Raw genomic sequence first — 115,343 nt, forward strand, 5'->3', positions numbered from 1 at the left:
TCTAATGATTTGAAACCTTCACCTTGAATAGCACTGAAATGAACGAATACATCGTCTCCGCCTTCGATTTCAATGAAACCGAAACCTTTGTCTGCATTAAACCATTTTACTGTACCTTGTGTCATAATGTTGCCTCCTGCTGTGGAATACTCCACAAATGTATTACCAATCTTGCCCAAACATACTATTTCAAGATAAAAACTTCTAATTAGGTTTTTTCTTTTCTCAATATACCGAACAAAAATAAGTTATCTGTAGTGTAACATATAGTAGAGTTGATAGCAAATAAGGAAAACAATACCTTCAACAAATTCTATCTACTCACCTTTTCCTTATCAAAAATTTATGATATGGCATAAGTGGCATAGCTATTTGATGCTCCAACACATCAAATAAAATGAATAAGTACATACATATCTCTATTTATTATAGCTATTCATAATAAAGCTTCTTTATTTAATCTTTGTTATAAATAAAGGGTGCATGTAATCCAAAAAACCCCTGTTAGCTTTACTGAATTATAAATAGGCTATTGGGATATTCTATTTAAGGAAGAAGGAAAACAAGTTATTGATTACAACTAATCATTACAAAGCTTCTTACATTTGGGATGAGGTGTCTACAGCAGGCATATTTCAGAAAACCTTATTGTAAATCGATGTATGTTTGATTCATAAGGGGATGGTAGTCATGAGCGTAGTAAGAATATATATAATGGGTAGACAATAACGTTCATTTATAACTATGCAAATGAGGTGTTTGTCCCAGACCAAGAACGATTTCGTTCACATTGTATATTTTTTTAGTTCAATGCTTAAATGAGGTGTTTGTTAAAGAGAATATACTTTTTCAAGTTACTGTTTCATTAGGCAATGTAATTACGTAAATGAGGTGTGCCTTAAAGATCATATGCTGCATTAAAAGCTATTTTTTTCCTTCTTCACATGACGGGATGCATAATCGTTTGCATCTCGTTTTTGTTACATAAAAAAAAGAATGTTTATTCTCTTTTCATGGGTTAAAGAAAGGCCTGTATCTGTTTAGATACAGGCCTTTCTTTCGAATTCAGTTACTACAAACTTCTTTATTTAACTTTTGTTTCATCGGAAAATAATATAAGATTGCAGGAACTATTATTCCAATTAGCCACGCAATATCTGCGCCCCCGAATGCCTTTGCTATAGGACCAATGTAGAATGATGTGTTAATAAAAGGAACCTCTGCAATAATTGATACAGCAAATGCCATGCAAGTGATTCCGTTTATTTTTCCGTATTGACCATTTACATCGAAGATATCTTTTACATTATATTGACCACGGCGTAATAAGTAGTAGTCCACAAGATTGATAGACGTCCAAGGAATCAAGAAATAACTAATGAAAAAGATAAAATTTAAGAAAAATGATAGAAAATTACTTTGGCCTAATAAACATAGGATAGTACCTGCCAATGTAACACAAAACATCATCCCTACTCTAACTTTTTGTGTTACTTTCAGCTTCCAAAAGGGCTCTATAGTTGTAATGGTTGACATGAAAGCACCATATAAATTAAAAACATTAATAGCTAGTTGACCAAAAATAATGATCAAATACATAAAGATAGCAAAACTTCCGAATAAGTGAGCTAAATTCCCACCAGAATGATCAAGGAAATTAGGAATAGTAGTTGTTAAAGTTGCTCCTAAAATCATCATCCATACAGTCCCTACAAATGTACCCAGGTAACTATACCAAAAGGTTTGTGCAGTTGATGTATTAACGGGCAGATAGCGTGAATAGTCTGCTACGTATGGTGCATATGCTAATTGCCATGTTGCTACAATGCTGATAGCGAGTAAAAATACAGGTAAATCCAAACCACTTAATGAAAAACTTCCTGTCGGAAGTGGTAACTGAAATATAATAATTGTTGCTGCTAGATACACAACAAATGAAGACCATGATAATACTTTCTGCATTTTATGAATTAAATCATGGCCAAAAATTGCAACAATAAAACAAAGAATATTTAAGATTATTATGGCCCAGCTTTGATTAATGGGTATTAAACTGTTTAATGTTTGTGCTGCAAGCACACTACTACTTGCGAAAAAACCTAAATACACAAACATTACAAGAAATAACGGGAAAATAGCTCCGATTACTCCAAACTGTGCTCGACTTTGAATCATTTGAGGAATTCCAAGTTTAGGTCCCTGAGCAGAATGTGAAGCCATGAAAATAGCACCCAATAAGGTTCCAAGTATAATAGCTGCGAAACTCCAAAATAAATTAAGACCTAAACTAATTGGTAATGCACCTGTTACAAGAGTTGTAATGTGCATGTTTGCTCCAAACCAAATGGGGAACAAACCTTTTGCTTTTCCATGACGTTCGTCTACTGGAACAAATTCAACGCTACGTGTTTCAACTTTCAATAGATATACCACCTTGTAAGATATTTGCCGCTTGCACTCTAAGTCAAACTATATAATTCAACGTTTTAATACTTACTTATAGTAGGTGATGAATCATTCGTATAATTAACATGTATTCCCTTGAATCATTTGATATAACAGCTATATAAGACTTCGCTACGTTTAATTAAGTAACAATTTCATCTGTGCTCCTTTTATAAATTGCTGTTCATAAAAAAGGTGGTGCAATGGAGGGATAAACTTTCTTAATAAGAGGAACTGCAAGGTTTTAGTATCTAACTGCTTAGGTATCTTCTTATTTAATTTGATAATTTTTTATACGGTCTCTTAGAGCATTAGTATACATAATAACATAGATGCATCTTCTATCAACAATTTCTTTAGGACCGTCCAATACTACTTGAGGTATTGAAGTTGCTTTCCCTGCGCCAGCTTTTCCAATCTAACTTATTTATTCCACTATTAAACTTCCTTTTATTTAATCAAAAACGTTCATAAAAGTTCATAAACATATGAAGACGTTCGTAATTTGTTTTCAAACGAAAACGAACGATCAAAGTGATAGATTCCTTATATAAAAGAAAAGTCCGTAAAGGTATACTTTTGCGAACGATATATTCAATTCTATTACAAGACGTTAAAGTAATTATCATAGTAAATAAAATACATGTGCGGACACATAAAGAACCGTAGGTTCGATCATGTTGTTTACCTGGACATGCAGGAACTGTCCGCTTAATAAGTCATACTCAAGCTAAATTTTCACCCCCGCTGCATGGCGGCACCACTTCAAGATCTGGAACAACAATATCTGATTCTTGAAATACTATATTATTCTTTTGAGATTTCTGTATCTTTTTTTGAGTATTCATTAAAATTTACATGTCCCATCTGAACAATAATCATCGAGCGACGACTTTAATTTATACTTTTCAACCTTAGCATTCGCGTACTCTTCTTTCCAAACCCGTTGTAATATTTCTAAAAATACTTGGCTAGGTTGTGCTCCTGAGATGGCATATTTGTCATTCACTACGAAAAAGGGCACGCCCTGAATCCCAATTTTTGATCCCTCGGCTCTATCAGCTGCAATATTCTTGCTATATTTATCATTTGCTAAAACATCCAAAGCTTCGTTGGCATCAAGACCTATCTCACTTGTAAGTTGAGCAAGTGTTGCATGGTCACCGATATCTAGTGAATCCGTGAAGTGAGCTTTCATAATACGCTCCATAAACTCCTGCACCTTCCCATTCTCTTTTGCATAATAAGAAAGGAGAAGCGCATCATATGAATTCGTAGGAATCATTGTATCAAATTGATAATCTAACCCAACCTCTTTCCCTTTCTGTATAAATTGATTGTTCAGTGCTTTTGCTTTTTCATATGAGATACCATGCTTGGATAATAATACTTGATGGATATCCATTCCTGTATTTTTTTCGCATATGGATCTAATTGAAAACTACGGAATACGACTTCTACCTCTTCTTTGTGTTTAAACTGTTCTAACCCTATTTCAAATTGACGTTTGCCAATATAACAAAATGGGCAAACATAGTCCGACCATATCTCAATTTTCATTTTGAATGCTCCCTTTAAAGCTAATTTAATTATTATAGACAATGGGCATTTTTCTGATTAATTGGCTTTGCCGAGCAGCAGCATACATGAATTTCGCCACATTTTCCCTAGAGACGGACATTTTACCTTGCTGATCGCCGAATGAATAATCATAAGATTGCCCTTTGTATTTGACATTAGGATTAATAATTCGAACGACTGTCCAATCCAGGTTCGAATGTTTAATAATTCCTTCCAGCTTCTTCATTTCGACATAACCGTTTGGCAAAAAGATCTTGGCCAATATTCCCGGCACCACCGTCGATAAGTTTTTCTTGTCGTCTTCAGATTGCAAGGCCGGTGTCGCGAGCGTAATCAACCTTTTTTTATTGAACTTCTTCATGGCTTTGATAATCAGTTCATGTCCGTCGGCGACCGGCGTTCCTTTAAGCTTTCGCGACATATCAGACGGAGGTCCTAGGGTGCTTATCACGACATCCGCTTCCGCAACTGCCGTTTCAATGGCTGAAGCGTTCGAGAGTTCCCCCGTTACAAGCCTCAAATTGGAATGATTTAGCTTGATTTTCTCAGGGTTTCTAACATATGCCGTAACGAAATCTCCGTTGTCTAATGCAAATCGCGTTAGAAGTTGACCGATTGCACCGATTGCACCACTTGCACCAAAAATAGTGATGTTCATGTTCTTCTGCCTCCTTGTGTTATGGTGTCCTGAATAAAATCCTTCCATTTCTGTGCCTCGATCAGCGTAGCCGTTTCTCACATTAAAAACGGCTACCTTTTTGGTGATTGATGGCGGATTTATACCCGAGATGATTGATTTTTAATCTGTCCAATTCATACTTTATCTTCCGTAATAAATTCTTCGACTCGATCTCTTTTGGTGTACATGTCATACCAAATGTCGGCGATTTTGTCTTGAACTCCCGAATTCGGCTGCATCCAGATTCCGATTGAAATATGCCCTGCATAAATACCTTTGTCCTTTAATTCACTATTCAAATTGAAAATATAATTACGAAGACCGGAAACTGCAATTCCGACATTGCCCATCATTGGTACTGGATTGATTGCGGCTCCACCTGTCGTAAATAATAGAGCTCCACTTTGTTTATCCAACATATCCGGAAGCACCTCTCGAATACTCGATATCGCACCTAAAACGTTGAATTGAAATTGGTATAGCGCATTTTCTTCTGTTACATCTAATGCGTTTGTTACTGTATCAATACTTGGAGTTGGACTGTATTCAATCACATCAATAAATCCGTATTTCTCTTTGATCGTTGCGAAAGCTAAACTAATTTGGGCTTTATTTAATATATCAGCTTGAAATGACGCTGCTTCAATGCCTAATTGTTCTAGTTCAATAACCAGTTGGTTCAACTTTTCTTCATTACGGGCTATAAGCGCTACACGAAATCCGTTTTTTCCGAACTTCTTCGCAATAGACATTCCTAATCCTGGTCCTGCCCCGACAATTACAATATTTTTCATAATATAATTCCCTTCATAACTTCTTATCTAACTATTTTTCCCAAGAGAGTTCATTTGTTACAATAGGCACTACTTTATTTATTAAGAACCAATCGCATTTTCAATCTTTTGGGTATGATTCTGAATGATCACAACAATTTGCTTGATCAAAACCCTCCCACAAAAACATGTGTTATTTAAGCAACGTGCGTTGTATAGTTGATGATAAGATGAAAAAGAACTATTAACAACCACCAAAATGGCTAATATGTTGTTTACACAACACTTCTATTGTATTGTCGTTTTTAAACACCATTGTGTAGCCTAAAAAGGAGAAGAAAAAATTGATTATGCCAAAAAAAGATCCGAGAATACTTCGTACAAGACAATTGATTGTAGACTCTTTTATTTCGTTAGCTAGTGAAAAAGATTTCAACAATATAACGGTACGTGATATCAGTGAAAAGGCTACTATTAACCGCGCTACATTTTATGCGCACTTTGACGATAAATTTGATTTATTACATTCCACCATCACCAATACTTTTACAGACAAATTGAAAAAAGGACTAAATGGTCACGAGGGATTCAATGAAGAAGTCATTGCAAATATTTTTCTAGCCATGTGTGATCACCATAAAGAGTTAAGTGACTTATGTCCTAAAGGTTACAATTCTTTAGGAACTATTATAGAAAGTAAAATTAAAGAAGAGTTACAAAAGCTAATAGCTGATCTTTTGCTAAAAGGCACTAAAAATACCATTGTATTAGAGGACAAACAATTGGTAACGACCCTATCTACTATACTGAGTTGGAGTATATACGGAGCTACATACTCATGGAATAAAGATGGAAGACCTATTTCACCAGAAGAGCTAGTGACTAAGACCCTACCTATATTTAAAAATGGCATGAGTAAGTATTTCTTTTAATGAAATTTATGTTAAATATCAATTCTTTTTGGGGTTCAGTCTCCCTATAGACTATATTTTACCGTACAGGCATATGAATAAAATGTGCACTTTTTATTCATCCACCTCCCACTTAGGTATCGAGTAAATGTCGTCATATCAAGGATGTATAAAAAGCTGCATACTCTGTAAAAAGTGGCTGTTCTAAACCCCTTGCGGCGCAAGGGGTTCTTTTTTGTGGTGTGTTCCGGAAAGAGGTATTATGTAAACTAGATTTGTATATCTTATACAGCTTAAAAAGAGAAAACATCCACCTGTATGGATGTTTTTTCTCATTTCTCTTTTGCAATTTCTTTTCTGTTAGGAGCAAGTGGTGGTTGTTCCAACCATTTATTTTTCACCATAATGTTAAACCATTTTTTTGTTACCACTAGATTTTTGAGAATGATGCCTTCATAAGTTGTTACAAGGTCTGTTCGCATAGCTGATGCTAAACCTGCTCCGTGATAGGCTTGTGCTGCTTGGAATAAGAAACCAATATGATACATCATTAACTTATCAGAAAAAGGGGAGTCTGTTGAAGTTGTTACTTCTGTCTCCCATGATTTAGGAACTGGTAAATTATCTGCGTGCATTATTGTTGAAAAGGATTGTATTTGATTATCAGCTGTTTTCTCCGAATCTTCTAAAAATTTTCTTACTTCTTTTGATTGAGCGACCTGACTAAATCCAATAGAAAGAGTTTTAGCCATAATGCTTTTTTTAAGGTTGAAAGAAATACTTATGATTTCTATTGCCGTTAAACGTCTGCCTTTTCCGAAAAACCCATCCGTAAAATCCTGGCTAGAAATATATTCAGGGTTCGTAGCAGGATAAAAGTAAGGGTCCCTCTGAAAATCCCCTTTTTCAAGTAATAATTCAATCGTTTGATGATACATCCTTTTTGCATCATTATCACATGAATCGTAGAAGTGGCGTAAGTCTTCTCTGACAGAAACACCTAATGAGGTTGTATGTCCTAGCAAGCCATGTAACGTCATGATATGTAAATAATTCAAGCAGAATATATCAGTGAATAATTTTTTGGTACCTTTATTGAGGTCAGACTCAGTAAATCCAATTGGAACTGGAAACCCTTCGTTTTCTATAAAAGCTACGATTTGTTTCTTTTCCTTCGCGAAGGTATTGATAGCATCCTCAAAAATGGCCTTTATTGACTCATCCTCAATAATAGAGAACATATATCTATTTACTACATCTGTCATTGTTCCGTTTACATACTCTCCCCATAGTGTTCCTATTTCGGAAGATGTAAGTTTTAACTTATTCTTATCCAAATGATCACCTCGTGGATAATATTTACTAATTTATTAATAGATATGAATTTTTTCTTAATAAAAAAAGGTTTTTAGCATGTAATTTCCGATAATGTTGTTTTGTTTGGAATAGCAAATATGGTTTTGTAGTGGTAGATGCCTCACGGCGTCTTGTGTAGTTTGCTCTGGTTACGATGTTTTAATTCATATAAATGTAGCAAAAATCTGCATGTCACCTTGTCACTTTTTTCCCTTTTCGATATAAAATTCTGGGTTTTGATAGGTTTTCTCTAGAAAGTTCTTTTGTTCTTTTTCAGCAAGCTTATTATTTTCAACTGTATTGATATAAGCATCATAAGTGGCGAACCCATAAAGAGAAGGGAAAAACAGTAACCATTCTGGATTTAATACGTTGGTAGCTTTCTGGATTTCGCCTAAAAAGAGAAGAGAAATAGCTTCAAGAAGATGAGAATAGTAAAAGAAAACAACGGTCCAAGTAACAATAAAAAAAGCAACGATTATTCGATGAATATAAAGCTGACCTAAACCTGGCATAAATAAGGACCATATGATAGACATCATAGGATTTCTTTTATCCAAGTAGTTAATCTCCATAGCTCCCATACTAAAGGAATTAAAGGTGTGATTTTCTCTTTCAGCTAAGAGATATATTTTATTTAAATCAACCGTCGTTCGATAACTATCCCATATGGCAAAGATATAAACAGGAATATAAATGAGAAGCCACCTAGTGTTTAGTGACTCTTTCGCCATGTCTATGTCCCCTTGAAAGGAATGAATCATAGCCACGTTTATATTTGACTGGAGATTAATAACAACTTCCCAAATAAATAAAACAAATCCTCGAAGATATTTAGATAAAAGTAAATGTCCGAAGCCAGGAAAGGCTGCTGACCACCAGGCTATAATGTAGGGATTTCTTAAGTGAATCTGAGTGGTTCCAAATATACTAACGTAAGCTATATAGCGTCTTGCTGTGTTATCGTTTGTATAGTTTTTCATGTATGTTCTCCTATGGAATTATTAGGGGAGTGAAAAAAACGTTTTTTACATCTTTAATCCATAATTAACATACTTTGATATATTTATTCTGTTTTACACGTTTAAAATACCTAAAAATCCTTCATAAGATAAAAAGTGTTTTTAGATATTAGGTTCCTAGAAAAAACATTATGGTAACTAAACGTTTTTAATTTATACATTTAAAAAAGTTCAAAGATCTACTTATGAGTAGATCTTTGAACTTTAGATAATAAATGTCATTACCAAATTAATGACTAAAATAGTTATTAAGAGGCCTAATATAGCTTTTCGAAGTGTGAAGTTTACTTTACTATTTTGAAAACCTTTAAATACTAGAATAAGAGTTATTAAATTCAAAAATAAAATTATAATTGCTGCAGGACTAGTTATAATATTCACTCCTATTTTTTGTCTCACCTTTATTTCTGATGCTTCTATATCTTTTTATATAACATATATAGATATTTTTGGATACAGATTTTATTTCCGATAATACGTTTTATGTTAACTGGATTGATTTTTTTTGAGAAAGTAATTGCTTAAAAAGCAATTACTTTTTTCTTTTTTATAGAAAAATATGAAATCATTGTATACTTTTCCGTTGTTAATACGTTATAAGACAGGAAGGAGGAAAAACACTTGAAAAATCGGTTATCAAACGAGCAATTAAAAAATGTCATGAATCAACTTTATTTATACTTAATCAAACAAGGTGCAAACCAAGAAACAGCTAAAGATATTGTTCAAGAAGCAGTTTGTAAACTACTTATTCATCGTGAATCGATTGATACCGATAAATATAAATCGTGGCTTTTTAAAGTAGCTATAAACTTATATTACGATTACTGTCGAAAGCACAAAAAATCTCAGTATGTGGTAGTAGAAGATTACCTTATTACCAATGAGCGATTAATTGAAGAGATGATGATTGCAAAAGAAAATCAGCTTTTAGTAAGAAGAATACTTCAAAAGGTATCTCCCACCTTTAAGCAACTACTTCTTTTAAAGTATGAGTTAGACTGGTCTTATAAACAAATTGCGGAATATGTAGATATGAAACCTGAAGCTGTCAAAACGTATTTAGCCCGTGCTAGGAAAACGTTTAAAGAAATGTATAGGAGAGAATGTAATGAAAAAAACGAATGATGAGTTAGATTCCATTTTTGATGAAAAGTCTTTACATAGAACACTGAAAAAAGCAAAATACATATCATTTTTACGAACAGTTTTTATATCAGCACTCGTAGTCTGTTTCGTTATTACTGTACTAATAAAAGGAAACAATTATTTTATAAATACACAAGGAAATAAACTCACTGAACAGTTAATTAAGGAAAACCATGTGAGGATGTCTCCAAATACATTTACTAACACCGATACCATCTCAACAGGAATTTTAAAGGGGACTATTAAAAGTGAAGTATTTAAAGTGATTGAAGATAAAGTTATACCTTGGGGTACAGAAGAAATAACGTATGATTTACTTGGAAACTTTAATGCATCCTTCTCAACACACAGTACGATTGTTAATGACACTACAATGTATCATATTCCTAATGGACAACGTGAGATGCTATTCTATGTACCTAAGTATCAGTATAAGCTGTATGCTAATGATTTCGAGATGATTAAAGGTTATCCAAATGACAAATACATGGAAATGGCCATATCTTTTGATAAAAATTACACATTAAAAGAAGTACAAAAGATGCTTCCTACATCTGCTCACCAAACGTGGTATTGGGTAGATAACTATGCAAACTCTAATGGTTACAGAAATGAGCCAGAAACTGGACGATGGTTATTAGGTATTTCTAAACCATCCCCACAACTAGGAGCAAAAATAACGACCACTAAAGTTAAAACAGAAGCAGACTTTTTGAATGAGCTCAAAAAAACAGATCCAGGAGAAGCGAAAAATCTAAAAAATAGACAGGAAAATGGTTTGATTATAGGCGTAGTTGTTACAGGAACAAAAGAAGAACTGCTTTCCTTGCGAAATAAACCATACGTTAAAGCAGCTAGTTTAGGAGCAGTCGTCGATAAATATTAAGTTTTAGGGACTTGAAACGAGGAAAATCGGTTGTGTATTGACTGATAGATAAAAAAAAGAATCCTTTGCCCTATATAGGCAAAGGATTTTCAAATTTATTGGAATAGGGGGAATACGTTATTAGTCTAGCCAGATTTTTAGATTCATATACATATATCTTTAAAAATAAATCTTGTAATCGACTATAATTACACTGAATAACTTTTATTATTTATTATAATTAATTATGTAAATACTAAAGTATTTTATATATTATTAAGGTTTTATCTTTTACTCTAGATGACGACAAATAAAGCCTTTTTCACTACTTTTGCTAAAAGGTTTTGCAAAGATAAATGAGAAAACATGAAGAGGAAGTGGAGATTCTCCACTTCCTCTTTACTTAGCGAACTACCTGTTCTTTTTCCTTATATATTATTTCATTATTCTTAATCACATCTTTGTACCAATAAAAACTTTTCTTTGGGGTTCTATTTAGTGTTCCATTTCCATCGTTATCTTGGTCTACGTAAATAAAACCATATCTTTTTTCCATCTCAGATGATGAATAGCTAATCAAATCAATAATTCCCCAGCTTGTGTAACCCATTAACTCCACTCCATCTTCAATGGCTTCTAGCATTTGTTTTAAGTGTTGCTCATGATAATTTATACGGTAATCATCTTGAATATCACCATTTTCGTCAATCTTATCATAAGCTCCGAGCCCATTTTCAACAATAAATAGTGGTATCTGATATCGATCATATAAATCATTTAAAGCAATACGTAACCCAATTGGGTCAATCTGCCAACCCCATTCACTGACTTCTAGATAAGGGTTTTTTACACCTCCTATTGTATTTCCACTAACTGTTTCCATTCCTTCACTGTTTTCAGTAGCTACAAGTGAGTTGTAATAACTAAAAGAGATAAAATCCACAGTGTGCACCTTTAGTAATTCATCGTCTCCCTCTTGCTTATCGATCTTAATTTTCTTCTCTTTGAATAAACGACTGATAAAACGTGGATATTCACCACGTACTTGAACATCTGTAAAGAAATGATTGTACTGATTGTTTTTAGAAGCTTTAAGAACGTCTTTAGGATTACAAGAGTATGGATACGTCATTAGCTTGGTCAACATACAACCTATTTGTGAGCCTGGAATGATTTCGTGACAATATTTTACAGATAAAGCACTAGCAATAAATTGATGATGTAACGCTTGATATACCGTCTGTTCTACATTCTCAAAACGTTCGGATACAATTCCACCACTTGTAAATGGATGACGGACAATACTATCAATCTCATTAAAAGTAAGCCAATATTTGACCTTTTCTTTATATCTAGTAAAAACAACTTTACTAAATTTCACAAAGTAATCAGCTACAATTCGATTCGACCAGCCCCCATATTTATTAACTAAGTATAGTGGCATTTCATAATGAGATAAGGTAACTAATGGCTCTATACCATTTTTATGCATTTCATCGAATAAACGGTCGTAAAATTCTAAGCCCGCCTCGTTGGGTTGTTCTTCATCACCATTAGGAAAAATACGAGTCCAAGCAATGGATACACGTAATGTTTTTAATCCCATTTCTTTAAAAAGTGCCATGTCTTCACGATAACGATTATAAAAGTCAATTCCTCTGCGCTTTGGGTATTCCTCAGTGCTCTTTGAACTCATCGCGTTTTGTATTTGTTCTTCATCTACTTTATTATGCTTTTTGTAATCTGATTTACTGACTCCTTTTTTGAAAACAGCAACATCAGCAGTTGATAACCCCTTTCCATCAACATTCCATGCTCCTTCTGCTTGGTTTGCTGCTATTGCTCCTCCCCATAAGAAACCTTCTGGAAACTTTCTAATATTGTTAGACATGCTTTATCCCCCTATTGGTTTTTCGTTAGTTCTCGATACAACTCTATTAATGTGAATAATTAAATACATTTTTTCGTCGTTAGAAATCGTGTAGTCAAAATTGGTACGAATATATTTTTGAATTTTTTCAACACACTTGACTTCCTGTGGATACTTTCGGTTAATTTGGTCAAGTAGATCATTATCACCTGTGCTTAACATCTTATTATCAAGTAAACGTTCTACAAAAAATTGCAGGTGTGTAAGAAACCTAGAAAAATTGATAGTATCCGTAGGAATATCAACCTTATAGTGAAATTTAATAATGTTTAGAATGTCCTTAACCGTATTTGTCATTAGTAATATGTGGTTTGAATTATCTTCATTTTGCTGTGCATTTGCTAGATGGAAAGCAATATTTGCTGCTTCTTCTTCAGGTAATTGAATTCCGATTCGCCTTTCTATTAAGTCTAGTGCATGCAAACCAATACTAAACTCTTCTGGATAAAATTTTTTCACTTCCCAAAGGAGCCGATTTTGTATAGTTAAATTCTCTTTGAAGCGCTTTGTAGCCATAAAAAGGTGATCTGTTAAAGAAATATAAAGATGCTCATTTAAGTGGTTAGATAACCGAACTTTTGCGTATGAGATAATTTCATCCGTTAAGATCAAGTATTCTTTTGGAGTTTCTTTCATTATCTCTACTAAGTCATTCGATGTACTTTTATTTTCTGGCACGTATATTTTTTCTGCTTCTGCCTCATTAATAATATGTCCAGGCTTATTTTTAAAGCCAATACCTTTCCCCATAACAATGACTTCTTTTTCATCATCTCTTTTTGCCAGAACCACACTGGTATTTAGAACTTTAACAATTTTCATTACAGTCTCACCTTCCTGATTACATTAAAAATCTATCTTCATAAAATAGTTAATAGTGGCTGCTGTTTACCAGAAACACGCTCTACCTTTTCTTCCTGTGAAAGAATTTCCAGATAGTCAGCTGAATTTGTAATCACAACCGGAGTTGTTGTATCATAACCAGCTTTTTGAATGTTTTTTAAATCAAAATCAATCAATAGTTGGCCTTGTTTTATATGGTCCCCACCTTGTACGTGAGAAGTAAAATATTGACCATTTAAGTTCACCGTATCAATTCCAATATGAATGAGAACTTCTACACCAAGGGCAGATTTTAGACCAATTGCATGTTTTGTATGGAAAACCATTTCAACCGTTCCATCAAATGGAGCTACTACTTTACCTTCAATAGGTTTGATAGCCATTCCCTTTCCCATTACCTCTTCTGAAAACACCTTGTCTTGTACATGTTTTAAAGGGATTACGTCTCCTTTGATTGGTGAGTAAATCACTTTTCTATTCACTGTACTTTGTGGTTTTTCCTCGTCTAAATTCATATCTTTTTGTTTATTGTCTTTTACATTTACATCATCAAAACCAATTAGGTACACCATTGCAAACGTGATCACTATAGAAATTATTGCCCCAATAACAGCATACGTAAAGTTTGATGTTCCTTTTTCGATGAAAATAGGCATTGTTGCAATTCCTGGTGAAACCATAACAAAAGCTTTTAATTTTACAATCCCCACGATAATACCTGATATTCCTGCCCCAATCATACAAGCGAATAAAGTTTTCTTAAGCTTTAAATGAACTCCATATAAAGCAGGCTCAGTTATACCAAATAGTGCTGAAATTCCACTAGATAGTGCGATTTGTTTTAATTTAGGGTCTTTTGTTTTAAATGATACTGCCAATGATCCTGCACCTTGTGCCATATTTGATACAAGCATAGCTACACCAATAAGGGAATCGTATCCTGGTGAAGCCAAGGAAGCAATGACAACTGGATAGAAGACCTTTTGCATCCCAAACATAATAATAAATGGTAAGAATACTGCGAGAAGAGCGACAGCTGCCCAACCTGCTGTTTGGTGGATCCATAACACTCCTGCTGCTAATCCTGCCCCAAGGTACATTCCAAGAGGTCCTAATACTATTAATGCAATTGGAGCAACAATAATTATGGTGATTAATGGTGCTAAAAATATTTTTACTGGTCCCGGCGATACCTTCTCAGCGAGTTTTTCTACATAAGACATAAGCCAAACGACAAGAATGATAGGAATAACGGAAGCTCCGTATGAAACAGCTTTTACTGGTATTCCAGCGAATAATACAGATTCTCCACTATTAAATAGTGTCGTTAGATTTGGGTGCAATAGCACTCCTGCTAAGGTAATTGAAACCATTGGATTTGTACCAAATTTTTGAGAACTCGTATAAGCCAATAACATTGGCAAAAAGAAAAAAGCAGCGTCGGAAATGATTTTTAACAACAGATATGTTTGACTATCTTCTTTCATAAGGTTGAGCATTGGTAGTAGAACTAAGAGAGCCTTCAACATCCCTGCCCCAGCAATAGCAGGGATAATTGGAGCAAATATACCAGTAATTAAGTTTGCAAAGCGATTGAAATATCCTTTTAAACTATTATCTTTTATTGTTTCAATATTTGAATCTGATTGTGGTACAACGTCGACAAGCTTAGCAAATTCCTTGTAGACATATCCAACGTTACTTCCAATTATAATTTGATACTGACCTGGTGTACTTGCTACTTTGATAACCCCTTCAAGATCACTAATTTCTTCAGAATTTGCTAAAGAAGGATTTTTCAGTGTTAATCTTAATCTTGTCATACAATGAATAGCATCTTGAACGTTGTCCTTTCCGCCAACATGTTTGAGTATTGACTGAGCTAAAGTTTTATAATTCATTTCTACCTCCACCTTCTTCCAGTAATAGACAACAAAAAAAGACCTGGATTAAGTGAAATTCACGTACTAATGAATTCCACCTAATCTAGGTCTTGCCTGCCGAACAGTAACACGCCTTGATAGATAGATTTAGTTATTTTATTAATCGATTTAATGAAAACGCTTTAACTAGTTAATAAGATTATAATAAATTATTGTTTTAGAAAAATCAATCTTTTTTTGAAAGTGTTAATCTAAATTCAATTTATGTAGGTGAAATATTAACTTTAAAAGTATAAATTAATACTCTACTATTACTTTATTTTAAATAAGATTTAAAATCACCCATAAAAATGATTAGTTTAACTGTTTACTTTTAGTGCTGACAAATATGAGAGTTTTCTACAAATGCTTACACTTCAAAATCATACAGTATCAATACTTCTTTAATAGTTATTTCTTATGTGTGATTTTCGAGTTTCTAAAAGGTATACCTTTTAGAAACCATTAGAAAATGCATAGAAAATAGATTCAATAGTTTTTCACTGGTATTAAGAGAGATAATTTGAATAAAAATTTTTAGGATTAATTTACTTTTAGTTCATTTTAAATGTGAGTATCTTTCTATTGATTTTCTTTTCATCGTAAAACAAGTCTTTTTTGTTTAATGATCAGCTCTCTCTAAGTATATCTTCAAGAGTCTTATGCCATCGTTCAACCACTTCTTTATCATTTTTTAGCTCAATTTTAATGCCAGAAGTAATATCTGCGTACTTTGCTACGTCTTCACGTGATGAAACAACCCTTGCAGAAAATCGTTCTCTTGGATAACAGGCAGTAAGCATCTCTTTTAATCTTTTTAAAGAAAATCGAATATAATGAGCTTTTCCTTTATAAATGAGCACCAATGTTGCTTTACTAGTGCGAATGATATTGTTGGTAGTCGAAGTATTCGGCCATAAACCAATTCTTAGTTCCTTGCGATTTATAGCAACGATTTCTCCCACACTAATCATTGCAGTATGTGGCCAGCCATCTTCTCCTACTGTTAATAACATCATAGCTTCATGCTGTTTGTGCATAAGATCTTGTCCATTTAATAATTCATACACTACATTTGACATTTCTACGCTCTTCATTTTTTCACCTTTTTCTTTAGTGACTAATTGTTCTATTTATATACGAATACTTTAAAACTTTCATTATTCTTCATGTTTAAGTTTATTTATTGAAATTTCAATTGATAAGCATTTTAGACTCTTTTATGGATTCAAAAAGACCCCTATTTAATTCGTCAATAGGGATCTTTTTCAATAATTATTTTTTCAACTCAGGAATTGGAGGAATTTGATCCAATTCTTTGAATTCAGCAGGATTTAGCTTAAAACGTTTATCATATTTTTCTGGGTCAGTTACATTAGAACCTTCTGTATTTCTCCATGACAAAGTACAAGTCTCACAAATATATACTTCCCAAGCGTCATCCACTGGAGCTTTTGTTAATAGACTTACTTTTTCAGATTCACATCTAGGACATTTCATTATTTATTTCCTCCTTCTTTAACTAAATCGCGAAGAATTTTTGACCATTCCCCTGCTTTTTCTGGAACAGCTAGTAATTCGGTATCTCGAGCAAAGTCAGGTGCAACTGGAGTTGTAGCATCAATAATTAATTTTGTATGCATACCAGCAGGCTCAGAAGACGGATCTAGTGGCATACCAGGTGCATATGGAACCTTGAAAACATCTTTATCTGGACGAACTCGTGTTGTTAAAGCCCACATAACTTGTTCTAAGTTAAATGGATCAACAAATTCGTCTACGATGATTACAATCTTTGTATAAGGCATTCCATGAGGAGTAGATAATAATCTCATAGCAACTGCCTTTCCATATCCACCAAAACGAGATTTCGTCGAAACGATGGTTCCAATACCATGTGTATACATTGCATTTACAGCTTCAACTTCCGGGAAATCACGTTTTAATTGTTTATATAATGGTAGGCTTGTATTTAATGCCATTAAGTAGTCAATTTCAGTCCAAGGCATTCCTAAGTATAAATTTTCAAAGATAGGGTTTTGGCGATGAGTAATTTTAGTGATTTTAACAATTGGTTGTAAGCGAGCACCTGAATAACTACCTGGGAACTCACCGAACGGTCCTTCAATTTCTCTTTCACGAGGCATGATATAACCTTCTAATACAATTTCACTGCGTGATGGGATATCTAAATTACCATTTTCACTTTTTGTTAATTCAATCGGCTCACCTTTTAGAGCTCCAGCAAAATCATATTCAGATTGAGCATATTCAATTGGCGTACTAGCCATAAAACTTAATACAGGATCGTTACCTAAGCAAATAGCAATTGGTAGTGGTTCATTTTTTTCTTCAGCATGTTTCAGATGAACAGCAATATCGTGGAATGGAAGTGGTTGAATACCTACTTTATCTTTACCTTTAACTTGAATACGATACGTACCAGCATTTTGTTCTTCATAACTCTCTGGTTTATTTGGATCTTTACTTACAATTAAAGCTTTTGAGAGATAGAATCCAGCGTCAAATTCATTAATGCGGAATAATGGTAGAACATCAAATAAATTGATATCGTCTTCGATTACAACTTCCTTAACCGGCGCATCTTTTTTATCAACCCAAACAGGTTTAATAGGATATCTATCCCAAATTTTTTCTAGCTCAAAAAATTGGTCTTTAACTGGTGTGTCCTTTGGCATATTAAGCATTAAAGCATGATTCTGCCATGACCCATGAACATTTAAAACAACTGGTGTTTTATACCCTTTTATTTTTTCCACAAGAACTGCGGGTGCATTCTCCATGTCTGGAGCAGATCTTCCAATCGCACTTAAATCTGGTTCAGGCATAACCTCTTCTTTAATACGGACTAATTGATTCTCTGATTCAAGTAAATCTAAAAATTCTCTTAAATCTCTGTAAGCCATTAAGTATTCCTCCTACGTTGCATTATCTAATTTAATTTGCTTGTTTGCCTTACAACTACGAGTATACTCTCCTATTTTTAATATTGGAAATATCTATTATGTATTTATTATATACCTTAAAGGTATAATATTAGATGCTACAGTTTAATGAGAAATACACTTTCTTGTTTTATAAAGGTAACTGAAGAAAGAAAACAGTATAAAATTGTTAGAAACTTTTTTATACTGCTCTTATTAGGAATTTAATAAAAAAGGCAACTTATAAAAGTTGCCTTCTTTGCCTTCTTTAATCATTATGGTTTCTTTTCCTTAAATTCTCCTCATACTCTTGTTTGTCAAAAAACTCTTCAAGTTTTTTGACAAGGCCTCCATGTCCAAATCGAAGAGAATGATGCTGATTTCGATTCATTTTACAGCTAGAGATAAAGGTCAAAAATTCAACAATACAACGCCTTCTAGATAATATATCTCGTTTATTAGATTCATAAAACCATAAGTCAATAGTGTTATAAATTCCTTTGTTAATGCCATAAAGGGATTGACACCATTTAAAGAATTCAGAATCCGGTAAATGAATTTTATTAGAATTTATCGTAATAACATACTTAGCTCCATCCCATTTTTGAGAATCTGACTCTAGCATATCTTTTATCCTCCCAAATTTGTTTGTCTCTTATTTTAAAAAGAGCTTACATTCTAGTGTATGAGCATATAAATTATCCTTCTCTTTAGTTAATTATTTAATGGACATATTTATATACAGATAAAAAAGGTTAGTCTCTTTGTTCAACGACTAACCTTTTCCATATAATAATTTAAGATTTTTTTATTTTCCCCTTTTTTATGCCCTCCCATCTTTTTGCTTCTGGTAGATAAATGTCAAACTGGTCTAATACTCTGTATACAATGTGATTAATTAAATCATCAATATTTTCAGGATGATTATAAAAAGCAGGCATCGGAGGGAAAATCATTGTTTCCATACGTGATAATGCCAACATATTTTCAAGGTGGATATCATTAAGAGGTGTCTCACGTGTCAACAATAACAGTTTTTTTCGTTCTTTTAAAATTACATCAGCTGCACGTGTTACAAGGTTATCTGCTAACCCCATACGAATAGAAGCTAATGTTTTCATGCTGCAAGGAGCGACAATCATACCATCGACTTGGAAGGATCCACTAGAAATTTTGGCTCCTAAATCTTTATAAGAATATGTGTAATCGGCTAATTCTTCTACTTCCTTCGCTGTATAAGAAGTTTCTACTTGGATTGTCGCAGCTGCCCATGAAGACATTACTAAATGAGTTTCTATTTCTGTATCTTTCAGAAGTTCCAAAAGGCGAATTCCAAAAATCGCTCCTGTTGCTCCAGACATTCCTACAATTATTTTCATTTGTATTTCTCCTTTTTCCTATTATCGTTAGTTTAAGGTTGCCTCTAGAAATAATTGTACACTTCGGTGTATTATATTAATAATATCTATATTGTTTATATATAATACTTTTAAGGTATAATAATTTCTGGAGGTTAGACATGAATGGACATTAGACAGTTACGCTATTTTATAGCTATTGCAGAACAAGGAACTATTTCGAAAGCAGCAGAACATCTACATATGGCACAACCACCACTTAGTCGACAATTAAAAATGATGGAAGATGAATTAGGTGTTGTATTATTTGATAGAAATAAAAAGAAAAAAGTAACCCTAACTGCTCAAGGAGAATTGTTTCTGAAAAAAGCAAAAAAATTATTACATGGAATGGAAGAAGCAATACTAGAAGTTAAAGAATTCAGTGAGGAAATAAGTGGAACACTCTCAGTGGGATCCACGATTTATTGTGCCCCAATTTTACTTTCTAATTTGAAGGAATTTCGGCGGAAATACTCGCATATCAAATTTAACATTTGGGAAGGCGACTCTACTCATTTGATGAACTTATTGAAGAATCGTCAGATTGATATAGCTATTACAGGCGGACCTCTTTCTCAAAAAGATATCGAGATGAAAAAGTTGGAGGTTGACCCATGTGTATTAGTTGTACCTAATGATTACACAATAAATGAAGAAATTATAAGCATCCATAAGATTTCTGAGATTCCTCTGTTACTATTACGTCCTACAGAAGGAGCTGGGTTATTTGATCAAATTATTAACGCGTTCCAGGAGTTGAATTTAACTCCAAATATCCTATGCGAGTGTCATGATTCTGCTATGTTGTTAAATCTGGTAGAAATGGGATTCGGAGCAACGATATTACCATTATCTATGGTAAATCAAAAATTAACCAAAGAGTTTAAAATCCTTTCAATTCAAGATAATCCATGGATATCAGAACCTGCCTTAGTGTGGAGGGCGAATAGCTACTTATCAGCTTCTACAAGAGAATTTTTACAATTTTTTAACCGTTAGTTTTCAATCTCATTTTTTATCAAACATATCATTCACATCTTAAAATGTTTTTAAATTATAAAACCTTAGCATAAAAGGCAAAGTATATGTATACTTTGCCTTTTATAAACTACACCTATCATAAAACCCTCTTATAAGAGTAGCCACGAGAAAAAAACCCTACATTTCATAATACACTCCAAGGTTTGCTGGATCATATGTTGTTTTAATATTATACCTATTAAGTATTAAATTTATATAAAACAAGTATTAGCTTGTATAAAAAATGAGAAATAAAATAGTAATGTCATGCTTTTTTTATTCTAAAAGAAAATGGGGTATATCACATGAACAACATATTAATTAAACCAGTTAATCAATTTATTGGAGGTAGTTGGGAAGTTGGTTCGTCTAAAAAGAAAGGTACCATTCATAATCCCTTTAATAATGAGGTACTAGCTGAAGTAACATTAGCAAATGAAATAGATGTAAATGAAGCGTACAAAATTGCGAAAGAAGCTCAAAAATCATGGTTAAAAGTTTCTTCAACTGAGAAAGTGACTATACTAAAGAAAGCAGCTACTTATTTAGAAAGAAATAAAGAAGACATTATTAATATCTTGGTTAAAGAAGCAGGTAGCTCTTTTATAAAAGCAACTATCGAATTTGAAGCTGCTTTAAATATATTGAAAGAATCATTCAATTATCCAAGCAAAATGGATGAAACTATAGAGTTACCTTCCCAAACCAAACATAAAGAAAATTTGGTTTATAGAGATCCTGTTGGTGTAGTAGGAGTGATTAGTTCATTTAATTTCCCACTTCATTTATCAATGCGCTCTATTGTACCTGCTATAGCGATGGGAAATACTGTTGTACATAAACCCGATTTACAAACAGCTATTTCTGGTGGCGTAATTATTGCCAAAATGTTTGAAGAAGCAGGATTACCAGCCGGTGTATTCAATTTAATTGTTACAGATATTAAGGAAATTGGAGATTCTTTTATTGAACATCCAATTCCAAAAATTATCTCTTTTACAGGCTCTACTGGAGTAGGTAAACACATTGGGGCGATTTCCGGTCAAAATTTAAAGAAAGTAGCTTTAGAATTGGGTGGTAATAATCCTTTTATCGTCTTGGAAGACGCTGATATTGAAGAAGCAGTAAATGCAGCTGTATTTGGAAAGTTCCTTCACCAAGGACAAGTTTGCATGATTATTAATCGGATGTTAGTTCATCGTAGCCTTTATAAAGAATTTGTTGCGAGATTTGTAGAAAGAGTATCTAAATTGCCTTTTGGAAATCCTGAAGATCCTTCTGTTATTATTGGTCCACTTATTAATGAAAAGCAAGTTCAAAAGGTAGGGGATTTGGTTCAAATAGCTAAACGAGAAGGAGCTACTCCAGTTCTAGAAGGAACTATAGAGGGAAATGTAGTTACTCCATTTGTCTTTGCCGATGTAACAAATGATATGAAGATTGCTCAAAGTGAGATATTTGGTCCAATCGCTACTATTATTCCTTTTGATAATGAAGAAGAAGTGATTAATTTTGCAAATGATACAGCTTATGGTCTAAGCGCTGGAATTTTCACAAAAGATATTGAGAAAGGTCTTAAAATGGCAAGGCAAATTGAAAGTGGCATGGCTCATGTAAATGATCAAAGTGTAAATGATGAGAGCATGGTACCTTTTGGAGGAATAAAATCTTCTGGTTTAGGACGATATGGAGGACGTTGGGCGCTTGAAGAGTTTACAAATACCAAATGGATATCTATACAGAACAATCCAAGAAATTATCCGTTTTAAATATAATAAATGAATCCAGAATCTTTGTCTTTCACTTTAAATATTTTGAATAAGGAGTATAGTTTTCTATGAAAATTAAGGCAGCTGTAACGCATAAGCAAGGAAAGAATTTTAAGATTGAACATGTGGATTTAGCTACTCCAAAAGAAAATCAGGTATTAGTGAAGATTGTGGCTACAGGTGTATGTCATACAGATGCAGTTGCTCGTGATGCAGCCCTTGTACCCCTTCCAGCTGTATTAGGTCATGAAGGATCAGGAATTATTGAAAGTGTAGGTCAAAGTGTTACAACTTTAAAAAAAGGTGATCATGTTGTAATTTCATTTTCACATTGTGGACATTGCGAAAACTGTTTAACTGGCCATCCAACTGTATGTGAAACATTTAATGAACTAAACTTTGGAGGTAAAGCAACTAATTACACCCATCGATTAAGTCAAAATGGTGAAAAATTATCTACTTTTTTTGGACAATCCTCATTTAGTACATATGCAATTGCACATGAACGTAATGTTGTGAAAGTAGATAAAGATGTAGATATTACACTACTTGGACCTTTAGGGTGTGGTATTCAAACTGGAGCAGGTACAGTATTGAATCGTATCCGCCCAGAATTTGGGTCAACAATTGCAATATACGGCGCTGGCGCTGTAGGATTAAGTGCAATTATGGCAGCAAAAATTGCGGGATGTAAGTGTATTATAGCAGTTGACATACACGATAGTCGCTTGGAGCTTGCAAAGGAGTTAGGAGCTACACATATATTTAATGGTTCAAAAATAGACACTGTAGAAGAAATTAAAGCCTTAACGAACGGTGGAACGAAATATGCAGTAGAGACCACTGGAGTGCCATCTGTAGTTCGCCAAAGTTTACAAGGTTTGCGTCCATTAGGTACAGTTGCTATTTTAGGAGTAACTCCTAAAATGAACATTGATGTGCATAACGATTTAATGGTTGAAGGTAAAACTATGATGGGTGTTATCGAAGGCGACGTAGTGCCACGCGTATTCATCCCTCATTTGGTTAACTATTATAAAGCAGGTCAATTTCCTTTTGATAAATTAGTGAAATTTTATGACTTCGAACAAATTAATAAAGCATTTGAAGATTCTAAAAAAGGAATAACGATTAAACCAATCATTCGCATTCAGTGAGAATGAAATTTCTTTTATAGCTTCTATAAGAAAAAGTCAAACAATGCTCCCTTAAATATTAAGGGGCGTTACTTGACTTTTTCTTTCTTTATTTTTGCTCATAATTACCTACTAGATAACTATCTAAATCCTAGGGTTTTCGCTCTAGGTATGTGTAATAAGGCGAAAACTGCACCGGAAATTCTAGACTACTCATAATTGGAGAACATTCCTCACCTTTGGTAAGTTTGCCTCTTTTCAATTAATAGTAAAGGACTTTTCATAAGTGGTAGAGTTGTCCATGACTTAGGATTTAGGAAAGAGATCAATGTTGGATCTACTTATTGCTCATTAAATAGTCATAAACTTGATTTCACAATCGAGCGAGTAAAAAACCAGATTCGGTATGCTTTCAGGATAGAAGTTATTTGAACTTGATATTAATAATTACTGATAGAGAATACAAAAGGCATAATACTACTAGAATAGTTCTTTGGGCATTAATACTTTCTTAATATTCAAATTTAAATAATATTCTCTTTATTGACAATTAATCTAATCCAATAAATGCTTCACTAATTCTTCTGGATAAGATAAAAAAGGAGAATGGTCTGCATCCATACTAATAATTTTTTCAAAATCTAATTGCCTATGCATTTTTCGTTGAAAATCGATATGAATTGCATGATCTTTTGTTGTTTCAACATATATACGCGGCACCTTATCATACTTTTCTTTAGTCAACTTCATTTCTTGTGTAAATGGTAATAAAGGTTGGGGACGGACTTTTTCTTTTGCTTTAATTGCATCTTGTTTAGAACATTCATTAAAAAATGTATTAATAATATATTCATCAATTAAAGTAGAAGTTTTTTTATCCTGATCTACAATTATTTTCGGTCCTTCTTTCCCCTCATTTAAGCTACCTAAGCTTTGCCCATTTTTGGGAACGAATGCGCATAAATAAATAAGCCTTTCAATTTTATCAGAGCAATATTCTGCTGTTTGAGTGATTACGGCTCCTCCCATACTATGACCCACTAAAATAACGGAATCTTTTGCTTGTACAATTGCCTGAACAACACTATCTGTGTAACTTTTTAACGTTACCTCTTGCGGAGATGTTTGATCATCGCCACTTCCAGGCAAATCAATTGTTATTACCGTATGCCCCTCGTTTTCTAACAAAGGAACCACTTTGTTCCAAATCCATCTTCCTTGCCATGCGCCGTGGACTAATACATAAGTACTCAAATTATACTCACTCCAATTCAAAATCAATAATATTGTGTATAGCATTAAATAAATTCATCTTTTCTTAACGGCTTTCTAAAGTCCATACATACTAAGGTTTTACTAAAGAATATAAATAAACATTGGTTTTTAGAGCTGACAATTGAAGCACAGCGTATGTTTTATAGATCACTATATAATATATCTAAAAACCTTCGGATTTGTATTAATTCTTACCATTTAAAGTAATGGATCAATGGCAAGAATTTATGTCGAACATTCCCATAGTGAACATTACTTTTTCTTGAAGGGAACTAAAAGTAGCAATATAGCCAGTGGATAAATTTTGTAAGAAAAACGGGTTGTGTTTACGAGTGCTTTGGAAATTCCTTAACCTTTAATTCTTGAATTGATCCATTACGGAGTATTTGCTATTCCCTCAATTAGTATCTTAAAATACAAGTCAGAAGAAACAAAAATCGGATAAATAATAATTGAATTTTAAAAAGAGCACTCTTCATGCAATATAGAACTATTTAAATAAAGAGTGATTTTATGCTGTCCTGTTATTTTATGAATAGATATTTTTAAACCGTTCTTCGATTTTATCGGCTGTCATAGCGCCTCCCCCCAAGGGGAAGATAATTCCCTCCACTTTTCAAAAGTAAAGTAGGGTAGCTATGAATGCCTAGACCTTGAACTTTTTTAAAGTCGTTATGGGCATCTTTAAGAATTTCTTCTTTCTCAAAACGTTCTACAATTAGTTCAGCATCAAGGTTATAAGAAATAGCTATTTCTCGATAGGTTTCAGGGTTACTTAAACTCTTGCCATGAAAATAAAATGCACGTTGTATAGCCAAAGTGAATTCTAAACTGCGCTCTGGTGCCAATGAACGTAATGCAGAAAATCCGATTGCTGCAGCTTCTGAATCTAGCACAAAATTACCTTCTAACAATAAGGATTCGTAGGAAGATCCAAATTCTACACCAGTAAGTTCACTAATTCTTTTATTTGCCTCTGGAATGTGTGGAAAAGATTTTATTGGTAGCTTTTTATCATCTACAAATAAGCCTCCTGATAAAACAGTTAATGAAAGTTCAGGGTGTTTTTCATAAAAAGTATTAATGCTTTTCGAGAATCCGTAACACCAACCACAGTATGCGTCCCATACATATATAAGAGTATCTTGTTTTTTATCCATCATATATAGTACCTTCTTAAAAGTTCTGCGCTAATTCTTTAGCACGAGCAATTGCGTTTTCTTTAATTTCTTGAGCTCTTTCAGGAGCAGCGTTATGCCCTTCGATGAATAAACCATCTAAAGCAGGAACTCCAAAGAAATTCATCATAACTTGAATATAACGGTGACCCATTTCTAACTCTGATGCTGGTCCTTCAGAATAAAAACCACCACGGGCTTGAATATGCAATGCCTTTTTATCTGTTAACAACCCTACGGGACCTTGCTCTGTATATTTAAAAGATTTGCCTGCTACAGAGACAGAATCTAAATATGCTTTCATTACTGGCGGGAATGAGAAATTCCAGAAAGGGGTAACGAATATATATTTATCTGCTGAGATAAATTGATCACTTAGCTCACCAAGACGCGCTACTTTTGCTTGTTCTTCTTGCGAAAGTTGTTCAAAAATTGAACCTGATTGAAGTTTCCCCCATCCACTAAAGACATCTGCATCAATGTGTGGAATTGTCTCTTTATATAAATCAATATAAGTGACCTCATCATTTGGATTTATTTCTTTATATGTTTCAATAAATGCTTTTCCTACTGCCATACTGTAGGATTGAGTCTCATCATGAGGATGCGCAGTAATGTAAAGAATTTTTGCCATAAATAAATACTTCCCTTCAAATTAGATAAAATTCAATTAATTTTTTTACTATTATAAAATAACAAGTAAATAATTATTTAGTATAACAATAAGTGTTAGAAAAGAGCTCCTCTTTGCAACACATGTAAAGCAGTTGTTGTAACTAATATCGTTACAACAACTGTATGTAACCATTGTAGTTACATTGTATTATTAAGTCAATTATAAAAATTAAACGATATACTTGATAAAAAACATTTGTGTAACATCGCATATATAATGATTGCATAAACGCGTTAACACTAACGAAATAGATACTGATTGATAAATGAAGTCCTGATTCCTTAGATACTATGTAACTACTTCAGAAGATCACACCGTCTTATTAAGAAGCGAGTAGGCTCTGTGATGGGACTGAAGTCGTTTATTACACAATGCTTGGTATAGAAGTCATGCATAAAACAGATTCACCAGAGGATGACTTCTGTCCAAAATCAAAAAAATTCATCCATAAAGTTTTCTAGTTATCTGCATAAGCTAATAATTCAAAGGAGAATGACAATTTATTTTTCTAGAGTGTATTTTTGCACTAGAACCAAGAGGAGTTCAAATATACGTATATCTGGAGTCGAATTAATTTCATATTAGATAATTGGTGGTTTAAATATTATGGTATTGGATGGTTTCTTTACAGAAAAGATCTTTATTATAAATAGAAGAGACTACTATCCGTATATTAAGTTTATAATCATTCTTTTTTTGACTATCTTTGAAAATGAAATGCTTATAAATAAAGATCTAGAAACAAGTAGGATTAATGAATTCCTTCTTATTTCTAGATTCTTTATTACGAACACTTTGAAGATTTTCTTTTATGAATATTCAGCTTTTAAAGATTATCAGAAAGTAAGCTATACGCTTCTAGTTTCTTCTTGTATTGCTTCACTACATCTATACGATCTTTGTAACTATATACAGACAATTGGACATCTTTTTTCCCTATTTTATAATTAATAATATAAGGTGTTTTAACATTTTCAGGATGTAAAAAAGAGTGTTCGTTGCCTGGATGTACATAGTATTTTTTTAGAAAAGTTGCTTTATTAAAATCGGAAATAAATTTTAGTTTCTGTTCACCTTCTAATTGTTTCCCATCTTTTTTAATACTTACATGAGAGGGATCAAGTTTAGAATGTAGTTCGAATTTTCCGAGAAACCACTTAACTACTGGCGTTGGCATCGTTGTTATTAATAATTTTAGAGCACTTGCAACAATTATTGAAAGTACTACAATCCATGTCATCTTCTATCATCTCCATTAATTACACTCTAAATATTGTTATATAATTTATTTTGTGATAAGTTTCTCATTTAGTTTTATAGATTATACGAAGCTTTAAAAGGATAATTTTGAAATTATTTAAAAGCACGATGCTCCTTTAAAACACGAAGTGACTTTAAGGCAGTATCTTCGGCACCTTGCACAGGAAGGCCTGCTTCTATATTTTTTTTAGTATATAGTAAATTCTCTTCTGTAATAATTTCACCAGGGATAAAAATAGGTATACCTGGTGGATAAACCATGACAAACTCTGCAATGATTCTTCCAACTGATTCTTCGAAGGGCACCACTTCTGTTTCTGCATAAAAAGCATCCCTAGGTGTTAAAGCAAGGACTGGAATATCCGGCAATAGAACGGCATTATTTACATGAACATCTGATTGATTATTAAACTCTAGAGAAAGTTCTCTTAAAGCGTAAATAAGCTTTATAAGATCTTCTTCCTTATCACCAGGTGTGATAATACAAAGAATGTTATAAAGGTCAGACATTTCAACCTCAATATTAAATTTCTTACGAAGCCATTTTTCTACAGCATACCCTGTAATCCCTAATTCTTTTACGGAAACAATAACTTTTGTTGGATCTATTGCATAGGTTGCAGATGTGCCTAAAGTTTCACGACCTACACAGTAAAGATAATCAATTTCATTAATTAGAACACGAGTTTTTTCAGCCAAACGGATAGTTTCTTCTAATAATGCTTGTCCCTCTGTTGCTAAAGATTTTCTTGCTGTATCAAGTGAAGCAAGTAATATATAAGAGGTAGAAGTTGTTGTCAACATACTTAAAATAGCTTGTATACGTTCTGGTGAAACAAGTGTCCCCTGTACATTTAGTATAGAACTTTGTGTCATTGACCCTCCTAGCTTATGCACGCTGGTAGCTGCCATATCAGCTCCTGCTTGCATTGCAGAAAGAGGCAATTCATCATGAAAATGAATATGCACACCATGCGCTTCGTCTACAAGTACAGGAATATTATAGGAATGAGTAATTTCTACAATTTTTCTCAAATCCCCCGCAATTCCAAAGTACGTGGGATTAATAACAAGTACAGCTTTGGCATCTGGATGTTGTTTTAATACTTTTTCAATAGATTCAGGCGGGACCCCATGTGAAATACCAAGGTTAGGATCTACCTGAGGGTGAATAAATATAGGTGTAGCACCTGAAAGTACAATTCCACTCATAATGGATTTGTGTACGTTACGAGGCAAAATAATTTTATCGCCAGGCCCACATACAGACATAATCATTGCCATAATCACACCACTTGTACCTTGGATAGAAAAGAATGTATGATCTGCACCGAACGCTTCAGCCGCCAAATCCTGTGCCTGTTTAATAATTCCCCTTGGCTGATGTAAATCATCCAACGGAGCAATATTAATTAAATCGATAGAAAGTGCATTTTCACCGATAAATTCCTTGAATTCAGGATCCATTCCATTTCCTTTTTTATGACCTGGAATATGGAATTGGATTGGATTTTTGTTTGCATGTTCTAGTAGTGCTGTAAATAATGGAGTTTGAAATTGAGAATACAATCTTTAATACACCTCTTAGTTTATCTAATGTTGTTTTTAATTATATGTGCAATAGACGTGTAATTTTTTCTTTAGACAGTGTTTGTCCCACAAAAAAAGAACCAAATTCACCGTAACGGGCACTTACTTCATCAAACCGCATTTCATATATTAATTTTTTGAACTGAAGAACATCATCAGCAAATAACGCTACTCCCCATTCAAAATCATCTAAACCAACCGAACCTAATATAATTTGTTTGACTTTTCCTGCGTAACTTCGTCCAATCATACTATGACTTCGCATCATCTGATTACGTTCATCTATAGGTAGTGAATACCAATTATCGTTCCCTTGACGGCGTTTATTCATTGGATAAAAACATATATATTTCGCGTCAGGTAAAAGAGGATATAACAGGGAACGAATTTCAGGTTTTTCATATGGATTTTCACCTTTACTTAAGTAATTACTTAGTTCTACTACAGATACATACGAGGTAGTTTGTATCATGTGTTCAGCTAACTTAGTCTTATTAAACGAGGTTTCGATATCTTGAAGTTCTTCCATAGTTGGCCGTAGAAACATCAGCATAAGATCTGCTTTATGGCCAGTAATCTGAAATATACCATAGCTGCCTTCTTTTTTATTTTGAGTAATAGTCCATTTCTCTTTCAGTTTTATAAATTCGTCAACAGCCACTTGACGTTCATCACCAGATAGAAGTTTCCATGTTTTCCAATTTAACTTATAAAAATTTTGTAGACAGTACCACCCGTCTAAAGTTTGAGTTGCTTGATTCATTGTTCTTTCACTCCTAAGCTGAATTCCATTCAATGATTTGAATGGAATTCAGCGCCTTTATATATGAGATTAAATAGCTCCTCTATTTCTTGTTCTTCTACACAAGAGAAAGCGACTCTTAAATCTGTGGGATTAATTGCAACCGTTCCTACCCCATATTGATTTAATAAGTGCATTCTAAGCGTCTCTGCATTTATATTTTTAAGCTGTAAACACATGAAGTAACCAGAGTTAAACGGATAATAAGACCAGTAATCATTATATTTTTTTTGATTCAATACTTCTTTTGCTTTTTTAGCTCTTCGTTCCATCAATTGAAATTTCTGCTGTTTCTCTTTTTCAAATTCATGTGACTGCAGAGACTGTAAGATAACAGTTTGGGATAAATGAGAACTACTTGAAATAGTTCCCCGTATAAGACCTACTGTTTTTTGCTCCAATGCATCTAGAATGTCAGAACTAGGGGAGGCATACGTAATGAAACCAACTCTTAGTCCCCAGACATAGTTTTCTTTTGTTGCTCCATCTACCTTGATAGGCAAAATCTTTTGATGTAGACCAGCCAATTGACCAAATAAAGATTCTTTAATAGAGTTTTCATAAAATAATCCGAAGTAAGCATCATCTAAAATAGCAACAATACTAATCCCTACTTCAGCTGCTTCATTTAGAACAGCAATGATTTCTTCAGCTTCCTTGGCACCCGGTGTATAACCTGTCGGGTTGTTAGGGAAATTTAAAAGGACAATAGCTTTTCCTTTTGATTTTTGATTAAATAAAGCTTCTCTAAAGGAGGATGTATTAAGTTTTCTATCTTTGTTAAATAATTTATAAGTTAATAAGTGTGCCCCTCTTCGAACATGAAAGATTGATTGATAATTCCCCCAATACTTATCAGGAACAATTACAGAATCCTCTGGATTTGCAAATAAGTCCGCCGCAATACTAAGGCCATGAGTTAAAGCGTTTGTGACAATTGGAAGTCCAAAATTTTGATGATGTAAAGATGGATTATCCAATAGTAATTTTTCATTCCATAACTCTCTCAATACTTGCTTTCCAGCTGGGGGAGCATATGGATAGATATCTTCAGGAGCATATCCTATAAAATGATCTTGTATATGTTGAAAATGCATAGGTTCATGTTCTTCAGTTGCAATCCCAATTGTGGCATTAAATCGATAAGCTCGCTTGCTTGCTTCAGAACTTTGACTCAAAATACCTTTCTGGTTATATAAGTTTTTACCTAAGTCTGACAGCATGTCATAAATAAAAGGATTTTCACTTTTTATTACGTTGTTTAGGTTTTTAGCAATATTGTGCATGAAAACTTCCCCCTTACAAATAAAATTATTGTTAACACGTCTCTTGTAAAACAGAAGCCATTGCTTTAAGTAAAGTATCATTTTCTTTTGGCTTATCTACTGAAATTCTGATATATTCCTCCAGTCCCCATGTGTCTCCGTACCGAACGATAATTCCTTTAGAAAGAAGTTCTTCATAAACGTCTTTTGCTTTTTGTCCAACCCTAACAAGTACGAAATTACTCATACTCTCTGTATAAGATAATCCAAGTTTAGAAAAGCCTTCATACAATTGTAAGCGCCCTAGTGTGTTGGCTTCTTGAGAGGCTTCAAAATGCTTATCGTCATTTATAGCTGCTGTGGCAGCTGCTTGAGCTAAAGTATTAACGTTGAATGGTTCTTTTACTTTTAGAATATTTTGTACAATAGCTTCTGGCGCAAGTCCAAAACCAATTCGAACGCCTGCAAGACCATATATCTTAGAAAAAGTTTGTAACACAATAATTGGATAGCCTAATTTAACATATTCAATTCCATCTGTGTAATCATCAGCTGTCGCGTAGTGACTATATGCTCCATCAAATACAACTAGTACGTGCTTTGGTAAAGAATCTAGTAATATGTGTAAATGCTTTTTTGATAAGTAAGTACCTGTTGGATTATTCGGAGAACAAAGATAAACAATTTTTGTTCGTTGAGTCACAGCTGAAAGGACGGATTCAACATTATATTGGTAATGTTCTCCCAAAGGGACACCCACAACTTTAGCTCCCATTAAGTAGGCACCGAAGTCATACTCACTAAAAGAAGGAGAAGGAACAATGATTTCATCGTCTAAGTTCAAGAACGTTTCAGAAATCAAAGTAATTAATTCGTCAGCTCCATTTGTCACAATGATTTGCTCTGGTGATAGATTAGAACGAACAGCAATTTGCCTCTTAAGATCTGTAGCATTCGCGTCTGGGTAACGGTTAATTCCTGTTAGACTTACTAAAATAGCTTCAAGTGCTTTAGGAGACGGTCCTAAAGGATTTTCATTAGAGGCTACTTTAATTACTTGGTCTAGCCCTAACTCTTCTTGTACTTCCCAAACAGGTTTGCCTGGCGAATATGGCTGAATGTGTTCTAATACTTTACGTGCTTGTATAGTTTGATGAATGGACATTTTTAAGGCTCCTTCTAGAAAATTTACTCATTTTAAATTCATAAATAGGTGACAATTCACTTCGTTTTTGAATAAAATTATCTTTAAACTAATTTTAATGTGAAGTAATTCACATGATTTTGAAAGATATACTTTGGAACATACTTAACATAAGTTCGAGGCGCAGATTAAATAAAGCTCTCGCTAGAGTTATATAAGCCAAATAAACAGGCTTTGCTATCACTCGATATAATCTATAGGTACCTTTATTTCAATTTAGCTAAATCCCAGTAAATTACTTTGTGAAGGAGCGATAGTAAATAAACATTTATGGCCTTTCTTTTTATGATAAAGAATATAAAAGAAAAAGAACCATCCAATTATGAGTTAATTTAACCAACCACTTTCTAAAAACCCCTTTTCAAAATTAACATTTTCGAGACAAAAATGACTCATGAATTTCTCATGAATCATTTTTGTCTTTATATAATTTCTACGTGACATATTTATATGCTTGATTAATACTTTATATAAAAATATTATCGGATCAAGCCAGTGTTCATCTAAAAAGTAACATGCTTAAGAAAATTTATGTGTTAGTCACGCTTTTTAAAGCATCTGCAAACCTAAGAATACCTTCTCTAATTGATTCAACTTTTTCTCGCCCAAAAGTGAAGCGTACATATCCCTTTTCGGAACCAAAGATAGTCCCTGGAACAAAAGCTACCCCTTTTTTTAGCGATTCTTCAAGCAAACGCCCTTCATCAATTGGACTATTTATTTTACACCACATGTGAACCCCACCATTTGGCATGTAAAACTCAACTTCGTTACTTAAAACTTCATGAAGACTTTTAGCAAGTTCATCTCTTTGAAGTTTAAGGTTCTTTCTAATAGTAAGGATATGCTCAGAAAAATATGATGAACTTAAAAATTGGTTTGCAACCCATTGGGGGAAAATACTATGGCCAAAATCAACTTGTTGTTTAGCATCAGCGAGCCTTTGAATTACTGACTGAGGACCTATAATCCAACCAATTCTTAGCCCTGAAGCAACAATTTTCGATAAAGAACTAACATAAAGAACATTTCCATCAGAGTCTTTTGACTTTAATGTTTGATTCACTTCTCCATCAAAAGTGGTTAACGTATAAGGATCATCCTCAACAATAGGAATACCTAGTTCAGACGATAATTCTAATATTTTTTTTCGACGGGGTGTAGAAAGAATTGTGCCTGTTGGATTTTGGTGATCAGGATTTAAGAAAACCATTCGAATACGATGCTTTTTATGCAATGATATAAGGTCATTAGGGTTCACTCCGTCCTTATCTACAGGTAATAAAAAAGTTCGAAGCCCTGCAGATTGAAAAATAGGAAGAGAAAAACAATAAGATGGATCCTCAATTGCCACAGCATCCCCCGGCTTTAATAAGCATTGGACAATAAGGTGAAGTGCTTGCTGCGCCCCTGAGGTAACGAGAATTGAAGAAGGATCCGTATCTATATCTTTATATTGTTTCACATGTTTAAAAATAGTTTCTCTTAAAATTTCATTACCTTGTGGATGGTCATATCCTAAATGTTCCATAAATGGCTGTTCTGAAAGAATTTCACGAAATTGATTAGATGGAAATAAATGAGGTGCTAACTCACCACTTGCCAAATTAATAAAATCATCTTTTTGCGTTTCTGTACGAATTTTTTGAACTAACGGCAGGTTAGGTAAAAATGAACCATCTTCTACGTATCTCCCCCAATTTGGAATTCGTTTGTGAGAAATCCCCCAAATGTTTGTACTTATACGTGTTCCACTACCCTTTTTTCGTTCAACAATGCCTAAAGAGTGTAACTCTTCATACGCTGATATAATAGTACTTCTGTTTACTCCTAATTCACTTGCAAGTGCTCGCTCTGATGGTAGCATGCTATCGGGAGAGAAGATTCCTGTAGCAATTCCATGTTCTATATAATTAGCAATTTGTTTATAAATAGGTTTTTTATCTGAACGATCTGGTTTCCAATTCATTTTCACTTCATCCTTACCTTTAGTTCTCCAGTAAATCCCCACTGTATAGTAATTAGTTTGCATAAAAACGAGACAGTTCTATAATCATTGCACCCATTCTTTCTTTTTCTGGAACAATTATTCTTTGAATCCCTTCTTCGTTTAATGCCTCAGCTGTTACTTTCCCCACTGCAACAGCTACAACTTGTTCTTTAAATGCATGCTCAACCCCTCGTAAATAATTATTTTCTTTAGCAAAATCAAAAAGAGATCGCACTTGAATAGCTGTGGTAAAGCAAACTGCGTCTATTTCATTGTTCATTAATTCATTACATAGTTTCTCTACAATTTCTGAATCAGGAGCAATATGTTGATACGGTAAAACCTTAAATACATGTGCTCCCCTATCTTCAAGAAACTTAATTAATCTGGGCGCCTTCTCACCGTGAAGCTGTACCATGACTTTTTTTCCTTTAAGATCGAAATCCTCTAAAGAGTGTAGTAAACTTTGAGTGGTACCATCCTCATCTGTTGCAACTGGATTAATGTCCATTTTTTTGAGGGTAGATAATGTTTTGTATCCCCTTGTTGCTACATTAGCATGACGAATAATTCTAAGAAACTCAGTTTGAATACCCAACTCTTCAGTTGTAGTTAAAAGTGTCTCAACTCCAATTCCTGTCGTGAAAATGGCCCAATCTACTCCGGCACTTATAACCTGTTGTAAATCTACACCTAATTCCTTTTTTGCTAAAAATACAGTTCCTTGAAGAGATCTTATAATAGGAGTCCCACCTTGCTTTTCAATTAACATACTTATTTCTTCTGTTTTACGCGAAGCTCCAATAACTACGCGCTTAACTGATAATTTCTTTGTCACCTGTTTTTCCTCATCTCATTTCAAATTCTCTATCTTTAATACTTACTTTATACTGTCTTATTCTTTAAAATTATTTAGCTTTTTATTTTTATATTAAAGGCTTTATAAAAAAAATAACCATCCAATTTTACTTTTAATAAGTCATCCACTTAATATTTAAGATAGTAATTTCACGAACGTACCAAATCCCTCATAAATAAGGTGGAATTGTAAAGAAGAGACAGGACTCTATTCCTGTCTCTTCTTTATTTTATACATGGAAATTAGCACCATCTGTAGTTGCTTTAACAATGCCTGCACGAATAACAAAGTCCCCAAAGTGCTCTCCTTCATTACGCTCCTTTGCGTAATGAGAAAGAAGTACACGTAATTCGTTTAAAATCTCTTCTTCCCCAATATTCTCACGATAGATTTTACTTAGACGACTACCGTCAAAGGCAGCACCGAGATACATATTGTATTTGCCTGGTGCTTTACCGATAAATCCTATTTCCCCTAATGCATGACGGGCACATCCATTCGGACACCCAGTCATACGAATCGTTATTTTCTCATTGCGTAAGCCATTTTCATCAACAATAACCTGGATCTTATCGAGAAGAGTTGGTAAATAACGTTCAGCTTCTGCCATTGCTAATCCACAGGTTGGGAATGCTACGCATGCCAATGAACTACGACGAAGTGCTGAGAAATACTTACCATCTGTTAAATCATATTGTTCGATCAACTCGTTAATTTCTTTCTTGTTTGATACATTAGCAATGACTAGGTTTTGATTAGCAGTTAAGCGAAAATCACCGGTATGGACCCTGGCAATTTCTCGTAAACCAGTCATTAGTTTATAGTCTTCAAAATCTCCAATACGACCACCCTCAACAAACAGGGTGAAATTCCATTTTTCTTGAATACCTTTTGTCCATCCATAACGATCACCGTTACTATCAAATTTATACGGTCTTACCTTATCTAATGACCAACCAAGGCGATTTTCTAATTCATTTTTAACGGTTTCTAATCCGAGGCGGTCAACTGTATATTTGAACCGGGCATTTTTTCGTTCAGAACGATTGCCATAGTCACGCTGAATTGTAATGACTTTCTCTGCTACATCATAGATTTGTTCTGGCTTACAAAAACCTATTAATTTCGCAAGTTGAGGGTATGTTTTGGTGTCACCATGGGACATTCCCATTCCACCACCAATAGCTATATTAAAACCTGCTAGTTTTTCGTTTTCAGCGATGGCAATAAGTCCAATATCTTGTGAAAAAACATCAATATCATTAGATGGTGGGACTGCAATACCAATTTTGAACTTTCTTGGTAAATAAAGTGGACCATACATAGGTTCTACTTCTTCTAAATCTGGTGTACCAGCCACTTTTTTCTCATCAAGCCAAATTTCATGGTACGCTCTAGTACGAGGTAATAGCTTATCACTTAATTGTTTAGCCCATTCATAAACCTCAGCATGAATTTCAGATTGATAAGGATTTGGATTACACATTACATTTCTATTTACATCACCACAGGCTGCGATAGTATCCATAAGCGCTGAATCAATTTCTTGAATCGTTTTTTTCATATTCCATTTTAGAATCCCATGCATTTGAAATGCTTGGCGTGTTGATAATTTGAGGGTTCCATTCCCATACTTTTGTGCAAGTTCATCTAAGACCAACCACTGTTTTGGTGTCGCCACGCCACCTGGTCTTCGGACACGAACCATAAACTGATATGCTGGTTCAAGTCTCTGTTTTTGACGTTCATTGCGTAAATCCCTGTCATCCTGTAGGTAGCTTCCATGAAATTTCATCAAACGATTGTCATCGTCTGAAATTCCTGCGCTGATTGGTTCTAACATGGATTGTGCTAGGGATCCCCGCAAATAGTTACTCTCTTTTTTTATACGTTCTACATCACTTGGTGGGCCATCTGGTGCTTTTAATATTTGATTCACCATATAGAAAACTCCCTTCGATTTAAGTACCTTGTCAATTACGTAGTAACGTTTTTTCTTTTAAGTTTCAATATATCCTCACTCTTAAAATAATAAGATAAAAGGAATAAAATGGACCATCCAATAAGAAGATGTTTTCACCAACCACTTAAATAAATGTACTTTTTCAGGTTCCGGTGCCAATACTTAAAGAGAATATAAAGAGGTGAAAAGTTTTCTAGGTGAATCTAGTCTTAAGCAGCAATTCCAAATAATTTATGGAACTCACTAATGGTAAATAAAAATATTTATACTTATTAGCAACAAATTGGATCTTATTGTAACTAGAGTGTCAATTCGCTGTAAAGATGAGAATTATAATATAAAAAGAAGCCTTTGTTCTTATAGAACAAGGCTTCTTTTTAACGAGTGTCTTCTATATACAAGGTTGCAGTGGAAGACGCCGTTCAGGCATCTTGGGTAGTTTGCTCAAAATACAAGATTTTATGTATTTAGTCTTTAGAGTTAATTTGTTTTTTTAAATCAACCATTCTTTTTTGTCCCCATTCATACATCATTTCTACTATAGGTAACAATGTTATTCCTAGTTCAGTCATCGAGTATTCAACTCGAGGAGGAATTTCAGGAAAAACTTCTCTATGTATGATTCCATCTTCCATTAGTTCACGTAACTGGTTTGATAATATCTTATGAGATATTTTTGGAAAGAGCTTTTGAAGGTCACTAAATCGGTGTGGGCCTTCTACTCCTAAGTGCCATAAAATCACAACTTTCCATTTTCCACTAAGGATAGATAAAGTAAGTTCTTTTTCACAATTAAAATCGCCATTTAGTATCTTTTTTCTAATTTCTTCTCGCAATGTATCTGACATCAATCTCATTCTCCTTTTATTCTTACAATAGTAACCTTTTAGTAACCTCCGCACAATAAAGTGCGTTCTTCACAGGCTACAAAGGCCAAGTTAAACTATGTTTAGGTTTTAAATAATTTTTATATTTCAGGAGGAAGACATACAATGAGTAAGAAAGCACTATTTATTATACCACCGGAACGATTCAACGAAGATGAATTATTTCATCCAAAAGAAGCATTAGAAAATGAAGGTATTGAAGTAACAATTGCAAGTACAAAAACAGGTGAAATCATAGGAGATTATCAAGGTAAAGTAGAATCAACTACTCTTTTTACTGATGTTTCATCTAATGATTATAATGCCGTAGCTGTTATTGGAGGTTCTGGCACAAACGATTATTTATGGAATAACCAAGACTTACAAACTTACTTAAAACAAGCTTACGAGCAAAAAGTTCTTGTAACTGGAATTTGTGCAGGTTCAGTTTCTGTAGTTCAAACAGGTCTTCTTGAAGGACGAACAGCAACATGTTATCCAGTCGATATACAGGTTAATCAATTAAAAGATAATAACGTAAAATATGTCTCAGAACATGTTGTCGCATATAACGACATCATTACTAGTGATGGTCCAGATGGTGCAAAAGAATTTGGTCAAAGTTTAGTAAAAGCTTTGAGATAATTTTTAAGTAACAAAGAGATTTTAATTAAGATAGAACTTTATTTAGATAATAGTAAACCCTCCTTTTTTAAGGAGGGTTTACTATCGTTTAATTCCGATAAATCACATTATGGTGCGACAAGAAGTCGCTTTCTGACAGTGTAGCTAACGCTACTCATCTAGACGTAGAGATGACCTCCATCCGAAACAGCATTCTTGGTAACGAGTCTGTCGGTTGCATGAGGAAATATGGAAACAGAGGACAAATGCATGGTCCAGAATACTGCTAGGAGAAGATAGGTATGGTAAACAAAAGTGAAGGTTTGTAAGCTTCGTAAGGGTTAGCTCAAGATAATGCACAGCTGTGCTTGGGTCTCGTCAAGAGAAAAAGTAGAATCATAATGTTACTCTGATGCGTCCCGCATCTTACCCGGAGTAAAGACCCTACCTATCCCTATCGCATCTGTAGAAATTGGAAGCAAGGAGTTTAAATGATCAAAATATTGGTGCTTTTATTGCCAAATTAACCCCATACTAATAGGGACAGCTAATTACTGGAAATCTTCCGTCACCAAAGAAATTTTCCAATATGTAGACAACTATATTTGGAAGATCACTTATAGGTTCCTTAAAACGTTACATCCCAAAAAAACGTGAAAATGGATTACAAAGAGATACTTTAAACCAGATAAAATTGTTTAAGACAAAAGCAAGTGGATATTAACTGATATACAGAAAAAAATGGATAATAAACAAAAATATAAATGTTCGCTATGTACTACTCTATTGCGGACTTCAGTAAAGAATTTGAAACACATCATAAAATCCCTAAGATTAAAGGTGGAAGTGATGAATATAGAAATTTACAACTTGTCCATAGCAGTTGTCACATCCTACATCTTCGCATTTTTCCTGCGAAGGGACCTGTCCCAACTGACAAACAACTACTAGCAGCAAAGAAGTATTTATATAAAAATCAGATTGGTAGGACCCGCAACTAAGACGTTAGGATAAATGTATGCTTGAGCCGTGTGAAAGGAAACTTTCAAGCACGGTTCTGAGGGGGGAGGCATAAATCGTAAAGTCATCTTCCTACCGGACAAGGGGCAGCGATGCCCCTAACTTACCCGACTGAACTTAATATAATCAATCACTCTTAAAGGAACCAAGCTATTCCTTGTATATCAAGAATTAGCTTCAGTTCTACAATTATCTTTCATATATTGTTGATTTATCAACGTTTTGAGCTCTTTACAAATACTCCGTACTGTATAAAAAAGGAGCTTAGTTACACTTCTTCTTTTTTATGATGTTTTTTAAGGAGAAACCGATAATTAATCCTGGTATTACACAAATCATTGGAAACCATACAGTTCCCAGTATAATACCGAATAATTTAATGTTCGTTGAATACATAATCCCTAAAGTTACAAAACATGCAGAGAATAAAAACGGAAGATAGGAATAAGGTTCCTTTCCTCCACCTGCATCTTTAAATGCGTCCCACATCGCAAAAAAATAGATGCAAGGATAAAACATAAGCCACTGATAATTTGTTTGAGTGATTGAGTCTTCTATTTCCCCTATAAAGCTTAATCGAATAATTTCATTAAAATGAGAATTTAGATTTATCATAAATTCAAGGGCAATAAAAAGAATACCTTTTAAAAGTTTACCGTTTAATATTTGGCCAAAGCCTGGTAAGGCAATACTCCATAAAATTCTTTCTACAACTTTATCCTCTTTTTCCATAAAACTCACATCATTTGTTTTTTGCCAAGCCTTGACGGTCTGCAGCAGCAGGTGGCTGTTCCATCCATCCCTTATTTATTAAAAGGTTTGCCCCATCTTCAGCTAATAGCGCCATTTCTGTAATCATACGTGTGTAATCAGCGGACAGATCTCTTCTTTGACATATAGATAAAGCTTCCCCGTAATAACCTATAGCAGCAGAGAGTAGTGCTGCCACATGGTACATCATTAACTTATCTGAAAAAGGAGGAACTGTTGAATCAGTTACTTCTGATTCAAATGTTCTTGGCGCGTGTAAATTATCCTCTTCTAACATTGATGTTAGGATATTAAAGTGTTTTTCGCAAAGCTTTCTGCTTCTTTCCATGTAATCTCGAACGTCTTTAGATTGAGCAACTTGACTAAACCCTAACTCAAGTACTATTTTCACTAATGTTTTCTGCATATTAAGGAATGCACCACTAATTTCGATTGCATTAATCGGTCTATGTTTACCAAACCAGCCTCTTAAAAAATTTTGTTCCTTTACAAAATCAATTTTCTGTTTATTGTTTAGTGCCGGAGGTCTACTCATTATTCCCTTTTGTACCAAAACATTCGTTGCCCTATTATACAATTCCATCGTTTCAGTATTACATTTAATAAAGTATGTTCTCTGGTCTTCTCTAACTGAAAGACCAACTGCACCAGAATACCTAGTGAGACCGTGAATAGACATGATTTGTAAATAAACAATCATACATGTATCAGTAAATAAAGGCGGTGCATCTACTGTAACGTCTTCGTTTGTAAACCCTATTGGAATTGGGTAATCTTCTTGCGTTAAAAATTGTTTAATCTTTTCAAGATGATTTTCTGCTAATTCAAGAGCATATTGAAGAACTTCATTAATGTTTTGATCTTTTACATGATTGATAAAATAACGAAGAATACAGCGTGATAAACTATCATTTAAATATTGTGTCCAAAGGCATGCGAGTTCTGATGCTGTAATTTTAGCTTCATGGTGAAGGTTATCCATTTTTACCCTCCTAATGTATTTTTAAAAGACAGGATTAGTATAACCATTTGTGCATACTTAAACGTTTTTATTTTATTTGTCTAAGACATTTTAGATTTTCATGTTGGATTTAAGTCAATAACTTGGATACAAAAAAGTTAAGTCTTAAGCTGTTTTTCTTATTTGATCCTCAATCGCTTGAGGAGTTTGATAGCCGAGACTACTATGGATTCTGTTTCGGTTATACCATCCTTCTACAAACTGAAACATGGCTACTTTTACAGCTGAATAGTCTGTGTATTGCTTATGATGCACTTCTTCTTTCTTTAATATGGCATGAAACGACTCTATGCAGGCATTACCATAAGGGCAGCCTTTCTGGCAGAAAGACTGTTTGTGTTGTATTTTTGGACATGTTGAGTAAACTCACTACTTGTGTATTGTGAGCCAAGATCGGTATGCAGAATTAAGCCCTTTCCGCGCTTTTAAGCAGTATAAGCGTTTTGAAGTGCTTCAATGACCAGTTCGGATGTCATTGAGCGGGAAAAAGAATAGCCAACGATTTTTTTAGAATGTAAATCCAATGCAGACGCCAAATAGCACCAACCATCTCTTACCGTAGGAATATACGTAATATCTGCCACCCATTTCACATTAATCGTCTGTGTAGAGAAATCTCGTTTTAACAGATTATCTAGCTGCATAAGCTTTTCATTTGACGGATAGGGACGGTATTTTTTCTTTGTAACGGAATGAATTCCTGCCTTTTTCATTAAGCGCTGAACACGCTTTAGACTTAGATGAAATCCAGTGTTTACTAAGATCTGATGAATTTTTGGAGCACCATAACGCGCTTTACTTTTCAAACAGTGTAGCTAACGCTACTCATCTAGACGCAAAGATGATCTCCATCCGAAACGTCATGCTTGGTAAAGAGTCTGTCGGTTGCATGAGGAAATGTGAAAAGAGAGGATAAATGCATGGTCCAGAATACTGCTAGGAGAAGATAGGTATGGTAAACGAAAGTAAAGGTTTGTAAGCTTCGTAACTCTTAGCTCAAGATAATGCATAAGTCTCGCTTGGGTCTTGGTAAGAGGAAAAGTAGAATCATAATGCTGCTCTGATGCGTCCCGCATCTTACCCGGAGTAAAGAACCTACCTACCCCTATTGTATCTGTGGAAAGTGGAACTTGGTAAGCCCTATGTCATCTGTGTAAGCAGTAGGATGAATGAAAAGTCAAACATGTGGCAGAGGGTATGGGATATGGGAAAAAGCGAAAGAGATACCCAATCTGATATTTCTCTTTATTTTATTGGCAGAAGGCCCGATTTCAGGAATCAAATTGTACTTTTACGAACAGTTTATAAATTCCAATTTTATATAAGGACCTTTTAATGAATCATGTCGATGATTCATCGTTTCATCCCAAATGACAGGGACTTTTTTACAGTACCCTCTGTAATAGTAAACCTTTTAGGCAAAAAAAATACTTGAATATAAATTTCACCCTAATACCATAATATAGATAACCATGGATGGCTTTAAGTGATGAGGTGATTATATGTTCTTCAAACAACAGTTCTTAAAAAATAAAAATGATAAACAAGCAATAGGTCCTCAAGATATTAACCATTTATTTACTAAAGCAAAAAAATCCAGTGATTTCGGGCAACTTTCACTTATAAATAAACCGGGACATTTCATCCTTTCTTACTACAACACACTAATTGATCGAGAACAATTTCAGTGCAAAGTATTATATGTTTTTCAAGAACCGTCTTTTGATATTGGTCACCTAAAGAACATTGAGGATATTAGGAATACGATTCCCATTGAAGATATTTTGATTACAGACAACATTGAAGTGATCGAATCGAAATTCCTTAAAGGGTATGCTATTCTGCAAATAAAAGAAAATGATTATAAGTGTGCATTAATTAATTTATCCAATGAAAAAGTTGGGTTGCGTGAGCAAAATAACGTTGAAAATGAGTTCAGCGTCGTAGGACCTCAAATCGGATTTGTTGAAAATGTCGATATCAATATACATTTACTAAGGCAGCAAATCAGTACACCTAATTTAATTATCGAAGACATTCACATAGGGTCTATGTCACATACTAAAGTCATCATCGCTTATATTGAAGGGATTACAAATGAGCAGCATATTCAAACGATGACTCAACGATTACAAAATATCGATTTTGATGTGGTTTTTGATTCCTCTCAGCTTCATCAAATCATAACCGATAATTCCTTAACACCTTTTCCGCTACTTCTATCCACGGAACGTATTGATAGAACGGTTTTTGCTTTGATTAGCGGACAAGTAGCTGTTTTTAGTAATGGATCGGCTTATGCCGTCACGGGCCCCTCCACATTACTGGATTTTTTTATTTCGCCTGAAGATTACTATTTACCTTGGATTATTGCGTCTTTTTTTCGTTTGATACGTATCTTTAGTGTGCTTTTCTCAGTTTTTGCAACCTCTATATACATAGCTGTTTTGACATATCACTATGAAATGATTCCAAAAGTGTTACTTGGTCCCCTTAGCTTTTCACGTCATAACGTTCCGTTTACACCGGTATTAGAAGTGATTTTTTTGGAATTGACAATTGAACTTTTACGTGAAGCTGGAGCACGGTTACCTACTAAGGTAGGACAAACGCTGGGAATCGTAGGTGGCATCGTAATAGGCCAGGCCGCCGTTGAAGCAGCACTTACAAGCAATGTGTTGCTTATTATTGTTGCCTTATCTGCTTTGGCTTCTTTTACTACACCGATTTATAAAATGTCGAACACCATACGCTTTATACGTTTTCCTTTGATCATATTAGCATCCATATGGGGCGGATTAGGGATTGTTTTAGGAATAAGCTTTTTGATCGCTCATCTGACACGTTTAGAATCATTAGGTACACCCTATACCGTTCCCTTATATCCATTTAGGCGTAAAGATTTGGCGGATAGCATTATACGTTCATCCTATAATGTCACTTCAAAAAGACCAAGTTATTTACGTCCTCGATCACTTTGGAGATATCATCCAAGTGACCAGATCAAAAAGAAAAACGATTTTGATAATTGATCAGAAAATAATAGATGAGGTGAGGTATGAACTCACGTTTTTTCTTTGCGATTAGCTTTATTGTCTTCCTAACTGGGTGCGAGAATGAAAGAATTATTGATCAAGTTCAGATTATCGAATCGATTGGTTATGATCAGCATGAGGATGAAATCAAGGGAACGGCTATCTATCCTACGTTCACAGAAAAAGGACAAACCCAATTAAATATCTTGACGACAAAATCTGCTTCCTATGATGATATCCTCCCGAGATTGAATACAAAGTCTGCGCATCCAATCGAAATAGGCCAATTACGTTTAGTAGTGTTCGGCAAGAAGTTGGCAAAACAAGGGATTGATCCGATTATAGAAAGCCTTAAACGGGATCCGGCTGTGGGAAGTCGAGTGCAGCTGGGTATAGCCGAACATACAGCAGAAAATATATTAATATCAGGTAAAAATACAAACTTTCCTTTCCATTTAGGCGATAAAATTGATCAGAATATACAGAATGGAAATTTGCCAAAAATGAATTTACACCTGTTTCTGGACAATTTTTATAGTAAAGGCAAGGATCCATGTTTGCCTTACTTTACCATAGAGGAGGGAAAAGCCCACGTTAATGGGTTAGCTTTATTTAAGAATGGTAAGTATATAAATCATATTAATTTAAACCAGTCATTTATTGCAAAAATGCTAATTGGCGGAGCCAAAAATGGACATTATCAAATCAAAATCAATAAAAATAAAAAGAATGGTTTTATTTCATTAAAAAATCTGGATGCAAAAGCTCATTATACAATTAGTCAAACCGATCAAGTTCCGAACATATCTATCGATTTAACGATGAATACTGAGATAAAAGATGTCCCGCCTTGGCTTAATGTAACCGCAAATAAAGATATCCCAAAAATGGAAAAAATTATGAATGATCATTTTAATGAAGAAGTCCAGCAATTAATCTCGTTGTTTCAAGAATACCAAGTAGATCCTATCGGGTTTGGAGACATGGTTAGAGCAAAATCAAGAAAGTGGAATTATATCCGGTTTCAGGATATGTATCCCCATCTCAAAACTACAGTCAATACAAAGGTGAATATTATACAAACAGGTGTCGGAGAGTAAGAATTTCATTTTTGAAGAGGAGAGGAATAAGGTGCACACTTTAACCGATGAACGATTTTCAGTATCTCCATTTTTCGTTTTCTTTCTGATTTACTCTAATATTATTGGTGTGGGAATCATGAGTTTTCAAAGAGATATTATAAGGAGTGCCGGTTACGATGCATGGATTTCCGTCCTATTATCCGGTATAAGTATTCATGTTTTAGTTTGGATGATATATCGCATTCTTACAATTGCTAATAACGATATCATTTATATCCATCAATTTTACTTTGGGAAATGGATTGGCGGGTTATTAAACGTTTTTATCATCATCTATTTTTTTGTAGTGGGATTGATTGTTTTCCGTCTCTATATTGAGGTTGTCCAAGTTTGGATGTTTCCTTTAATGAAGACATGGCAAATAAGCGTAATTTTTCTATTCCTTCTTTATTACATTGTTTCCAGTGGGTTTCGTGGGATTACCGGGATGTGTTTCTGGGGAACAGTTATACCTTTTGTTTTTCTGTTTCCCCTTTTATTCTTTTCCTTAGAATTTGCCCAATTCAATCATTTACTACCTCTTTTTAATCACTCGGTTAAGGAAATATTAGGGTCATCTAAAACGATGGTGTTTCAGTTTCTTGGCGTTGAGACTCTACTCATGTTCTATCCATTTATCAAGAATCCTGAAAAATCAAAAAAATGGGCTCATTTCGGAGTTTTGTTTACAATCTTCCTATACTTTTTCCTAACAATCATTACTTTTGCTTTCTTTAATGAAGAGCATCTCAAACATACGATTTGGCCGACCTTAACTTTACTTAAAATTGCGGAAATGCCTTTCATAGAAAGAGTTGAATATATTGTCGTTTCCTTATGCTTCCTTGTCGTATTGCCTCATATTAGCCAGCATCTATGGACAGTCTGCCGCGGACTAAAAAAGTTAGTAAATATCAAACAACGTATCAGCTTATTCATTTGCCTCTTTTTATTCTTTTTGTTCTCTAATGTATTAGAGAGCCATAAACAGATAGAACGATTAGCTAATTTATACTCATCTGTCGGCTTCTATTTTATATATTTGTATGTCCCTTTTCTCTTTTTAACGATTAACATTAAACAAAAACTAACTAAATAGAGTTTTGATGCGAGAATAATTCGATAAGGATATTAAATTTCCCCGATAAAAAAACTGTATGGAATAAATTCTACACAGTTTTTTTGAAATTCCTATTAGATTGTCAGCAACTCCAACAAGAGTCCTTTTTTAAAGTGGATTTTCAAATAATATCCAATGGCATTTTCCTAGTAGGTTTAGGAAATACTTGATCAATTCTACTGAGATCTTCTTCAGTAAACTCAATTGTTGCTGCTTCAGCATTTGCTAAAACATGTTCATCTTGAACTGCTTTTGGAATAGCGATGACGTTATTCGAACGGATGGTCCAAGCAAGAGCGATTTGTAATGGTTGCACATTGTATTTGTCAGCAATATCATGAATAGTTGGATCGTTTAAAAGCTGTCTTCTTAAAGAGCCTCCTTGAGCAAGGGGACTATAGGCCATGATTGGCATGTTATGTTCACGCTGCCATGGTAAGAGATCGAAGTCGATTCCTCTTGAACCTAAATGGTATAGCACTTGATTCGTCACGCAATTTTTTCCATTCTCAGTGTTCCATAGCTCTTCCATATCAACCGTGTCAAAATTAGAGACGCCCCATCTTAAAATTTTCCCTTCTTCACGTAGTTTTTCCATTCCTTCAATTGTTTCCTCTAAAGGAACACGTCCTCTCCAGTGAAGAAGATATAAGTCCAAGTGGTCTGTTCCGAGTCGTTTTAAGCTGTTTTCACATGCTTTTGAAATCATATCTAAACCTGCATGATGGGGATACACTTTTGAGACTAAAAAGACTTCATTTCTGCGTCCTTTAATGGCTTCGCCAACTAAGCGTTCAGAATCGCCATTTCCGTACATTTCAGCAGTGTCAATAAGTGTCATGCCCAATTCTACGCCGAGCTGCAAGGCTTTTATTTCTTTGTCTCTCACTTGAGGATTTTCCCCCATGTACCATGTTCCTTGTCCTACACTAGGTAAAGAAGTGCCGTCAGGTAGGGTTACCACGTGTTTGGCTAATGCATTTTTAATTTCCACTCTTTTCTTTTCATCCATTAGGCTCGACCCTTTCTTTTATGTATTTGGTTATCATAGAAGTAGACTGTTAACGTCTCTACGTATAAAGTACGCATATATTTAGAATTTCCGTAACCAACAAATCCATTCTTTATTGCATGATATAGCCATTTCTGCTTCCGTCTGTGCAAAAAACAAAGAAAGTGAGGATGGCCTATAAGTGTCTGACACTTCGAGTCATCCTCACCACTTCTATTCTAAATCAATTTATCAATCGACTTTGATATCAATGGATTAGATCAGATGAGCTCCTCCATCGATAAGAACGGATGTGCCAGTTGTAAACCCATTTTTCGCTAGGTAAACATAGGTTTCAGCTATATCTTTAGGTTGAGCAACACGTCCGACAGGTAATTGCTTAGCAATCCCATGGTACATAACTTGTCTTTGATCTTCTGACATTCCGCCATAAAGAGGAGTGTCAACAATACCAGGTGATACCACGTTTACTCTGATAGGTGCCAGGTCTACTGAAAGTCCTCGTACTAATCCATCGATTGCTGAATTAATGGAAGCTAGAGTCGTTGCACCTTGAGGAGGACGCACCCCATATACACCCGAAGTTAATGTAATAGAACTTTCATTATTCAAGTATGGAAGAGCAGCACGAACCGAAATATACTGCCCCCAGAACTTACTATCAAAAGCCTCTCTTACTGTTGCAACAGGCAGTTCGCTAAAGTGACCCATTGCGCCTTCACCTGCAGTCACCACTAGGTGATCAAATTTTCCAACCTTCTTGAAAAAGTCAGCAACCTTTTCCTCGCTGCGAAAGTCGATTTCATAGCCCTCTACGTTACCACCAATCTTCACTTTTGCGTCAGATAATTTTGAAGCAGAACGGCTAGCAATAATGACTTGAGCGGATTCATCGAGAAACGCCTTAGCAGCGGCTAAACCAATACCAGATGTACCTCCTAAAATAACCACTCTTTTTCCTTTTAATGACAACGGAATACCTCCTTTATTCATACGTTTGTATGACCAACTTGCGGATTCTGATTACAGAATCCGTAAGTTAAAAATATTTAAGTTTTTACATCACCATTGTTATTTAGCTAAAAGTTTTAGTGATTCACGATTGAATGCTGGAATATCTTTTGGTTCTCGACTTGTTACAATATTTTTGTTAATGACAACTTCTTCGTCTTTATAATTTGCACCAGCATTTTTCAAATCGTTGCGAATGGATTTATAGCCAGTGATGTCGACACCTTTTAAAAGGTCTGTATCGATTAACACTTGTGGTCCATGACAAATGGCAAAAACGGGTTTTTCGTCTTGGATAAATGCTTTTGCAAATTCCCCAAAACGATCGTCTTCACGCAATAAATCGGGAGAGAATCCACCAGGTATAAGCAACGCGTCAAAGTCTGCAGGATGAACTTCATCAATAGATTTATCAATTTTTATGATTGTGCCTTTTTTACCAGTGACTTCGTTACCTGATTGTTTGTCAATCGTTATAATTTCATGACCAGCTTCTTTAAAGGCTTGTGCTGGTTCAGTGTACTCCACATCTTCAAATAGGTTTGTTATAAGTGTAGCGATTTTTTTGCTCATGTTCATTAACCTCCTTAAAATTATAGAACAGAATTAAAAATATTCATTTACGTACCATGCTCTTATTATCTTTATTAGAAGTTGATTTTATCTCCGTTGTAAGCCGCAATATAGATTTTTTTCATATCCTCCACCGGTACTTCTCGTGGATTGGATGGAGTACAAGGATCCTCAACAGCTCCTGCTGCCATCTGGTTCAGGTGTTTTTCAAATTCTGCTTCTCTCACACCAAATTCCTTTAGTGTTAATGGCAGGTTTAAAGATTTGTTTGAACGACGGATGAGGTCTGTTAACGAGTCGATCAATTCGTCATCCGTATTTCCGGTTAAACCAAGAATCCTCGTAATATCCGCATATCTTGAGCTTTCCACCTTTCTGTTATAATCAATCACATATGGCAAGTAGAGTGCATTTTAAGGTTCCCTTATTCATTTTTAAAAATAGAGTACGTCATAAGTGTTTCCATCATCTTCAATGTTACTAGTGAAAATACTCAGGTTCTCTCTTAACAATGGCCCTTACTATATCTTCTGCTTCGATTTCGAGTAATTTCTCCAAGAACCTTATGGTTCCTAATACTACTTGAATATCCCCCTCTGTTTGAACGTCCTCCATTTTTTTTTGAACAATCAGTTCATTTATAACTTGTTTGAAAGCCTGGGTCTTTATAAGCCATTCTCCAATCAGTTCCTTTGTTGCGTCTTTCTCCCCTGCATTTTTCACTGCAAATAAACTTTCCATTTTTGTTTCTACGAGCGTTACGGAACCAAAATCGGAATTCATACGGATACGAAAAAAATTCTTTCTACTGTCATAATATCGTTCTTCTTTTAATAGAAAATACTCTATCCCTACTGTGATCTCAAAAAAGGGTTCTGTCTCTGTAGGATAATGTAGACCTCTTACATCAACACTTTTTACAACGTCTAAATAGGTCTCCAAACCATATTGGGTACTAATGATTTTTGCATCCATTACGTTCATGATTTCACTCCCTTTTTCACCTTACGGATTCTTTTAATATCAATCATCTTGTTTACTAAAATCCATCTCATATTAACTTAATCGCTTTTTTCAACTGTATGTCCACCAAACTCGTTCCGAAGGTCACCAACCACTTTCCCTGTAAAGGTGTCATGATCTAAAGAACGGTAGCGCATCAACAGAGACATGGCGATCACAGGAGGGGCTGCCTGCAGATCTAAGGCATTTTCCACTGTCCACTTTCGTTCTCCTGAATAATGCTGTATAACTTCCACCTAACAAGTGTATTTTATATTGTTACAGTTTATAAAGATTAGATTTATCTTAAATCCGATCTTGTTTTCAAAATACAAAGGAGAATTCTTTAATCCCCTATTAAAAGGCCTAATGTATATGTTCCTTTTCACCTTAACAATTGCGGCTTAAAAAAGATTGGTTGCGGCTTAGTATAATATCTACAACAAATAATTAAAAGTACGCACTTTTTTGTTATATAATATTTAAAAATTCACTTAGTATACTTTTATATACTATATGGTGTTGTGAGATTTTCAGTTAGAGGATTTAAAATAAAAAGATCTTCGTTATTTACGAGGATCTTTCAAAATTTCCTTAGAGTCATTATTTTAAAAATAGTTTTATCGACTCATGATAAATAAAGGAATATCCTTGGGGGCACGACTCGTTGTAATGTTTTTGCTTACTGCTGACTCTTTGCCCTTTTGGTTGCACAGGCATTTATCAAACCGTTGTGAATTGGTTTATAATGGGGATATACACAAGTATCAACATGAGGCTAACTAATATAAGCAAATATTAAGCTTTATTATTTAGAAGGATTTGCTTTCGGTAGTATAAGCGACCTATCTATACCAGATGTTTCACAAACATAAGACGCCTCCATAATAGCTGATGGATCTGTTGCTAAAACGACACTTTTTAATTTAGAAAAAAGAAACCTGTTCGTAATACAATAAATAACCTTCTTTTTTTTTCCTAAAAAACCGCCTTCTCCATATAAAAATGTGATGCTGATATTTAAGTGATTGATAATACTATCTCCAACTTCATCAGGTTTTTCTGAAATGATCATGACAGATTTCCCATGATTTAATCCATCTAAAACATAATTAATCATTTTCGTCACTATATAAAAAACTGCCAGAGAAAGCATGGCCTGTTCCAATGTATAGACAACCGCCGCAATCGTAAAGATGAAAGTATTTACGACTAATAAAAATGAGGCAATCGGAAATTGATAGTGTTGGTTAAACCAAATCGCCAGCATTTCAGTGCCATCTATTGCACCGCCAAATTTTACAACGATTCCTATCCCAACTCCTAAGATTACCCCACCGTATAGAACAATTAATACTTCAGATTGAGTAATAGGAGGAATCGATTTAAATAGTACTAAACCAACGGTAGTAATGATATTTGCATATAGAGTTCTAATGACAAAGGTTTTACCCACTTCTTTAGCTGTAAAAATTAAGATAGGAATATTTAATCCCAAAAATACAAAATAAATTGGGATTCCCCATAAAGCGTTGGCCATAATCGACAAGGCTGTTACACCACCATCTACTAGCCCGTTTGGTGCTAACATCGTTTCTAATCCCATAGCAACGATTGACGCCCCAAAAGTTAAAAAAACATACTCAACAAATTTTTTCATCATCTCACCTCAAAATATGTATTATTCTTGATTCCTTACTATAAAACAGTTCATCTATAATCCTTTACAACACAGGAATATTATTTACCTTTTTCCAGATTGTACTCCTTTATTTCCCTTATGGACTGGATCATTGCAAATAAAAAGACCACAGGTCTTGACTTATTAAAAGTCTACTTGTGGTTTTAATTCCCTATTTTTAGAACGATTGTTATTTAATAGACGCACTTTTATTGGCAGGAGTATCCATCACTTTCTCCATATAGTTTTTACCCCATTTATACATGGAATCCAGTATTGGCATTAAGCTTTTTCCTTGTTCGGTCAATGAATATTCTACTTTTGGCGGAACAACAGGATAGACTTTTCGTTCAACAATGAGGTCGTCTTCTAGCTCGCGTAATTGGTTAACAAGCATTCGTTGAGTAATGCCCGGCATAAGAGCCTTCAGCTCACCAAATCGCTTCGTTCCCTCTTTTCCTAAATGCCACAAAATCAGCATTTTCCATTTACCGCCAATAACATAAAGCGTTAATTCTTTTTCACAATTAAACATTTTGTCCTGCATACGTGACATTTGTTTCACCTCCACTTCTATATAGAATAACCCATAGTATACTTTTTAACACTATGTAAAAATAAAGTGCGTACTTTCACACTTTAAATATACGTATTATACTAACGTGGTACCATCGTTAACAAGAGCATTGGTTACAGTTGCCAGGAGAAATGAAAGTGAGCAATGGGCATTATTACTACTGTGCAACAAACTTAAAAAATTATGAGGAGTGAAACATAGATGGAATTACAATTAGCATTAGATTTAGTTAACATTCCAGAAGCAATCGAATTGGTAAAAGAAGTAGAGGAGCATATTGATATCGTAGAAATCGGAACACCGGTTGTGATCAACGAAGGTCTCCATGCTGTAAAGGCAGTAAAAGAAGCATTCCCTAACTTAAAAGTATTAGCAGACCTGAAAATTATGGATGCTGCTGGATATGAAGTGATGAAAGCTTCCGAAGCAGGTGCTGATATCATCACTATTCTTGGAACGGCTGAAGATATGTCGATTAAAGGTGCTGTAGAAGAAGCGAAAAAACAAGGTAAAAAAGTCCTTGTCGATATGATTGCGGTAAAAGACCTTACTGGACGTGCTAAAGAAGTGGATGCTATGGGCGTGGATTATATTTGTGTTCACACGGGCTACGATCTTCAAGCAGTCGGAAAAAATTCTTTTGAAGATCTACAAACCATCAAAAGTGTGGTTAAAAACGCTAAAACGGCCATCGCAGGCGGCATTAAATTAGAAACACTTCCAGAAGTCATTAAAGTAAATCCAGACCTTGTCATTGTAGGCGGCGGGATTACTGGACAAGCTGATAAAAAAGCTGCTGCTGCCAAAATGCAACAAATGATCAAAGAACAAACGGTTACAGCAGGTTAATCCTAAGATGCAGACGACTCAATATTTGGCAGAAATCTTAAAAGAGCTTAATCATTCAGCTGACTTAATCGCAGATGAAGAAGCTGAAAAACTCGTCAATGGGATACTTGAATCGAAAAAGGTTTTTGTCGCCGGTGCAGGCAGATCAGGCTTCATGGCCAAATCCTTCGCCATGCGGATGATGCATATGGGAATTGATTCTTATGTAATCGGTGAAACGGTAACTCCCAACTTTGAAAAAGAGGATATCTTAATCATCGGATCCGGATCCGGTGAAACAAAAAGCTTAGTCTCCATGGCTGAAAAAGCAAAAAGCATTGGTGGTAAAATTGCAACTGTCACGATATTCCCTGATTCCACTATTGGACAGTTAGCCGATGTCACCATTAAATTGCCTGGATCACCGAAAGACCAATCAAAAGGTGATTATAAAACCATCCAACCAATGGGCTCACTATTTGAGCAGACCCTTTTACTTTTTTATGATGCCGTCATCTTAAGATTCATGGAGAAAAAGGGGTTAGATACCAATAAGATGTATGGAAAACATGCCAATCTTGAATAAAACATAGTCCTAAGAATGTAATAACCAAAAGACCGCAGAAATTCTAAAGAAACTTTGCGGTCTTTTGGTTATTCTTTAAAACATCATTTTGTTATTATTAACAATTATTCTAAAATTCTTTAATAAGGAATGATATCATGATTTCACTAAAAGGAAAAACTGCTTTAATTACTGGGGCAGGCAGAGGAATTGGGCGTGCTACTGCGATTGCTTTAGCAAAAGAAGGAGTTAATCTAGGATTGATTGGATTAACGATGTCAAATCTTGAAAAGGTAACCGCAGAACTAAAGCAATATGATGTGAACGTTTCAGCAGCAACAGCAGATGTAGCCGATCTTGAAGCAGTCCATCATGCTGTTGAACATATCAAATCAGACCTAGGTTTTATTGATATTTTAATCAACAATGCAGGTATAGCTAAATTTGGCGGTTTTCTTGATTTAACTCCAGAAGAATGGGAAAACATCATCCGAGTAAACTTGATGGGTGTATATAATGTAACAAGAGCTGTTTTACCTGATATGATTGAAAGAAAATCAGGAGATATTGTGAATATCTCCTCAACTGCCGGTCAAAAAGGAGCACCTGTTACAAGTGCTTACAGCGCTTCTAAATTTGCTGTTTTAGGACTAACAGAATCACTCATGCTAGAGGTAAGAAAGCATAATATCCGTGTAACGGCTTTAACACCAAGTACAGTTGCAACTGATTTGGCAATTGAAACCAATCTTATCAGCGGAAATCCTGAAAATGTTATGCAATCAGAAGATTTAGCAGAGCTGCTTGTAGCCGGGTTAAAGCTTCATCCAAGAGTCCTAGTAAAGACTTCAGGATTATGGTCAACTAATCCTTAATTTGAGAAGCGATCGACTCTTCTTGTCTATATTGGATAAGAAGCAGGAACCTAGTTGTAAAGTGTACCCTTTGTAAAGGATATTTTCAAAAAAATATTAGGTAGCTTGAAGAAGATGATCTCTGTATTATACAGGGGTCATCTTTTTTAGGTTCCATTGATATCTGTTATGGTTATAGTAAGTAATGTAATTGTCTATTTTATGTTTTAGTTCATCTAAAAGCTCAATTAAGGAAAAGAGAATAGAATTATGTCCATTTTCTAAAACGTATAAATTGAGATGATAATAATTTATAATAAATTTCAAATTATCCAAATAAATACCGATAATACTACTTGTTCTATAAGCGCTTCCGATGTAATGAAAAAGTTTACAAAGCTCCTAGAAAGACGCCTATAGATGAATTCTCTCCAAAACGATTAAGTATAACAAACTATGTTTTGTTATAGGAAGAAGAACTGGGCAATAGCCGAACAGTTAAGGAAGCTTATGAATCACAAGGTATATTTACACTGAGTGATTTTACAGTAGACAAGAAAGAAAACCTTATTTATCCAGAATCTCAAATCGATATTCATTTAAATTGGTGTTAAAGTCTTGATTTTTCAAAGCTATATAACAACTCGAACCACTTAAAAAATGGGCAAAATAATCCTCATCTCTCCGCCACCTGTTCTCTAAGCTAATTTGTGTAGTACCTTTAAAGCCGTTTCCTAGCTCTGTCTAAAGCATAAAATTTGATTTTGTGTATAAAGGGAAATAATATAGATATATCGAGAATTATCGATATAATTTTGTTCGATTGGTTTATACGCATTCAAAGACAAAATAGATTTTAATAAGATCAGAAAGGGCGGACACCGTTGAATCGGGAATTAACTATGATAAATGACGAACAGGCAGTTGAAATTTTCAAGGCTCTATCAAATCAGAGTAAATATTCTGCAAATGTTGAAAGAACCTGATAATAATTTTTCCCCGCAGGCACATGTCATCAAAGAAAAGGGCTTTGATGGCGGGGTTTGTGTTAGTGATATTCGTAGCAAAGTAGAACTATCACAGTCCACTACCTCCCAGTATTTGTCCATCCTATTACAAAGCGGGATGGTGGAAATGAAGCGAATCCGACAATGGACTTATTATCGACGCAATGAGGAAACCATTAAACAGCTTGAAAAATATATAGGCTTAAAAATATAACCTTTTAAGGAGGAACAAGAGTGAGGTTTCAAAATCATCGTGCCTATAACAGCATGTACCAGAAAGACAAAATGACACTCGGATTTATCCTCCCGACTGCCAGGATGTCTAAAAATCCGATTATGGAGAATCAGCTGGAGCTTGCCCGTAAAATTGAGGAATATGGCTTTGCTTCATTATGGCTCCGTGATATTACGATGCAGAATTTGAATATTGATGATAACGGCCAAAAGTACGATTTATGGATTTATTTGACGTATCTTGCTGCCTATACGAAGCACATTGCGTTAGTGACAGGAAGTGTAGTTCTCCCTTTGCGCCACCCTGTCAGGGTAGCCAAGGAAGCTGCATCAATTGATCAATTGTTTCCAGGTCGATTGATTATGGGAGTGGCATCAGGGGACAGGGAAAAAGACTTTACAGCTTTAGGGATATTTAAGCAAGAAAGCGGTTCGTTATTCAAAGAAAATTTCGAAATTCTCGACCGGCTGTTAAAAGAGGATCAGCCGACAATCCACAGCCACGCCGGGCTGATCGATGGTACAGATATGAGGTTAATCCCAAAGCCTGTATCTTCGATTCCTACCATGGTAACTGGATTTAGCAATCAGTCCATCAATTGGATAGCTAGGAACGGGGATGGGTGGCTTCAATACCCAAGAAACATTATTCAACAGGAGCAGCTTATCCAGGATTATCGTGCTTTAACTGAAGTTCATGCTCCAGGAGATTTTAAACCCTTCTCTCAAAGCTTGTTCATCAATTTATCGGAAAATCCGGATGAAATGCCTGTCCCCATACCCTTAGGCTATTCCGTGGGAAGAAACCGTTTAGTTGATCTACTTCATCAATTTCAAGCGATTGGTGTCAACCATTTGGCGTTTGTTCTGTATTTTTCCAAGCGTCCTCCAGAGGAAGTAATCCAGGAACTTGGAGAATTTGTTTTACCCTACTTTCCAACTCATAAAGGTACAGGTCAGCTTTAAAAAATTAAATTGTATAAAAGGAAGAAGAACTATGACAAAGAAAATAGAACTTTCAGTACTAGATCCCTCCCCAATTGTCGAGGGAGGATCAGCCAAACTTTCTCTTCAAAACACGCTTGATCTAGCAAAGAAAACAGAGCAGTGGGGATATAAACGGTTTTGGCTTGCTGAACATCATAATTGGGCAGGAATGGCAAGTTCAGCATCCCCGATAGTAATTGGACGAGTGGCCTCTGTCACGGAAAAAATGCATATTGGATCAGGAGCAATGCTACTTTCCCATTATTCTCCTCTTTCCGTGGCTGAGCACTTTGGAACGTTAGAAACCTTCTTCCCTGGCCGGATCGACCTTGGATTGGGGCGGGCACCTGGCACCGACCAATATACAGCAAATATATTGCGGCAGCGGGTTGCTGGTGAACCTGAATTTGATGCCCGGCTTGAGGAGCTTATCGCATATCTTTATGGTACAGGAACAGCCACTAAGAATGGTTCATTTAGCTTTCACGCCATTCCCGGCGAAAAAACAAATGTGCCAATTTGGCTGTTAGGTTCAGGTTTTTATAGTGCACAATTAGCTGGAATACTTGGGTTACCATTCTCTTTCGCAGGACATTTTGCTCCAGGTAATATGATGGAGGCGATAAAACTGTACCGAGATTCTTTTCGTCCGTCTCAATTTTTGGAGGAGCCTTATGTACTGTTAGCCGTTCAAGTGGTGGCTGCTGATGAGAAACAGGAGGCACAAAGGCTTGCCACTTCGATGTATCAAAAATTTCTTTTGTTAACCCGCGGACAGCCTTCGCCCATTTTGCCTCCTGTTGATAATATGGATGAGCTTTGGAACGATAATGAGCGCAGGGCGGTTGAAGAACAGCTTTTCACTTCCATCATCGGGGACCCTGCAGATGTGAAGCAGCAGCTCCATGAGTTAATAAAAAAGACTGATGCTGATGAAATTATGGCTCATACAGAGATTTTTGATCATAAGGCACGGCTACGCTCTTATGAAATTATGGCTCAGGCTACAGTGAATTAAACAGTGTCTAGTCTAATAAAGGATGTATTTTCTGCAGATATTAAATCAGTTAAATTAATGTAATTTAGATTGAAGCAGTAAAAGAAGACAAAGAAAACAGCCTGTAAATTCTTTTATAGGTTTGAAACGGAATTTTTAAAGAAAGAAGATGAGCATATGCCTGAAAATGATACAAAACAAATTACGGATATTCCATTCTCAATCCTGGATCTCTCTCCAATTGCAGATGGAAGTACGCCGGCTGATTCTTTTCGTAATACTTTGGAGCTGGCCCGGCTCGCTGAAAAGCTGGGGTATAACCGATATTGGCTCGCTGAGCATCATAATATGCCATTTATCGCCAGCTCTGCAACATCGGTAGTCATTTCCCATGTTGCAGCAGGTACATCAAAAATTCGGGTAGGTTCAGGCGGCATTATGCTACCGAATCATGCACCTCTTGTTATTGCTGAGCAATTTGGTACTCTGGAATCATTATATCCAGGACGTATTGATCTTGGCTTGGGCCGTGCACCAGGCACTGATCAGCTTACCGCACGTGCATTAAGACGTGACTTGAGAAGTTTAGGAGAAGATTTCCCTGAGCAGCTGGCTGAGCTCCGGAATTACTTTGACCCTTCCCTGGCACAAGGATCTAGTCATGTTAAAGCAATTCCGGGTGAAGGATTAAACATACCTATTTGGCTGTTAGGTTCAAGCGGATACAGTGCTCAGCTGGCAGGAGAGCTTGGACTGCCGTTTGCATTTGCGAGCCATTTCTCGCCGCATAACACACTGCCGGCTATCCAGCTGTACCGCCGTTCGTTTAAGCCTTCTAAAGTACTGGACAAGCCGCATGCAATGGTAGGGCTAAACATCATTGCGGCCGACACAGATCAAGAAGCTGAGTGGCTCGCTACAACGTTGCAGCAGCAGTTCTTAAATTTGATGCGCGGGAAGGAAGTCCCATTGCAGCCGCCAGTAGATAATATTAACGATATAGCGAGCGACTATGAAATAGCTGCCCTTGAGAATCAATTAGGAACTTCGATTGTCGGCAGTCCTCAAATCGTAAAAGAAAAGCTGGAAAAGTTTCTGGATGAAAGTCAAGCCGATGAAATCATGGCAATCGCCCAAGTTTATGATCATAAGGCCCGCCTCCATTCCTATGAAATATTGGCAGAAATTACTCAGCTAAAATAGGTCAAAACTGGACGAGCCTTATGGCAAGCTTTTAATGTATCTCCATAAATTTTTTATATAGAATATAAAAAATTGCCTGTCAAAGAAATTTTTGTAGTCTATGTTATCCAGTTGCTCAATAGCAAAGCCCTTTAACAAACTTGATGTAAACAAAAGGAGAAAAAAAGATGAATACAAAATATGAAGCTGCTTTTAAACCATTTACCTTCCGTTCTGGAGTTGAAATAAAGAACCGTATTACAATGGCACCCATGACCAATACGGCGGCACATGAAAATGGTGAAGTATCAGACGAAGAAGTTGCGTACTATCAAGAACGTGCCGGTGGCGTAGGAGCTGTAATCACCGCATGCACATACGTCACCAGGAATGGAAAAGGATTCCCGGGTGAATTTGGGGCGGATTCTGATTCCCTAATCCCTAGTTTAAGAGGTGTGGCGACAGCTATACAGGAAAAAGGTTCAAAGGCGATTTTACAAATTTTTCACGGTGGCAGAATGTGCCCGCCTGAAGAATTGCTCGATCGTCAACCAATCGCTCCGAGTGCGGTAGCAGCAGAACGGGACGATGCCGTGGTACCTCGGGAAATGACAGCAGACGAAATCGATGAAATTATTAAAGCATTTGGTGAAGCAACCAGAAGAGCAATCGAAGCTGGGTATGATGGGGTTGAAATCCATGGTGCCAATACGTATTTGATTCAACAATTCTTTTCTCCACACTCAAATCGCAGAACTGACAAGTGGGGTGGAACGCTGGAAAAACGTATGTCCTTCCCGCTTGCTGTAGTTGACGCTGTTAAAAAAGCAGTTTCAGACCATGCAACAAAACCTTTTATCATCGGCTATCGGTTATCGCCTGAAGAAAGAGAGAATCCTGGCATCACTATGGAAGAAACGTTGCAATTAGTGGACAAGTTAGTGGACCTAGATCTGGATTATCTCCATATTTCAGTCGGCGGCTTTTGGAACGGATCAATCCGTGATGATAACGATCAGACATCCCGAGTTGTTATGATCCATGAACGTGTGGGCGATCGTGTTCCTGTGATGGGTGTTGGGATGCTGCGAACACCCGATGAAGTGATGAAAGCATTTGAAACAGGTGTACCTTTAATCGCTTTAGGAAGGGAATTGATAATGGAACCTCAGTGGGTACAAAAAATACAAGCCGGTGAAGAAAACAAAATCCGTACAACATTATCTAAAAAAGATCAAAAAGAACTGGCTATTTCTGATAAAATGTGGGAGTACTATACTGGCATCCCTGGCTGGCTTCCTATTGTATAAGGAGTTCACTTATCTCATCCCATCTCTGCTTTCTTGAATTGTTCAACAAAAAATGGGGATCGTGATGATAATTGTCCTTGCTCAGCAAGTATAAGAATATACCTTATACTAAACAAGAATACTAAACAAGACGGAACATTTTAAAGGGAACTCTTTTAGACGTATATTTAATTACTATAAATTTTTACAAATCTACCTTTTAAAATCTGCAAACACTGGGTGACTTTTTATTTTATTAACGATAATAATTACTTTAACATCTTGTAATAGATTTAAATATCTCGTCCGTAAACGTATAGAATAAAGTGAGATTATATAGAAAAGACCACAAATTAAAAAATGTGGTCTTTTCTATATATTTTAAGCTATTTTCTATTCGAGATTAGCATGTTTACCATACATTTTATTAGAATCTAGGCTTTTTTCTCTCTAAAGCGTAAGATTAAGGCATCATAAAATAACAGCATTGTTTGCTCAAATAGAGATCCCATTGGTTGAATGGTCCTGAATCACCTTCAGATTGATCTTTCGTGACTCCCGGTAATTTAACAGTAATATCAGCTAACTCTCCAATGGTTGATTCAGGAGAAATGGTTATAGCTGCGACTGTACCTCCTAAGCTTTTTCAGCAATGGCAACTAAGGTTTTTGTTTCTCCTGATCCTGAACCACTGATTAATAAATCGTCTTTTTCTAAATTAGTTGTTACTGTTTCCCCAACTACATAGGCATCAATCCAGATCTGTCTGCACTCGCCACAAAAATTTTCTTGGATTCTAAAATCTGGTTTATTAATTTCTCTGCTTCTGAATCACAAATCAAGTGGATTGTTTGACTTAATTCTTGAACGACCTCAGCTAAATATTGAGTAGTCTTCATTGTTAAATTAACCTTGTTCAATTAATTTTTTCATTTCGTGTGCTGTAGCTTTTTTATCTTCTTTATTCGTAATTCCCCCACCTACGATAACAAGATCTGGGTGTTGTTTAATTACTTCAGGAAGTGTTTCTAATTTGATTCCACCTGCAATGGCAGTTTGCGCGTTTTTAACAACGCTTTTGATGGTTGAAAGGTCTTCGAAAGAATTCTTTCCAACTGCTTGAAGATCGTAACCTGTGTGAACGCAGATATAATCAACGCCAAGTTCATCCAGTTCTTTTGCGCGGGCTGCAATATCCTTCACGGCGATCATATCAGCAAGGATTTGTTTACCTTGTTTTTTCGCTTCTTCTACTGCGCCTTTAATTGACTCGTCTTCTGCAGTGCCAAGAATCGTAATGATGTCAGCACCTGCAGCAGATGCTTGGCTTACTTCATATCCAGCTGCATCCATAATTTTTAAGTCTGCTAATACGGTTAAATTAGGAAATGCAGCCTTTACTTCTTTCACTGCTTTAAGCCCTTCATTAATCACCACAGGTGTACCAATTTCTACAACATCAATATGCTCTTCTACCTCTTTCACTAATTCAATAGCTCCCTGAATATTGACAAGATCTAATGCTAATTGTAATTTCATTTATATTTGCTCCTTTTAATATGATTTTATATTGTGCTAATAGGCTGTCATTATATCGATGTAAATGTTTCCTTTAGAAAAGCTATTTACTCACTAGCACGTTTCTCAGTATACTGAGTATGTTGTTGAATTAAAAGTACACACTTTTACTGCATATAGTGATAAAAAGTATACTATAGGGTAAAATAAGGGGGAGGTGAAGTAAATGCCAAATTTAGGAGAGAAAACATTTAACTGTGAAAAAGAATTGACACTTTCAATAATTGGTGGTAAATGGAAAATGTTAATTTTATGGCATCTAGGTAAAGAAGGAACTAAACGATTTGGTGAATTAAAATCCCTTATGCCGGGTATTACCCAAAGAATGCTTGTTAATCAATTACGCGAACTTGAAGATCATTTAATAGTACATCGAAAAGTTTATCCTGTAGTTCCACCTAAAGTTGAATATTCATTGACTGAGCATGGAAAAAGTCTTATACCGATTTTAGATGCTATGTATGAATGGGGAAAAGGTTATATTGTGAATGTATTGGAAGAGGAAACTGAAGACAAATCAGCCACTTAGTAGAAAAAAGTTTCTTTTCATGATTTAAGACAATAATAACTTACCTTGATGTAGGTTTTAATATTTAAATGCTACGACGATGAGTAAATCATCTATTGTACTTTACAACATGCTATCCTGATTAATCGATATAAAATTCGATAAAAAATAAACATATGAAGGTCACCCTACATGCATCAACAGAAAATTTATCTAGTATTTATACTTATAGATTTGTTAAGAGTTCATTAGTATATGCAGTAATAGTAATAATTCATACATGTTTAAGAGATTTTCTAATCCTTTTCAACAAACATTAAAACCTCCCCACCTTATGGTAAGAAGGTTTTAATGTCTCTATGTGGTAGCAGATTTTCACTAGCTTGTTCTTTCTGTTGAGCTTCTTTTTTATCATCTCCATGAGGGAAGATTGCCCATGCTATAGTAATAATTACAATGGTAAACGAAAAAAAGAAACAAATAAACTAAGTCCTAAAATAACAAGCCAATAAACATCCAGGACACTCTTTTTAAGTTTATTGGCTTGTGGAATATGTAAGTCAATAAAATTGTAATTAGATATAAAAAAATGCTGATGCATGTTATAGCAGTCAGGTAGTAGATTGGATTTAACTTTATTATATGCTCTACTATTGCAGGAGATAACGTAGCAGAAAGGATTCGGAATATAATTTTAGATATTCTTCAAACAAAATTAAAGAGTAGTCTCCAAAAAGCTTTGTATATAGCAAACGAACAATCCGTAGAAGCTATTTATTTTGAATATGACATGGATAATTAGTGGGAAAGCACATTTTTTGTTTGTGATGAATATAGCAGTTTGTCTGAAGATGATGATGATTGGGCTAGTGAGTGGATTGCCGAAATTGGAGGGCCTATTAATAGAGAATTTGCTCAAATTCATCAAGAGAATGGGTTTGATACGACAGAAAAAGCAAAAGCTGTAACACTCTTTCTAGTTATAAGAACAGGTACAGCTTTAGGGACAGTTGCCCAAAGTATGAAAGTTAACGTTCCACTATGTATAGGATTTCATGACCAAGATCCTATCATGAGAATCAAAGAGTAACTACCTATAATTTTGATTATGGTAACTAGATATGTATGCGGTATTCATATTATTAAATAAGCTTATGATGACTACCATACTTGAGATACAAACGAACAGATCAGTTTGGATTTAAATAATATCAATACAGCATTGAATTTACCGATATTATAAAAAATTTCCTGGAACAGTTTAACACTAACCAAATAAACTGTTTCTATTAAACCATTTTGTAAACCATTTTGATTTTATTTGGCAGAAGTAAATAAAGTTAATACTTCTTGCTTACTCGTGTTTGTTTTACACTATATAATGAAAACAATTAATTGACTATTTTTATTATGAAAAAGTTGGAGCAGGAAATTCATCAATTTTGATACGAAGTAAACTATAAGGTTTCTCTCGTAAGTCTTTTCCATAATGAAATCTAGCCTGCCGATGTAATTGGTTCACAATGACATACAAATATTGATCCGGACCAATTGAAAAAGTATCCGGCCACAAAATTCTCGGATCATGTGCGATAGTTTCCATTATGCCATTTGGCAATATCTTACGAATACTGTTGTTTTCGTAATCTCCAGCATAAACAGTTCCCTTTGCATCGGTGATCATTCCATCAGACGCACCTTTTTCTCCCCAATACTCCACATGATAAATTAAATCTTTGTCTGGTATACTTCGGTCTCTTAGGACTTCTGTTGAAATCGAGAAAAGATGACGACTGGTTAGTGGACAAAAAAATAAAACTTTGCCATCGGGAGAAATTGCTATTCCATCAGACGCCAATCTAAATGGGGAAGTTGAGCCATCTATGTTTCTATTCATCAAAATTTCACCTTCTACCTTCGGTAAAAAATAGGGATCGGGTGAAGTTGATTTTGCTCCATTTAACCGTCTAAACGCGTTTCCATTTGATAAATCTACGACAATAATAGCTCCTGGTCCTCTTGAAGAAGAATCCGTTATATAGGCATAACCTGCTTTTCCAACACGAAAATCAAAACGGACATCATTCAAATAAGTTGTAGGTAGAACAACATCTTCTGTAAAGGTATATACTTTTCTTATTGTATTGGTTTCTAAATCAACAGAGACTAATTTTGCTCCCCCTTTAATAGGTTCAGAAAAATTGGGTGCCGCTGTATCTAATATCCAAAGCGTTCCCCTTCCATCAGCAACTACACTTTGGACACTGATGAAAGTCATTGTGATATTTTCGGAGTTAACCAAATTGGTTTGTAAATTAGGATAAGACTGCAATTTATCCTGAACAATTTCCGCCACTGTAAATTTAACATCGTCTCCCCATTTCGGAAAGCAAATGAAAATACGACCGGTTTCTGAAACAGTAACACCTGTAGGCATTGCCCCATAAAATGCATAAACTAGTTCTAAATTACCAAAATATTTTTCACTAGGTAACATAGGTTTCATAATAACCTCCTCAAACATTCAAACGGGATATCTCATATATATGATTTATATTTTTTCTAATGCGTGTTTCTTAATAAGTTTTTCTATACGAAAAGATGATTGAATTGATTGTTTTCGAAATTTAATAAGTCTTTCAGAAGAAAGTAAACATTTTAATTTAAAGGTCTCCAGATAAAGTAGAATTCAATTAGCAGGTAGCGAAGTTCAATATTCCCGAATCAACGTTAAGCTGTTATAAATAAGAAATTAGGAAAATTCTCTTTTTTAACTTTGTGAAGAAATGTATTTAAGCTAAACTGCCTCTTTAGCATTTTAAGTCCACTACTCTTTTATCATAGCTTTGCTTTTTAAAGAAATTTCGTATAAAAGTGATGATTACACAGAATACTGTATCAGTCAGTGGTTTAATAACATTTCGGAGGAAAAATGCCAATGAATACAAAAGAGTTAAGAAATATCCATGCCCTCGTAACAGGTGCTTCAAGCGGCCTAGGATTTTTCATGGCGGAGGCTTTGCTTCAAGCTGGAGCCACGGTGGCGTTAGCTTCTAGAGTTGGAACTAAATTGGATCAAGCAGTAGAGAAATTAAAGCGCGAGGGTTATCCTGCTGTTGGAATTCCTTTGGATGTTCGATCAGAACAATCCGTCAATAATGCGATCGAATGGGTGAAAAGAGAATGGGGGAAGCTCGATGTTCTCGTCAATAATGCGGGAATTGGGATGAGGACAGTAAACCCGCGTTTTTTAGTCGAGCCTCAGCCATTTTTTAAAGTAACACCAGAGGGGTTTCGAGATTTAATTGATACCAATCTCACAGGATATTTTTTAGTAGCTCGAGGGTTTGCTCCTTTAATGATGGAACAAGGTCATGGGCGAATCATTAATATTTCTATGAATCATGAGACTATGAAAAGAAAGGGTTTTGTACCTTATGGACCATCGAGGGCAGCCACTGAATCACTCTCATATATAATGGCCAAAGATTTAAAGGAATATGGAATTATGGTGAATATGCTTTTACCGGGTGGTGCCACTACTACCGGGATGATTCCGGACGAAGTTCGAAAAGAGATTGAATCAAAATTCCAGCTATTAGATCCAAGGGTTATGGCCGAGCCGATTGTTTTTTTAGCCTCAGCTGCTGCAGAGGGAATCACAGGTGAAAGAATAGTTGCTACCGATTTTCAAGACTGGCTTCTCAAAAGAAAATAAGTTTTTAATCACAGGGACGGATTCTTTCCTCTTTGAAGAAGTAGAGCTGTCCCTGTGATTATTCTTTTATATTTTATGAGATGTCCAGCTCCAGCGCGGTTATAAGCCAATCCGTCAAGAAGACTAAAGAGCAAACCTTCTCGCTAGCTTGTCTAGAGTCACGCCTCTCATCTACACGCTTCCGCTTTTGTCCCTTCGGGTTCTGTATGATTTTATAACATCTGTTATCCATAGCCAAGGAAAGAATTCCTTCTTCAACTAACCTTCCCCATTACTTTAAGTACATTCCTCCACCAACAAAGAAAGCATCGCCCATGAAAACATTATCAATAATCTCAAAATTGGTCTTGCTACCGTTCAATTTCCCCGACTCATCCCCATTCATATAAAATCGAATCTGATATCGATATCTCATAAATCGCAAATCCCTACAATTATTTTTCTTCTTTTCATACCCTTTAGGCAGAGGTTCTTTAAATGGAAGTATAAAATACCTCATGCATTGCTAACATCTCTAAAGAATTTACCTGTTAACTTGTCCATTAGGAAAATAAAAAAATCCATGAAATTATTTGAATTTCATGGACTTTTTTATTATGTTTGTTATATGACATCTACTCACTTAAGTACTTCGTTAAAACAGTATAAAAGCCTGTCTGCCATATTGATTGTCCTTACTTTCAACCCACTTGTTTCTCAGGTGAATAACTGCTCTTGTTTTGTTTTTCTTCACCTGGTAATTTCATAAATATCATCAAAATAGCACTAACAAAATACAAACCAGCAAATATCCACATGACTCCGTGTACACCCATGCTACCAATGAATGTTCCTACAATTGCAGGTGCAATAAAGTAAGACATTCCAGCCCCAAAACTTACAATAGCCATAGCTGAGCCCTTCTTTTCAGGTGCTAATGAACTTACTAGAGCAGAGAGTGGTACATAACCACATAGAACGATTCCAAAAAATATGCCTACCACAGTTAATGCCCAGAAATTATGCCCGAACATTTGAGGAGTATAAAGCATAACCAGAGTCATTACACCGCAACCGACACTGCCAATCCACATAATTGTCTTTCGCCAACCTAACCATTTATCACTGATATAGGGAATGACTAAGTTAAAAGAGATATTGGCCACCCACATAGTTCCCCATACTTGTAACCATTCTTCTGTACTGTATCCATATTCAGAGGACAAGTATAGAGGGAAAAAGATTGGAAGAGCACCTACGCCGGTGGAGTTTATTATACGAACAACTCCTCCTATTGCAATTTTTGGCTTTTCAATACAAATAGTTAGTCCACTGAGTAAATTTTTCAATTTTTCCTTGCCGTTACCCTCACGTTCATGTACTTGGCCTTTTACAACAACAACTCCAATTAATCCACCGATTAACACCCATACGACCGCACTCCACATTAATCCGATATATCCGATTTTCGGAATCATATAAGCTGGAAAATAACTTCCAACAACATAAAGACCGCCACTCCATGCTGCCCAAAATAGCCCTATTGCCGTAGCTAAAATACGGTCAGGACTGCGATACGTAACCCAAACTAAAAACGAATAGCAAAATAAAGGATAACCAAATCCTCGAATAGCATAAGTTGGTAACATAACTGCATAATTATGCGGTTTTAGACCATACTCAATAAAAAGAATTTGACCAACTAACCAGATAACCAAGCCTGCTATCATAACCTTTCTTGGTCCCCATGCTTCTGTAAGGACACCCGAAAAGTAGGAGGCGATTGCTAATATAGCTCCGTATGCTGCAAAGAGAGTAGAAGATTGTTGAACGGTTAAGCCATGTTCAATAAGATACGGTGAAAGCCAACCATGTTCGAGACCATCTCCTACCATAAAAATTAGAGTTGCGATATAGCCCCAAATCATAGCTGATGGAAGACCTTTGGTGTTTTGCTCTCTTTTTGAAATCGCATTCATTTTAATCACCTCAAAATTATATATTTAACAATGCTAATAGTCACATTTACTCATTAGATGGTTCTCTTTAATGGTTAATGATAAATACCCAACCGAGTATTTATCATTAACCATATAGGAAATATACTGTTACGCCCACCACATTTCAGTTAATTGTTCTTTAAATTGTGCGCCTTTTAATAAAGAGATGGCCTTACTTAATCCTTCATCTAACGAAGCTAGCATATCTTCATGTTCAATGGATATCACATAGTCATATCCTACCGCGCGAAGCGCACTCACCATATCTTTCCATACTTTTTCGTTTTGCCCATATCCTACGGATCTAAATGTCCACGAACGATTCAAAGTATCACTGTAATGTTTTGTATCTAATACTCCATTAACACTAATATTTGCCTGATCCAAATACGTATCTTTTGCATGAAAATGAAAAATAGCCTCTTCTCGACCAAGTTTTTTAATGGCTTCTACTGGATTAATCCCTTGCCAAATCAAATGGCTTGGATCAAAATTAGCTCCAATACTTGGCCCAGCATGTTCTCTTAATTTCAAGAGAGTTTCAGGGTTATACACAACAAAACCCGGGTGCATTTCAAGCGCAATTTGATGGATACCGTGTGACTCTGCAAATTTCACTTCCTCTTTCCAGTAAGGAATGACTACTTCATTCCACTGCCAATCTAGGATTTCCGTATATTCCGGCGGCCAAGAACAGGTTACCCAGTTCGGATTTTTGGCACCTGGGCACCCAGAAAATCCATTAATCACCGGCACTTCTAAACGTTCAGCTAATAAAACTGTTTTTCTCCACACATCATGAGCCTTTTTGGCAACCATCTTATTTGGATGCAGTAAATTTCCATGACAACTTAGACCACTTATTGTAAGTCCTCTACTTATAAGGGCAGCTTGAAATCTTTTTAATTTCTCTGGGTTCTCTAGTAATTCATCAGGATTACAATGACTGTTTCCTGGATAATTGCCTGTGCCCAATTCAACGGCCTCTACACCCATTTCACATAGTTTGTCCAGCATCTCTTCAAAAGGTAAGTTTTGATAAAGAACTGTAAACACCCCTAATTTCATGCACGTACCTCCTGCTTTACCTTCACTTTCATCCATTTTTGTTGTTCATGACTTGCTAAAATGGCGTCGGTAATGCACATCGACATATGTCCATCTTCAAATGTTGCGAAAGTGGCTTTATCACTTAAAGGGTTTTTACCTTCCCGAATAAATGTATAGAAATTCAACAACCCATTTTTTAACGCATCTGGCCAGCCTTCATTATGGCCTCCCGGATGATGAATGGACGATTTTGCTTCAGGATTAAATAAAGTAGGATCTGCAAGAAGAGTTTGATTTGGTTGATCTCGATAGCCAATCCACAACTTTTCTGGTTCTTCTTGATTCCAAAAAGCAGAATTTTGACTGCAAGCGATTTCGAAGCTTAGCCTATTTTTTCGCCCTGCACTTACTTGAGACACAGTAAATAAGCCTTTTATCCCGTCTTCAAAGCGTACAAGAACAGACGCATAGTCTTCTGTGTTAATCGGAACATCTTCATATACTTCTTCTTGTCCTTTTTGTCCCCCAAAAGTAGATCCTTGAGAAGTAGATTTTTTTCTTACTGGTATAACAGTTGCTAGATCAGCAAAAACTTCGACAATTTTTTTACCTGTTACGTATTGAACTGTATCACACCAATGAGAACCAATATCTGCTACCGCGCGTGATTTCCCTCCGACTTCGGGAGCTAAACGCCAATTAAAGTCTGTTTCGAACAATAACCAGTCTTGTAAATAGCTTCCGTGCACTAAGTTGACTTTCCCTAACTCACCGTTTCTGATCATCGTTTCTAATTGTTTTACAATCGGAAATTGGCGGTAGTTAAAGTTTACGCCATGTACGACCTGGTGCTCTTTAGCTAATTTCAATAGCTCGGCAGACTCTTCACTAGACATAGCCAATGGTTTCTCCGATAACACATGTTTGCCTGCTTGAATAATTTCTTTATTAATTTGAAAGTGAAGGTGATTAGGTGTACAGTTATGAACAACTTGAATATCACTGTCTTTTAACATGTCACGATAATCCCCATAAGCTTTCGGAATTCCAAGTTCAACCGCTTTTTGTTCTGCTACTTCCTGACCATGTTCTGCTAATCCAACTACTTCTACAAAACCGAGTCTTCTGATAGCCTCAATATGAGTGGGCCCAATAAATCCTGTCCCAATAACTCCAACTTGTATTTTTTCCATTTCTTTCTCCACCTTAATAAACTGTATTTTCCATGATTTCTGTTTCTTACGTAGTAGCTCAAAAAAGAATTCAAACCTTTATAGCCGTTTGTTGACTTTTCTCTATTGACCGAATCACAAATCAACAACCCTATTTCTAATAAAGGCTAGTCTACTAGGACTAGCCTCTACTAAACTATTATTTAAGCTTTCACTAAATTTTCTGTAAGATTAACCCATACACCTTTTTCAGCTGATTCAAGGATAGCATCCGAAATAACAGCGATCTGATAACCGTCTTCAAAATCTGGTGATACACTTGTATCTTCAGCGATTGATTTGAGAAAATCATATGTTTCAATAATTTTTGTTTCCCCGTAGCCAATTCCTAATGCTGGGATTGGCCATAGACCTTCTCCATATGGATGTGCAGGTCCTGTATAAACTGTTCTGAATCCGCGGCTATCACTTGGATCATCGGAGAAACATACTTGAAGCTCATCACGGCGTTCATAGTTAAAGTATAATGAACCTTTCTCTCCGTGAATTTCAAATGTTAAGAAGTTGTTGCGACCCCAGGCATTACGAGTCGCTTCAATACTTCCTACTGCGCCGTTATCAAACTTAATTAAAGTTGAAAACTCATCGTCTACATCAACTTTACCTTTTGGTACATCAGCTTCTGCTTTTACAGTTCCTAGTTTATCTACAACACCACTTTGAATCGGTCTTTCACCAATCCATGTCTTTGCAACAGCCATTACCTCTGAAATGTCACCCACAAGATATCTTGCATAGTCAATCACATGTGTTCCAATATCACCTAATGCACCTGAACCAGCTCGTTCTTTTTGGAAGCGCCATGATAAAGGCGAGTTAGGATCTGCAGACCAGTCTTGCAGGTACGTACCTCGGAAGTTTAAAATCTTTCCGATTCTTCCTTCCTCAATATATTTTTTTGCTAGAGCAACGGCTGGTGTTCTACGATAGTTAAATGCGACCATATGTTTAACGCCTGCTTCTTTTACTGCATCAAGCATTGTTTTTGCTTCTGCTGCAGTTCGTGCTAACGGTTTTTCCGAAATGATATGTTTACCTGCTTTGGCAGCTGCAATGGCAATCTCTGCATGAGAGTCATTTGGTGTTACAATATCAATAATATCAATTTCAGGATCTTCTACTACCTTTCTCCAATCAGATGAATAGTTTTCAAATCCTAAACGTTCCGCTGCATCTTTTGCTAACTCTTCGGTCACATCAACGACTGTGTGTCGTTGAGGAATTGCTGGCGCCGGCCAAAAAAACATTGGCATACCTGCATAAGCAAGTGCATGCGCCTTCCCCATAAATCCTCCGCCAATCATACCTACGTTTAACTTTTTCATTTTTATTCTCCTCCTATGAAAGTAGTCTATTTATTCCGATCTACTATCTTTTAAATAACATCTGCTATATCGTTATGGTAAATTAGGCTTCAAGTTCCTAATATATTATCTCTGCTACTTTCTTCTTGACCTTAAGACTTATTTGCCGTTTCAAAACTTAATAAGAAGTTAAAGCTGATTTCTGCTCCTTTTTTCGGATCATTATAGCTATCTAATTCTACTGTAAGCCATTCATCATACCCAATTCCATCCAGCACTTGGATCATCTGATCAAACTTTTGATGTCCTTCTCCTAAAGGAAGAAATTCTCCATTATAATAATCTTTGAAATGAATATATTTAATGCGATCTGCATATTTTTTAATTACTTCTACCGGATTCCCTCCACCTGCTTCGATATGCGCTGTATCCGGACATAAATTAATCGTTGTTAGTGCCATTAATTTGTCCAACTGGTCTGGGGCCTCTACGTTTGTTCCTAAATGCGGGTGATAGCTTGGAATAAGATTATATTTCTCTGCAATTACTACTACTCGATTAAGAGCATTGCCTAAATCAGCGTAATCACTTTCTAAAACACCATTCGCACGGATAGCTCCTCCGCCAATTACTAGATGCTGCGCTCCTAGTTCAGAAGCAAGAGCCGCAACCTCATCAATTTTTAATAATTCCTCTTCCAAAATATCCGGGAAAATAAAATTCCCTCCAGTGTAAACTCCAATAAAGTCTAAAGAGTAACGGTTCAGCAATGCTCTAAATTCTTCTTTTCTATCTTTAAATTCCATTAGATTTCCGTCAAACATTTCAAATCCTTTATATCCAACTTCTGCAATATCTTTTAAAGCTTCTTCTGTTGATCCATTTGCAAGGTAATAAAGGTCTTTTATCGAAGTGACTCCGGCAGGATGCCCTACTACCCCGCCCCACGTATTTGTCTGATATCCTAGTTTCATGGTTACTCCCCTATCTTTAAAGATTCCTTATGAGTACATGGTGTATTAATACTTGGATTTCATCACCTCCCTAGATTATTTAGATAAGAAATAATTGAACCAAAATACATGTAATCGATTACAAAGCATTGTAGACAAAGACTATATTTTTAAATTTCTTATAAGAATAAGGTGTTTTTACTACCTGTACTTGTACTCGATTGTACTTATCAGAAATCTAAACTAAAATTCCCTTTTTAATCGGATATTAAATAATTCTTTTCCCAACCATTTGTAATCGATTACATCTTAATTTTAAAAAAACAAGAAGATTTAAATCATCAGATACATTTTCAAAAGAACTCTTATTCCTTTATGAAATATGTGTTGAGCATGAATTACGTATGATAAGCTGATCTTCCATTAGATATTGATGTCTTTCAATTTCTTCCTTATTCATCAACTTTATAAGTAATTTCATTGCCATCGTGCCCATCTCAAAAGCTGGCTGTGAGATGGTTGTAAGAGTCGGTTTGAAAATAGATGAAAATTTTATATCATCAAATCCTACTACGGAAATATCATGTGGAACACTTAATCCTTTTGAAGAAATAGCATTTATAGCTCCAAATGCCATCTCATCATTGGCTGCAAACACAGCTGTCGGAGGATGATTAAGAGCTAAAAATTGAGTCATTATATTAAAACCACTTTCATAAGAGAAATTACCCTCCTGCACTAGAACGGATTCAATTGTAAGGTTGTATCTTGCCATTGTCTGATAAAATCCCTTTAATCGATCCTGCCCTATCACTCCACCTAGAGGACCTGATATAAATCCTATTCTTTTATGTCCCAGCTTAACCAAATATTCTGTTGCTTTTTGAGCCCCACTGATATTATTAATAGAAACGGTGGGGATGGCTGAACCTTCTATATATTCACATGCCAAAACTACAGGATATTTGAGAGCCATCTCCTCAATGTGCTTCGATTTCATTCTTGCCGTTAGTAAAACCATTCCATCAGCTTTTTTTTGGAGAAGTATGTTTAAATACCCGTTTTCTCTTTCCAAATCATTGCCCGTATCCCCAAGCAGAACTTGATATCCGTTTATGACGGCTACAGACTCAATTCCTCTTAGTACCTTAGAAAAAAAAGGATTTGTTATATCAGGTACAATGACTAGAATCGTTTTGGTTTCTAGTGTTCTTAACTGACGAGCTAATGCATTTGGCTGATAGTTTAATTCTTTAATTACTTGTAATACTTTCTCAGTCGTTTCTTCCGTTACAGTGTTAGGTTTACTTAGTACTCTTGACACTGTAGCAGTGGAAACATTTGCTTTTTTTGCTACATCTATTATTCGCACCATTTTACGACTCTCTTTTCTTGTTCTTCTCTATAACAGAATTGTAATCGCATACAAAAATGTTGTCTAATTGGATTCAGACAACATTTCCTGAGATTCAAACTCTTTAAATTTCCTTTTAAGCGTTGTTTTTATCCATATAAACAAAAAAACAACAAATTAAAAAAACTCAGCACTTATTGCTGAGCTCCATGTTTTATAATAATTTGTACCTTTGCAGATTGTCTACTTTATGCTTGGAAATCCTTGCGGTTTCCTTATAATCTTTAAAATAGGCTTTATACATTTGACCCGTTGCTTCGATTCTTGTTAAAAGTTCCACATTTATAATATAAGATCTATGAGATATCATAAACCTAGAATCAACGGCACCTTCCAAGCTAGTTAAAGCTTCATTTGTCTCGAATTTACCATTTTTAGTATGAATGACAGATTTCCGATCAAGTCTTTCAATAAAGATAATTTCTTCTAATGGAATAAAAATTATATTTTTCTGCTGTTTAATCATTAAATCCTTTTTAAATGAATGTTCTTTATCAACTAGTGAAATAGACGCTTGGGAGGCTCTCTCTAAAGCACCATATAAACGATTTCTATCAATTGGCTTTAAAATATAGTCCACTGCCTTTACGTTGAATGCCTCAAGTGCATAATCATCATGCCCCGTAATAAAAATAACTTGTAAAGCCGGGAAAAGTTCTTTACATGCTTTAATCGCTTCCATCCCATTCAATAAGGGCATTCCGATATCTACTAAAGCAAGATCCGGTTTTTCTTTCGTAACATAGTGTATCAATTCTTCACCGTTGGCTGCCTCTCCGACAATTTTATATTTGGATAAACTTCCAATAAAGTACCTTAACAATTTTCTTGAGGTAACATCATCGTCTGCGATCAATACTTTCATCTTGTTGTTCCCCCTTTTCCCTAGCGTTTCTTGATTTCGCAACATTTTGAATAATATCTGGAGCATCTTCATGATAAACGAGCTGCCAAGCATCAATTACATTTTCTTTCATTACTTTTAGAGACGGAACGGCTACATAAGGTGGCGCTTGTTTTCCAAGTAGGGCATACCCTGCTAGAATCGCTTCGGCGACTCCTTGCTGATATGGTAGCTGGGCACCTAGCCCTTTAATAGGTCCATCCTGTGCAATTTCCAAGGCGACATTCATACCCAAATCCATTGTCGTAATGACTAAATTGCTTTTTTTTGCCGTACGAGTTGCCCTCAGAGCTCCTTCAGCCGGTACATCCCATACAACAAAAATACCATTTAAATCCTGATGTTCAGCAATCATAGCAGATGCCACTTTTTCTCCATCATTCGAATCAGTAATTCCCCTGCGATCGACAATTTGAATGTTAGGGTACTTTTCCTTTATAGTTTTTTCAAATGCTTCCGTTCTTTGTTTGGTTGCAAAAAAATCAGCATCATGATAGATAATCCCAACCTTACCTTTTCTATCTAATTTCTCAGCCATGATATTGGCCGATTCAATGCCATTTCCATAGTTGTCAGCAGAAACAATACTTACATAATCCTTCCCATGCTGCAAACCATTCGGTGTATTGTCCATAAACACCAGCTTCACGCCAGCTTGGGCCGCTTTTTGATATACGTTTGCAGTCAATTCTGGATCAACTGGAATGCTCACCAGTATATCCGGGTTTTTGGCTAAAATGCTTTCAATGTCAGCTACTTGCTTTTTCCATTTAAATTCTGCATTTGTCACAGCTACTACCTCAATGCCCATTTTCTCAAAAGTAGTTTGCATTCCTTCCAATTGAGACCTTGACCAATCACTTCCAGTATAATGCATAGCAATAGCAGCCTTATACTTCTTTTTCTTAATTTTTTTTATCTCTTCCAAAGATAATCGAAGTGTTTTTGCTGAGACAGCTTCCTCTCCATGTGGTCCCGTACTTAAAATTTTATGGTCTGGAATATTTTGATTAATTGTATTGTTTAGCGTTTCACTTAGGATTGTCAAAAACTCTTGTACATGAATGGGCTTTGTTAAATAGTTATCAAAGCCTTTATCCAATGTATATTGAATATCTTTTGGCATTGCATTTGCACTTACAGCGATGACAGCAATATCTTTCGTTTCTTTGCCTGCTTTTAAAATTTCAAATACTTCATATCCGTTAATATCTGGGAGATTAATATCAAGAAGAACCAAATCTATTTTTTCGTTTGCTACAATTTCTATTCCTTCTTTTCCTGTACGAGCTGATAAGAGCGTATAAGAAGGCTGCGATTTAATGATGTTACTTACTAGATGCAAGTTGGATTCGTTATCTTCAATATATAGCAAACGGTAGTTATCTTCCTTCTTATTATTTGTCGAAGGAAATTCAGTTTGTTCACCCCATTGTATGACAGTCTTTAAATCATTTGGAAGAGGAAGGCTAAAGCAAAACTCACTTCCTGTTCCTTTATTGCTTGTTACATTAATCTCCCCTCCCATTAGATGCACCAGCTGTTTAACTAGAGATAATCCAATGCCTGTACCTTCTTCTTTTGTACTTTCAATTCGATAAAATGGAACAAACACTTTAGTATATTCCTCTATAGAAAAACCCACACCTGTGTCTACGATATGAATATACTGCTTATTCTCTTGTAAACGACAGAAAACGATAACTTTTCCATTTTCTTGATTGTATTTAATAGCATTATCAAGTAGGTTCAGCAATATTTGTTTAAGACGTATAGGATCAGCAAGAACGATCATACTTTCCCATTGATCCAGTTGGCTATAAATACTGATATTCTTCTTCTTAGCCAATGGTTGTACAATATTGATACATTCCTTGATGACAGTTAGAAGATGAACTTCCTCTATAGAAATTTTTAAATTTCCTGTTTCTATTCTTGACACGTCTAAAATATCATTAATTAAACTTAATAAATGGCTTCCTCCACTTAAAATCTCCTGTACAAAATCACGCTGTTGTTCATTTAAAGATTCATCCATCTCCAATAGTTGAGCAAAACCCAGAATTCCATTCAGCGGCGTGCGCAGTTCATGACTCATCTTAGACAAAAAACTTGATTTGGCCATGTTCACTTTTTCAGCTTCTTCTTTTGCCTGAATAATGACTCTTTCCATTTTTTTTTGTTCTGTGATATTCTCAAACTCCCACAAGTAGCCTACAAAATCATTTTCCTCATTTAGAGGAAAACAATTGTAGCGTAGTGTCATACCTGTATCTATTTTAATTTCTTTCGTAGTTCTTGTTCGTTTTTCTGTGTTTTCGAGCTTATTTTTATTAATTTCCTTATCAAAAAGATAATGTAAATCCGAAGCGCACATCCCAATATGGCAAGCAATTTCCCCCTTCAACTGGAAAAGCTCGTAAAATTTCCTATTTAAAAGCCTTATTTTTTTATTGCAATCTGTTACTGCAATTCCACTATCTAACCGATCAATCAAACTAAGCTGGAATGCATAGGAATTCATTAATTTTCGTTCTTGTTCTTTTTGAAGAATGTCCTCTTCCATAATCTTTTTGTTAGTAATGTCCACACAAGTTCCGACTACTTCAGCTACTTTATCCTTATAAAATAAAGGTCTTAAATAAATTACATAATAGATACCTTTAAATTCACCTTCATATTCAATGTACTGTCCTTCCCATGCTTTTTTGTAATAACCGTTTAGCAAATTGGCAGTTTCAATATCATTCCAATAAAAATCATGAAGTGTCTTTCCGACAATATCTTCTCGATTAAACCCCAATCTATACAGTAATTCTCCCTCGGCAAAAGTATGAATAAACTCGTTACTTTTTTGTACAAACTTAAAGATCATTCCGGTATCAGGAAAGCCTGGCTGTGAAATATATCTGGAATCCTTCATTTGTTTCGCCCCTAGTTAGTTAAAAAAATATAATATGGATTCTATATGGTAAATCCCTTACTTTACAGTTCTTGAAGATTAATTTGAAACCAATTATTCATTTCTAATGATTATTGTAATCGCTTTACAAATTATACTTTTCTTATTATAAGCTTCACTATATTGATTAGTCTAACAATACTTACCCATGAGGCTGCCACGCCTTTATTTAAATAAGGAAGGGATTAAAACAGGGAGTGGTCTTTTTGATATTTTTAAAGGAAAGATATTTATGTTGTTAATCCTTCTATGGGGCATTACATAAAAGCATGGAATTATGAATGACATTTTTCTTCATCTGTTCCTGCTACTTTTGATGGGCCATCAAAGCCCGAGTGAATTCGTTTCACATGTAGAAAATATACAGGTCAACGCTTTGCTGCGTGTCCGCATAGTGTCTCAACTAAAGCAGTATTATTAAGAATTTCATGGTTGGTTACATCAGATGTTTGATTTGAGATATCGATTCCTACTTCTTTCTTTGTTTTTACGGCATTAGGACTTAAAGCATGAGCTTCAATTCCAGAACTTTTTATCTCCCCCTATTCCCCTTCATACTGTTTAGCGTAACCTTCTGCGATACCATATTTAATAAATCAAAAAATTTGATGTAATTAAAAGAGTTCTTGTTCAACTAACCTATCAGTTAGCTAATAAGAAAAAGACCACCGAAGCGTTCAGTCCTAGTTGTTATAAATGAATGAATTTTCAGAATTATATAGACGTTAAAACTACTTAATATAATTCACCCATAAAAAATATCATAGAATGTTTCCTCCTATATTCGGAACAATAACATTGTATTTACGTAAAAAGGAGGGTAATCAGAAATGGATATTCAAAAATTAGCTGATCATGAGTCACTGGATCTACATGAAGTTATTAATTTTAAAACCCTTTGCTTAGCGAAGTCAAAACTAATGCAAGGACTTGTATTTGATGATGATTTGAGAGCATTGATGCAAAAAGATGTTGAACAATCGATACAAGCGCTGGGAGAATTACAGGCAATTTATCAACGTGCACCTTTTGAAGCCCCTGTTCCTCAAAACCGGCCAACACCAATAATAAATTAAAAAGGAGGTAAATTCATTGAATCATGACTATTTAGATCCTATAAACTCGCTACACGTACCAGAGCTCGCAGATACCACATTTGCGATGGACTTTCTTCTTCGTGCCAAGGAAGGTGTTCGCAATATCGCAGTCGCATTAACGGAGTCCGCATCACCTGATGTTAGAACTCTCTTACGAAAACAGTTAATGCAAGGAATTGCCATGCACCAAGAAATTACAGAACTAATGATCAGTAAAAAATGGTTCCATCCATACGAATTAAGTGAACAATATCAATTAGACCAACTTTCTGCCAACAATACATTGATGATTGGCAAAATGAATCTATTTCCTGTTGAGACCAATAGAAAAGGTCTGTTTGACCGAACACCTGATGAACACTAACACTGGAGGCTATCTATCATGAAGGCAGTAACGTATCAAGGCATTAAAAATGTTGTAGTCAAAGAAGTTCCAGATCCAAAGATTCAAAAACGAGATGACATGATTATTAAAGTAACCAGTACAGCTATATGCGGATCTGATTTACATTTAATTCATGGCATGATTCCTAACCTGCAAGAAAACTATGTGATTGGCCATGAACCAATGGGAATCGTCGAAGAAGTTGGTCCAGATGTGACGAAGGTAAAAAAGGGAGATCGTGTCATTATTCCTTTTAATATAGCATGCGGTGAATGTCTTTACTGTAAAAACCATTTAGAAAGCCAATGTGATAATTCCAATGATAATGGTGATATGGGTGCCTATTTCGGATATTCTGGTACGACGGGTGGCTATCCAGGTGGGCAAGCTGAATATTTAAGAGTACCATTTGCAAACTTTACTCATTTCAAAATTCCAGAGACTTGTGAAGAACCAGATGAAAAGTTAGCAGTTATTGCCGATGCAATGACTACTGGTTATTGGAGTGTTGACAATGCAGGCGTAAAGGGTGGAGACACAGTTATTGTTCTTGGCTGTGGTCCCGTTGGTCTTTTTGCTCAAAAATTCTGTTGGCTAAAAGGAGCAAAGCGTGTCATTGCCGTAGATTATGTAGATTATCGTTTGCAACACGCCAAACGTACCAACAAAGTTGAAATTGTAAATTTCGAACATTTTGAAAATGCAGGAATGCATTTGAAAGAAATGACGAAGGGCGGCGCTGATGTTGTCATTGATGCAGTTGGTATGGACGCTAAAATGACTGATATGGAGTTCCTTGCGAGTGGAATGAAACTGCAGGGCGGAGCATTTGGTGCGTTTATCATGGCTTCACAAGCAGTACGTAAGGGCGGGACAATCCAAGTTACAGGCGTTTACGGTGGCAAATATAATGGATTCCCAATGGGAGATATTATGAACCGAAACGTCAATATTCGCTCTGGACAAGCACCTGTGATTCACTATATGCCATATATGTTTGAATTAGTTTCGACCGGAAAAATTGATCCAGGAGATGTCGTGAGTCATGTACTTCCACTTAGTGAAGCAAAGCGTGGCTATGAGATTTTTGACACCAAAATGGATAATTGTATAAAAGTCTTGTTAAAACCTTGAAGAAGGAGGTAGAAAAAATGAATTACGCCTTACATGAAGTTCTTGAGGTCCATGAAATGGCTGCATTTAAGACCAATTGCTTGACTAAGTCCAAAACGATGAGAGGGTTAGTTACAGATCAGCAATTAAAAGATATTATGCAACAAGATATTGATGTATCTGCGAGACAATTACAAGAATATGCTTCTATCCTTTCCAACGCTAAGCAGTAAAAGAGGAGATGAATGAACATGAATCCAATTATTGAAAATTTAACTGGCATGAATGCACTATCGGATCAAGTGGTTGCAATGGATTTATTGATTGCAGCTAAAAGTGGAGTTAGAAATTACGCCATGGCAGTTACAGAGGCAGGAACACCTGAAATTAAAGAAATGCTCACTCGCCATTTAGTGGAAGCTCTTGATATGCATGAACAAATTTCTGCATATATGGTAGAAAAAGGATGGTACCACGCTTGGGATACAAATGAACAAATCACTTTAGATTTAAATAATATCGATACAGCATTGAACTTACCCACTCTATAAAAATAAAATAGGAACAGTTTAACATTACCAACCTAAACTGTTCCTAATAAACCATTTATATTTAAATAATGGAAATATACGATTACAAATTTGATGTCTTTTCTTTTAGGATTAGAGCTAAATTAAACCAATTACGAACTACTGGCTTCATGCTTACGCGTTCAAATATTAAAAAATGAACCAATTATTCTTTATACCAACTTTATACCAAATAGTAGTATAAGGAAATTAATCAATTTTCATATGAAGTAAACTATAAGGTTTCTGTCCTAAATCTTTTCCAGAATGAAATCTAGCCTGCAGATGTAATTGGGCCAAAATGACATACAACTTAAATCAACTTATTACAAAAAAGCCGAGAAACTTAATTCCCTAGCTTTTTTGAGTTTCTATCGCTTGTTTAACCGTTGCATAGGTTTTAATAGATGAGAAATCGATTCCATTTCTAACAATGGTTTGGGCCAGTTCAGGTCGTATACCAGTCATCATCACCTCAATACCTTGTAAGCGAAGAACACTGTAAATATCAAAGAGGTAACGTTCAGCTATAGCGTCTATAGTTAAGATACCTGAGAAATCAACAATTAGATACTCTACCTTCATTTCAATAATTTTCAAGATAACATTCTCCAAGATATATTCAGCTCTTTCTGAATCAATAGAGCCAATTAGTGGGAGAACGGCGGTTTTATCTTGAATGGGGACCACAGGAACCGATAATTTCAATACTTCTTGTTGCGCCTTTTGAATAATTTTATCTTTCACTTGTTCAAATACTATAATCGTTTCATTAATACTTATATCGAGCAAATAGTTAAACCGTTTATTAATAAATACAACTTCTTCTGAAGAAAGTCCATGCTCTATACTTATTTTAGTAAGGTAATCGATGAAGACTAGGCGCGTAGGAGGATAGCGTGTAATAATAATAGAGATTCTCTCCCCTTGAGATGCTGTACGCTTACCATTGATCTTACTCCATTCAACAAGCCCTTCAGGTACGTTGTTTTCACTACTAAAGAGACTCTTTCCTAAAAACTTAATAAATTCAGTATAGACGATAATTGCTTGTTCAAGTTCCTCCTGTAAAGCCTCAAAATTGGGGTTCTGAGAAATTTCTTGCACAATTTCATTTGCTAACATTTCTGCATTATCATCTAAGTACTTAGCAACGCCTATAATCCCTTTCAATAATTGTCACTCCCTCATCTTCTTATTTATGAATGCATTTAGGTAGTCATTTTATCTCTTAATTTCCTATTTATTGTTTTAAACACGAATAAGTAGATCTTCTATCGCCTTTTGTAAACTTGATTTTATAGTCAAATTATTAAATTCAATACCAACACTTACAACAGTCTGTGCAACTTCCGGACGAATTCCTGTTAAGACTGTTTCTACACCTAGAAGCTTTAACGCGTCTATCACTTTGAAAATCCCGTCTGCTATCATGGTATCTATAATATAAACACCCGATAAATCTACTATTAAACGTTGAAGCTGTAGTCTGTTCGCTGATTTCAACGCTTCTTCCATTAGATAATTGGCTCTTTCCGTATCTATATTTCCAATGAGAGGCAAAATAGCCATTCCTTTAGCTAAAGGGACAACTGGGACCGATAATTCAAGAAGAGCACTTTGCGCACGTTCAAGGGTTAATTGATAGAAATGCACATAACTTAAACTAAAGGAATAAGCAGCATGATCTAGCAGAGGATCAATAATTCCACCGACTTCAAATACCGTATCTATTGATAGATTATTTTCCTTTATTACTTCCTTCAATGTCTTCCATAAGAAAGTGCGATAATACTTTGTATCTTTTAATGCTTCATCCAATGGCACCTTCAAATTGCAAAACATTTCCCCTGTTTCTTTTCCCCATTGTGTAAATTTTTGGAGTGCTCTTTCTTCATTTAAGTGATCCCTAAGAACTTCACCAAATAGACTTATAAAGTGAGCTCGGGTATTAATAAGTTCCACTTCAAAAGGAGCCAATTGTTTCTTTTCTTCTTCTGTAATATCAACTATTCTATTTTCATGTACTTCATTAGCGATTTCAAATCTATATTCTAAGATTTTATCCCCTAAAAATCCTATTTCATCTTTCATGATTTCCTCCGAAAAGCCTGTTGAGACTATTATTTAGTTTTTATACTAATTATACCACCACGTGTCAAAACAATTATTTTTTTGTTAATTTCTCAGTATAAAATTCTCTACTCTAATCTTCATAATTTATTAAACAATTTGTTACAAAGGATTAAAAAAATCAAAGCCGAATTCGCCTTCTGTGATATGATTAATCCAATAAATAGAAATCTTATATGTTATACACATCATAAAACAGAAAATTACTAATCCATTATTTTTTCTGTATATTAAAGGACATTTAACGTCGGAATATGTAAAATTCACACAAATAAGAATAACTTATTACTCTGTAGATTTTTTAAAATTTTTACCAAAACCACTCTGAGGTGAACTATGAAAACAATTAACTCTATATCTAGTTCTAAAAAATTTGATAAAGGTCATGTCTTTTACCGTTTTGAAGATAAACAATTTTACATAAATAATTTAATGCGTTTTATTAAGAATGGATTAGAGAGTAAACAATGTATATTGATAATTGAGAATATGAGGGCACTTCCCCTAATAAAAGCTACTATTGATAAAAAGTTTATTCATAAACAAAAAGAATCTATTCGTTTAGTTAATAATTTTGATTATTACTTGGCAAATGGTGATTTTCACACAAAAACTATTCTTACTCATTTTCAAGAAGATTTGTCTATATTGAAAATGAAAAATACGATGATAAGAACATGGGCTCACGTAGAATGGGCTTCAGAGAAACCAGATGTTCTTTTACTAGAAGAATTTGAATCAACTGCCGATAATTTTGTTGAGGAGGAGGGTATAGTTTCAGTTTGTGCATATGCTGCTGATTCTTTATCTTCTACTTTGGATACTACTCTGCAGCAATTACATCAATATATTATGACAGATCATAACTTTTTTATTTCCCCCTTTTACAATGGGGGAAGTTGGTAAAATTATTGCCATGAATCTACATATTCATGGCTTTTTTGGTTCCTATATTTTGTTTTATGTTAACTAAAATCATATACAGTTTAAAATTAGAAAAAACTCCCTCCAATAAATAGGGAGTTTTTCTACAGGTTAATGAGATTTAGATCGAAGATAATTCTCAGCACCTTGAGTAGTTTGTTCATAATAAAAAGAGATATTCGTGGTTTAGGCTACTTGTGCCTAAATCATGAATATGTTGACCAAATTATATATTTAAAATAAATTTTTAACCAATAAGAATCTTTTCTTCTGCATACCTAATTTTAGATTGTTTGTTTGAACGAATCGCAAGTACAAAGCCAATGGTAAGAGGTCCCACTCTGCCAATAAACATCATAATTGTAATCAGAATTCGACCTATAGGACTTAAATCTCCTGTAAAGTTAGCACTTAATCCAACTGTTCCAGAAGCAGAGAACGTTTCAAACAAAAGGGTAGACATGTCTATACCTTTTTCTGTGATTGTGAGTAGAAAGAAAATAATAGAAACAAAAATAATGCCAGAAGTAGCAATAGAAAAAGCTCTATACACAAGCGATTTAGGAATTCGGCGTCGAAAAACATTAATCTCTTCTTTATTTGTCAATACTGACCATAAAGCAAACAATATTAAGACAAACGTAGTTATTTTAATTCCACCGCCTGTTGAACCTGGAGCCGCTCCAATAAACATAAGACCCATCATATACACTTTCGAAGGCAATGTGAGCGCCCCGATATCCAAGGTATTAAAACCAGCAGTACGAGGAACTACACCCTGAAAGTAAGCTGCCCACCATTTATCCCCCATGCTTAATTGACCTAAAGTATGAGAGTTATGATATTCTAGAGTAAAAATAATGAGTGTACTCACGACATTTAGTAGGATAGTTGAAACTAATACAATTTTAGTGTGAAGAGAAAACTTTCTTATGTTTCGTTTCTGAAAAATGTCTGCAATGACAAAAAATCCAGTCCCTCCTATTATGAAAAGTAACGTAATCATAATATTTACGGTTGGATCTCCTACCCATTTGCTTAAATTATCTGGTTCCAAACCAAATCCTGCATTGTTAAAAGCAGAGATAGAATGGAATATGCCATAATAAATAGCCTTTCCCCAGCTCATTTCTTGGGACCAACGAATAGCTAGGATAAGCGCTCCTATACCTTCCACAGCCAATGTAATTAGCACAACACGTTGGACTAATGCAATAACGCCTTGTAGCGAAAAAGCATTTAGAGATTCCTTAAGTATTAATCTTTGTTGTAATCCTATTTTTTTACCTAGTACAATAAACATGAGTATACCAATAGTCATGAATCCCCAGCCACCAACTTGAATGAGCACAAGCAAAATGAGCTGTCCAAATAAAGTAAATGTTGTCCCCGTATCTACCACGGCTAGGCCTGTTACACATACAGCAGAAGTGGCTTCAAAAAGAGCATCAATAAAGCTTAGATGATGTCTATCGCTTGTAGCAGCAGGAATCATTAATAAGCCGGTGCCGAGCAATATTAATCCTAAAAACCCCACGAACAAGATACTTGCAGGTTCCAGATGCTTCACTTTATGTTTTTTACGTGACTTAGAAATTATCATATTACATTTCCCTTCAAAATGTTTTGATTAAAGATTTATTATATATCATACCCATTTATTTCAAAAGATGGTCATTACTTTTATTACCTTCCTATCTTCTCAGAAAGTACGTTACATTAAGTAAATAATAAAGTATCTAATGTTAATATACTTTAAATAAGATAAAATTTATTAAAAATAAAAAGATCACATCTTCTATGTAAAGGAGTAAAATAACAAACTAATTTATAAAAATAATAGTTTTATAAGGCTCTGTTAAACTTTATTGTTGATTTTTTGAATAAAGAAAAACACTATATTGAATAAAACATAGTGTCCTTGTTTCTTATTGTTGATTATCAGCTTGGCGATTCTAACAATTCATCTATTATCTTTAATTGCCTTACCCTTTCCTTTGTTGAGGAATCTAAGGAGTTATGTGTTAGAAGATTTGTTACTTTTATTGCGTAGTCACTGCTAACCATTGCCTGTCTTCTCATATGTCCTGTTGCTATGGCTTGGGCAAATGAACGTGCAGAATATTTACTAACGTCAGATTTGGAGTCTTTAGCCAATTCATTTACAATAAATCCAACTTTTCGTAAATCAAGAGCTCTAATACTTTCTTCTATTCGTTTTTGCAAAGTTTCTATTCTCAAATTTATACATAGTTCATCTTTTAAATGGTCATCGAGAAAATCTAATCCTTTTTATTGTCCTAAATCATCCATGCTATCAGGTAAATAAAGTCACGCTAAAACAAACTTAACCTTTTTAATGTAGCAACCAACGGGGGGTATTTTCTATTTGTAGAAAATACCTTTTATTTTTATAATCCTGTTGATACACGTGCATATCCAATAAACACCTATTATCACTCTTTCTTATTTTTCTCTTATTCGATTGTAATATAAAATAGAATAAGAAAGGTTATTGAACACAGAATACTGTACAGAGTTTTATTACAAAAAACATTAAAAATCGACTTTTCCCACTCAGAATGTAGCGTGTGCAGAAACGGATAAAAACCAATTATTTTTCATAAAGCTCTAACAAGCGTTTGTGTATCCAAATAGCGGCTTGTAAACCTTCTCCCATCGCTACCGTCACTTGTTCAGAATGAGCTACAATGTCTCCTGCTGCCCACACGTTTGAAACATTTGTTTCTTTTGTACGCGGATTTACGATAATGTGCTGATTTTCTAGAAGTTCTGCTCCGAGCTCATGCGCTAACTCTGTTCGAACTTTATTTCCTCCGAACGCTAAAAAACCTCTTTCTCCATAGATAAATTCATTGTTTTCGAGGATGACTCCTTTTAACCTTTCTGCTTCAGCTATGACTTTTTTTATTGCCGCTTCTTTATAGGTAATGCCCTTTTGCATCAAGGTATCTGCTAAAGGTCCAATTTCTTTTTTGTCGTGATTAATGTACGTAATGTCATTTGTCCAATATGTTAACGTAAGAGATAAACTGGCTCCTGCTTTTCCTGACCCTAGTACTAATACCCTTCTATTATTTACTTCATACCCATCGCAGTCGGGACATACATATACGGTTGTTCCCATGCACGGATATAGCTCTTGCTGAAGTTCAGGCGGAATCCGATCTACTACTCCCGTCGCAAACAGTAAAGTAGCTGCTTCGTAGTTCGCAAAGTTTGTAATGACGTTAAACCCTTCTATTTCTTTTTCACACTGAAGGACACGCTCTTCTGCAAATTGAATGCCGTAGCTTTTTGCTTGCTGCCTTCCCGTTTCTCTTAGAGTTTGCCCGCTTATTCCCTCAGGCCATCCCAATATATTTTGATAATTTTTGCAAAGATTGGAACGGCCATCGTTTGAATCAATAACCAATACACTGCGCTTATATCTTCCAAGCTGAATAGCGGCTTGAAGTCCTGCAATTCCTCCACCTATAATGACACAGTCATACTTGTCTGCCACAGCACATCACCCCAACTTTTACTATTTTCTAAACAAAAGCTTCAGTTTTTCATTATCTGTTTTTCCATTATTTTTATACGCTTTATTGCCTTTATTTTTTGAAGTCATTCTACATACAAAAAAACCGCCTCGGCAGCTGCCCTGCCTAGGGACGGTTTTTTATAAAATGAAGAAAGACGATATTACTCATTTTTTGCTTCTTTTTCATTAATTTTAGTAATCAGCTCTTCTTTATATACTTCACTATCTTTCCCGTAGCGTAGACGACTATAACAGTTGGGACATAGTGCCGCAGCGTCCTTTGGCTTAGCGAATCCGCTCTCTGAAAGCTTTGAAAGATAGTATATTTGCAAAAAGGAGCTTCCATCTTTTGCGATAAACGGCGCGCTTTCTCCGCAGGCTTCACAAATACCTGCTGCGCGTTTGTGAACATATTGTTTAAGAGCTGCCGTTTGTTCGTAAATACTTGTCTTTTTTTCTTCTCCTAATGCTATATGGCGAAGCTGTTCAGTTGAATAAGGTGAAACATCCAGCTTTGCTGCTTTTTCCTCAATCACGGGATTTCGTTCAAGTTCAAAAATAATGGCTTCACGAAGCTCTCCGTCTGAGTCCCACATAATTTCTAATTGATGATTAATATACGTCACTTCATCAATAAACTCGACTACTCCCGGCTCCACGTAGTGAAACAAGTAAACGGCTTTTCCTGATAAAAAATGTTCACGAAGCGCTTTATTGCCTTTAATGAGCTGCATCGATCCTCTTTGACCTTCTCCCGTATAGAAAAAAGAGGTTTTATCTCTATTCCATCCGTGTCCTGTTCCGTATTCACTTCCGCTTTCTTTGGTAAAAACAAAAATATATGGATGCGCTTTTGGCGTTGATATTTCGCTTTGTTCTTGTCCTTTATAAAGCTTATGAATTTGTTTTCTGCGATAACGATGTCCTTTTTGAAAGAAATCTCCGCGCTGTAAATCCGTAATCAATGAATTGCCTCCTACTGCGGTCCTGCTTTTATAGTACTTATAGCTCTACTATACACTAATTTTTGTTTTCTTTGCAGATCGTTTCTTCTATCTCTTGGATTTATATCATACAAAAAAAGCAGCTGTATGGTCAGCTGCTTTTTAAGCTATAGTCAATTTTGCACCGTGTAGTCTTCTCCTAGCCATTTTGTGCTGAGTTTTTTTAGCGTACCGTCTTTTTTCAGCTTTTTAATCGCTTGGTCGACTTCCGACTTTAATTTTTCGTCTTTTTTGTTAAACATAAAATACACTTTTGAATTAATCACAATATCTCCAACCGTTTTTTGCTGAAATTTCAGCGCTTGATTGCTAAAGTCGATGGAAAATGGTGTCGCAAGCGTAGCATCTGCCCGGCCTGTTTTTAATTGAGTTGTGGCATCATCCGCACCTTGACCGGCGTAAACTACATCGATTTTATTGCCGTGTTTTTGATTGTATTTGTCTAGATAGACAGCCGCATTGCTTGTAGCTCCTACAATCATTTTTTTACCTTCTAAATCTTTTAATGAATGAATATCATTTCGATTTTTAGGAACTGTTACATAAAGCGGAGAATAATTATATGTTTCATCATTAAATAAAAACTTTTTCTTTCGCTCAGCGTTCTGAGCCATGTTATGAGCAATCATATCAATTTTATTACTTTCTAAGCTGAGAAGCAGATTTGAAAATTCCATCGTTTTAAATTCAAATTTATAATCCTTTAGCTCTTTGTTGATTGCTCTTACTACTTCTACATCATAGCCGGTCAGTGTGCCTTTATCATTGATAAAGCAAATATTAGGAAACTGAGTGCCTGTTCCAACCACAATCGTTTGAACATCTTTTTCTTTCTTTTCTCCTGCACTTGAAGATGCTTTTGTTCCGCATCCTGCCACGCTCACAGCTACTACAATTGAAAGTAAAAACAGCCAATATTTTTTCATACGTTCCTCCCCTAAATCCCTATATTATGTAATAAAAAGAGGCTCTTGATGAAGCAGCTGCTTCATCAAGAGCCTCTGGTTAACCAGTGGGCTTACTTCGTGTAAGATTATTCACATCATAATACTAGTTAACCGATAAATCAAGTGGGTTTTTAGAAAAAGATTATCTTGACAGCCCGGTGTCTACCGCTTAAGATACAACTAATAAAACATTGAAACTACATATCTACCAGTCAACTGGAGGCAAATGGACACGATAATGCGTGTACGTTTGCTTTTTTTATTGTCGTCTACCATTTTATCTTTTGGAGGTAAAACGTATGAAATTTGCTTTATTTAGTCTTATTCAAAACATCCCGAACCCGGTTACTGGAGAAACATTCACTGCTCAAGAAAAGTTTCAGCACGTGTTAAATCAAGCAGTGCTGGCAGAAAAGTTAGGTTTTGATGCTTACGGAGTCGGCGAAAGACACGGAGCTCCTTTTTTGTCTTCTTCTCCTCCCGTTGTTTTAAGTGCAATTGCGGCTAAAACGTCACACATCCGTCTCCTTACGACTGTTACCGTTCTAAGCATTTTAGACCCTGTACGAGTAGCTGAAGATTATGCAACGCTTGATCACCTATCGGGTGGACGCCTTGAACTGATTATCGGAAAAGGCAATGACCCGCGTCATTATCCGCTTTTTGGTATTACAGAAGAAGAACAATGGGAATCTCTTGCTGAAAGATACGCTCTTTTGAAACAGCTTTGGACAGAAGAAAATGTCACGTGGAGTGGCCGTTATCGTTCGCCTTTGACAAACGTTACGACTCAGCCTCGTCCGTTTCAAACTTCTATTCCCGTTTGGCATGGAAGTGCGTCAAGCCCGCTGTCTACAGAACTTGCAGCTAAATACGGAGAGCCGCTATTTTCATCTAATTCCTTCCACCCTCAGGCTAAATATAAAGCGCTGATTGACCATTACCGCGAACGCTTCGCTTATTATGGGCATGATCCACGCAAGGCCATCGTCGGTTCGGGGGCAAGCAGCCTATATATTTCCGATACAACGGAAGAAGCGATTCGCCGCTATCGCCCGTATTATAACGCCTTTAGCAATACAGAAGCAGCCAAACATAATCAATCGCCGTTCACGTCACTAGAAGATATCGTTCAACATGGTCCTGCTTTAGTAGGAAGCCCTGAGCAAATCATTGAAAAAATAATAGACTATCATCATGCCTATGGAAACGAAGTGCTGAGCATCAGCGTAGACGGTCTAAGCGAAGCAGAACAGCGCAAACAGCTAGAGCGCTTTGCAGATGATATTGCACCTGTTCTTCGAAAAGAACTTCCCAGCAGCGTGTGGGAAAATAAAAAAAAGAAAACTCCTTTTTAACAGAAGTTTTCTTTAGCTAAAAATGATTTGTCTATTAGTTTATTAACTTTTAAACTAATAAACTACTCTGGTTAAGATGCCTGCGTGTCTGTATCGTAAATATTGGCTGTTACTTCGCTTCTTTGACAAAGTAAGATGAGCAGCCAAATGCCTCCGATAACTGGAACAAAGTTAATTAAATACCACCAGCCGCTTCTTCCTGTATCATGCAGCCGGCGAACAGTAACGGCAAGTGAAGGCAAAATCATTGCTGCTCCGTAAAGTAACACTAAAATAACTCCAAATACTGCAAGTGAATCGATAAAAACCAAGATATCAAGATATATGGAATAATCATAAAGATATAAGCAAATAATGTAAACATCCAATACTCCGTACGCGTTGCTCTTCCTTGAAACGTCGCGTAATTTTTTAACGCTTTTATATACCAGTACATGACAAACCCTCTCTTTGTTTATTAAATTAAACTATCTAATCATTTAAGTCCTACGCAACTTTATTAGGTACATCAAAACGATTTAGCTGCGACTCACTTCTTAGACAAAGAAGAATTAATAGACAGATAGCTCCGGCAATCGGAATAATACTAATAAGCTGCCACCAGCCGCTTCTTCCTATGTCATGCAGTCGGCGTGCCGTCACAGCAAGAGATGGAATAAAGATTGCAACAAGATAAACTATACGCAAAAACGGAGGCATATCTGTTATAAGTTCAATAGCTGAAAGCACACACCATATAATAAAATTAAATAAGACAAACATCCAATACTCTTTACGCGTCGCTCTTCCTTGAAACGCTGCATAATTTTTTAGTACATGTAAATACCACTTCATATAAAAACCTCCTTTTTAAACTGAATTTTGTAAGACAAGCTGACTAGAAATAATTACCTTAGCATACAAAAAATTAATTTCATATCCTATTTTTTAAAAAAATCCCAAATGGTAATATAGATATAGGAGAGAGATGGATAATAATTAGTAATAAATACCCAAAATTTTTAGATTAAAAACCATTTTATACCTATAATTACTTTTAATTAATAAAATGTTTTTTCATAGAAAAAAACTGCCGTGTTAATAAACACGGCAGGCCATATCTTCACTTATGTTCGGTAAAAGTAAGGCCCACATGAGCTTTCATGCGTAATCACATAAGTCCATGTAAAGTCTTTATCTACGACATATAAATCTTCTAAATACATGTTTGTATTTTCACTTAAATCAGCGCTTGTTAGATGCTTACATTTAGATAGCTGCAGCACTCGTTCATCATGCTCAAACAATAAATAACAGTCGTTCTTTATTTGCTGTTCGAACGCTTGAATCGCTTGTTCTCCTTGTAAACAAGGGAGCTTTTCATAGCTAAATGCATGCCACAAAAATTCATCCATATAAATTTTCTTTTTTTGCGATGCGCTTAAAGCACTTGCAAATTCATTTTCCCATCGCTTTCGAAAGAATTCACCTTGATTCGGTAATTTTTTAACAAACATTCCTTTTTTCTTTAACGCATCTTTCATTTTCACTGTGCTTTTCCATCCTTTATCCTGTATTCATTTCTTTTTATCGGCTTCTTAGCTTATTTGTCCACTAGTACCCGTGCGTTAGATTTTTTGCTTTTTGACCAAATTCACTTTATAAAACGTCGGCTTTAACGTGCACAAAAACAATACAATTGTACTTAAAATCATAACCAGGCTTCCACCAATTACAGCTTCCTGAATCGAAAAGATGTGCGCAGCCATGCCGCATAAAAAAGTCATGATAATGATCAGGAGTGACTCAAGCAGTCCATATATACTTCCTACTCGACCCATCATGTCAACGGGAATACTGTTTTGATAAAAGGTTTGAAAACCAGCACTTGCAAAAGCTAACGCAAAAGATAAGCTAAAAAATCCTGCTCCGATAGTTTGAAAAGAAGACGAACACGCATACAGCAAATAACCAAGCGACACTCCTACACTGCCGGCGCCTATGAGAAAATTCGTCGACAGCTTCTTAGCAAACAGTGTGTTCACAACTGCTCCAATCATAATGCCAGCGCCTGCTATGCTTAATAAAAATCCGTATTCACTTTCGGACAAATGAATGACTTTTGTTGCAAATGAAACTTCAAGAGAATCAATTGCCGTGGCCATGACCATTAAGAAACTGAATAATACATAAATGGTGATAATGTATCTGTTGGCTCTACTGAAACGAAACACCGCTTTCCAATCTTCTCGAATGGTGTTTACAGACAGCTTATTTTCTTTAACTTCTGTTTTTGTATCCAGGTCCGGCATAAACAAAGTAACCACTCCTGACGATACCAGCGCTGCAGCAGTAGCATAAATGGCAAACGCAGGCGTTCCAATCATAAATAGCGCACCTACTGCGGCTGGCCCAATAAGAAAACCGCCTGAGTCAATCAAACTGCGCAGCGAATTAAATCTTTGTCGTTTTTCACGTGGAATAAGCTTTGTGATATAAACCATCGATGCCGGCCGAAACATTGAACTTGCCATACTGATGATAAATACCAGCACATAAATGATCAGTATGGATGAGAAAAACGGGAGGCAAGCAATAATCCCCGCGCGCGTCCAATCTAAAACCATCATAAGCTTCCGTTTGTTCATGCGGTCAATTAAGCTTCCAGACCATATATTTGTACATAGCGCAGCAAGCGGCTTTATCATGTATAGCCCTGAAACCGCAAGCGGCGCATTCGTCATATCAAGCATCATTACATTTAAAGCAATTAAATAAATCCAGTCGCCGATATTGCTAGTGCCAATTCCAAACAGCAATAAACACGGGTATTTCCAAGACAACAGCTTATTTTTCATAAAAGAAAGGCCTCCGCTCTATTATTGATTACAGTCAATAAAAAAATCCCACCCCCAAGACATGTGTCTTAGGGGCGAGATTATGAATCGCGGTGCCACCCTAGTTTGTTCATATGTCGCCATATAAACCTTATCGAGTACGGCTTTCGCTTATACTCTAGCTTTGTAACGGAAGCAGCCGTCGCACTATCACGTTAGATCCAATGCGCTGCTCAGAGGCTTGTTTCAACAGCGTTTTTCTTGCTCCTTTTCAGCTTCCGGAGCTCTCTGCTAAGAATACGCGCTGTCTACTTTTCTCTTCACGGCATTTAATTTCTAACATCTTACCATTATTATCTATTTTTTGTAAATACTTATTTTAAAATCATTTTTTTCGGCTGAGAAAAGAATAGTCGATATCCTACGTATACAAAATAAATGATGGACGCTACCAGCACGATTCCCCACATATTGTACATATCTTTATTTTCCCATACGCCCGTTAGCGAAAACAGCGCTGGAATCGTCAACGTCACCCACGATTGGACAATCGCCACTTTCCCCACATATGCAGATACATCTTTTTTGCTCGTATTAAGCACATAAAATAAAAACCATAAAAACGACCAAAGAATCCATGTAATGGCGTTAACTACGTCATGATAGTGAACAAGAGAAACCGTAACGTACACTAAAGCGATAATGGATACCCAAAGCGAGTAATAGCCAAGTCCTGTTCCCTGCATTCCCTTTAATACAGTCACCCCTACATACAAATACGTAAGGCCAAATAAAAAGATTGCCGTTCTTTCATACAAAATCCAGTTGCTTTGATCTGACGTAATAATTAAATAAAACGGAACAATAACTTGAAAAGCTCCAACAAATAAGTTAAATACGCCTACGTTTTTTTCATCTGCTTTTCCAAGCAGCATCAGTCCGTTTAAAAATAAAGCTGCACCTGACAGCAACAGTCCAATTTGATCCATTTTTCAGTAAGAAAAGCCCCCAGCTTTTCTTGTCCTCCTCTGCGTCGATGTTTTTCTGTAGGATGTGCGGAGTTGTGGTTTACATGTAAAAAAGAAAAAGCAATTCCTTTTGAAAAGGAAACTGCTTTTCTTTCTGTTTCTATTACACTTATAAAATGAAGCTGACAACAATTGCTGACAGTACGCTTACAAGCGTAGCTCCGTACAGTAAACGAAGACCAAAGCGCGCTACTGTATTTCCTTGCTTTTCGCTTAAGCCTTTAACAGCTCCTGACACGATTCCAATTGATGAGAAGTTAGCAAATGATACTAAGAATACAGATACAATTCCAAGCGTTTTAGCACTGAATGTTGAAGCCATATCCGACAGGCTCATCATTGCCACAAATTCATTTGTTACAAGTTTTGTTGCCATAATTCCACCCGCTGCCACAACTTCTGAAGCAGGAACACCCATGATGAATGCAAACGGTGCAAACACATAGCCAAGAAGATGCTGGAACGATAGACCAAATAACATTTCAAACACGTTATCAATCGCAGCCATCAGCGCAACGAAACCAATTAGCATCGCACCTACGATAATTGCTACTTTAAATCCATCCATAATGTATTCGCCAAGCATTTCGAAGAACGTTTGCTTATGACCTGTTTGTACCTCTAAAATATCTTCTTGATCCGTTACTGTGTAAGGGTTAATGATAGAAGAAATAATAAATCCGCCAAATAAGTTAATAACGATTGCTGTTACTACGTATTTTGGTTCAATCATTGTCATATAAGCACCGACAATTGACATTGAAACAGTCGACATAGCTGATGCACAAAGCGTATATAAACGATTTGGCGGCAGTTTGTCTAGTTGCTTTTTAACAGTAATGAATACTTCTGACTGACCTACAATCGCGGAAGCTACTGCGTTATAAGACTCTAATTTTCCCATTCCGTTAATCTTGCTGAGAACTAAGCCAATCCATTTCATAATGAACGGAAGGATTTTAAAGTGCTGTAAAATCCCAATCAAGACAGAGATAAAAACGATCGGAAGTAGCACGTTTAAGAAAAACGGCATTGATCCTTTATTCGCAATGCCTCCAAATACGAACTCTACTCCTTGGTTTGCGTATGAAAGCAGCTTTCCAAAAACGCTGGCAATCGCATTGATAATAATCAAACCAAACTTTGTGTTAAGAAGTAAAGCTGATAAAAGAACTTGAATCACAACCATAATAACGATTGGTTTATATTTGATTTCTTTACGGTTATTACTTGCAAGATACGCTAATCCAAAGACAACGAGTAACCCTAAGATGCCAATTAAATATTTCATAGTATCCTCCACTGCTTACTTATTTTTGTAAGTCTTTTGATGAAAAATAGCCTGGTAAGATTTCGTTGATGTTGGTAATCACAAAATCTCCTTTTAGGTTTGCTAAGATAATTTGTGTGTGATCATCACAGAACTCAGCTAATACTTGTCTGCATGCGCCGCAAGGAGAAATTGGTCCGTCCGTATCTCCTACAACTGCAATAGCTGAAAACTGCTTGTCCCCTTCTGAAACAGCTTTAAAGATTGCCGTTCGCTCAGCGCAGTTCGTCAATCCATAGGAAGCGTTTTCAATATTGCATCCACGATAAATCTTCCCATCGGTTGTTAAAAGAGCTGCACCAACATGGAAGTGAGAATATGGTACATGTGCTTGTTTGCTTGCTGCGATTGCTTCATCTATTAATTGTTTTGGCTCCACAGTCATCATCCTTTGCTTAGTTTACAGCAGGTTAGTTGGTACTAACCTGCTGTCATTTATTAATAATCAGAGTTGCTTAATTGACCTTTTGCAATTGATACGCCAGAGCTTGCACCAATACGTGTTGCACCAGCTTCAATCATTGCTTTTGCATCTTCTAAGCCTCGAACGCCTCCAGAAGCTTTTACACCTACATCTGGTCCAACCGTTTTTCTCATAAGCGCTACGTCTTCTACCGTTGCGCCTCCTGTAGAAAAGCCCGTTGACGTTTTAACAAAATCAGCTCCAGCTTTTACAGCTAGCTCAGAAACTTTTGCTTTTTCTTCGTCTGTTAAAAGAGCTGTTTCAATAATTACTTTTACTAGCGCTTTGCCTTTTGCAGCATCTACTACTGCTTGAATGTCGCTTTGCACTAAGTCATAGTTTTTATCTTTTAACGCGCCGATGTTGATTACCATATCTACTTCATCTGCACCGTTTTCGATTGCATTTGTTGTTTCAAATGCTTTTACTGCTGAAGTCGTAGCTCCAAGAGGAAAGCCAATTACCGTACACACTTTTACTTCTGGAGCATCTTTTAATAATTCAGCTGCTTTTTTTACCCACGTTGGATTTACGCAAACTGAAGCGAACGAATATTCTTTTGCTTCTTGTGCTAAAACCGTAATTTGCTCTTCTGTTGCATCTGCTTTTAATAATGTATGATCAATAATACCCGTAATGTTTTGACTCATTTTGTTCTTCCTCTCTGTCTCTTAATGAATTTCTTTATAAATTAACGTTGGAGCTTCCACTTTTTCAGCGACCGTGCTGTAAGAATCATAAACGATATCCATTACTTCCTGTACATCTTCGCTGTTGCTGTGGATTGTAACAAGAGAATCGCCTTTTTTCACTTGGTCTCCAACTTTTTTATTAAGCATGATACCAACTGCTAAGTCGATTTCAGATTCTTTTGTTGCACGTCCTGCACCTAGCTTCATTGCTGCTACGCCGATTTTTTCTGCAACGATTTCTGAAATGTAGCCATCTTCTTTTGCTGGCACTTCAATTTTGTGCGCTGCATCCGGTAATTTAGACGGATCGTCTGCCACAGAAGCGTCTCCGCCTTGTGCGCTTAAGAATGTTTTAAATGATTCTAATGCTTTTCCGTTTTTAATTACTTCTTGAAGCATTGCACGCGCTTCGTCTAGGCTGTTTGCTTTTTCAGCAAGTACAACCATGTGACTTCCTAATGTTAAGCAAAGCTCCGTTAAATCTTCAGGACCTTGGCCTTTTAACGTGTCGATCGCCTCTTTCACTTCAAGCGCATTACCAACCGCAAAACCTAGAGGCTGGCTCATATCTGAAATGATGGCTTTTGTGTTTCGGCCTACGCCTTTTCCGATTTCAACCATTGCTTTTGCTAATTCTTCAGCGTCTTCAAGCTTTTTCATAAATGCGCCGTTTCCCGTTTTTACGTCCAAGCAAATGGCATCTGCTCCAGCCGCAATTTTCTTACTCATAATTGAGCTTGCAATTAACGGAATCGAATCAACCGTTGCTGTTACATCACGAAGCGCATAAAGTTTTTTATCCGCTGGCGTTAAGTCTCCGCTTTGACCGATAACGGCAATTTTATTTGTATTTACTAAACGAATGAATTCTTCGTTTGTAATTTCAACGTGGAAGCCAGGCACTGCTTCAAGTTTATCAATCGTACCGCCAGTGTGTCCTAAGCCGCGGCCAGACATTTTAGCAACCGGTACATCAACCGCAGCTACTAAAGGTCCCAACACAAGTGTTGTTGTATCACCTACGCCGCCTGTGCTGTGTTTGTCTACTTTAATACCTTCAATTTTTGATAAGTCGATTTGATCGCCTGATTCAACCATTGCTTGCGTTAAATTTACGCGTTCTTGCTGCGTCATTCCTTGAAAGTAAATTGCCATCGCAAATGCCGATAGCTGATAATCAGGTAAATCCCCTTTTGTATAACCTTCGATAATAAAATCGATTTCTGCTTTATTTAATTCATGTCCATTACGTTTTTTTTCAATTAAGTCAACCATTCTCATGACGTTTTCCCCCTAAAAGTATCTGCATATTGTGCATCCACTAAAACGTTTTCAACAACTTACACCCTTACTATATAATAGCTTTGAACAATTGTAAACAGATATATTTACATTTGTTCAAAAATATTTATAACTGCTGTTTTAGTGAATAAAAAAAGACTTCCGCATTCGGAAGTCTTCCCTTATTTTTCAGCTTTTATCACAAATGACAACATGATTCGGTACTTATTCTTTACCTTTTTATAAGGAATTAATACATATGGCTGATCAGGGGGTGTAAATTGTTCAATTCCTTTTTGATTAGCATCAGGAGAAAAGTAAATTCTTCCCCACTGTTTAATGATGTAGCCCGTGGTTCCTTTGGCAATCATTCCGTCTTTTGAAACGTCTGGTTGAAAAGGATACCGGTTTCTCTGTGCCTGCAGAGATGATGCAGAATAAGATACAATATCTTCTACTATTTCAATACGATGAAGCTTTTGCTCTTGAAAAAACAGCGTCTTCATCTCCCTTACTCTTGTTTATCTAACAAAAAGCGCGCAGTGAACTGATCAGTAACGAGCACATTTGCAAATTTCCCTTGCAGTGCTCCGTAAATGCTGTCAATTTTCTGATCCCCGCCCGCTACTAAAATCGCGTACTCTTTCTTCTTCAGTTCCTCCAAATCAAGTCCTAGCGTCCGTTCATCCAGGCTTTCATTGCAAATTTGTCCATCTTTATCAAAAAAGCGTGAACAAATGTCTCCTACGGCTCGCGAAGAAATCATCTCTACATCTTGCTCGGAAAAGTAGCCAAGCTGAAAAAGCAGCGAATCGGTTTTAATGGGTCCCGTAGTAAAGACGGCAATATTGGCTTGTTTGCCTAAATCTAAAATGCGCTTAATATGACGATCCGTTTCCATTGCTTTTTTGACTACCACGTGATCGACAATTACAGGCAAAGGAAGATGCATAGGAGGCGTATTGTATGCCTTTCCAAATAAGTACATAATTTCAGAAGCATACGTGCTCGTTTCCGAATGGCTTACTCCGCCTTTTAACTGCACAACCTGCACGTCATTCACATACTTTTGTTTTAAATCGATGGCCACTTGATAAAGAGTTGTTCCCCACGTCACCCCAATAATATCTCCGTCTTTTACGATGTCATAGAGATAGTCAGCTGCTGCCACGCCTAGATGACTTTTAATAATGTGATTTTCATATTGAGGCACCGGTGTGACGATTGCTTTTTTTAAATTGAATTTTTGTTCAAGTTGAGAAGACAATTTTTCACTATTGATAGATGAATCCACAATTTTAATTTGAACAATGCCTTCTTCTTTTGCTGTCTGCAGCAATCGAGAAACCGTAGGCCTTGATACACCAAGCTTTTTTGCAATTTCACTTTGATTATAATCAAGAATATAATACATCCTTGCCGCTTCAATCACCTTATTAAATTTCTCTTGATCCATCTCCATCGACTTGTTCTCCCTTACCTCATGAATTTCTTATCCCAATTTTACCAAACTTATGTCTTTAGTTTACTTGTTTGGTGAACAAAATTTCAAGAGGGGATTTTATAAAAAGAAAAAAGAACTTCATCTTACAAAATAAGATAGAAAGTTCTTTCTAATTTTATATTCATTTTGATCATTCTAATATTAGAGTTCTTTCATTTTTTAATTTTTAGCATAACACTTATTATGAATTAAAAAACAAGATTTACATTCGTCTACTTCTTCATGAGTTAATGATATTACAAATTTTTCTGTAGTATATGGATTATAATATATATACTCATATTCATCTGAAACTTCAGTTTTAATCCCTGCAAATTCACCTACCACAAAGGCATGAACGCTTTTTTGCTGAGTCTTACGAACTTTATCTTGGCCCTTTTTTTGAACACGAAACTTTGCATTTTCCAACAGTATCCCTTCTCCATATCCAATAACCCTTTGGGTAGTAGCATCTTGAATAGAAAACATATTTTTATGCAAGTTTCTATACACTCTTATTTTCTGACCTATTTCAATAACTTGTCCTTCTCTAAGATGTAGCATATATTCACCTACCACTACTAAGTTCTTTATAAAGTAGCTTGTCCATATATAGAGAAAATATATATATCTATAAAAAAAAACATAACTTGCACAAAAGCAAGCTTTTGTGCAAGTTATGTTTAAGAAAATGAACACACGCAAGGTACTGTTTCATCTGAAGTTTTTAAGAATTTGTCTATTCCTTCGCAATCCATCTGTTGTCTATATTGTTTTAATGTATAAGGTCCACCATTCTTTTTCAGAATGGAAACATCTTTGTCGAAATGTTTACGAAAATTCTCTTCCATTTCTTCTTGCTCCGCGTAACGTTCGGGCCAAATTTTATACAATTGTGCATAATGTTGAAAGCCTCCTCGAACACATCTTCCTCCACAGTTAGCGTGAGAAAAGCCTAGCTCATACATACGAGGTAATTTAATACCCCATTCATTCTCAATAATTGATTTAGCATCAATATCTTCACGGAAAGTATCAACCATTGGAAAACGTGTTTCGATAGGCTCTAAAGGATAATGCTTATAAAACTCTGTTAAATTATCAGAACGATGAGTTTCATGAGGACCAATTCCAAAATACAAAATTGGCTCTAGATTATGTTTATCGCGAAGCTCTTCTAAGAAAACTATCGTTTGGTATACCTTCAACTCCTCCGAACACTTGGCCAAACGAGAATTCCCTAAAAAGCGGTAATCGTAGAAGACTTCTTCTGGCGTTCTTCCATCAATTCTTTCAGTAATTTCAAGACCTATATAGTCAGACACTTCATCCATAAAACGGTAATTATCTTCATCTTCCCATAACGTATTAGTAAAGAATAAAATGCAATTTTCTTTTCCATAAGTTTGTACCATTTGGTAAGCTACATATGCACTAGCAGCTCCACCACTGAACATTGCAACATGGACAGGTTTTCTTTCCATAACTAGCACCACCTAATTTTCTACTCTATAATTTCTTCTAATAATTTATAAACTAAATATTCCACTTCTTCTCTTGGTACATTTCTCCCTGCATTTCTAATCATACGATTTATATTATTGTATATAGTTTGAGACTTAGTAGACAATTCCACATTTGTAATAGATTTCACTTTATTATTGTACTTAATTTCTATTGACTTTTCATCAATTCCGCTTGAGCTGCTTACAGATTTATATTCGTTTGCTAATTGTTGATTAAATACCTCACTAGTTCGGTCGGACCAATTCTCAATTTCTACACCTGAAAAAGTTGATATGAATTCTTCAAAAGGTTTTTTAGCTCCATTAGTCTTAATCAAACTTTTTACTAAGGAATTTCTTTTTTGAATAGCTGGTCCTTGTTGCATTGCCCAGTTTCTTGCATCATCAAAGCTTTCGACTTTAATTACTTTATTTACTTCTTTCTCTATTAAATTTAGATACATTGGGAAGTGAATTTCTAAAGACTTTTTATTTCTTGTAATAAACTCCATATCCTCTTTATATAGAGTAAAAAGTTTTTTTAATGTATCCTGTGGGTTAACCTCGCTTTTTCTAATTAATTCTTTAAAAGTAAGCTGTTCTTTACTCATATTATTTGAAATCTGTGTAATACGAGGTAAGCTTCTAAGCCACGTCAACATACCACTACTTAGGCGAATAACCCTTGGTTTTTTACTCACTAGCTCATTTTGATAACTACTAAATTGTGACTCTAAATGCATAAAGAAGTTATCATATTCTTCGCTAAATCTGTAGTAAACATATTGATATTCAGTTGCTTCTTCAAACATTTTATAGAGGGTTTCACCGTCAATTCCAGCCACATACATATCATTTCTATAAAACATTAATTGATCCCATTTGTCTCTTAAAAGCGCTACTAATATGATAGGAATTAAAGGTTCTCTTAATCCGTAAGGGTCATTAGTCATCACTTCAATAAATTGTTGTAGATTTCCTTGAATATTATTTTCCAAATAATTCAAAAGATCTTCTCTTAAACTTGCTAGCTCCACACTTTGCAAATTATCTAAATTGTTAAGGTCAAAGTGATTATTTTTGAAAATAGTAGCATAGATCAAATACTCTGGACCTTGCCCTTCAATACCTAAATTATTTTGATCATAACTGTTCAAGATATGATCTAATACTTTATAACCTGCTTTTCTTTGCATGTTATTAACTGTTTTTCTATTAAATGAATCATTACGAACTTCAAGAGTCAATGGATATTTCGAAAACATGATGTCACTTAATAATTTTTCTAAATTAATTTCATTTGCTACATCAATCTCTTTCCGATTATATACCCAATCACAATCATTGTTATAGGCTGTATATTTACTAATAAACTCTTGAATTATATAAACTACATCTTCTCTTTTTAAAGTCAATTCACCTTTTAAATTTTTATCCTGGTTTAGGAGTTCAACATCTTTTAATAAATCCTCAATTACTTGCAGTTCGATTACTGCCTCTTTTACAATGTTAAATGAATACTTACTTATACAAAAAATACTCATGTCATCTTTAATTTCTTTAATTTTACTTACTAGTTCATTATAATGATGACTTGATTCTAAAATTACATAATATAAAGTTGCATCTGCTTTATTAGAAGTTCGGTTTCCGATAAAATCAATATTTTCATCTAGAATATCTTGTTCAAATACAAATTGGACTTCAGCATACCTAGTCATACTTTTTACATCATTATATTCATTAGCAAGATAGAATCGCTTCGTCAAACAATTTTCCAACGCTTTTACCTGTTTCTTTTTTGAATTATTTAAGTTCGGCATCCTACTTAAGATTAATTCATCAATAAAGAACGAGCTTCCCTCTTGTAATTCCCAATATCCTAGAACACGATTATATCTTACTGCTTTTAAGGCTACTAATTGATTTAAACTATCTATTAGTATTTCTTTTTTGATATTTAAAGCAAACATTAAGAAATCTGTATCTAACTTGAACCTTGCATGCAAACCAGATAATTCCCATAGTGTAATCATTCTAAGGATTGAAGATTTAATTTTATCTTTGTCTAGCTCTGGTGTTTTACTGATTAGTTTCTTATATATTTTTAAAGACTCTAATCCGTCACCACTAACATCTATATCATGAATAGATGGAAAGAAATACGAAAATAAATCAGAGGGCAAATAGTAATCTTCAGTTTTCTTCAGATGATTCTTTAACCCACCTGTTTCATTACTTTCTAAGAAAGTAAATAAAGTACGCTCATTTTGTCCAAATGCACTAGACAATTGAGGTAATAAAAATAGGGTAACTGGATGTATAGGGTATACACCTTCAATCACTAGCTTTTCTAATTCTTGTTGATTAAGCTCTGGAAAAAGAGGATATTTACGCAATTGATTAACTACATCATTTAGATGTGTATTCTCCAGAGATGCTCCCTTTAAATACGCATCTGCTATACGAATAAATGTGAAACTATCGCTTTCTACATAATAAGATTTAAACCTTTTCTCAATACGTTGAAACTCATTCCGGAATTCTTCTTGAAACACACGGAAATACTGACTTAAATTCCGATGAGTAATTAATAAAAGGTGTAAATTATCTTCATAATGATCCGTTAGTTCAGCTAGGTCTTGTAAATCCTGCATCGTTTCATGAACTTGGATTAACTCTAAAGTTTGTAGCATTCTTCCAAATTCATCGTATGCAATAAATAGTCCTAGATTCTTCTTTTTTAGTTCATCTAGCACAAATTTAATTTGACTAATAAAATCTGTTTGGTAATCTACGAAAAATTCTGCACCGGCTGTCAATTCCGGGTAAATAGAAATAAACCAATCGATTTCTTCTTTTTCCTGATTCAAAATTGCTAATCGCCATAATTTAAAATCTTTATCATTCTCTGCTAGCAAACGTTTAAATGCTTTAAATGTCTTATTAAATTTTTCTTCCCAAAGTTCCACAACTTGTATTATTTTACCGTTTTGTCCAGGTAAAACAATATCGATTTCATTTTCATTCAAAGTACGTATAATAGCATTGAGAATAGTATGTCGGAAACGCCCTTCATTTCCATTTAATGCTACTGTTAAATATGTAGTTGGACTATCCGTTACATTGTTTAATTCTTCATATATTTCATCATGTACCTTGTTAAATTTCGATTGTAGACTTTTGAACGTTTCTCTATCAACTTGTTTGGAAACAATTCCGCCAACGATTGTAGCAATTAGAGATTTACCAGTACCGTAGGGACCCACAATCATGTGAGCTTTCGAATTTGTAGAATTAGTAAATCCTTTTAACAACCCTATAAGTGATTCGGCATGAGAAGGTGTAGGTAGATATCTGTTAATAAATTCTTTTTTACCTAAATCAAATTTTATATTAACACTTGTTTTAAAAGTATCATTAGTTCTAATCATTTGGTTACACCTACCTTACGACGATATTCTTGTTGTAAAAATTCATATGGAGTAATTTCAGGAATTCTAATTAAATCTAGATTATTCGTTCGAATAAACGTTAAATTATAAATAGGATTTTGCGTTAATTCATTCAAAGCATTTACAATAGTACTTCTTTTCATGTTAAATACTTTTCCCCATAATGCGGGTTGATTAACTAAGTCCTCTACACTTATATTACTTACTCCGTGAAGGGTTTTATAATCTAAGAGTACATACATTAGCGCCGATAAACCTATATCACTTACTGAGGTAGTCCGTTTATATACAATCCCCTTCTTTTCCTCTACTAACTTTGTTTTGTTGAGAGGACTTTGAATGACTTCTTCAGGATCACTAGTATTTTGCCCAGCAGTGTATAGTTTTACTAAACAATCAATATCTCTCTTTAGAGATCTCTCTGAAACAGGCTTACTTTCATTCTTTTCTACCCATAAAATTAGTTCGCTCAACAGATTATCTTTTGTAATGATAGTTTCATTGAAGTAGTTAAAGTACCAATACCAAGCTGTGCTAGGCTCTTTTTCCTTTACCATCTGATAGTGTAGGATCGCTGCAGTATCTTGAAGTTTAACAAACCTATCATATTCAAAAATTAAACGTCCCAATTCTGTGATTTTATGAACCTTTTTTCTATCTTCATTAAAAACCTCTTCAACAACGCCAGTGGCTACTACCCAATAGCGCAGTGATTGAACCATATTTTTACCTAAACCAATTTTCTCAAACGCTTCTTTATCATAAAAGAAGCGTTCATCTATTTCTAAATGTCTAATTGCCTTATTTAACCATCTATCCCTTAAATAAAAACTCTGATGTTGTCCGTATCCCATTCTTTCTCGCCTTTCTATATTATTACTGGAGCAATCTTACCAGTAATGAAATTTATGAAAAGATAGGCATCTAGACATCGTCTAGATGCACAACTTATTATTCCGTTTTATTAAAATATTTAAGTAGCATTCTACGAACTTTAGGAGTTAAGAAAGGACTTTTCCCTCTCTCAACATTTCCATGAACTTTAGCTAAGAAATCGCCTTTTCCTGCAAGCTTTTCTGCTCCTGAATCATCTAAAATGATATTCGATGCAGTTGCATCAGCCGCGCGTAAAGCCAAGCGAGCACCCAAATTATTTCTGATATTAGTATTTATTATGTCAGATTTTGGGTTTTGGGTACAGATAATCAAATGAATTCCTGCTGCCCTTGCTTTTTGTCCTAACCTCATGATGGCATTTTCTACTTGTTTTTTCATATCTGCATCTTGTGTCATAAAATCAGCAAATTCGTCAAACACTACTATTATTCTAGGAAGAACAATTTCTACTTCTTCAATATACTCTTCTAGGTTGGTTACACCTTCTTGAGCAAAAGTAGTATATCGGCGCTCCATTTCTTCTACCATATGTTGAAGAATTAAGACTGCTTCACTAATTTCAGTAATAACATTCATCGTATGTCTTTTATTCTCATAAATTGTAAACTCCACTTTTTTAGGATCAATAAACATAAATTGAACTTGTTCAGGCTCATACAAACACATTATTCCTAAAATAATAGAATTTAGTGTGACACTCTTTCCACTCCCAGTTGTTCCTCCAGTTAAAAGGTGAGGGGACAGGGAACTAGAGAAATCCATATAAATAACTTCATTTAGTGGATTAAGTCCCAATGGAGCAATTAAATTTGTTTTTTTAACATCCCGCTGGATCTGCTCTCTTGTAAGCTTCATAAATTGCTCAAAATAAATTGTTTCAGGTTCTTCTCTTACAATATCTATATTCATCCCCCGGTTGTTAATAAAGACATGTGGTTCGCTATTTAATCCTAGCCATAGCTGTATATCTTTTGTACGTGAAATAATTTTATTTGCTGAAAGATCCGGGGGCAATGTTAAAATTAAACGTATTACGCTTGAACCAATAATTGACTCTTTCACGTTAATATGAATGTTATTATGGTTAAAGTTATATTTTAATTTTCTAATATACGTATTTTTTAGCTCTTCACTATTATTATCTTCCACTTCATATTTTAGCTCTAGACCATTAAGAGCTTTAATTTCAGGGTAGCTATAGTCACCATGATTATCGGGTTCTATTGTTGCTATCTGAGTGTTAATAACTTCATTTTTGAGGTCTTGGTCTTGTTCCTGACTGACCATTTTAGTAGTATGCTCATCTAAGTTATCTATTGTTCTCAGAACCTCTTCATTATCTGCTTTATTAACCTCAATATTTTGCACTTCTATGTTCCCTGTTGTTACTAAATCTGCTATTCCTTCAATATCTTTGTTTTCAAAAGTTTTTTGTAATGTCTCATTCAAAGATTCCAGTTTCGCAAGCTCTTCATATTCTGGCATATTTGATTCGTCTGCTTGCAACGTGTTTAAAATATAGGCACGAGTATATATATAATTTTTTATGTTAGAATCTAATGAATCTACATATACACCCTTTTCTAATTGTTCAAAATTATATTCCGTTAAATTAGACGTATAACAATACACATCTACGCTTCCACTAATAGAGACATTTATTTTATCTAAAGAAATGTGTTGTAAGTCTTTTAAAAGTTTCGCATGTTCTGGACCATAAGAATTCTTTTCGATAAAGTACTGAACCAGCTCACTCCTCCAATGATTTGTATCTAGCTGTTCGTTACCAAATCTAAACAGGTTATTATATAAGCTTATACCAGGCTTAACCTGCTTAAGAGCATCAAAACGCTCCTTATCAAAGATATTATGATTAATAAATTTAAGCTCTAGCAACTCAAATGTGATTTTTAAACCTTCGTTTTCTCTTTCAATAGTAGTTAAGACTAAATCTGGTCTTCTTTTGTTACTAGAAAACCAAGGTAAGTCATCACAAACTGACCATACCTGTAGCTTACGTTCACTGTGAGTAAGCCTTCTTTCAGTAGATAAATAGGTTGCTAGCATTTCATGAGCATATTTTCCTCGACCAATCACCTTCAAGACAAGAGCTCCTGAAATATCTTTAACTTTATTAACAGCTTCAATGATCGCATCTCGCGATATATTTTCGTTCTTCATTATAGATACGAGCTTACGATGCAACCGGTCATAGTATGCAAAATCATTTGTTTCTTCAGTAAGTTTACGAATATATTTAGATGATGAAACAATAAGCTTGAAACGACTGCTCTTTCCTACTTTAGGTTTATATTGAATAATATTTGCTTCACTAGACGTTTTAGTTAAAAGAGTTTTGTCTAAATACCTATCTAAAATCACTGACCAATTAAAGCGTTGATGCATAAAGTCAATTAATGCACTTTGTTTTTCGCTCGTAATTGATATCATATTTTTTAGAAGTTGTACCTCATTTTTTTCAGGCATTAAATTTGTTTGAACTATATATTGCAACTGATAAAAATATTGTAATGTTTTAGGTAAATGCTCACTAACATAACTTATACGTTTAACAGCTTCATCATTATTGAGTGGCTCTTTATATATAGTTTCAAACCAGCTTGTTGAATTTATAGGAGTGACACGTTCATATCTGTACTTTACTTGTTCTCCTTGACCAAAGTAGTCCGCTAATACTACTAAATCAGCGTCTACCATCTGTTTTTCAACTTGATTTGATATTTCGTTAAGGTTTCTGCCTGAAATTACGTTTATTTCAATTTTAGGGAATTTACTATTCAATTCAGACTTTGTATATTCCTCTTTTTGCTGTAGCCATTTATTTAATTGATGATGAATTTTAGCAGCAGATTCGCTGTGAATAGTTAAACGCATTTTCTTCACTTTCGTTTTTGAAAATAAAGCATCGATACATTTCATAACTACTTCACTACTCTGGCAGTGTAGTAAAAGCATATCTAGCCCATCTTTTGCATAGGGGTATACTTCTAAATAGTTTTTAACTACTTTTATTAATTCTTCAGATAGCTCTTGAGATAAGTAGTCAGTATTTTGTGCCTGCTTTGTATTTATAACAAAGGATCCTTCTCCAAAATATTCGTCATTTTCGATTAAATAAGTATCGTCTTCTAATACTGAAAAATACCTTGGTGCTAAATGACTAACTTTACTGTATGCAAATTCTAAGTACTCTTCTAGCTTTTCTACTTCTAAGTTACCTTGAGTAGCATATTCACACCATTTTTGAACAAATTGATTAAGAGTTTCAAAACGCTTAAGATATGCTATTAACCGGATAGGATTTACAATAGTTAGCTTCCTAGAGTCAGGTATTCTGGATTCTCCCTTTTTTGTATCAAAATAATCTACGGCACCTATAATATTAATATTTTGATAAATATGTTTAGCAACGGACGAAGAAGTGGAAACACGAGAAAGAACTTCTTCTAATTCTTGTTCTAATCTTTGAGGATCTAGTACAAAAAAACCTTCTTTAAATGCTTTGTTTATATGAACTAAATAACGCTCTAAATAAGCTGAAAAATAATCAAAGTGTTGTTGCATGTTTTGATCATTCATCGAGAGATAATTTTTCACACTTGACTTCATGTAGTTATTAACATCTAATATTTCTAGGTCACTCTCTGCATAATTTTTGATGTAAGGTAAAATATCTTTTTCAGCATATTGCTTAAGAGTGCATAACTCGAGATTATTAAATGAGGTAATTTTAAATTTACGATTTCCTATAACTTCATTATCAATGTAGTGTTTTAATTCAAATGTAATATCTGTATCCTTAGAAGTTTCGTCTACTGTAGGTAACTTTAGTTTATCAAAGGTAATTTTGGGTACTAAATTTTCTAGCCCTTCTAAATAAAGCTTCAAAGTTGTTAAAACATTTTCACTAGTTTTAGATGTAATAACTTGTAAATTGAATCTTGAGTTTATAATGTTACTATTCTCTCTCTCATCTTCAATTAGAGAAAATGTCTCTTTTAAAAGAGCTAGTGTTATATCACTGTATATAGATGGATTCATTAGTTTTTCTACAGAGCGATTTAACTTCTTCACAAGCCCGTTCTTAGAAGTTAATTCTTCCTCAAACTCTTCGACAAATTCTTTAATCGCTTCAGGACTGTCATTAGATATTACTTCATCTAGTCCGTTTTCAAAGCTTTTTAATTCTTCTTGCTCGAAACGGTCTTTATTCTCTTCTAATACTTCACAAATTTGCTCTTTTATAGTCGGAGGCCCTACTTTAAAGTCTGTGACTTTTTGGACAAAGTCAAAATCATTAAATAAAAAAGCATCTGATGTTTGGTTTAAAAACTCAATTACTTCTTTAGTTAACTCGTCTATATTTTTACTTTCCCAAATCTCGTCGGGCCAATTATTTTTTTCTTCTTGTTCTAAAAATAAGTACAGATTATTTTGTATTTTCTCATGTTGTGACTCTTTAATTTGCAAGTTAGCTAGTAGATAGTTCTTTTGTAAACGACTTTTACCTGCTCCACCTACTTTTAGCTTCATATCAACAAACAAATTAAGGTGAGGTAAATTCTTTTGAATACTATCTATAACTGAGGAACTATTGTCGTTTAATACATGAACCAAAAACTTCACAACATTTCTAAGTTGCGGCTCACAAATACTTTGATAAGTTTTAATAAAAGCTTCAATATGCTTTATCTCATCCGCGGCAATCTGTCCAGATTCTGCTAAAATATTATAAATAGACATTAACCCTCTTGAAGTTAATAAATAGGATTCATCAACAGTGAATAGATTTTCTAAACTTTGTGCTTCAGGTGTCATTTCGTTAATAACTAAGATTAGAGCCTGATTAGATTTAGTATTATTTCTAAGCCATGTACTTGTTTCAAAGTCTTTATATGCAAAATTACTAAAACCTTCTACTGGGGTTATTGTTCGAATAACAGGTTCGTAATAATTCCTCAGTGAACCTATATTCAAGTTTAATTCACTTAATAAAAGCTGAATATTATTTGAAGTTAATCCGGTTATTTTAACAAATAATTTTTCTGTATATTCATCTTTTTGCTTCTTGAAATGATCTACTAACAGCCTATTAATCCATTGTGCCAACAATTTGTCTTCGGTTATATTGCTCATATTGTCATCACACCTTCTGCCATCTCATACGGATTTCTAATCATTGCTGTAGCATCCGAATATTCTACTAGCAATCCATTTTTTCTTAATTTCTCCCTAAGAGCCAACTCATTTTTTTGATAATGACGAATGTTGACTTTTGACCTATCATACAATGCGCTTTCTCGTGCCTGCATTTCCCCTACTATGAACCCATATTTTTTATATAGAATATTTAAAAACTCACTAAATTCTATCGATTCTTTTGGTTTCACGTTTATAAAAACTAGTGTTTGTAAGAACGTATCTGTCATCAAATATCTGTAACTAGAGCCCGCTTTAAAGTTACCTACTCCGCCATCTCTAGCTAAAGTTCTATTAATAGAAATTTGGTGCCTTTTTAATGTGTCAGAAATGACTTCCTTTACTACATTATGAAGTTTGTCTTTTACATCCTCATAATTTTTACACTTTTGCAATGAATTTATTACTCGCTTTTTGCGAGATTGAAGTTTTTGCAAACCCATCTTCTCAATAAAGATCATCGGATCTTCTTTCCACTTACTTAACTCTCTATTGACTTCTTCCTCATGACCGATAATGCTGAAAAATTGCTTTGAGAAATAGTCTTCAAATTTTTCTTTAATTAAAATTTCGTTGTTTTTAAACGTGCTAGTTGATATTTTTTGCACTTCTTTATTTTTGCCATCTAAACAATCAAAGAAAAACTCTATTCGGTTGGTGGCCTCTACTTTAGATCGCTCATACATATACAATAAAATATGAAAGCAAGTTAAACTTGTTAAAAGCTTAAACATATCGTAAACATCAATATCTAAATTCAATAAGTTTGACATTTCTTCAGCAAACTGATCAAAAAGTGCATGTTCTTCAATTGGCAAATGAGGGTATTCCTTAGACAGTTTTTCCATCTTTTTTAATGGGTACTTGTCCTGAGATTTATTTTCATCTTCATCACCTAAAACACTTTGAATAGAGTCGACTATTTGACCAACAGAATTGTTTTTTTGTAATAATTGTTGAAACCTCTGCTCTATTCTATATTTAACACCTGGAAATTTTTCAGCTCCATAAGAAACCATTAAATAATATAATTCTCCACCACGTGCAAAAAAGTTTCGTTCGTAAGAAGTATTTTCACCTTTAACACGTAACTCAAAAAAAAGTAGGCTCTCGTGTAAAGGGTATAACGATCGAGCATACCAGGAGCGATCAGCTTCTTTTCCTTTTCCGTCCACAAGAGGTATTTCTAGATTTCTAAAAAACTCTCTGATAACTTCGATTTTGTTATCATCTTGAAGTTTTTCATAAAGAAATTTCTTTTTTTCTTGATCAAGTTGCGCGCTGCCACGCTTACTACCTTCTTTGACGCCTTCAAAGATAAATTTACGTAAATTTTGTGATTTATTTCTAAAATAGCAATCTGCATTTAGTTGATAATTTGTTCCATATAAAACATTTAAGAACTCTAAAACATACTCCGGTCCACGTTGACCATCTTTAAAACGATGCCCCCAAATTTTTGCAGATAGCTGAGATGAAAATTCTTCTACATTTTTATCTGAATTCTGCATGTCTATTCACCCTTATTCTAAAATTTCTATACAATCTTGCACATACAAACCGTTTTCTTTATCTAACCTTAGAATGTTTAATACAAAAGGGTCAGTTTCAGTTTCTTTTATTAATTCGTTACGAAATGTATCAAGAAGGATTTCCACATCTTCCTTTAAAATATTATGAGTATCGCCGTTACTTAAGCGCATGAGATACTCAAATACATATAAATTTAAAGATAATTTAGTATTACCTACAGTAATTTCAAAGCTAGAGGATCTGTGATCAATGTCCTCTCTTTGTTTTTCTTCACTTATTTTCATCTGACTTATAGGTATACTTGAATGAATCATTAGGTTCTCTGAAGTAGAGAATAATTCTCTATTACTATCTACTAATTTCTTAGAAAAAGCCCGATTAAGGCCTCTAGTTAAGTCCCTTTTGCTTATCGCCTGCTTCCTTTGGTCACCAAAAAGCTCGTCAAATATATTTACAAATTTAAAGGGAACTAAATTATTTCTATTAAAAAATTCTTCTGAAGGGAATTCGAAATAAAACTTTCTTCTTAACTTTTCTATCCATTCTTCAATGAGGTTATCATTACTCTCTTTGTTATGATTACGATAAATATCTAATCTTTTCTTAAAGTATCCTAGATATAAATCTAAATCCGAATTAAATAAATCTTCATGTAAAGCTTCCAATTGAACATTGCCACTAATATCGCCATTTAAAATAAAATCATCTATATTAGAATCAGAATATCTTCCTGGATCTAATTCTTTAAAGAGTTTTATTGCTCTCATATCCGAAAGAGCTTCATTGGCAGCATTATTCCCATAGAAATTTTCATAATATGGTTTGTCAATTTGGTATTTTAAGGCTGCATAATCTGCATCCAACACATCTGTACAAGTTAAACCACCGGTAAGGATATAACTAATATGTATAAGCATTTCACGCATAGTTATGTGGGTGCCTAAATAGTCAAGAAACCTATATTGTTCTACCAATCTATTTTTCACAAAACCTTTGGAAGATCTTTTATGATTTAAATTTATAATGCACGCTTTTTGCTTAGAACAACTTTCACATACCGACCAGTTACTTTCTTTATTCCATTCATCTAAGACTTTTTCAACGTATAATGATGAGGTTACATCTAACAAATTGATAATACTAAAAGTGGAATTATTGGCTAAGTGGGTCTTAAAACGTCTTTTAACTTCCACTTTTAACGAGGATAGATCTTCATGTTGAGATAAAAATTTAGTCAACTTACCTTCATTTGCAGCAATAAGATAGTATATTTTATCTGTATGGTTATCGTTTACACTTGCTTGTAATCTACTAAGTTCCTTTAGTATAATTTCGTCTTTTAGTTCTGATAAATCTTTAACCATTCTAATTTTGCCGTGCGGAAAATCTACTTCAAGTATTCCTGATTCAGGCCAATCTACTAAACCATCTTGGTGAAAATAATTATAAACGGAACGACATAACCTAGTCTTTCCATCCCCCGCATTTCCTGTTAATATAATGCTTTGAGGGTTATTTAAAAATAAATTACAAAGATACGTTTCTGCCTTCGTTTCAATTTTAAAAACATACGAGTCTTTACCTTTATCGTATGTGTATTCATCATATATTTTAGAGTGATTAGGAGATAAAACATTAAATTGATCTAAATAGTCAACAAATGTATTTTTATTCAAAGTCATTCTCTCCTTTTGTCATTTTATTATTTTAGTACTACCTAATTTCATAAATCCAATAATTAATTGATGGCATAAAAACAGCCCAAATTGCTTCTAA

General features: G+C 35.0%; 97 protein-coding genes, 10 pseudogenes and 1 other annotated feature. Of the genes and pseudogenes, 30 read left to right on the forward strand and 77 right to left on the reverse strand.

The genetic code is table 11. From position 1 onward, the window contains the following. From AC1DEF_RS11040 to AC1DEF_RS11060, 5 genes and pseudogenes are all read right to left on the reverse strand, one after another. A partial coding sequence (locus AC1DEF_RS11040) for a cold-shock protein (protein WP_251532221.1) occupies nt 1-125 on the reverse strand: 125 nt, incomplete at its 3' end. A gap of 940 nt (nt 126-1,065) precedes the next feature. After that, nucleotides 1,066-2,421, reverse strand: coding sequence for a purine-cytosine permease family protein (locus AC1DEF_RS11045; protein ID WP_043978993.1), 1,356 nt, complete (start codon nt 2,419-2,421; stop codon nt 1,066-1,068). Between the two features lie 871 nt (nt 2,422-3,292). Then, nucleotides 3,293-4,005: pseudogene (locus AC1DEF_RS11050) on the reverse strand (DsbA family oxidoreductase). Nucleotides 4,006-4,030: 25 nt separating this feature from the next. Beyond that, nucleotides 4,031-4,684, reverse strand: a complete 654-nt coding sequence (locus AC1DEF_RS11055; protein WP_097825019.1) for an NAD(P)-dependent oxidoreductase — start codon at nt 4,682-4,684, stop codon at nt 4,031-4,033. Between the two features lie 155 nt (nt 4,685-4,839). Next, a complete protein-coding gene (locus AC1DEF_RS11060; protein WP_097825020.1) occupies nt 4,840-5,499 on the reverse strand; it encodes an SDR family NAD(P)-dependent oxidoreductase in 660 nt (219 codons plus the stop codon). Between the two features lie 329 nt (nt 5,500-5,828). Between AC1DEF_RS11060 and AC1DEF_RS11065 the strand changes: the two genes are divergently transcribed. Next, on the forward strand, nt 5,829-6,410 hold the full coding sequence (locus AC1DEF_RS11065; RefSeq protein ID WP_097825274.1) for a TetR/AcrR family transcriptional regulator: 582 nt from the start codon (nt 5,829-5,831) through the stop codon (nt 6,408-6,410). A 311-nt stretch (nt 6,411-6,721) separates the two neighbouring features. Here AC1DEF_RS11065 and AC1DEF_RS11070 read toward each other — a convergent pair whose 3' ends face one another. Both AC1DEF_RS11070 and AC1DEF_RS11075 read right to left on the reverse strand, forming a co-directional pair. Then, complete coding sequence (locus AC1DEF_RS11070; protein ID WP_097825021.1) at nt 6,722-7,726, reverse strand: DUF3231 family protein; 1,005 nt, start codon at nt 7,724-7,726, stop codon at nt 6,722-6,724. A gap of 219 nt (nt 7,727-7,945) precedes the next feature. Continuing rightward, the gene (locus AC1DEF_RS11075) at nt 7,946-8,728 is read right to left on the reverse strand and encodes a hypothetical protein (RefSeq protein ID WP_097825022.1); all 783 of its coding nucleotides are present in this window, start codon (nt 8,726-8,728) and stop codon (nt 7,946-7,948) included. Nucleotides 8,729-9,388: 660 nt separating this feature from the next. Here AC1DEF_RS11075 and AC1DEF_RS11080 point away from each other — a divergent pair. Then, on the forward strand, nt 9,389-9,895 hold the full coding sequence (locus AC1DEF_RS11080) for an RNA polymerase sigma factor (RefSeq protein ID WP_097825023.1): 507 nt from the start codon (nt 9,389-9,391) through the stop codon (nt 9,893-9,895). Beyond that, nucleotides 9,879-10,802, forward strand: a complete 924-nt coding sequence (locus tag AC1DEF_RS11085) for an anti sigma factor C-terminal domain-containing protein (protein WP_097825024.1) — start codon at nt 9,879-9,881, stop codon at nt 10,800-10,802. Before AC1DEF_RS11080 ends, AC1DEF_RS11085 begins: the two co-directional genes overlap by 17 nt. A gap of 382 nt (nt 10,803-11,184) precedes the next feature. Here AC1DEF_RS11085 and AC1DEF_RS11090 read toward each other — a convergent pair whose 3' ends face one another. The 8 genes from AC1DEF_RS11090 to AC1DEF_RS11125 form a co-directional block, all read right to left on the reverse strand. After that, entirely contained in the window at nt 11,185-12,672 is a 1,488-nt protein-coding gene (locus AC1DEF_RS11090) for a glycoside hydrolase family 1 protein (protein WP_097825025.1), read from the reverse strand. 3 nt (nt 12,673-12,675) lie between these two features. Next, complete coding sequence (gene licT / locus AC1DEF_RS11095; protein ID WP_097825026.1) at nt 12,676-13,533, reverse strand: BglG family transcription antiterminator LicT; 858 nt, start codon at nt 13,531-13,533, stop codon at nt 12,676-12,678. Nucleotides 13,534-13,571: 38 nt separating this feature from the next. Further along, the gene (locus AC1DEF_RS11100; RefSeq protein WP_097825027.1) at nt 13,572-15,455 is read right to left on the reverse strand and encodes a beta-glucoside-specific PTS transporter subunit IIABC; all 1,884 of its coding nucleotides are present in this window, start codon (nt 15,453-15,455) and stop codon (nt 13,572-13,574) included. Between the two features lie 650 nt (nt 15,456-16,105). Then, nucleotides 16,106-16,573: a pyridoxamine 5'-phosphate oxidase family protein gene (locus tag AC1DEF_RS11105; protein WP_097825028.1), complete on the reverse strand. Its 468-nt coding sequence runs from the start codon at nt 16,571-16,573 to the stop codon at nt 16,106-16,108. 178 nt (nt 16,574-16,751) lie between these two features. Continuing rightward, nucleotides 16,752-16,976, reverse strand: a complete 225-nt coding sequence (locus tag AC1DEF_RS11110; RefSeq protein ID WP_097825029.1) for a non-oxidative hydroxyarylic acid decarboxylases subunit D — start codon at nt 16,974-16,976, stop codon at nt 16,752-16,754. Further along, a complete protein-coding gene (locus AC1DEF_RS11115) occupies nt 16,976-18,403 on the reverse strand; it encodes a non-oxidative hydroxyarylic acid decarboxylases subunit C (protein ID WP_097825030.1) in 1,428 nt (475 codons plus the stop codon). The genes AC1DEF_RS11110 and AC1DEF_RS11115 overlap by 1 nt, the downstream gene beginning before the upstream one ends. Nucleotides 18,404-18,689: 286 nt before the next feature. Next, nucleotides 18,690-19,046: a hypothetical protein gene (locus AC1DEF_RS11120; protein WP_255255802.1), complete on the reverse strand. Its 357-nt coding sequence runs from the start codon at nt 19,044-19,046 to the stop codon at nt 18,690-18,692. 172 nt (nt 19,047-19,218) lie between these two features. Next, nucleotides 19,219-19,800 (reverse strand): non-oxidative hydroxyarylic acid decarboxylases subunit B, encoded by a 582-nt coding sequence (locus AC1DEF_RS11125; RefSeq protein WP_097825031.1) that lies wholly within the window; start codon nt 19,798-19,800, stop codon nt 19,219-19,221. A gap of 144 nt (nt 19,801-19,944) precedes the next feature. Between AC1DEF_RS11125 and AC1DEF_RS11130 the strand changes: the two genes are divergently transcribed. The 3 genes from AC1DEF_RS11130 to AC1DEF_RS11140 all read left to right on the forward strand — a co-directional run bounded on the left by AC1DEF_RS11130 (nt 19,945) and on the right by AC1DEF_RS11140 (nt 23,767). Then, nucleotides 19,945-20,820 (forward strand): LysR family transcriptional regulator, encoded by an 876-nt coding sequence (locus tag AC1DEF_RS11130; protein ID WP_057274897.1) that lies wholly within the window; start codon nt 19,945-19,947, stop codon nt 20,818-20,820. Nucleotides 20,821-21,146: 326 nt separating this feature from the next. Beyond that, nucleotides 21,147-22,610 carry an aldehyde dehydrogenase family protein gene (locus AC1DEF_RS11135; RefSeq protein ID WP_097825032.1) on the forward strand — a complete coding sequence of 488 codons (1,464 nt, stop codon included), beginning with the start codon at nt 21,147-21,149 and terminating at the stop codon, nt 22,608-22,610. Nucleotides 22,611-22,678: 68 nt separating this feature from the next. Beyond that, a complete protein-coding gene (locus AC1DEF_RS11140; protein ID WP_097825033.1) occupies nt 22,679-23,767 on the forward strand; it encodes an NAD(P)-dependent alcohol dehydrogenase in 1,089 nt (362 codons plus the stop codon). A 534-nt stretch (nt 23,768-24,301) separates the two neighbouring features. Here AC1DEF_RS11140 and AC1DEF_RS11145 read toward each other — a convergent pair. The 12 genes and pseudogenes from AC1DEF_RS11145 to AC1DEF_RS11200 form a co-directional block, all read right to left on the reverse strand. After that, nucleotides 24,302-25,000 (reverse strand): alpha/beta fold hydrolase, encoded by a 699-nt coding sequence (locus AC1DEF_RS11145; protein ID WP_097825034.1) that lies wholly within the window; start codon nt 24,998-25,000, stop codon nt 24,302-24,304. 550 nt (nt 25,001-25,550) lie between these two features. After that, nucleotides 25,551-26,181, reverse strand: a pseudogene (locus tag AC1DEF_RS11150) (DsbA family protein). 16 nt (nt 26,182-26,197) lie between these two features. Next, complete coding sequence (locus tag AC1DEF_RS11155) at nt 26,198-26,833, reverse strand: FMN-dependent NADH-azoreductase (RefSeq protein ID WP_097825035.1); 636 nt, start codon at nt 26,831-26,833, stop codon at nt 26,198-26,200. Nucleotides 26,834-27,701: 868 nt separating this feature from the next. Next, nucleotides 27,702-28,115 carry a YfmQ family protein gene (locus AC1DEF_RS11160; RefSeq protein ID WP_097825036.1) on the reverse strand — a complete coding sequence of 138 codons (414 nt, stop codon included), beginning with the start codon at nt 28,113-28,115 and terminating at the stop codon, nt 27,702-27,704. A gap of 113 nt (nt 28,116-28,228) precedes the next feature. Beyond that, on the reverse strand, nt 28,229-29,704 hold the full coding sequence (locus tag AC1DEF_RS11165; RefSeq protein WP_097825037.1) for an aminotransferase class I/II-fold pyridoxal phosphate-dependent enzyme: 1,476 nt from the start codon (nt 29,702-29,704) through the stop codon (nt 28,229-28,231). A 40-nt stretch (nt 29,705-29,744) separates the two neighbouring features. Further along, nucleotides 29,745-30,488 carry a hydrogen peroxide-dependent heme synthase gene (hemQ, locus tag AC1DEF_RS11170; RefSeq protein ID WP_097825038.1) on the reverse strand — a complete coding sequence of 248 codons (744 nt, stop codon included), beginning with the start codon at nt 30,486-30,488 and terminating at the stop codon, nt 29,745-29,747. A gap of 29 nt (nt 30,489-30,517) precedes the next feature. Then, nucleotides 30,518-31,813, reverse strand: coding sequence for an aminotransferase class I/II-fold pyridoxal phosphate-dependent enzyme (locus AC1DEF_RS11175; RefSeq protein ID WP_097825039.1), 1,296 nt, complete (start codon nt 31,811-31,813; stop codon nt 30,518-30,520). A gap of 31 nt (nt 31,814-31,844) precedes the next feature. Then, entirely contained in the window at nt 31,845-32,957 is a 1,113-nt protein-coding gene (hisC, locus tag AC1DEF_RS11180) for a histidinol-phosphate transaminase (RefSeq protein ID WP_097825040.1), read from the reverse strand. Between the two features lie 568 nt (nt 32,958-33,525). After that, the gene (pdxR, locus tag AC1DEF_RS11185; RefSeq protein WP_097825041.1) at nt 33,526-34,965 is read right to left on the reverse strand and encodes a MocR-like pyridoxine biosynthesis transcription factor PdxR; all 1,440 of its coding nucleotides are present in this window, start codon (nt 34,963-34,965) and stop codon (nt 33,526-33,528) included. 52 nt (nt 34,966-35,017) lie between these two features. Continuing rightward, nucleotides 35,018-35,824, reverse strand: a complete 807-nt coding sequence (locus tag AC1DEF_RS11190) for a uroporphyrinogen-III synthase (protein ID WP_097825042.1) — start codon at nt 35,822-35,824, stop codon at nt 35,018-35,020. A 250-nt stretch (nt 35,825-36,074) separates the two neighbouring features. Continuing rightward, the gene (cysI, locus tag AC1DEF_RS11195; RefSeq protein ID WP_477727368.1) at nt 36,075-37,787 is read right to left on the reverse strand and encodes an assimilatory sulfite reductase (NADPH) hemoprotein subunit; all 1,713 of its coding nucleotides are present in this window, start codon (nt 37,785-37,787) and stop codon (nt 36,075-36,077) included. Between the two features lie 488 nt (nt 37,788-38,275). After that, entirely contained in the window at nt 38,276-38,656 is a 381-nt protein-coding gene (locus tag AC1DEF_RS11200; RefSeq protein WP_097825044.1) for a winged helix-turn-helix transcriptional regulator, read from the reverse strand. Between the two features lie 144 nt (nt 38,657-38,800). Here AC1DEF_RS11200 and AC1DEF_RS11205 point away from each other — a divergent pair, with 144 nt between their 5' ends. The 3 genes from AC1DEF_RS11205 (at nt 38,801) to AC1DEF_RS11215 (ending at nt 40,299) form a co-directional block, all read left to right on the forward strand. Next, a complete protein-coding gene (locus AC1DEF_RS11205; RefSeq protein ID WP_097825045.1) occupies nt 38,801-39,319 on the forward strand; it encodes a DJ-1/PfpI family protein in 519 nt (172 codons plus the stop codon). A gap of 510 nt (nt 39,320-39,829) precedes the next feature. Then, the gene (locus AC1DEF_RS11210; protein WP_368484546.1) at nt 39,830-39,955 is read left to right on the forward strand and encodes a group II intron maturase-specific domain-containing protein; all 126 of its coding nucleotides are present in this window, start codon (nt 39,830-39,832) and stop codon (nt 39,953-39,955) included. 116 nt (nt 39,956-40,071) lie between these two features. After that, the gene (locus tag AC1DEF_RS11215) at nt 40,072-40,299 is read left to right on the forward strand and encodes an HNH endonuclease (RefSeq protein WP_176521346.1); all 228 of its coding nucleotides are present in this window, start codon (nt 40,072-40,074) and stop codon (nt 40,297-40,299) included. Nucleotides 40,300-40,582: 283 nt separating this feature from the next. Here AC1DEF_RS11215 and AC1DEF_RS11220 read toward each other — a convergent pair whose 3' ends face one another. The 3 genes and pseudogenes from AC1DEF_RS11220 to AC1DEF_RS11230 all read right to left on the reverse strand — a co-directional run. After that, entirely contained in the window at nt 40,583-41,050 is a 468-nt protein-coding gene (locus tag AC1DEF_RS11220; protein WP_097825047.1) for a hypothetical protein, read from the reverse strand. 10 nt (nt 41,051-41,060) lie between these two features. Further along, on the reverse strand, nt 41,061-42,071 hold the full coding sequence (locus tag AC1DEF_RS11225; RefSeq protein WP_097825048.1) for a DUF3231 family protein: 1,011 nt from the start codon (nt 42,069-42,071) through the stop codon (nt 41,061-41,063). Nucleotides 42,072-42,215: 144 nt separating this feature from the next. After that, nucleotides 42,216-42,910: pseudogene (locus AC1DEF_RS11230) on the reverse strand (IS3 family transposase); the annotation flags it as partial. A 702-nt stretch (nt 42,911-43,612) separates the two neighbouring features. Between AC1DEF_RS11230 and AC1DEF_RS11235 the strand changes: the two are divergent. From AC1DEF_RS11235 to AC1DEF_RS11245, 3 genes are read left to right on the forward strand one after another with little or no spacing between them, the layout of a single operon-like run. Further along, on the forward strand, nt 43,613-45,142 hold the full coding sequence (locus AC1DEF_RS11235) for a spore germination protein (RefSeq protein WP_477727369.1): 1,530 nt from the start codon (nt 43,613-43,615) through the stop codon (nt 45,140-45,142). A 26-nt stretch (nt 45,143-45,168) separates the two neighbouring features. Next, a complete protein-coding gene (locus AC1DEF_RS11240) occupies nt 45,169-46,245 on the forward strand; it encodes a Ger(x)C family spore germination protein (RefSeq protein WP_477727370.1) in 1,077 nt (358 codons plus the stop codon). A gap of 31 nt (nt 46,246-46,276) precedes the next feature. Then, nucleotides 46,277-47,365, forward strand: a complete 1,089-nt coding sequence (locus AC1DEF_RS11245) for a GerAB/ArcD/ProY family transporter (protein WP_097825054.1) — start codon at nt 46,277-46,279, stop codon at nt 47,363-47,365. 142 nt (nt 47,366-47,507) lie between these two features. On the opposite strand, the gene AC1DEF_RS11250 is transcribed toward AC1DEF_RS11245, so the two are convergent. The 8 genes and pseudogenes from AC1DEF_RS11250 to hxlR all read right to left on the reverse strand — a co-directional run bounded on the left by AC1DEF_RS11250 (nt 47,508) and on the right by hxlR (nt 53,221). Further along, nucleotides 47,508-48,398, reverse strand: coding sequence for an aldo/keto reductase (locus AC1DEF_RS11250; RefSeq protein ID WP_097825055.1), 891 nt, complete (start codon nt 48,396-48,398; stop codon nt 47,508-47,510). A 255-nt stretch (nt 48,399-48,653) separates the two neighbouring features. Then, the gene (locus tag AC1DEF_RS11255) at nt 48,654-49,370 is read right to left on the reverse strand and encodes an SDR family oxidoreductase (protein ID WP_097825056.1); all 717 of its coding nucleotides are present in this window, start codon (nt 49,368-49,370) and stop codon (nt 48,654-48,656) included. 99 nt (nt 49,371-49,469) lie between these two features. Further along, entirely contained in the window at nt 49,470-49,982 is a 513-nt protein-coding gene (locus AC1DEF_RS11260; protein ID WP_097825057.1) for a type 1 glutamine amidotransferase domain-containing protein, read from the reverse strand. 74 nt (nt 49,983-50,056) lie between these two features. After that, a complete protein-coding gene (locus AC1DEF_RS11265) occupies nt 50,057-50,383 on the reverse strand; it encodes a dehydroquinate synthase/iron-containing alcohol dehydrogenase family protein (protein ID WP_255255803.1) in 327 nt (108 codons plus the stop codon). A 79-nt stretch (nt 50,384-50,462) separates the two neighbouring features. Continuing rightward, nucleotides 50,463-50,966 (reverse strand): hypothetical protein, encoded by a 504-nt coding sequence (locus AC1DEF_RS11270; RefSeq protein WP_477727371.1) that lies wholly within the window; start codon nt 50,964-50,966, stop codon nt 50,463-50,465. Between the two features lie 77 nt (nt 50,967-51,043). Continuing rightward, a pseudogene (locus AC1DEF_RS11275) lies at nt 51,044-51,226 on the reverse strand (phosphogluconate dehydrogenase (NAD(+)-dependent, decarboxylating)); the annotation flags it as partial. A 566-nt stretch (nt 51,227-51,792) separates the two neighbouring features. Further along, nucleotides 51,793-52,644, reverse strand: a complete 852-nt coding sequence (locus AC1DEF_RS11280; protein ID WP_318331259.1) for a YitT family protein — start codon at nt 52,642-52,644, stop codon at nt 51,793-51,795. 211 nt (nt 52,645-52,855) lie between these two features. Further along, entirely contained in the window at nt 52,856-53,221 is a 366-nt protein-coding gene (hxlR, locus tag AC1DEF_RS11285; protein WP_318331243.1) for a transcriptional activator HxlR, read from the reverse strand. Between the two features lie 222 nt (nt 53,222-53,443). Here hxlR and hxlA (AC1DEF_RS11290) point away from each other — a divergent pair, with 222 nt between their 5' ends. The 3 genes from hxlA (AC1DEF_RS11290) (at nt 53,444) to AC1DEF_RS11300 (ending at nt 55,510) form a co-directional block, all read left to right on the forward strand. Next, nucleotides 53,444-54,091 carry a 3-hexulose-6-phosphate synthase gene (hxlA, locus tag AC1DEF_RS11290; RefSeq protein WP_016766128.1) on the forward strand — a complete coding sequence of 216 codons (648 nt, stop codon included), beginning with the start codon at nt 53,444-53,446 and terminating at the stop codon, nt 54,089-54,091. A gap of 7 nt (nt 54,092-54,098) precedes the next feature. Next, nucleotides 54,099-54,656 (forward strand): 6-phospho-3-hexuloisomerase, encoded by a 558-nt coding sequence (hxlB, locus tag AC1DEF_RS11295; protein ID WP_034655759.1) that lies wholly within the window; start codon nt 54,099-54,101, stop codon nt 54,654-54,656. Between the two features lie 137 nt (nt 54,657-54,793). Continuing rightward, the gene (locus AC1DEF_RS11300; RefSeq protein WP_318331242.1) at nt 54,794-55,510 is read left to right on the forward strand and encodes a 3-ketoacyl-ACP reductase; all 717 of its coding nucleotides are present in this window, start codon (nt 54,794-54,796) and stop codon (nt 55,508-55,510) included. Between the two features lie 126 nt (nt 55,511-55,636). Here the strand turns inward: AC1DEF_RS11300 and AC1DEF_RS11305 are convergent. Further along, a pseudogene (locus AC1DEF_RS11305) lies at nt 55,637-55,726 on the reverse strand (IS3 family transposase); the annotation flags it as partial. A gap of 665 nt (nt 55,727-56,391) precedes the next feature. Here AC1DEF_RS11305 and AC1DEF_RS11310 point away from each other — a divergent pair. The 5 genes and pseudogenes from AC1DEF_RS11310 (at nt 56,392) to AC1DEF_RS11330 (ending at nt 61,206) form a co-directional block, all read left to right on the forward strand. Beyond that, a pseudogene (locus tag AC1DEF_RS11310) lies at nt 56,392-56,710 on the forward strand (ArsR/SmtB family transcription factor). Between the two features lie 20 nt (nt 56,711-56,730). Next, the gene (locus tag AC1DEF_RS11315; protein WP_097825058.1) at nt 56,731-57,696 is read left to right on the forward strand and encodes a TIGR03571 family LLM class oxidoreductase; all 966 of its coding nucleotides are present in this window, start codon (nt 56,731-56,733) and stop codon (nt 57,694-57,696) included. 31 nt (nt 57,697-57,727) lie between these two features. Next, nucleotides 57,728-58,735: an LLM class flavin-dependent oxidoreductase gene (locus tag AC1DEF_RS11320; protein ID WP_097825059.1), complete on the forward strand. Its 1,008-nt coding sequence runs from the start codon at nt 57,728-57,730 to the stop codon at nt 58,733-58,735. Between the two features lie 156 nt (nt 58,736-58,891). Beyond that, a complete protein-coding gene (locus tag AC1DEF_RS11325; RefSeq protein ID WP_097825060.1) occupies nt 58,892-59,917 on the forward strand; it encodes an LLM class flavin-dependent oxidoreductase in 1,026 nt (341 codons plus the stop codon). 167 nt (nt 59,918-60,084) lie between these two features. After that, nucleotides 60,085-61,206, forward strand: a complete 1,122-nt coding sequence (locus tag AC1DEF_RS11330) for an NADH-dependent flavin oxidoreductase (RefSeq protein ID WP_097825061.1) — start codon at nt 60,085-60,087, stop codon at nt 61,204-61,206. 372 nt (nt 61,207-61,578) lie between these two features. Here AC1DEF_RS11330 and hxlB (AC1DEF_RS11335) read toward each other — a convergent pair. After that, a pseudogene (gene hxlB / locus AC1DEF_RS11335) lies at nt 61,579-62,084 on the reverse strand (6-phospho-3-hexuloisomerase). Nucleotides 62,085-62,091: 7 nt separating this feature from the next. Continuing rightward, complete coding sequence (hxlA, locus tag AC1DEF_RS11340) at nt 62,092-62,724, reverse strand: 3-hexulose-6-phosphate synthase (protein WP_097825062.1); 633 nt, start codon at nt 62,722-62,724, stop codon at nt 62,092-62,094. A 205-nt stretch (nt 62,725-62,929) separates the two neighbouring features. On the opposite strand from hxlA (AC1DEF_RS11340), the gene AC1DEF_RS11345 reads away from it, so the two are divergent. Beyond that, on the forward strand, nt 62,930-63,292 hold the full coding sequence (locus AC1DEF_RS11345; RefSeq protein ID WP_034655752.1) for a winged helix-turn-helix transcriptional regulator: 363 nt from the start codon (nt 62,930-62,932) through the stop codon (nt 63,290-63,292). An 820-nt stretch (nt 63,293-64,112) separates the two neighbouring features. Next, on the forward strand, nt 64,113-64,361 hold the full coding sequence (locus AC1DEF_RS11350) for a hypothetical protein (RefSeq protein WP_097825063.1): 249 nt from the start codon (nt 64,113-64,115) through the stop codon (nt 64,359-64,361). A gap of 318 nt (nt 64,362-64,679) precedes the next feature. Here AC1DEF_RS11350 and AC1DEF_RS11355 read toward each other — a convergent pair whose 3' ends face one another. Further along, the gene (locus tag AC1DEF_RS11355; RefSeq protein WP_097825064.1) at nt 64,680-65,777 is read right to left on the reverse strand and encodes an L-dopachrome tautomerase-related protein; all 1,098 of its coding nucleotides are present in this window, start codon (nt 65,775-65,777) and stop codon (nt 64,680-64,682) included. 432 nt (nt 65,778-66,209) lie between these two features. On the opposite strand from AC1DEF_RS11355, the gene AC1DEF_RS11360 reads away from it, so the two are divergent. After that, nucleotides 66,210-66,989 (forward strand): SDR family NAD(P)-dependent oxidoreductase, encoded by a 780-nt coding sequence (locus AC1DEF_RS11360; protein ID WP_255255805.1) that lies wholly within the window; start codon nt 66,210-66,212, stop codon nt 66,987-66,989. A 680-nt stretch (nt 66,990-67,669) separates the two neighbouring features. Here AC1DEF_RS11360 and AC1DEF_RS11365 read toward each other — a convergent pair. The 9 genes and pseudogenes from AC1DEF_RS11365 to AC1DEF_RS11405 form a co-directional block, all read right to left on the reverse strand. Beyond that, nucleotides 67,670-68,947, reverse strand: coding sequence for an MFS transporter (locus AC1DEF_RS11365; RefSeq protein ID WP_318331238.1), 1,278 nt, complete (start codon nt 68,945-68,947; stop codon nt 67,670-67,672). A gap of 129 nt (nt 68,948-69,076) precedes the next feature. Further along, nucleotides 69,077-70,036: a sugar phosphate isomerase/epimerase family protein gene (locus AC1DEF_RS11370; protein ID WP_477727372.1), complete on the reverse strand. Its 960-nt coding sequence runs from the start codon at nt 70,034-70,036 to the stop codon at nt 69,077-69,079. Continuing rightward, nucleotides 70,033-71,211 carry a Gfo/Idh/MocA family protein gene (locus AC1DEF_RS11375; protein ID WP_097825068.1) on the reverse strand — a complete coding sequence of 393 codons (1,179 nt, stop codon included), beginning with the start codon at nt 71,209-71,211 and terminating at the stop codon, nt 70,033-70,035. The genes AC1DEF_RS11370 and AC1DEF_RS11375 overlap by 4 nt, the downstream gene beginning before the upstream one ends. Before the next feature lie 182 nt (nt 71,212-71,393). Further along, nucleotides 71,394-72,575: a levoglucosan dehydrogenase gene (locus AC1DEF_RS11380; RefSeq protein WP_097825069.1), complete on the reverse strand. Its 1,182-nt coding sequence runs from the start codon at nt 72,573-72,575 to the stop codon at nt 71,394-71,396. Nucleotides 72,576-72,706: 131 nt separating this feature from the next. After that, nucleotides 72,707-73,528 (reverse strand): sugar phosphate isomerase/epimerase family protein, encoded by an 822-nt coding sequence (locus AC1DEF_RS11385; RefSeq protein WP_097825070.1) that lies wholly within the window; start codon nt 73,526-73,528, stop codon nt 72,707-72,709. Nucleotides 73,529-73,880: 352 nt separating this feature from the next. Then, nucleotides 73,881-74,882: a LacI family DNA-binding transcriptional regulator gene (locus AC1DEF_RS11390; protein WP_097825071.1), complete on the reverse strand. Its 1,002-nt coding sequence runs from the start codon at nt 74,880-74,882 to the stop codon at nt 73,881-73,883. A gap of 193 nt (nt 74,883-75,075) precedes the next feature. Continuing rightward, nucleotides 75,076-75,786 (reverse strand): LytR/AlgR family response regulator transcription factor, encoded by a 711-nt coding sequence (locus AC1DEF_RS11395; protein ID WP_097825072.1) that lies wholly within the window; start codon nt 75,784-75,786, stop codon nt 75,076-75,078. After that, nucleotides 75,761-78,748 (reverse strand): substrate-binding domain-containing protein, encoded by a 2,988-nt coding sequence (locus AC1DEF_RS11400; protein ID WP_097825073.1) that lies wholly within the window; start codon nt 78,746-78,748, stop codon nt 75,761-75,763. Before AC1DEF_RS11400 ends, AC1DEF_RS11395 begins: the two co-directional genes overlap by 26 nt. A gap of 326 nt (nt 78,749-79,074) precedes the next feature. Beyond that, nucleotides 79,075-79,380: pseudogene (locus AC1DEF_RS11405) on the reverse strand (low molecular weight phosphatase family protein); the annotation flags it as partial. A 237-nt stretch (nt 79,381-79,617) separates the two neighbouring features. On the opposite strand from AC1DEF_RS11405, the gene AC1DEF_RS11410 reads away from it, so the two are divergent. From AC1DEF_RS11410 to AC1DEF_RS11430, 5 genes are read left to right on the forward strand one after another with little or no spacing between them, the layout of a single operon-like run. After that, nucleotides 79,618-79,863, forward strand: coding sequence for a hypothetical protein (locus AC1DEF_RS11410; RefSeq protein ID WP_013056474.1), 246 nt, complete (start codon nt 79,618-79,620; stop codon nt 79,861-79,863). Between the two features lie 16 nt (nt 79,864-79,879). Continuing rightward, entirely contained in the window at nt 79,880-80,248 is a 369-nt protein-coding gene (locus AC1DEF_RS11415) for a spore coat protein (protein WP_013084321.1), read from the forward strand. A gap of 18 nt (nt 80,249-80,266) precedes the next feature. Next, nucleotides 80,267-81,403: a zinc-dependent alcohol dehydrogenase gene (locus AC1DEF_RS11420; RefSeq protein ID WP_013056472.1), complete on the forward strand. Its 1,137-nt coding sequence runs from the start codon at nt 80,267-80,269 to the stop codon at nt 81,401-81,403. Between the two features lie 17 nt (nt 81,404-81,420). After that, entirely contained in the window at nt 81,421-81,615 is a 195-nt protein-coding gene (locus tag AC1DEF_RS11425) for a hypothetical protein (protein ID WP_013056471.1), read from the forward strand. 18 nt (nt 81,616-81,633) lie between these two features. Further along, nucleotides 81,634-81,933, forward strand: a complete 300-nt coding sequence (locus AC1DEF_RS11430) for a spore coat protein (protein WP_029324473.1) — start codon at nt 81,634-81,636, stop codon at nt 81,931-81,933. 372 nt (nt 81,934-82,305) lie between these two features. Here AC1DEF_RS11430 and AC1DEF_RS11435 read toward each other — a convergent pair whose 3' ends face one another. After that, nucleotides 82,306-83,124, reverse strand: a complete 819-nt coding sequence (locus AC1DEF_RS11435) for an STAS domain-containing protein (protein ID WP_097825075.1) — start codon at nt 83,122-83,124, stop codon at nt 82,306-82,308. Between the two features lie 78 nt (nt 83,125-83,202). Next, nucleotides 83,203-84,045 (reverse strand): STAS domain-containing protein, encoded by an 843-nt coding sequence (locus AC1DEF_RS11440; protein WP_097825076.1) that lies wholly within the window; start codon nt 84,043-84,045, stop codon nt 83,203-83,205. A 375-nt stretch (nt 84,046-84,420) separates the two neighbouring features. Here AC1DEF_RS11440 and AC1DEF_RS11445 point away from each other — a divergent pair, with 375 nt between their 5' ends. Then, complete coding sequence (locus AC1DEF_RS11445) at nt 84,421-84,990, forward strand: MEDS domain-containing protein (protein WP_318331234.1); 570 nt, start codon at nt 84,421-84,423, stop codon at nt 84,988-84,990. A gap of 265 nt (nt 84,991-85,255) precedes the next feature. On the opposite strand, the gene AC1DEF_RS11450 is transcribed toward AC1DEF_RS11445, so the two are convergent. The 5 genes and pseudogenes from AC1DEF_RS11450 to AC1DEF_RS11470 form a co-directional block, all read right to left on the reverse strand. Next, nucleotides 85,256-86,611, reverse strand: a complete 1,356-nt coding sequence (locus tag AC1DEF_RS11450) for a TrkH family potassium uptake protein (RefSeq protein WP_097825078.1) — start codon at nt 86,609-86,611, stop codon at nt 85,256-85,258. A 338-nt stretch (nt 86,612-86,949) separates the two neighbouring features. After that, a pseudogene (locus AC1DEF_RS11455) lies at nt 86,950-87,282 on the reverse strand (putative immunity protein); the annotation flags it as partial. A 340-nt stretch (nt 87,283-87,622) separates the two neighbouring features. After that, complete coding sequence (locus AC1DEF_RS11460) at nt 87,623-88,534, reverse strand: NAD(P)/FAD-dependent oxidoreductase (RefSeq protein ID WP_318331232.1); 912 nt, start codon at nt 88,532-88,534, stop codon at nt 87,623-87,625. A 182-nt stretch (nt 88,535-88,716) separates the two neighbouring features. Further along, nucleotides 88,717-89,520 (reverse strand): SRA domain-containing endonuclease, encoded by an 804-nt coding sequence (locus tag AC1DEF_RS11465; RefSeq protein WP_477727373.1) that lies wholly within the window; start codon nt 89,518-89,520, stop codon nt 88,717-88,719. 152 nt (nt 89,521-89,672) lie between these two features. Continuing rightward, a complete protein-coding gene (locus AC1DEF_RS11470) occupies nt 89,673-90,485 on the reverse strand; it encodes an amino acid ABC transporter substrate-binding protein (protein WP_477727374.1) in 813 nt (270 codons plus the stop codon). A 320-nt stretch (nt 90,486-90,805) separates the two neighbouring features. Between AC1DEF_RS11470 and AC1DEF_RS11475 the strand changes: the two genes are divergently transcribed. Further along, nucleotides 90,806-91,864, forward strand: coding sequence for an LLM class flavin-dependent oxidoreductase (locus tag AC1DEF_RS11475; RefSeq protein ID WP_477727375.1), 1,059 nt, complete (start codon nt 90,806-90,808; stop codon nt 91,862-91,864). 71 nt (nt 91,865-91,935) lie between these two features. Here the strand turns inward: AC1DEF_RS11475 and AC1DEF_RS11480 are convergent, their stop codons facing one another. From AC1DEF_RS11480 to AC1DEF_RS11570, 19 genes and pseudogenes are all read right to left on the reverse strand, one after another. Then, complete coding sequence (locus tag AC1DEF_RS11480; protein ID WP_477727376.1) at nt 91,936-92,232, reverse strand: DUF805 domain-containing protein; 297 nt, start codon at nt 92,230-92,232, stop codon at nt 91,936-91,938. Beyond that, a pseudogene (locus AC1DEF_RS11485) lies at nt 92,220-92,300 on the reverse strand (DUF805 domain-containing protein); the annotation flags it as partial. The gene AC1DEF_RS11480 and the pseudogene AC1DEF_RS11485, both read right to left, overlap by 13 nt. Before the next feature lie 50 nt (nt 92,301-92,350). Further along, nucleotides 92,351-92,698, reverse strand: a complete 348-nt coding sequence (locus AC1DEF_RS11490; RefSeq protein WP_318331229.1) for a DUF805 domain-containing protein — start codon at nt 92,696-92,698, stop codon at nt 92,351-92,353. A gap of 272 nt (nt 92,699-92,970) precedes the next feature. After that, nucleotides 92,971-93,387, reverse strand: coding sequence for a DUF4275 family protein (locus AC1DEF_RS11495; RefSeq protein ID WP_318331258.1), 417 nt, complete (start codon nt 93,385-93,387; stop codon nt 92,971-92,973). 84 nt (nt 93,388-93,471) lie between these two features. Then, the gene (locus AC1DEF_RS11500; RefSeq protein ID WP_318331228.1) at nt 93,472-94,701 is read right to left on the reverse strand and encodes an MFS transporter; all 1,230 of its coding nucleotides are present in this window, start codon (nt 94,699-94,701) and stop codon (nt 93,472-93,474) included. 67 nt (nt 94,702-94,768) lie between these two features. Continuing rightward, nucleotides 94,769-95,013, reverse strand: a binding site (T-box leader). 41 nt (nt 95,014-95,054) lie between these two features. After that, nucleotides 95,055-95,669 carry an AmiS/UreI family transporter gene (locus AC1DEF_RS11505; protein WP_318331227.1) on the reverse strand — a complete coding sequence of 205 codons (615 nt, stop codon included), beginning with the start codon at nt 95,667-95,669 and terminating at the stop codon, nt 95,055-95,057. A gap of 148 nt (nt 95,670-95,817) precedes the next feature. Next, the gene (locus AC1DEF_RS11510) at nt 95,818-96,999 is read right to left on the reverse strand and encodes a NupC/NupG family nucleoside CNT transporter (protein WP_013083603.1); all 1,182 of its coding nucleotides are present in this window, start codon (nt 96,997-96,999) and stop codon (nt 95,818-95,820) included. A gap of 19 nt (nt 97,000-97,018) precedes the next feature. Continuing rightward, entirely contained in the window at nt 97,019-97,417 is a 399-nt protein-coding gene (locus AC1DEF_RS11515; protein ID WP_013057475.1) for a cytidine deaminase, read from the reverse strand. Nucleotides 97,418-97,476: 59 nt separating this feature from the next. Further along, on the reverse strand, nt 97,477-98,151 hold the full coding sequence (gene deoC / locus AC1DEF_RS11520) for a deoxyribose-phosphate aldolase (protein ID WP_013057476.1): 675 nt from the start codon (nt 98,149-98,151) through the stop codon (nt 97,477-97,479). 21 nt (nt 98,152-98,172) lie between these two features. Further along, nucleotides 98,173-99,474, reverse strand: coding sequence for a pyrimidine-nucleoside phosphorylase (locus AC1DEF_RS11525; RefSeq protein WP_477727377.1), 1,302 nt, complete (start codon nt 99,472-99,474; stop codon nt 98,173-98,175). Nucleotides 99,475-99,656: 182 nt separating this feature from the next. Continuing rightward, entirely contained in the window at nt 99,657-99,980 is a 324-nt protein-coding gene (locus AC1DEF_RS11530) for a hypothetical protein (RefSeq protein WP_097825087.1), read from the reverse strand. Between the two features lie 5 nt (nt 99,981-99,985). Continuing rightward, nucleotides 99,986-100,930 (reverse strand): sugar-binding transcriptional regulator, encoded by a 945-nt coding sequence (locus tag AC1DEF_RS11535; RefSeq protein ID WP_026106623.1) that lies wholly within the window; start codon nt 100,928-100,930, stop codon nt 99,986-99,988. Between the two features lie 207 nt (nt 100,931-101,137). Then, complete coding sequence (locus tag AC1DEF_RS11540; RefSeq protein WP_318331226.1) at nt 101,138-101,521, reverse strand: hypothetical protein; 384 nt, start codon at nt 101,519-101,521, stop codon at nt 101,138-101,140. Nucleotides 101,522-101,640: 119 nt separating this feature from the next. After that, complete coding sequence (locus AC1DEF_RS11545; protein WP_231504516.1) at nt 101,641-102,441, reverse strand: hypothetical protein; 801 nt, start codon at nt 102,439-102,441, stop codon at nt 101,641-101,643. A 20-nt stretch (nt 102,442-102,461) separates the two neighbouring features. After that, nucleotides 102,462-105,896: a hypothetical protein gene (locus AC1DEF_RS11550; protein WP_477727378.1), complete on the reverse strand. Its 3,435-nt coding sequence runs from the start codon at nt 105,894-105,896 to the stop codon at nt 102,462-102,464. Further along, nucleotides 105,893-106,771, reverse strand: a complete 879-nt coding sequence (locus AC1DEF_RS11555) for a DUF4007 family protein (protein WP_318331224.1) — start codon at nt 106,769-106,771, stop codon at nt 105,893-105,895. The genes AC1DEF_RS11550 and AC1DEF_RS11555 overlap by 4 nt, the downstream gene beginning before the upstream one ends. A gap of 97 nt (nt 106,772-106,868) precedes the next feature. Next, nucleotides 106,869-111,971: an FtsK/SpoIIIE domain-containing protein gene (locus AC1DEF_RS11560; protein WP_477727379.1), complete on the reverse strand. Its 5,103-nt coding sequence runs from the start codon at nt 111,969-111,971 to the stop codon at nt 106,869-106,871. Next, nucleotides 111,968-113,545, reverse strand: coding sequence for a hypothetical protein (locus AC1DEF_RS11565; RefSeq protein ID WP_318331222.1), 1,578 nt, complete (start codon nt 113,543-113,545; stop codon nt 111,968-111,970). The genes AC1DEF_RS11560 and AC1DEF_RS11565 overlap by 4 nt, the downstream gene beginning before the upstream one ends. 12 nt (nt 113,546-113,557) lie before the next feature. Then, on the reverse strand, nt 113,558-115,243 hold the full coding sequence (locus tag AC1DEF_RS11570; RefSeq protein WP_318331221.1) for a hypothetical protein: 1,686 nt from the start codon (nt 115,241-115,243) through the stop codon (nt 113,558-113,560). Between the last annotated feature and the right edge of the window lie 100 nt (nt 115,244-115,343).

It is taken from the genome of Priestia sp. 10L35 (assembly GCF_056395685.1).

Coding starts and splice junctions, on each gene's coding strand:
- AC1DEF_RS11055 (WP_097825019.1), bottom strand. CDS start 4,684: ATGAACATCACTATTTTTGGTGCAAGTGGTGCAATCGGTGCAATCGGT.
- AC1DEF_RS11060 (WP_097825020.1), bottom strand. CDS start 5,499: ATGAAAAATATTGTAATTGTCGGGGCAGGACCAGGATTAGGAATGTCT.
- AC1DEF_RS11065 (WP_097825274.1), top strand. CDS start 5,829: ATGCCAAAAAAAGATCCGAGAATACTTCGTACAAGACAATTGATTGTA.
- AC1DEF_RS11075 (WP_097825022.1), bottom strand. CDS start 8,728: ATGAAAAACTATACAAACGATAACACAGCAAGACGCTATATAGCTTAC.
- AC1DEF_RS11085 (WP_097825024.1), top strand. CDS start 9,879: ATGAAAAAAACGAATGATGAGTTAGATTCCATTTTTGATGAAAAGTCT.
- AC1DEF_RS11090 (WP_097825025.1), bottom strand. CDS start 12,672: ATGTCTAACAATATTAGAAAGTTTCCAGAAGGTTTCTTATGGGGAGGA.
- licT (WP_097825026.1), bottom strand. CDS start 13,533: ATGAAAATTGTTAAAGTTCTAAATACCAGTGTGGTTCTGGCAAAAAGA.
- AC1DEF_RS11100 (WP_097825027.1), bottom strand. CDS start 15,455: ATGAATTATAAAACTTTAGCTCAGTCAATACTCAAACATGTTGGCGGA.
- AC1DEF_RS11105 (WP_097825028.1), bottom strand. CDS start 16,573: ATGAAGAGCGTAGAAATGTCAAATGTAGTGTATGAATTATTAAATGGA.
- AC1DEF_RS11110 (WP_097825029.1), bottom strand. CDS start 16,976: ATGAAATGTCCTAGATGTGAATCTGAAAAAGTAAGTCTATTAACAAAA.
- AC1DEF_RS11115 (WP_097825030.1), bottom strand. CDS start 18,403: ATGGCTTACAGAGATTTAAGAGAATTTTTAGATTTACTTGAATCAGAG.
- AC1DEF_RS11120 (WP_255255802.1), bottom strand. CDS start 19,046: ATGCTAGAGTCAGATTCTCAAAAATGGGATGGAGCTAAGTATGTTATT.
- AC1DEF_RS11125 (WP_097825031.1), bottom strand. CDS start 19,800: ATGAAAATAATTGTAGGAATGTCTGGAGCAACAGGAGCGATTTTTGGA.
- AC1DEF_RS11130 (WP_057274897.1), top strand. CDS start 19,945: ATGGACATTAGACAGTTACGCTATTTTATAGCTATTGCAGAACAAGGA.
- AC1DEF_RS11135 (WP_097825032.1), top strand. CDS start 21,147: ATGAACAACATATTAATTAAACCAGTTAATCAATTTATTGGAGGTAGT.
- AC1DEF_RS11140 (WP_097825033.1), top strand. CDS start 22,679: ATGAAAATTAAGGCAGCTGTAACGCATAAGCAAGGAAAGAATTTTAAG.
- AC1DEF_RS11155 (WP_097825035.1), bottom strand. CDS start 26,833: ATGGCAAAAATTCTTTACATTACTGCGCATCCTCATGATGAGACTCAA.
- AC1DEF_RS11160 (WP_097825036.1), bottom strand. CDS start 28,115: ATGACATGGATTGTAGTACTTTCAATAATTGTTGCAAGTGCTCTAAAA.
- hemQ (WP_097825038.1), bottom strand. CDS start 30,488: ATGAATCAAGCAACTCAAACTTTAGACGGGTGGTACTGTCTACAAAAT.
- AC1DEF_RS11175 (WP_097825039.1), bottom strand. CDS start 31,813: ATGCACAATATTGCTAAAAACCTAAACAACGTAATAAAAAGTGAAAAT.
- hisC (WP_097825040.1), bottom strand. CDS start 32,957: ATGTCCATTCATCAAACTATACAAGCACGTAAAGTATTAGAACACATT.
- pdxR (WP_097825041.1), bottom strand. CDS start 34,965: ATGAATTGGAAACCAGATCGTTCAGATAAAAAACCTATTTATAAACAA.
- cysI (WP_477727368.1), bottom strand. CDS start 37,787: ATGGTGAATCAAATATTAAAAGCACCAGATGGCCCACCAAGTGATGTA.
- AC1DEF_RS11200 (WP_097825044.1), bottom strand. CDS start 38,656: ATGTCAGATACATTGCGAGAAGAAATTAGAAAAAAGATACTAAATGGC.
- AC1DEF_RS11205 (WP_097825045.1), top strand. CDS start 38,801: ATGAGTAAGAAAGCACTATTTATTATACCACCGGAACGATTCAACGAA.
- AC1DEF_RS11215 (WP_176521346.1), top strand. CDS start 40,072: ATGTACTACTCTATTGCGGACTTCAGTAAAGAATTTGAAACACATCAT.
- AC1DEF_RS11220 (WP_097825047.1), bottom strand. CDS start 41,050: ATGGAAAAAGAGGATAAAGTTGTAGAAAGAATTTTATGGAGTATTGCC.
- AC1DEF_RS11225 (WP_097825048.1), bottom strand. CDS start 42,071: ATGGATAACCTTCACCATGAAGCTAAAATTACAGCATCAGAACTCGCA.
- AC1DEF_RS11235 (WP_477727369.1), top strand. CDS start 43,613: ATGTTCTTCAAACAACAGTTCTTAAAAAATAAAAATGATAAACAAGCA.
- AC1DEF_RS11240 (WP_477727370.1), top strand. CDS start 45,169: ATGAACTCACGTTTTTTCTTTGCGATTAGCTTTATTGTCTTCCTAACT.
- AC1DEF_RS11250 (WP_097825055.1), bottom strand. CDS start 48,398: ATGGATGAAAAGAAAAGAGTGGAAATTAAAAATGCATTAGCCAAACAC.
- AC1DEF_RS11260 (WP_097825057.1), bottom strand. CDS start 49,982: ATGAGCAAAAAAATCGCTACACTTATAACAAACCTATTTGAAGATGTG.
- AC1DEF_RS11270 (WP_477727371.1), bottom strand. CDS start 50,966: ATGAACGTAATGGATGCAAAAATCATTAGTACCCAATATGGTTTGGAG.
- AC1DEF_RS11280 (WP_318331259.1), bottom strand. CDS start 52,644: ATGAAAAAATTTGTTGAGTATGTTTTTTTAACTTTTGGGGCGTCAATC.
- hxlR (WP_318331243.1), bottom strand. CDS start 53,221: ATGTCACGTATGCAGGACAAAATGTTTAATTGTGAAAAAGAATTAACG.
- hxlA (WP_016766128.1), top strand. CDS start 53,444: ATGGAATTACAATTAGCATTAGATTTAGTTAACATTCCAGAAGCAATC.
- hxlB (WP_034655759.1), top strand. CDS start 54,099: ATGCAGACGACTCAATATTTGGCAGAAATCTTAAAAGAGCTTAATCAT.
- AC1DEF_RS11300 (WP_318331242.1), top strand. CDS start 54,794: ATGATTTCACTAAAAGGAAAAACTGCTTTAATTACTGGGGCAGGCAGA.
- AC1DEF_RS11320 (WP_097825059.1), top strand. CDS start 57,728: ATGACAAAGAAAATAGAACTTTCAGTACTAGATCCCTCCCCAATTGTC.
- AC1DEF_RS11325 (WP_097825060.1), top strand. CDS start 58,892: ATGCCTGAAAATGATACAAAACAAATTACGGATATTCCATTCTCAATC.
- AC1DEF_RS11330 (WP_097825061.1), top strand. CDS start 60,085: ATGAATACAAAATATGAAGCTGCTTTTAAACCATTTACCTTCCGTTCT.
- hxlA (WP_097825062.1), bottom strand. CDS start 62,724: ATGAAATTACAATTAGCATTAGATCTTGTCAATATTCAGGGAGCTATT.
- AC1DEF_RS11345 (WP_034655752.1), top strand. CDS start 62,930: ATGCCAAATTTAGGAGAGAAAACATTTAACTGTGAAAAAGAATTGACA.
- AC1DEF_RS11355 (WP_097825064.1), bottom strand. CDS start 65,777: ATGAAACCTATGTTACCTAGTGAAAAATATTTTGGTAATTTAGAACTA.
- AC1DEF_RS11360 (WP_255255805.1), top strand. CDS start 66,210: ATGAATACAAAAGAGTTAAGAAATATCCATGCCCTCGTAACAGGTGCT.
- AC1DEF_RS11365 (WP_318331238.1), bottom strand. CDS start 68,947: ATGAATGCGATTTCAAAAAGAGAGCAAAACACCAAAGGTCTTCCATCA.
- AC1DEF_RS11370 (WP_477727372.1), bottom strand. CDS start 70,036: ATGAAATTAGGGGTGTTTACAGTTCTTTATCAAAACTTACCTTTTGAA.
- AC1DEF_RS11375 (WP_097825068.1), bottom strand. CDS start 71,211: ATGGAAAAAATACAAGTTGGAGTTATTGGGACAGGATTTATTGGGCCC.
- AC1DEF_RS11380 (WP_097825069.1), bottom strand. CDS start 72,575: ATGAAAAAGTTAAACGTAGGTATGATTGGCGGAGGATTTATGGGGAAG.
- AC1DEF_RS11385 (WP_097825070.1), bottom strand. CDS start 73,528: ATGAAACTAGGATATCAGACAAATACGTGGGGCGGGGTAGTAGGGCAT.
- AC1DEF_RS11390 (WP_097825071.1), bottom strand. CDS start 74,882: ATGGTGCGAATAATAGATGTAGCAAAAAAAGCAAATGTTTCCACTGCT.
- AC1DEF_RS11395 (WP_097825072.1), bottom strand. CDS start 75,786: ATGAAAGTATTGATCGCAGACGATGATGTTACCTCAAGAAAATTGTTA.
- AC1DEF_RS11400 (WP_097825073.1), bottom strand. CDS start 78,748: ATGAAGGATTCCAGATATATTTCACAGCCAGGCTTTCCTGATACCGGA.
- AC1DEF_RS11410 (WP_013056474.1), top strand. CDS start 79,618: ATGGATATTCAAAAATTAGCTGATCATGAGTCACTGGATCTACATGAA.
- AC1DEF_RS11420 (WP_013056472.1), top strand. CDS start 80,267: ATGAAGGCAGTAACGTATCAAGGCATTAAAAATGTTGTAGTCAAAGAA.
- AC1DEF_RS11425 (WP_013056471.1), top strand. CDS start 81,421: ATGAATTACGCCTTACATGAAGTTCTTGAGGTCCATGAAATGGCTGCA.
- AC1DEF_RS11430 (WP_029324473.1), top strand. CDS start 81,634: ATGAATCCAATTATTGAAAATTTAACTGGCATGAATGCACTATCGGAT.
- AC1DEF_RS11440 (WP_097825076.1), bottom strand. CDS start 84,045: ATGAAAGATGAAATAGGATTTTTAGGGGATAAAATCTTAGAATATAGA.
- AC1DEF_RS11445 (WP_318331234.1), top strand. CDS start 84,421: ATGAAAACAATTAACTCTATATCTAGTTCTAAAAAATTTGATAAAGGT.
- AC1DEF_RS11450 (WP_097825078.1), bottom strand. CDS start 86,611: ATGATAATTTCTAAGTCACGTAAAAAACATAAAGTGAAGCATCTGGAA.
- AC1DEF_RS11470 (WP_477727374.1), bottom strand. CDS start 90,485: ATGAAAAAATATTGGCTGTTTTTACTTTCAATTGTAGTAGCTGTGAGC.
- AC1DEF_RS11475 (WP_477727375.1), top strand. CDS start 90,806: ATGAAATTTGCTTTATTTAGTCTTATTCAAAACATCCCGAACCCGGTT.
- AC1DEF_RS11490 (WP_318331229.1), bottom strand. CDS start 92,698: ATGAAGTGGTATTTACATGTACTAAAAAATTATGCAGCGTTTCAAGGA.
- AC1DEF_RS11495 (WP_318331258.1), bottom strand. CDS start 93,387: ATGAAAGATGCGTTAAAGAAAAAAGGAATGTTTGTTAAAAAATTACCG.
- AC1DEF_RS11500 (WP_318331228.1), bottom strand. CDS start 94,701: ATGAAAAATAAGCTGTTGTCTTGGAAATACCCGTGTTTATTGCTGTTT.
- AC1DEF_RS11505 (WP_318331227.1), bottom strand. CDS start 95,669: ATGGATCAAATTGGACTGTTGCTGTCAGGTGCAGCTTTATTTTTAAAC.
- AC1DEF_RS11510 (WP_013083603.1), bottom strand. CDS start 96,999: ATGAAATATTTAATTGGCATCTTAGGGTTACTCGTTGTCTTTGGATTA.
- deoC (WP_013057476.1), bottom strand. CDS start 98,151: ATGAGTCAAAACATTACGGGTATTATTGATCATACATTATTAAAAGCA.
- AC1DEF_RS11525 (WP_477727377.1), bottom strand. CDS start 99,474: ATGAGAATGGTTGACTTAATTGAAAAAAAACGTAATGGACATGAATTA.
- AC1DEF_RS11530 (WP_097825087.1), bottom strand. CDS start 99,980: ATGAAGACGCTGTTTTTTCAAGAGCAAAAGCTTCATCGTATTGAAATA.
- AC1DEF_RS11535 (WP_026106623.1), bottom strand. CDS start 100,930: ATGGATCAAGAGAAATTTAATAAGGTGATTGAAGCGGCAAGGATGTAT.
- AC1DEF_RS11540 (WP_318331226.1), bottom strand. CDS start 101,521: ATGCTACATCTTAGAGAAGGACAAGTTATTGAAATAGGTCAGAAAATA.
- AC1DEF_RS11545 (WP_231504516.1), bottom strand. CDS start 102,441: ATGGAAAGAAAACCTGTCCATGTTGCAATGTTCAGTGGTGGAGCTGCT.
- AC1DEF_RS11550 (WP_477727378.1), bottom strand. CDS start 105,896: ATGATTAGAACTAATGATACTTTTAAAACAAGTGTTAATATAAAATTT.
- AC1DEF_RS11555 (WP_318331224.1), bottom strand. CDS start 106,771: ATGGGATACGGACAACATCAGAGTTTTTATTTAAGGGATAGATGGTTA.
- AC1DEF_RS11560 (WP_477727379.1), bottom strand. CDS start 111,971: ATGAGCAATATAACCGAAGACAAATTGTTGGCACAATGGATTAATAGG.
- AC1DEF_RS11565 (WP_318331222.1), bottom strand. CDS start 113,545: ATGCAGAATTCAGATAAAAATGTAGAAGAATTTTCATCTCAGCTATCT.